This window comes from bacterium (assembly GCA_016708315.1).
Classification (GTDB): Bacteria; Zixibacteria; MSB-5A5; order CAIYYT01; family CAIYYT01; genus JADJGC01.
This window is the reverse complement of sequence record JADJGC010000008.1, coordinates 1-115,343: the sequence shown is the minus strand read 5'-3', so window position 1 is coordinate 115,343 and position 115,343 is coordinate 1. Positions and strand designations below refer to the sequence as shown.

The window sequence follows — 115,343 nt, the reverse complement described above, 5'->3', positions numbered from 1 at the left end:
GAGAGAGTCAACCAACAGGCAGATCGAGATGAAATTGCAGGAGACAGCGCTAAGGATGTTGAAAAGTGTGGCCGGAGTGTTTCATGTGCGTCCTATTATCCCAGAAGGTGTGCTCACTTTGCGCAAAGGCCGTCGGGGCCATGAACTGGTCCAAGATGAAGGCGAAGCCGTGCGCGTCGTCGCTGGTGAGCGACGACAAACCGGGTTTACTTTCGTTCGCCGCCATCAACGGGATACCGGTCAAGAATTACACGGACATGGCTGTGCCCAAACCGGAGACAACGAACAAGGATGCGGCTCAAGTTCCAGAATTGAGCATGTAAGCTGACACGCGGTTCGAAACGGGGAAAAACACGCTTTCGCAAATCGCTCGGCTAGCACCGTAGCGAAATCTCGTCGCACACAATGAGGCTTAAGCCATTGAGATGGCGGGAGCAGGCATAGCCGGACGATCCAAACCCAAATCTCGCGTTTGCCGGCGAATCGCACGCGCGAACGTGTCCACCAAAGAGGATTGCACTAGCACGGCGTGGCTCTGGTTCGTGGCCAACGCCACGCCGTCGAGGAAAGTCGCCACATTTCTGAAAGGATCGGTCTGGTCTGACTCGGCCGGCCACGCTCCACAAAATTTCTGCGCTTGACGAAGATAGCCAACTTCGCTGGTCGGCTTGTGCTGGAAGGATTCACGGTTCGACTGCACCCATTCCTTGACCCGCTCGTGCGGCTGCAGGCCCAGCAGCGCGGCGCGTTGAGCCAGGGCCGAGTAAGCGTTCGCCGGTTTCACTTCCGTAAGCGGGATCAACTTGTTTTCGTCCGGCAAGCGCAGAGGAGATCCAAGGCTGCGGGCGAATTGATTGGTGATGACGCGAACCAATGTGGATTCCAAGCGGGCGGCTGCCTCAGGGCCTTGGACTTGGCAGATGTCATCCATCAATCGCAAGTGTTCTTCCGCAAGCGGCGTTTCCGGCACGACTCGCAGGGCGGGATTGGTCGACCATTTGCCGAATACCGAGGTCATTTGCTCCAGCAATTCCTCGGGCGAGGTCGGCTGAGTCGGCACCGCTGCGGCATAATCCGTCATCAGTTGATAAAGCACGACACCCTGCTTCGACAAACGCTGATCGAGGAGGTTGTAGATGTGCGGATTCTGGGCTGCGCCACCGGGCGGGCTGCTGATTCCGGATTCTCTCATGACTGCATGATGTGCCCGCGCCACGAAAGCAAGAAAGTGAGGGGAGGAGGGCTGGTTGGACACCCGTTTCCCCGCGCCTGGGGGCTGGGGGCCGCACCGGCCCGCCCAAGCGCGCCCCGCCGCGGCAAGCCCGGGCCTCGGGCGCCTGGCGGAGCCCAGCGCCGGGGGCCCACGCACTTCGGGTGCTGGACCGCTGGGTCCGGTCAGGCGCAATCCGGCGGTTCGGAAAGCAATGTTGCGTGAGGCCCGGCGGACATCGGCACCGGCCCCTATCGTTGACCCACCACGGCAGACAAATCTGTCTGGCTCGCGATCCGCAGTGCAGCGAGTGTCGCCTGCGGCGAGAGTGCGCCGGTGCGCGGCAGAATTTCATCCGGGGTGCAAGCTCCCCGGACTTAAAATAGGATATGCCAACGGCGGCAAAGTGGACGTTCATACTGATGCTCAATGCGGTCCTCTCAGGATTCTTCAGCCTGGGGGTGGCCGCAGTGCATTTCTTCTGGCTCGAATACGCCATCGTCCGTTGGCCGAGGGTTCATTACACGGAAGATTACCAGACGGCATTTGCGGTCGTCTGTGCCGTGGTCGTTTTCGTCCTCACCACTCTGCGGCAGATCAGCACCTGTCTGGCCAGCAAGACTCTGCGTCCAGGCGAAATCGGTTTCATTCTCGTCTTCGTCGTGATCGTCATGGTGGGCATGACACCCGTGCCGGGCAGCAACTTCCCCGCTTATATTTACGAACGGAATTCCGCGGGCAAGAAGCAGCCAAACGCGGCGGCCATCAAGCATGAGGAGCCTGCCCCTCTCCACCTCAAACAAAGCTTCCCGTGACGATCCGATCCTCCCCATCGCAGAAAGGATTTGCCTTGGTCGGCGCCATGGTGCTGGCAGTGATGGTTTGCGTGGCCGCCTCGCTCGCCATCCGCAGTTCACAACATCGCATCCTGGAGGCACGCGCCAAGGAGGGAAACATCGAAGCGCGGCTTGCACTGGATTCGGCCGCGTCACGAATCTTGAGCCAGCTGGATCGCGTGTTCGAGATCAAAGGCGCGTATGGGCGGCAGGACCTCCAGCAGTGGCTCGAGATGCAGCAACCCTCTGTGTCAGGTCCGTACTCGGTCACATTGTCTGCCACCAACGATGTTGTCCCAGAGGATAAAATCGTTTCGACACGCACGTTGGCAGCGGCCGGACTCAGCAAGAACACGCTCGATCCGCTCTACCCGGATTTTTGGATGGGCCAAACGAATTTCTCAATCGATATCACCGCACGCGCCCGGCGACAGGGTTACCCGGACTTTCGCGCTCGCTACGGCTTCCGCATCCGGGCCGTTCCCGTGACGGAATGGGCCGTGTTCAATCCGGGTCGGCATCGGGAGATGGTGCAGCTCGCTCGCGACGTTTCCGATACTGGCCACCAGGCGGTGCATGCTTACGTTGGGGTGGTGTATTCTGGTGGCTTCAGTTCTGCGGGAACACCTGCCTCGGTCACCGCCGCCAGCGTGAGCGCTGCGAACCGCCGCCTCTGGCGCACGAGCGGCAGTGCTGGCGGGGTTGCCAAGTACCCCAATGCCGCATCGGAAGGCGCACGCAGTTTCAAGGGGGATTACCCGGATTATGAGCCACAATGGGGCAGCTACGAACTTTGGGGCGGCCTGCGCGACTCAACTGATTCAGTCGTCAACAACGAAGTCGCGGGGCAGTACGACGACTTCCTGAGAACACAGGATTGGTCGCCTGATTGGGTCACGCCTTCCTTTCAACCGCTCCAAATCTCACATAACAACCCGCTGTATGACCCCAACGGCCAACATGCAGGAGACTACGTCGCCGTTCTGAATCTGGCGGACTATCTTTCGGAACGGTCCGCCCGCAGTCTTTACGCCATTCCAACTCCCTACCTTGGCGGGTTGCCCATTCCTACGATCGTAGTGACCAACGCCGAGATCGTGGCGGGCACGGGAGTACCTCTCAATCTGACCTTCCCGCCATCGGTGCGGGTTTTCTTCACGGGCGACGTCAACACGAATCTGGCCAGGCTGAAAGTCGAAGGGAACATCGGTTTCGTTCCGAAGAATACAGATGTCCTGGCCATCAGCAATTTTGCGCAGCGAATCATTGCGCCGGCCATTTTCGCGACGAACGAGCTCCGCCTGGTCAGTCGGGCAGACGTCACGCTGGACGCGACCAATCAATTTTTCGTCGAGCACCAGCGCTACGCCCTGCTGCATCAGCAACTTTACCAATGGGCCAGCAACATTCAGGCGAGGGTGTTGAGCGACCCCACCAGCCCGCTCTACGTGCAAAGCGCCGCAGACGAGAACTACTTCCTGGATTATCTGGCGATTTCCAACTTGAACAGCACGGTCAAGCCGCAGGTCTCCGTCCTCACCGACACGGCGACCAACCGCATCGAGATCCTCTACACGAACGTGATCAGCCGTTACAATTACGCGGGCGTTTACGAGCAAGCGGTCTGCGGGCTGCTCAACCAGGAGCAGATGACGGCCCTGGACACCACTCTCGTGGACGAGCATCTGACCGAAGCACTTGCCGGAATTCCGGGAACGTTCGTCTTGAGTGAGCTGGAGATCATCACCAATCAGACCGACATCGTGCGACCGTTCACCCAGGAACAGATTGCACAGTACCACGGCTTGCTACCGGTGCTCGATGGCCAGTATGCCATCGAAGCCCAGCTTATAGGATGGACGCCCACCAACCTGCCCGTTCCCTTTCCGCCGCTCACCGAAGCCAACATTCAGACCGTGCCGTACGCCAAGGCGTTCTTCACGGTCCACACCAACTACGCGGAGCGATATCGTGAACAGATCGACCTGTTTCAGCCGTTGCCAGAGCGCATTTCCATCGGCACCAACGGACCCATGTTAAGCCGTGTGGAACTGACTGAAATGCATCCTCTGGGCGGCACGTGGAGGGATTATCTGTGGATGAACTGGAGCAACGGAATCAGCGCCGCCCCATATTTGGGCATGCAGATACGAGGTGGGCAGAGCGAGAACAGCGAACGTTACGACATCGTTGGCAACTGGAATCCGGACAATGTGGGTGCGTGGAAATCCACTACCTACGACGTGTTGCGGGAACAAGATGAAATCACTCCTGCTGACAACCGCAGTGACGCCGATATTCAGTTGGTTGACCCAGCGCTTTACGACGCGACCTTTGTGCAGCGCACCATTCAGTTCAACTATCAGACGCTGGGCTGGACGAAAACCAACGCGCCGGCACTGCCCGGCCCGGCACCCGTGTTCAACGGGCGACTCGTGGTGGAGGATGGTATCAAGCGACCGGCTGGGCTCGCGCCCGCAGGACTCGTTATCAACGGGCAACTGACTTACTCGCATCGGATCAAGTGGCTCACGGCCACGGACCCGTTGATCACTCAATTCAGCGTCAACCGCAACCCTGCCACGATGCCTCAAGGACCAGACCGTGTTTACGACATTCGCATATCGCACGTTGAGCTTAATCGGCTGTAGCCTGGCGATCACCGCTGCCGCCGGGCCGACCACGTCCGACGACGTTCGTGTCGAGCGCGGAATCATTCCCAAAGCGCTGGCGCAGGAAAAGGTTGAGGCCGTGGAGATCTTGCGCGCCAGTCAGCAGCCATTGCTGTGTCGGCGCGCGATGGCCGGCATCTCCCGCATTGAGGACAAGCTCGCAAACCCCGCTACGAACGCCGCTTCGCGCGCAGCGGACGTCAAACTTGTTCCTCTCGGAAATAAAAGAGTCCCGCTGCAGGCTGAAGTGAAGAAGAAAGGTTACACCACGCACCGGCCGGCAAACGGCCTGCCAACGTATTTGGACAGGAACGGTCGGCGCTCGCCGGAGGATTATTTGAACCCCGACGTGCTCAAGGGAGGCGCCAACATCCTGACGCCCAAAGGAACGCTGGAGGTGCCGGCCTGTTTGAGTCCGAAAGAGTTGGAGGACTACCTGCATCTGCGGTGCGACCGGAAAATGCGGACCGGAGATTACTGGAGAGAACTGCACGCGGGACGGCTCAACGACCAGGAGTTGGCAAGCTTGAGATACTATGACTATTTGGACGCGAACGTGGCTTTGCGCTCTGTGCCTGTTTATCAGTGCATGGAGATCCAGAGCCGAAACCATTGACCACTTCAACCCGCACTGGCAGGGGTCGGCATGGCAGGCCAATCGCCTGGAACTGCCCGGCCTAGCCTATCAAGGCGCCCTGTTTCCATTGATCACTCAAGGGCCGGGATTCGCGACGCTGCCGTCCGGAGCGTTTGTGCTGCGGCTTCACGTACTGCCGCTGACTATCCAACGCGACGAACCTTTGCTCATCGTGTGGGGCCGTGTCGAGGAGCCGAAAGCTAAACCGCTCGCCACGCTTTACCTGCGACGGGGACGGCTGGTCTGGCTTTGCCCGGTCGATCCAAGAGGCGACTCGCTGTTTGATGCAGCGCAAGACGTCGAGCTGACGACCAGGGAACTGACCTCAGGCCTCTGGACCACCGTGGATGTGCTCATCAACCCGCAACCGTATCAGCAGACCTTCGGTTGGAACCTGGAACTGAATCACCCGCAAGACCCGGCCAAACCTTCGGGGAAGCCGCTTCACCTGGCAAGGCAACTGAGCGTGGCGGCCTGGACGCTGGAGAAAATTGAAATCCCGCGAATCCATTCGGCCTGGCTCGGGCAGATGGAACTGCTTCCCCCAGACACAACGCCGACGCAACTCCGTCCGAACATGTTCCGCAAATGAAATTCTGCGTTGCCTTGTCCATTTTGCTTTCCACTCTGGCGGCTGACGCGTCCAGCCTCCGCGATCTCTATTTGCCGCCCTGGTACGACCAAGCCGCCCGGCAAATATTCCAGCTCGAACTCAAAGATTTGAAGTTGGATCGCATCCAATTGGACCTGCCCTGCACCATCTCTGTGAACCAACAGATCATCGAAGTCACCAATGGCGTGGCCAAGGCCACCCTGTTCATCGACCTCAGGAAAACGCCATCCACTTTTCCGCTGGTGATCATGGCCATGGACGCCAACGGGCAAATGACGGAGTACAAGAAGTTGATTTGTCACCTGTCACTCGTAGCGCTGCCGGTGCAGGTTGACGTCCAGGGCGAAACGTTCGCGATCACCAATCTCACCGAAGAACCGTTTGAAGTGGAGCGAGCCGAGAATCTGATCATCACTTCTCAGGGCGAGCGCCATATCCACGGCACGTTGAAAGGAAACGGGCGACTGAAGTTGAAGGGACGCGCTGTCATACTACTGATCCCGACTGCACGCGCGGAGGCCGGGAAATGAAAAGACCAAAGACAACCGCGTTTTCACTGGTGGAAATCCTGATTGTCGTGGGGATCCTGAGTGTGATCGCCGTAACCGGATATCGCTGCCTCATGTATCTTACCAAGGAGGCGACCCAAACCTCGCGCGCGGCCGTCAATTCGCGCCGGGCTGAGTATGACCGCTTTGTGGGTGTGCTGAATGACCGCCTCGGCCGCAGTTGGAGTTACACGGTGGACGACTCCAGTTCGCAGGGACTGAACGGGAGCGTCCTGCACCTTTACGACCCAGACGGGCAAAACCTCGCTGACTTTGGAATCTACACAGACGGGATCATTTACCTGTACCAAATTGCGGATGCGGGAGGGGGCGCGCCTCTGAACTTGGAGTATGCGTTCACCAACCGGGATGCCACGTTGGATTATGCGCTCCGATTCACGACGAATTCCGTGGCGCCCGATTTGGACGTGACGGCCTCGTGGAAAGTGGCGCCGCCGTTGTATTACCGCGCTGCCACGGGCGCTTTTCAAGGGTTGTTCATCAGTGCTGATGAGAGCGAACTGGAACAGCAGGTGTCCGAGCATCGGACCAACAAGACCGGCCTGCTCCAGCACGACCTGCGCGAATACAACTTCAACCCGCGTCACGACGCTTTCCGTTGACGATGAAAATCACTCCTCATCGCAGATTCAAGCTGAGCGGCGCGACTCTGGTGGAGATGGTCGCCGCCATCGTCATCCTTGGCCTGGTGGTGATCGGCGTGGCGCAATTCCTCCTCGTCAGCAAGATCAACGTGTACACGGACAACGTGAGAACCGGTGTGTTGCAGGCTCTCTCCGACAACATCGTAAAATATCAAACCATGAATGTCGGAGAAACCAATGTCCCCGTGGATGACGATTTGCTGCCCCATGTTCCGAGCGGCACAATGCGTCTGGAGAAAAGCGGGCCGGTCAATGCGGTTTACACCATTCAAGGAAGCGTGACTTGGAGAGCTTTTCCTCACGGCGACAGCGCCTCCCTCTTCCACGAGCAACTCGCTTTGCAGGTGCCGGAGTAGCCTCCTCACTCCACAACCACGCAGGCTACGCGCCGCGAATCTCGATAACGTGTGCGGCGCGTTTCCTCCGAATCGCCCTCCTCGATGGCTTTGTCGAGGACGGTGATGAAATAGGCCCGCCCTCGGTCCACCACGAAACCATCCCTGGCAAAAGCTTCCTGCCAGGATCGCGTGTTCCGATCCAGGATTTTGAGCAGTTCGTCAAGGATCACCCGCTCGCGCAGCAACGCTGCTTTCGGGTCGTCTCCAGACAGGCGGGAGGCCTTGCCTTCTACATAGCTCATCAGCAAGAGCGTGGCGCCTTCCTCTGTTCGCAGTAACGGATTCCACTGCCGGCACAGAGAAAGCAGGGTCTTCTGCGTCACATCCGTCAGCATCGGGTCGAGGATTCCGCGGTACAACCGTTGTCGCACCAGGCCGGATTCGGTCCGAGCGTGGTGCAGAAGCGCCCGTAACGGCGGCAACCCTTCCATTTTCTCGGAGAGCATGGCCACGACTTCTGCGCTTAGAGGAAGAAAGTGGAAGCGCCAAAAGAATTCCTTCTTCATTCCCGAGTCCTCAAGGAACTTTTCGTCGATGACGACTTCCGGAGGATGGTGGAGTTCACGCAAACGACTGGGCAGGTAAATGCAGTAAAACACTTCGGCCAGGAAGTTCAACTCCTCACCGTCCAGGGAGAGGAATGGACAGAGCTTGCGCTGTACTGCGGTCGTCAGTTCCGAATCTCGGATGCAGTCCAGGTACAATTGCATCTGCTCCAAAGTAGGTTTGAGGTAAAACACATGATCGACCCGGCCGAAACGCAACGCGAGATGTTGTCCGCGCACGTGGACATCGCGCGCCGCCGGGCCCAACTGATCGGCCAGCGACCCGCTCAATTTGAAATCGTGAAGCGTGTATGAGCCGGCCCAGGTTTCCTTCGCGCCCGAGAAATACACGAACAACTTCCGGCAGGCTGCCAGAAACGACAGCCGATAAAGTCGCCGTGCTGAATCTGACAGCTTATCTCCATACGACGAAAGATACCGTTGCGCTTCCTGGTCCGCCGCCTCGAAGGGGTTGATGGAAGATTCGCGCAACTCGCCACAAAACTGCTCCCAGCTTTTAAGCAGTTCCTCTTCCTGGTGCAGAAAAGGGATGGAATGCTCGAACCGGCCCACGGTCATCTCATGAAGCCATTCGATTCGCATCCGTTGCATCACCACTGGCCGGCGCAGCGTCTCAATCACGCCCTGCAGACGGGGATGGAGTTCAACATCGTCCAGGAGTCGATTGACAGCCGAGGGCGTGTGCGGATTCTCGACGAGGTCCTGCCAGTGCATGTCCCCGAGACTCTGCAACGTTTGAAGTGGATGGGTGTGCCCCACGAGCGAGTTGCGGATCACGTCCATGGCGATCGGTACCAGTTGCCGCTTGAGGTCCGCCAGCAGACCGTCGCCGCAAAGGAATCTGAGGCCGTCCAAAAACTCGGTGTCTGCCGGAAGAATCAGGCGAAGCGAACTCATTGTTTTGATCCGGCCGTTGCTCTAAACAGATCCACCAAGCGGACTTCGACCGCCAGATGCTGTGACTGGCGGGCCAAGGCCAGCGCGTCTTCCTCCAGCCGGTGATACCACGGCGGTGTGGGCAGTTGAAAGACCTCCCCCACCTGCTCCGCGGGGAGGGTCATGATCCCCACTTTCAACGCATAATCACACGGGACCGTGGCGTGAATCAGGAACGTTTTCGTACGGCAGTTGAACAATTGCAGCGCGCGCCCCGACAGCGTTCCGTAATCGCAAAAGACGGAGTCCATCTCCTGGTGCCCCGCCAGTCTGAATCGCACCAACAGGATGCATCCCCGCGCGGGAACGACGAGCGGCGGACCACCCAGCGTAAACTCGACTCGTTCCATGGAATGATCTTCGTGCGGGCCGCACCTGCGGGCCCTCCTCATTATAGCTTTCCGGCACGAAAGAATTCGTGTGATGCCGACTACGAACTGGTTTGGATTCGAGCAACACGCAAGCACCCGCAAAAAGTCGCTATCGCCAGACATATAATGGGAGAGCACCCGACGGGTGCCAGAGATGCTGGGCGATACAAAAGAAGAAGCTGCTCTTGAGGTCAATGACCCGAAGGCCGTGAAGCCCGCCAAGAAAGTTGGCGCGCTCAAGATGCTGCTGCGGCAGTTCGAGGCGACGGGCAACCCGCCCTTGCAAGGGGCCGAAGTGCTTCCGCCCAAGCTCATCGGTGACGGCAACCATCATTGGTATCCCCTGGCCTGGCTGCGCTGGCTGGCGCAGTGGGAACGTGTAAAGACGTTCATCCTCGTCGTCAATCTGATCGGGCTGGCGGTGGTGTACGGGTCGATCAGGCAGAGAAGCAGTTATGAGGTGAAGCTGCCTGAGCCAGCGACAGAACTGCTCCTCAAGAGCAAAGGCTTTGATACCTTCAATCAAAACCAGGTCGAATCTTTCCTGACTTTCGTTGTGAATGCCGCCAACGAGGCCTCTTCGGAGGGCATGCCAATGTTGAATCTTCTGGAAGGCAGCATCGAACCGGCTATCTACCTGCGTCTCCAGCAGAAGGGGCAAAAGACGGCGAATGTCCCGCTGACCGAATACCCGATTTACACGCTCTACATCACGGAAGTCACGCGCTGGCGCTACAACCCGGCCACTCGGATCATCTCCGCCTGCATCAAGGGATTCAGAATGAGCAATACTCTTTCCGGCAGAGGCGGCATGGAGCCGTATCGGGCCCAGGTTGAGATCTTCTGGGAACCGATGTCGAACCGGAACAAATGGGGTTATTACCTCCAGCGCCTCGATGAGTTTTACGGAGCCGCCGCCGAAGCGTACGACACCGAGCTCAAAAACCGGGATCGCTCCGGGTTTTAACAATGATCCCGTATCCCCATTTTTGGTCCGAAGAGCCTGAGGCCCGGCGCCGGGCGTGGAGGCCCACGGATGAAGTCCGCCGCCGCCTGATTCGCTGGTGGACGATTCAGGGATTGTTGCTGGCAGGAATCATTGTAATCGGAATTCTGGTCGCCAAAGAGAGCAAACGGATGCCGCCAATCTATGCCGGGCTGCCGAACGGCGTGGTTTTCGCGACTTCAGCCGGCCCGCTGCAACTGGATCGGGTGGCGCGGATCGAACTGGTCAATGACGTTCTCCAAATTCTGTACTATCAGGAGGGCAACCTGAATTACCTCGATGCGGTCAGGGAAAACGTCAAGCCGCAGTTGCTGGCGCAGTTCCGAACGGAAATGGAAAGCGCCGCCAAGCAGACCAACTCGACTGTTTATCTGAACGTGGCCGAAACCTTCGAAGTGCTCCGTGTCCCGGCCAAAGGCTTCGAATCAGTCACCAAGGCCAACCTGATCAAGCGCAGCAGCCGCGAGAGCACCGGGGCGCCCGTCTATATTCGCACCCGCTGGCTGCTGGAAGGAAGCCGCTATCGGCTCGCGCGGGTGGAGGAGATCAAACCGGGAGATTACTACGAGCTGTTCCTGGCCGAAAAGGGGAGGCTCAAGAAACTCTCAAAACAGGAACTGGAGCGCGAACTGGCCGTGCGCAAGAACCAGGAGATACCGCTGCCCAAACGCAGCCCGCTCTTTTGACCAAGGACAACCGTGAAACGATTTGCTTGCTTCATCTTCACTTGCTTCACCGCTCTGACCCTGTGGGCTGGCGATCCTTTTGCGGGCAGCGGCGCGAGCCCTTACGGAGCCGCGCTGGCGGACGGAGCGCGTTTGTCCACGCGCCTCGTGGAAAACGTGTATTTGATGCCTGAGCAAATCACAAAACTGATCTTCCCCAAACCAGTAGATGAGGTCAGCGTCAACACCCAGGTCATTAACGTTGTCCGCAACCCGGCTGACAGCAAGGAGTACTATCTTTTGCTCTCTCCAAGAGTCGCCAGCGCGGATGTTAACATGCACCTGGTCATGGATGGCAGGACATACTCCTTCCGGCTCATCGTTGGCAAAGAAAAGGTGAATTATCGCAAGACCTACACGGTCGAGGGAGGCGGCTCGAGTCGCAATCTGTCCAAGGTCCCGCCACTGGCGCCAACCGAAATCAACACGACCCGATTGATCAACCTCATCAACCAAATCAGGCGCGACCCTAATTACGCCACCATCGTGGCAAAGGACATGGGCTTCAGTCCACAAAGGGTCACCTATTTGTGGAACGGGGCCGAGGTGACGCTCCAAGCTGCCTGGCATTATTACCCGCAGGATGTCGTGATCCTGCAAATTGAAGTCCACAACCCGACCAGCGAAGCCGTCTACCTTTCCGCCACGCAGATCGAACCTTTCATCGCCAACACAAGCTTTCCTTACCTGCTGACGCAGCAGGGAACCAAGGTGCTGTTGCCCGGGCAAACCGACATCAAATACGTCTTCCTCCAAGGTCACGCGCTTGACATCGAAAACGCCAGGTTCGAATTGCGCCTGCCTGCCAGCAAGACGCAATTGAAGGAAATCCCGGCCCCTGACGCGGCGCCATGAAGTTCAAGGAATTGTTTTCACTAACCAGGACCAATGCGCAGGGCAAACCCGCCTTGGGCTTCGGAGTGATTCTGTTGGTCATGGCCATCATGATTGGCGGCGGTCTCTACCTGATCAGAGTGGTGCGGTTGCCGCAAAGGAAAGACCCCAGCGTGAAGTTCAGCACGCCGAACAGCCAAAGCACACGGCGCGGACTCGGCTCCCCGGTTGAGCAGCCTTTGCTCCTCAAGGACGAGCTGCCGGACACACGAAAGCGCCCGCTCAAGAACCTCGAAGACCTCTATCGACAGCGCGAGAAGGAGACCCAACTTGCGACGACCAACGCCGACGCCAAGCCGGCGGATGACAGCGCGCTCAGGGGTTGGGTACCGAAGATTGACCCGAGACGAATGCCAGTCGATCGCACGCCGGGCAACGGCAAGCTCACCACCGCGCTGCTCCAATCCGGTGCCAAAGCAAACGAAGTCAGCAATGCCGAGGGCTATCATTATGTCAGCACGTTGCTCCTGTTCACCAACGCACCGGCCCCGGCCAAGGGCAAAACGAATGGTTTCGAGATCAAGAAATTCCTGCCGCGCGGCCACAAGATTCCCCTCATCCTCTTGAGCAGGATCAACACCTCGGTTGGCGCCATGCCGGTTGAACTGGCCGTGGCCAGGATGTCATGTTCAGCGGAAGGCTCCAATTGCCTTTCGGCTGGCACTTGACCGGCACGGCCAGTCAGGGGCCCAACCACAAAGTCAATGTCCGGGTCAATACCATCATCGATCCTCAGGGCAAGGAGTATCCCATTCACGCCATGGTCCTGAGCCTGGAACAAGAACCCGGGTTTGACGGCTACCCTTTGGAATCGCCTCTGATGCTCGAGTTGCTGCCGCTGGCCTCCACCACGGTGCAGACGTTCATGGACGCCTTGAAAGACGTGACGACGCAACAATCCATTGTGCCCACCGGTTCCAGCCCCATCGTCGGGGAACAGCAAACCTATGTTCTCAACGCCAAATCCAAGCTGTTGGATGGGACCGCGCAGGTCTTGAGCGGCATCATGGCCGAAAAGGCCAAGGAACTGAACCAGTTGTATCCTTCCGGCAGCCTGGTGCCGCGGGGCACGCTTGGCTGGGCGCTGCTCACTGCGCCGCTGGACCTGACACTGGGGAAAGAAGGAGGCAGCGCAGAATTCCTCGACAAAGACGACGTCAATCCGACGCCCAATATCATTACCTTGAGTCAACAACAGGGCAGAAACACGGCCGCTTACAACCCGATGACAACAGCGACTGCGTCGTCGTTCTCTTTGCCGTCGGGAGTTCAACTTCCACCCGGCGTGCAATTGCCGTCCGTTCAGCCGAGCACACCGCCGCCAAGCACGACAAAACCATTGGAGTAACACGAATCCTTTACAACCGGAAGAACCCGATGAAGAAGACAACCTTCCTCTTAACCGCAACGGCAATCCTGTTGGTCACCGGCTGCGCCACGCGAAAGCACACGACGCCGAGCTACAGGCCGATTGAGCCGCTGGTACAAGTGATCCCGCCGCAAGGAAAAGAAGAACCGCGCGTGGCGGAAAATCCGGCCAACCCGGAACCGATCTTGTTCAACCATCCATATCGTGAAGAGGTCGAGATGGCCTAAAAAACATCAAATGACGAAAGGGAACCTAAAAAAAAAAAAAAGGTGCGTTTCCCGGCGCAGCTTATCGGTGTCATCATCCGCCAGCCCGGCCACTGGAATCTCGCCGCCGCTCAGAAGAGCCGCCAGTATTTCGTGCCAGCGGACAATCAGCCCCCGCAACTGGCACCGCCTTCGAAGAGCTACTACGATTACATTCAGTCCAAAAAAAACGGGCGCGCGGATACCACACTGGATGTAAGCCGCGTGCGCGTGTTGGGATATTCTCAGCAAGAAGATCGTGTTGAAGCCCAAGGCAAGCTCCTTCCGGGCGAAACCGCTGCGTTTGATCCTTACCTGGGCTGGCTCGCCATCCCCGAGGTTCCGCTTGCGGGGCCGATTCCAGACACGAATCGGATTCCCTCCCAATCCCCTTCCTCAGTTGAGCCGACAGCCAGCGAAGCTCCCGCGACAGATCAGCAATTATCCAGCGAAAGGCTGGAACAGACGAACATGCCGCCGGCAGATGTTGCGGCCGACAGCCCGGAGGCAGTCAAGGAACAGCAAAAGAAATTGCGCGGCATTCTGGAGGACGCGTTCAAGAAGGCTGAACAAGCTCGCGAACCCAAGTGATACCTATGCCTGAAACCGTTTCCATTGCGCTTGAACTGCCCAAGGACTTTGTCAACCGCCTCAAGGCCGTGAAGCCGTCGTGGCTTACCGACCTCACCGACGAGCAATTTATCGGACACGTGATTGCCCACGGCGATTTCGATGATTACTTGGGGCAGATTCAAAAGGCCAACCAACAGGTGCAGGATCTGACCGCCGAACTCCACTTGAAGAAAGGCGCCGGCACGCCACTGAAGGGAAACAAGGGCGGCAAGCGCGCTGAAACCAAGATTACCGCAGCCGCGCCTGGAGCAGGCGCGGCCCCACCCATCTCCGCCACATGAAGATAATGAAATCCATCATCCTGATCCTTGCCGTTGGGCTTTTGACCAGCGGCTGTTACTACTCGCATCCACTTAAAGGCCGACAGACCTCCGCCTTCAACGGCACAACTGTCGCCGCCGGCACGATCGGTGCGGCGGGCGGGGCCTTCGCCGGGAATGCCATCAACAAGGACGTAGGGGCTCCGATCGGCGCCGCAGTCGGAGCGCTCGCTGGCGGTGGAACCGCTTATGTCCTACAGGATCGCAAAGCGCGGGAAATCCAGGAAGCTTATGAAGAGGGACAACGCCTGGGTCGCGCTCAGGTGCTTGACGATTGGTGGAGCGAGAACGCCGTTTTGAATGATCCTGAGGAGCGCAAGAAGGGACCACGGACGCGGCAAATTCCGTTGCCAGCGGGAGTTTACGAGAGCGTCCCCTATCACTCCAGAAGCTACGAGTACATGGTCAGGCCGTAAGCCGCGCCGACAGACAGAGTGTGACACCCCGATAGGCCCTATGCTGAAAGATGGAACATAAACACTCAACCACTATGAAAAAGATCATTCTGACTTTCATCACCGGCATCGGCCTGCTCACACCGGCCATGGCCCAGATCCCCACCATCGATGTCAGCTCACTCCAACAGCTCTACGCGCAGTACCGCACGATGGAGCAGCAGTTGGACACCTCCAAGAACATCCTGGGAAAGGCAACGCAAATCTACGATCAGGAGGTGAAGACTTACCAAACCGCGCTGGGCAACATCGACATGGTCAAGAACAAGGTCCAGTCGTGGATCAACTCATTCAGCCGGCTCAGCAGCACGGATTTCTTTTCTGGTCGCGCTTCGCCGATCCAGAACTTCGACCGCAATGTGACCTACTGGGCCAACCAGATGGCGTATGGACAACGAGACGTCACCGCGATGGAAAAGCGCTGGGAAACAGCGCTAACCCGGGTCAACACCGGCACGGCCACCGATTGGGAAAGGCGAGTGGCCTTGGGCGGCTACAACTCCAAACTCATCGAGAATGCGAACGCGTCGCGTGATTACGGCAGCAATGTATTGGCCGAATCACAGTCCGTCATCAGCGACACCCAGCAAGGGACGTTGATCGAGCAGGCTGGCGCTCAGAATGCCTTGCTCTACCAGCAGACGGCCCTGTTGGACAAGATGAAGAACGACGTGAACGACGCCACGGTCGCGGAGGCGGCGCATCGGGAGCAACAACTCCAAGCGGAACGGAATGCCGCCGTCATTCGGCGCGCCATGTCCAATATCCCGGTGGACTGACATGAAATCGTTCCTCACGCTGGCGCTCGCGGCGCTCTTGCCCGTCGTGTGTCGTGGACAAAATGCGGAGTCCGACGCACTGAGCCGGGCGGAGCAGGAAGCCCAACAGCGGTCCGCAGACTACCTTTCCGGGGTTGACGTCCAGCGCGACATCCTCACCTACCGCGCCCATTACGACGATGACGGTTTCTGGAGGGAACTTTGGCAGCAGCGTGGCGTCAATTCCATGAATTGGTACCAACAGTTGCGCCTCCTGAGAATCCATCTGGAGGAAAGCAAACAGCGACTGATTGATTCCACCAACTGGATTCGCGGCACGGGCGAACTTTTTGGATCCGACCTGAAGCCGGTGACGATCACGCGGCAGCGCGTTTACCTCGGATACGTTTACACCGGCAGGATCGACACCAGCACGGACCAGTCAGGTTCTCTCCAGGGCGTACTCCAAGAACTTCAAAGGGATTGGTTCGACCGCACCCGCACGACGGACCCGACCGGCAATCATCTCCGGCGGGACTTTGACATTTTGAGGCTCTCCACGCCCGACGCGAGTTCCTCTCAACTTGCTCACGGCGGAAATGGTTCCCCCGACAGTTCGCTATTCAACCTGCTGGTGACCGAGGACGAGGCCACGCAGTCCACTGAAGCCCTGAGCACGGATCTCAACACGCAGACTGAGATATCCGAGATTGATTTGCGCAATCCCTCCTACAATTCCGCCACGACCAACATGGCCGCCTACATCATCCGCCCCGACACCAGCAGCCGTCCCGCGAACGTCGTGGCCGAGGTCAGCAGAATATTCAACACTTACCAGACGGACCCTGCCCGTCTCCGCGACCGCGCGTTGACCGCGCTGTTCAATGACCTGGCGGTGGGAAAGTTTCAACGCGGCAACAACGGTCAGGACATCTACGTCTTCAGCCGGCCGGTAAGACATTCGAGCACCTACAATCGGGCGCTGGCGAACTACACCGCCGTCGCGGCGACGTTGATTCATTATTATCAGGTCATGATCGATCAGTTGCAGATCCAGTTGCAGGAGGCTTACCAACGGGATCAGGACATGCTCGGTCTGGTGGCCAGCTACCGGACGGAGCGCGACAGACAGCTTCCCGTGGCCACGGTCGTTTCTACTTCGCAAGCGCGCCAGTTATTCGATGCCCAGGTCGGGGACATGCAGTTGAGCGACATTCCGCTCATCAGCATCGCCGCATACGCCTTGTGGGCTTATGTGGGACCGCCTTGGGCCAATATTCCGTGCTGGCCCACCACGTTCGGTTGCATCCAGAACCCGCTCTACAACACAATTACCGCCCAACTGGTTCGCGGCCTCGAAACCACCAGCGGCGCAGTTTACACCGGCAGCCAGCAGGCGATGAACGCCTTGAAAAGCCAGGCGCAACAGTCAGAGGCTATCAGCTTCATCCAGGATCTCGAAACCAAGAAAGCCGATCTGCAAACCAAGGAGGACGAATACACCGAAGCTTACGGCAACCGTTCTTACCGGGTGAACCTGAACCAGACCAGACCAACCGGAACGGAGATGCCCCTGCTCAACGGGAAAATAGATCCGCTGACCGAAGCCGCGATGTTGAACGCGCAGCAGGCACGCCAGAACTCCTCAAACATCACGGACCAGAATCAATTATTCTACAACGAGCTTACGGGCGAACAGACCCTGCTGGAGCGTTCCGGCCTGCGCTCCGCCCAGGAGGTCAACAAGACGCGCGCAGTCAACGAACTTCGTGAAACGTTGAATGCGCGCCAGACGCTGCGCGCCGCACAGAGGAATGACGAGGCGCAAAAACAGCAGGAGCAGGAACAAATAAAACGTGCGCGAAGCAAAGTGCCCGACGAAGGAAGGTGAAACGCCTCGCAACCATCCTGAGTGTGTGGCTTCTGGCCGGAGCCGCCTTTGCCCAGTCCGCCATCCCGGCGGATGGCCGCGCGATCACGCCGCAGTTGGCCAATGAGGTGGCGCAAATCATTCGCGGCCAGTACGGCGTACCGCCCAACCTCGACGAAACCGTTCTCGACCTGCAGAACACGAATTACTTCTCCTTGGAAAACGTCGTGGGCGGCGACGCCAATACGGACTTTGGCCAGTCACAGCGTTTGATGGTCAAATCGTTGTTCGCCTTCGGCGCTTCGCTGGAGAACGCCAGCTTTTCCACGACCATGAGCATGTTCAGCAGCGCCCTGCCACTGAAAGATCAGGCGATCAACGACACCTCCAACGGCAGCCCGAAGGTGGGCCTCTTCGCCGGTTACATTCTGGTTCCGACTTTGGTGAAGGTTTTCGTTTCAATGGATATTTATCTCAACAACTTTTTCTCCGGAACGATCTACTTCGCGCTGCTCCTGTTCCTGGTGGTTATGATGGGATCGGCCATGGTCCGCCAGATGCACGAGGGCCGCCTGGACCTGGTCTCCTGGATCGGCAAGGCCACATTCGCCATTCTTTGCATGTTCAAAGCCAACCAGCTTTGCAATTACGTTCTGGCGGCGATGATCGGACTGGCTGCCGGCATCAACTCTTCTGTTATCAGTGGCGTCACCAGCCAATACGGCATCGACCAATGGTATCTCAAGGTCTATGGGCCGCAGCTGACGAGGAACTGTTACTCGCTGGTCACGGGCACGCAGAAACCGGCGCTGGCCAAAGCGTTTTCCGAAGGCCGCGACATGTACAACATCCCGCGCTATGTCCTCTATGAAAACGGCAGCGAGACCGCGACCACGCTCTCCAAATATCTCGGAGGCGCCGAGGGCTACAATATGGCTAACGGCGCAAACGCCCAGGTCAACGGAGTTTCACTCAAAGAACTGAGCTCGGTTTATTGCCTCATGGCCGTTTACAACGTCGGCCTGAACAATCTTCAGGCGCACGAGGCCATGGGCTACGCCGACGTGCAGACCGACATTGACAATTTCAAGCTGGCCATCGCGCAGATCTACCACAACAACGACGGACTGACGATCGGCGACACCAGCGCCATTGAAGACGCCTGCTCCGCCTTGACGATTCCTGGCGCGCCCGCGTCCTGGGAATATCTGGCCAACAACACCACAGACCCACAAGCAACAGAACTGAATGGAATTTATCGCCAGCCGCCCATCTTGAACCTGTCCACGGTAACGGGAGTCGTTCGTTCACGGACCCCACTGGGACTTGGGGGCACGCTTTGGTCTTACATCACGAGCGCCGTAAATTATCTGGTGGATCAGGGACAGAAAATCATCGGCATGGTGAGTTGGATACCGGCTTCCATCGTAACTCTCATCACCCAGGGAGCGTTGCAACAAATCCTGCTGGGCGGGCTGCTCATTTGGATTCTATTGTCCATGGCCTTGTGCAAGCTGGGCGTGATTCTGGTCACCCTGACCAGCCCGTTCATCATGCTGCCCAATACCTCGAAAATTTTCTGTGGCGCCGTCAAGACCATGGTTTATCCGTCGCTTTATCCCGCGATGCTGATTGTGATCATCCAGTTGACCAGCGCGCTGGCCTCGTGGATCGGAACCATCGCCGCCCAGACCGGCGGGCTGGGGCTGATTCTGACCTCGTTGCCGCTATTGTTCGGACTGGTCAGCGTCATCGCCCTGCCCAAGCTCGTAAAAGTGATGCTCAGCGGAGGCAATGTGCTCATGGCTCAACTCGATGTTGCCAGACGTGTAGCGATGCTTGCCGCTGTTGCTGCGACTGGCGGCGTGGCTCTGGCCGGACTCGGTGGCGCAGCCGCGGCGGGTGGCGCGGCAGCCAAAGGGGCTGGAGCGGCAGGAAGCGCAGCCGGAGGCGCAAGTAAAGTTGGAGCCGCTGCGGGTGCGCCACCCGTCGGCGCATCAGGCGGAGTCGATGCTCCGTCGGCGCCAATTGGACGCGCTTTGGCGGGCGGGATCAAATCCGTTGGCAAGGCGCTGGGCATCACCGACGGAAAATCAGCAGTGAAAGCGACATTGTCCTCGGCAATCGCAGGAGCTCCGGGTCTGGCGTGGCATGCGGTGCGCAGCAATCGCAGGAGGCAGAATGAAACGTGACGGTTTCACTTTGATCGAATTGGTGATGGTGTTGACCGTGGTGTTCATCCTTGCGGCCGTTGGCGCATGGCGAATCTCCGGAATGCGAGAGGAAGCCCGCACAGTTGCCCAGAGCGACGCATTGGCAACCGTGCAGCGGATGCAAGCGCTGGCTGATATGGAGGGTCTCCCAGTGACGGCGAACGACACGTTGGGACGGGTCCTGGAGCTGCAAGTCAGACTCGCGTCCAAGGGGCACTATTATTACCAGATCAACCCAACGAATCTTGCCGCCCAGGTCGCATACGACCCAACCACCCAACAGTGGATGAGGCTATGAGAGACGTTCTTGTTGCCGTCATGAACTGGCTCGCCCGACCGTTTCCATCCATCAACGCGATCGTGTTGAGCGTTTTCGCAAGCCTGCTCTTTCTGGCCGGCGTGGCCATCGCCTGGCATCCTTACATCACCGAGTTCATCGACATCGCCCAGGCGCCGAAGCTGCGCGCCGCCGTCCGCATCCTGGCGTTCATCGTGTTTTCCTGTTACTGCACGCTCGGATGCTTGTGCCGAATCTTGATCCAATTCTTCCCCGAACGCTTTGGCCAGGATCAGGGGCACATATAGAAAAAGCGAGCGACAGGTAGAGGACCCACTGGGCGAAACCTAGAATGGAGAAACGGGCCTGGCGGCGAAGCCAAACAGGGCCGGAGACAAAATGACAACGATTACCGTTATGAAACATCTGATCGCAAAACTCATGGTGGGCCTGTTCGTTCTCACGCTGCTGGGCAGCCCGCGCCTGGTCCTGGCCCAGAGCACCGGGGCGGGCGACTCTTCGGATATTGGCGGAGGACTCGGCACGGGAGACTTCCAGGACGCCGCCAATGAAAGCACGGGACTCACGGCCACGCTCCGTTCCGTGGCGAAGTACGCTCTGTACGTCTTCTATCTCCTTGGAGTGATTTTTATGGGTATTGCTTCGATCAAATTCAAGAACGGAGACATGGAAGCGATGGGCAAGAACCTCGGCGGCGCTGTCTGTTTGTTCCTCGTACCGAAAATCGTGGAGGTTATCATGGCTTGGGCAGCGCAGTAACGCCGGAAGCGACGGATGCACGGCACAAAGCTTCGCAATATCCGCTGCGGCGGAGATAAATGCGTCGGCTGAATGGTACCCCGTCCGCTTTGTCAGCCGACGGTAACGCTTCGAGCTTTGCCCGTAGTTCATCACTTTCTGCCCGCTCCGCTCGTGGCGGCCGGAACACTCTTTCTATCGGTCGCAGCCCGTGAACCCACTTCCACAGCGTTTCACATCCGCTGTCGCTTCCAAGCTGACTCGCTCGTTGCGGCTGACTCACAGTTTTGGTTACCATGTGTTCATGAAGAACGAAATCACACTCAAGGAGTTCACGGTCGATCAAGCCCGCCCTCTCCCTGTTTTTCTTCTCCTCGACGCCAGCGGGAGCATGGCGGAAAACGGCAAGATTGAAGCGCTGAATCGGGCCGTTGAGGAAATGCTCGCGACCTTTGCCGCCGAGCCGGATGTTCGCGCCATGATCCAAATCGGGGCCATTGCCTTTGGGGGCGATGTCCGCGCTCATTTGCCTTTGTTGAATGCGGCGGAGGCAAAAAAGAAATGGCAGCCGTTGGTTGCTCAGGGCAACACCCCGTTGGGGCAAACCCTGACCCAACTGCACGTCATGTTGGAGGGCAAGAAACTCGTTCCTTCCCGGTCTTATCGTCCCACGCTCGTGCTGGTTTCAGACGGGCAGCCGAGTGACGAATGGCAGTTGCCCCTGAAACAGTTGCTCGAATCAGCGCGGGCTTCCAAGGCGGCTCGTATGGCCATGGCGATCGGTGCGGACGCCGATGGCCAAATGCTTCAGAGTTTCCTCAATGCGCCTGAGTCAAAAGTGTTTCAGGCCCACCAGGCCCGCGATATTCACAAATTTTTCAAGTGGGTGACCATGAGCGTTACCGTGCGCAGTCGGAGTGCCACACCTGATAAAATTGCCCCGGTTGATCCCTTGGAAATAGATGAAATCCGTTACTAAGCATGGTCGTGCTACGCTCGCTGTTGCGCCAATTATTTTTGGGGCATCAGTGCGTGGCCCTATGCACAAAAAGAACGGAAAACCCTGCGAGGATGTTTGGCGGGGACGGTCGTTTGGGCCAGCGGCGGCAATTTCTATCGGGGACGGCATGGGATCAAAACCATTTGCCGCACTCGGAGCGCGCTCCGCATGCGCCTCGGCCATTCGAGCCACTCGGTTGTGGGCCAAGGCAACTGACGTCGGCTCGGAATGGGTTTGTCGCTGGCTTGAAGCGCAATGGCGTTTCTCGGTTGCGCCACATCCGCCGCAGCAATGTGCCACCACCTGTCATCTAATTGCCGCCCATCCGAAAGCGGGATTAATATATGCGGGGCTGGGCGACGGCATGGCCTTTTTCCAACGGGGAAAACAACCGGTCCAATGCCTTTCTACTCGGCCCGCCGGGGATTTTGTCAACGAAACCCTCGGACTGGGTGTGAACCACCGGATGACCGACTGGAATCACGTTAGCCTGCCGCTTTCCAAAGAACCATGGATCGCCGTCCTCGTGACCGACGGAATTGCTGACGATCTGCGCCCGGACAAATTGGACGTGTTCATAAAATGGTTGCGAAACGAAATTGCTGGCAAGCCAAGTATCGAAAGGGGTCCGACGCTCCGCCGGGCTTTGCGAGAATGGCCAACGCCAGGTCATCTCGATGATAAAACGGTTGCCGTCATCTTGAGTCATTGATTGCCATGCCATCACCCCGCATCCAATCAACCGTCTGTGGTCAAGTGGTCACGGACCTCGAAGGCCGTCGCTATACTTTGGCAAAGTTGATTGGCCAGGGTGGTCAAGGGGATGTTTTCGAGGTCAAGGAAGGCCGTCTCGCCGTGAAACTCCTGCGATCCGTCAGCGAAAGTGAGCGGCAGCGTCTGCGTCGTTGCATTCAGGCGGTGAAGCGGTTGGACTTGGCTGGACTGCCCATCGCTTCACCAATTGCTGTATTAGGACCTCCACATGTGGGCTATCTGATGCAATTGGCCGCCGGCATGTCATCACTTCGAGCCATGATGGTTCCACCTGCAGATGGTCGTAGTGTGACCGCGTGGTATGTGGCCACTGGGGGACTGCGGGCAAGGTTGCAAAAGTTGGTGGCCATTTTTGATGTCTTCAGCCGCTTGCATGGACGCGGTTTGGTTTACGGCGATCCCTCACCGCAGAATATTCTGTTTGGCTCCGATGGAAATCACTCCTGGGCTTTTTTGATTGATGCCGATAATTTACATGTTCAGCGCGATGCTACCGCCTCCGGGGTTTTTACCCCTGGATATGGAGCACCCGAATTGATTCGTGGCGACATGGGGCCGGATACTTTGACCGATGCTTTCGCCTTGGCTGTGATTGCCTTTGAATTGCTGACCCTCGTCCACCCGTTCGTGGGCAATCTGGTCCACGATGGCGAACCGGAACTTGAAGAGGCGGCGTTTCGCGGTGATATGCCTTGGATCGAACACACCACCGATTTGAAAAATCGTTCCTCCCGGGGCATTGACCGAGACATCGTAATTTCCCCGGAGGTAAAAAAACTTTTCAAGCGCATGTTCGAGGACGGGCTTAAAGACCGCCTTGCCCGCCCCGGCTTGGGGGAATGGGTCAGTGCTCTCAGTCAGGCGGCCGACGTGACGATCACTTGTCCGCATTGCCAGGCTTCATTTTACGCCCCCCAAAGGCGTGAGTGCCCGTGGTGCGGACAGCCTCGCCCGCAGTTAAGCTTGGCGGTTGTTTATCTTTGGGATCCTGAAATTACTTTTGCCACCGGAGCTTCACCAGGCGGCTTCGTTAAAACCTCGACCAGTCAGAGTCGTTCCTTGGCCACGATCGTTTTGGCACCTAAAGAATCAGTTCAAATCTTGCGCCGACACGTTCACAGTGATGATGCATCAGACCAGACCGAGCAACCGCTCGTCGAAATCACTCGCACCCGGGCTGATTCGATTCGGGTGCGCAACCTGTCTCAGGAATCGTTCCTGTTGGTGAAGCACACCGGTCAGGACAAAACGATTGATAGCCTGGGTGTCGCCGCCGAAAAACCAATCCCGATAGCGTCCCAAAGCCCGCATTGGCATTTGCACTTTGGTCCACTGGACAGGCTCCATCGAGCGGTCGTTTTCAAACCGATGCCATAACACATGGAAATCGCCAACCTCCAACACGGTAAGATTCTGACGCTTGATGTTGTCCCCTTGGTGGATGTCGGAATTGAGCGGATTCCGCCCAACGGGCGGGAGTTGATGCTGACGCGCGTTGGCGACCTGTGTGCGCTTATTCTTCCGGGCCAAGCCGAACCATTGGTTGTTGATGCAAGGGACCACAAAAGTCGGAGGGAACTGCAACGCTCAATTGAACAGGATGCTCCCCGGTTGTGTTGGTTGGTTGGTTTGCGCTCTGACCGCAATCAGTTGGTCGCTTTGACCATCCAGATTCACGAATTCTCGGAACGCTTTTCTATTCCTGAGCTAAAAATCGGCGTGGACGAAAAGCTGGTGGCCGATATGGGACGACAACAGGCACGCCGTTTCTCAACCGAAACCGCCTGTGCTTGGCTCGCCGATAAATTAATCATCCAGCCCAATTCGCCAGCTGGACTGGCCAGGGTAATCATCATTGGTCGGCCAGACTCGCAACATAGCCAAAAACAAGCCTTCCGAATCCTCGGTGACCGATTCGCGCTGGATGTCGAACGGCATAAAGAAGGTGGCTGGTTGGCATTTCGTCTAACCCGCCCCAAGACCGCCATCAAACCGGAAGAATATCGCCCCGTTATTCTTGCCGAAGGGGCCTTTGAATTTGTTGATCAGACCATAGCCGGCAAGATGCGGCAGGGGATGGCAACGGAACTCGATCAGATTGTCCGCACCGCCGGCAGTTATTTGGGAGTCTGGCTGGAATACCAGGCGATGGAACATCGGCGTGTCGTTGAAGAGGCCAAACGCTTTGGCTGGTTGAGCTACGATGGTTGTCATCGAATGCCGGATGGATGCTGGTCTTTTCAGTTGACCGCCGATAGCCAATGGACCCCCTCCCAACTATGGCAGGGCATCACCGCCGACAAGGATTTGGAGGCATCAGCGGAAGTCCCGGATATGCTCACCAGCACGCCAGCCGGCGACGAAGAGACGCCCAGTTTTCAAATAGCGGTTCGCGAATCACGGCCGGCGTTTCGTGGCGCTTTGGCTGGTAACGACACCCAAAGCATTCGACTGCGCCCCGATACCCAAGATGGGGTTGTGCCACCAGATCGGGGTTATATTCATGTCAGCTTGCGCGGCGATTTGAAAAGAATGGCACGCCGAAACGAGGCGCATTCACGCATTGCCAGCGGGAAGACTTCAATTCCACAACTGGCTTTGTTGCTTGAAAACCGGCCAGTGCCGGTTCGCCGCGTGCAGACGCACGAACCGTTGTCCGGCGCGGCGAAAGCCCGGTTTCATTCCGGTGCGCCGACCCCACGGCAGGTGGAAGCCATCAGGGTTGCATTGAACACCCCCGATATAGCCGTTATTCAAGGGCCACCCGGCACCGGCAAGACCCGCACCATATCAGCCATCATCGAGCGCCTTACTGAAATTGCCAAAGATCAAAACGCTGACTTCGAAAAGGTGTTGCTCACAAGCTTCCAACATGATGCGGTCGAGAATGCGGCGGCCATGACCGAGATTTTCGGCCTTCCGGCGATGAAGGTGGGCCGGCGACGAGGAGACAACTCCGAAAGTCTGCCCTTGATAGCTTGGACCAACCGGATCGCGGAAGCCTTGGAGGCGGACTTGGCAGCCAGCCCAAAAAAGCCGTTGAGAAAGTTGCTGGAAACAATTCGGATCAGACATGCCTCCTATGTCAAATCTCCTGGAACTGAAACCGAAGCCGCTCGCATGCTGTTGGATTTACGTTCGTTGGCAGGCGAGCATTTGCCAGCGGATTTGTCTGACCGGATTGTCAGTGTGGCTGACCGCCTCAAACTGGGAGTGGCCGGTCAGGACGACGAGTGTCAGGCAGCCATCCAGGTGGTCCGTGGTCTGCGCATTCAGAAAGAGGCGTTCGCCGATGACGGGCCGAAGATGGCATGGCGGGTTCTCAATCAATTATCATCAGGCTCTTGGCTCACTGCCGAAGACCGCGCCCTTTTGGAAAAGGCCAGAGACTGGGATAGTGAGTCTGCGCCCGACTTCTTGCCGGCAATGGAATTGGTCAAAAATCGGCTGTTGGATGCCCTGCAATTATCTACCCCGCCTTCCCGAACCCCATTGGTCAATTCGGAAGTCATCAACGTTCTTGATGAGATGATTTCCACCTTGGACAAGTGCGTTCGCAATGCGTCGGCTGAGGGGGCCGGATATGGTGCTCGAACAACTGATTCAGGACCTGCGAAATGACCCGGTCGGGTTGCGGAAAACCGTCGAGAATTACACGGTGGTCCTTGCGGCAACTTGTCAGCAGGCGGTCAGTGACCGGATGATGGAAATGCTCTCGGACGATCTTGAGTTTGAGAATGTCATTGTCGATGAGGCGGCCCGGGCCAATCCCCTTGATTTGCTCATTCCCCTGAGCCGAGCCGCCCGGCGAATCATTTTGGTGGGTGATCACCGGCAACTGCCCCATCTTTTGGAGCCAGAAGTGGAGCGCGAACTTGAGCAATCTGTTCGTGATGAGACCCGCGACCAGATCCGTAAGAGCCTGTTTGAACGGCTGTTCATCCACGTCAAGGATTTGGAGAAATTAGACGGTATAAAACGCTGGGTCACGCTGGACACCCAATACCGGATGCATCCGGTGCTGGGCACTTTTGTAAGTGACGCCTTTTACAAGGACCACGGTGAGGCGTTTCTATCGCCCGATGGTGCCGAATTGAACCCGCAATTTGCCCACGGCTTGGGCGGAAGCTACGAGGGAAAACTTGCGGTTTGGAAGAATCTGCCCATCTACAACGGTGCAGAGGAACACGCCGACCACAGCTGGGTTCGGCATTGTGAGGCGGATTGGATTGCCGCCGAAACACGCCGCATCTTGCAAGAATCTCCCGGGTTGAGCGTGGGGATCATTTCTTTTTATGCCGCGCAGGTCAAGGCCATCATGACCGCAATGCAACGGGTGGACCTGACAACCCTGTCGGATGATAACGATTTGGTCATTGCGGATGCCTGGCGCAGCACAGTCAACGCTCAACGCGAAGTGTGCGAACGTCTTCGCGTCGGGACCGTGGATGCCTTTCAAGGCAAGGAATTCGATGTTGTCATCCTCTCGCTGACTCGTTCAAACCGAATTCAACCCGCCGATGATAAAAGTGTTCGCCGCAAATTCGGCCATCTATTGCTTGAAAACCGCCTGTGTGTCGCGATGAGTCGCCAAAAGCGATTATTGATTACGGTCGGAGATTCAGCCATGGCCTCGTCCGAATTTTCCCAATATGTCCCCGGCCTCCATGCATTCCAAAAACTTTGCCGGGGCAGCCATGGGGCAATTTTCTGACACCATGGATCTTGTCTTAAATTACGGTCCCCGAGCCGCCCACCACGATTATGATCGCACGGGGCGTGTCTATCTTGTTTGGCCATGCGCCGCATGGCGGGTGGTGGCACCAGCACCATCAGACCAACGCATCAACCTTCTCCAGAAAGCAGTGCTCGGTTTGTGGTGCAGCAATTCATATTCGGTCGCGGAGATCGCCACCAAACTTCACCTCCATCCTCACCTGGTTGAAAATATCGGCATGGAGTTGGTCCGTTCTGGCTGGGTGGACCAGAAATCATTCCGCCCGACACCCAAGGGGCTTGACGTCCTTGAAAAAGAAGAATTGATCATAGATACATTGATCACCGGTTGGGTATTCCAAGACCCCTGGAGCGGCGAACTCTGGCCGCACTTCAGCCAACAGCTTCAGCTTCAAGAAACCACCATAGGCTATGGACTGGGACGTTTGAACTTGGCACTGGATTCAAAAAGGGGGCTACGCAAGGTTCCTGCTTGGACCTTCGATGCCCCGGCGAGCCCGGTGCAACCATCCAGCGCCATGATTTTGCGGGCGGTAAAGCAGTGTCGCCGTCGTGAAGAACAGAAAAAATCAATGCGCTTGGATGCATCGGAGATAATGGGAATCGCCGGCGATGATTCACCTGAATTGCTCGCGCGTATCGCTTCGATTAGCGACCAGCCCGAGCCAGCCGGGCTGGTTACGTTTGGATACTTGCCCAAAGGGAGCGCATTTCTACCTCAGATTTGTGATCCGTTCGGATTTGGGTGCGACGAGAAAATGTGGCGTCAACTGCAACGAATAGCTAGAGACGATGAGGGCGCGGCTGGTGCCCAGCGGGATTTTTTGCGATTCGCGCAGATTAAGGATGCTCCGGCCTTGGAGGAGTTGTTGGAGCAGCAACAAAAAATTGCCGAATCCGAGGTCGTGGCGCGACTGTCCCTCGATATTAAGGCAACCTCCGCCGTTTTTGAGCACCTGGTGGCAGCGGCCAAAAGTTTATCCCTGGCGAGAGCCACCGAAGGAGAATCTCAGAGTGACCTCGGCTCGGTCATGCAATCATGTCGAAGGACGCTTGAAGCGTTGCTGAAGTCAATCGCTCGAGTTTCATCGTTGAGTAATGCGCCGGCACTTCTTAACGGCGACGTTGCGATTGACCGGGCAACCGTTGACCACATAGCTCAATCAATTGGATTACGCCTGCCATTGCCCGGAGTTTTTCAGATTGATAAGTCGGGCGGAAAGCCAAACAAAGGCCTCATAATTGGAATATGCCGGGATGTGGGTAACGTTTACAAATTGCCAAGTGCAGTGGTTGCAACTTTGTTGGCGTCATCATTGCACCCGGTCCATCCCCTCAGAAAAGCAGCGTCCAAAGATGTAGAGTTCTTGCGCAAGCTTGCCCGCATAATCGACCTAGGCAACGCGGGATCTCATGATGACTCGCACAACCCTTCGCCTAAACGCTTTTCAATTTCGGAAGCAGAAGAGATGTGGGAGCTGATTATTCACGCAACTGGGTGTCTACTGAATCTTGCAACGACAAAGCCTCAAAACTATGAGCAAAAAAGATCGCAATAACAGACGGCAAAATATGCAGCCGGCGGTGGCGAATGCCGGAACCTCGGCATCACCTGTCAATCCCGCTGGCCCATCCACTCCTGCGGAAGTTGTGGCGCAGATCACTGTAATTTCGAATCAGGCGACCAACCTTCTGACCGAGGAGGATCTCAACAATCCGCCCATGCCGCCACTGGCCCCCGTCGCGTCGGAAATTGATCCGCTAAATCTATGGAAAGTGGCTCACGAAGCTCGGCAACTATTTGAGCGTTCCCAAAGCCGCATGGAGGCCGCAGAGGCACAAGCCAAAAATCGGGAAGCCGAAGCCCATGAACATAACGCACAGGTTCAGAAGCGTGAGGAGGAACTACGCCAGCAAAAGGATGAACAGCGCAAGACCCAGCGCGAATTGGATGACCGCAAATCGGGGTTGGACCGTCGGGAAAGAGACATCATCCAGTCAGAGGAAAAACTAAAGGAACGAGAGATCGACGCCGAGTCTGGATTTTTGCAACAACGTCGTCAGGCACTCGCAAAACTTGATGAAGAAGCCAAGGCCTTGGCAAAGCAGATTGCCGAGCATCATCAGAGTTATCTCGATGGCATAAAGAAATATGAAACTGAGCTTCGCCAGATTCGGGAACGCGAGTTGGTCGGCGTGGAGGAAGGCAGACAGCAACTTCAGTTGGAAAAACAGGCAGTGGCTCGATCCAAGCGTGAAGCCGAGTGGGCCAAGCAGGAGGCGGAAGAACTTAAGACCAACTGGGTCTCAAGAATTGAGGAAAAAGTCCGGGAAGCGGTTACCGATCGGGAAAGCCGTTTGCAGAGTGCTTTGGCCCGGTGCAAACAGCTTGCCGAGCAGATTAGCCGCTACGAGGAAACCGAACGCGTTGCCGCCGGAAAAACACGGGAAGAATTGCTGTCTGAACTGACCACGTTGCAGGAGCGGCACGGAAAGTTGGTGGCGGAACTGGCCCGTAAACCTGCAGATGATCAGATTGCCCGACTCATCGGCTTGGAAAGCGAGAATGAGACTCTGCATTCGGATTTGGCACGGTTGCTCCAAGATAACCAATCGTTGCAGTCCCAGATGAGCAAATTATCCATCGGCGTTGCTGAAATGCAAAATTTGAGAGACCAGAAAGCAGCTTGGGATAGCCGCGAACGCGCCCTACGTTCCTGTGTCGAGGATTTGCGCCGCGAGCTTGGGGAACTAGTTGACAAGTCGAAGGCTCAATGCGTTTTCCCTAGCCTTATCGAGATGGATGGCGATGCGACTCTTCAAACACCCCCGGCAAGGGTGCTCGAGAAACTGCCGCCGCTCAAAGACTTGGTGGACGAGATTCGGAATCGGATAGGCGAGAAAAAACTTTATTACCGGGACAAGGACGTGCGCGCATTTCTTGCCGGTCTGGCCACCAGTCGGCTTCATTTGCTCCAAGGCATCAGCGGCACTGGTAAAACTAGCCTCCCCCGCGAATTTGCCCGGGCCATCGGCGCCACCTCGGCTATCGTCGAAGTCCAATCTGGCTGGCGCGACCGGAACGACTTGTTGGGCTATTACAACGCATTCGAGAAACGTTATTATGAGTCGGAGTTTCTCCAGGCTCTGTATCGTGCCCAACAGCCTCACTACCGGAACGTTCCGTTTTTCATTGTCTTGGACGAAATGAATCTATCGCATCCGGAGCACTACTTTGCGGATTTCCTGTCGGCACTCGAACAAATCCCGGAGAAGCAGCGTGTCAGTCTGCTGACGTCCAGGATTGATGGTGCTCCGCAGCTGCTCGAGGAAGCCCGCTGGTTGCGCATTCCGCGCAACGTCTGGTTCATCGGCACGGCCAATCATGACGAAACCACCAAGGATTTCGCCGACAAAACCTATGACCGCTCCCATGTGATGGAGTTTCCGAGACACCCCGAGGCCTTCGTGCCCAGACCGCTTAACTCGCCGGTCCCGATCACACAGGACGCAATCGATGGAGCCTTTAATCGGGCGGTAAACACACATAAGGATGCCGCTATCCGAGCCAAGAACTTTTTGGATAAGTCACTCACTCATCAGCTCGCCAAACTGGGTTTAGGCTGGGGCAATCGGCTCGAAAGCCAGATGAATCGGTTTGTGCCGGTTATTATTGAAGCCGGCGGCACTCTGGGTGAAGCCACAGATCATATCCTTGCGACCAAATTGCTTCGCAAGCTGCGCGGCAGGTTTGATCTCGGGGCGAAACAACTCGAAGAGTTCCAAACCCATTTGATCCAGGAATGGGATAATTTTGATAAGCCTAACCAACCGGTAAAATGTTACGAGTTGCTGGAACGGGAAATCAAACGCTTGAATGGGGGCGCAACCTGATCGATTGATGGAAACACTCTGGCGCAACCGGATTACGGGACAGTCTTGCTCAACCCCTGAGTCATTGCCGTTCTTGGGGCTTTGGCAATCTGTCCGGAACGGACACGTTTGGCCGGGAACGGAGCGGGATTTGGAGCGCCCCGATTCCGGCAGCGAGCCAACTGAAACGCTTTGTCAAAGCTTGCGAAATCTCGCCGCCAGGATCGAGCCGCTTTGGGGTGGGAAACTGCAACCTTGGCCGCGCTTGGTTCCGCTGGACCCAACGATCACCTCAGACTTGGACCTGCGCGACTATGAGCAGGCTTTGATTCAGGCGCTGCCGCATGTGGAAACGCTCAGCCACAATCCACGAGGTCATCTGACGATTGAGGAAATTCGGGAGGAAGTGGGGCGTGCGCGACGGGTCTCCCATCGCGCCGTGGCGACGCTCGCCGCCCACTCGGAGGATTGGCAAACCCGGACCTTCCTTGGGGTTCGCCCCAGGCGCATTCTTGCGGAATCAAGGCGAGACCAATGGGACATTTATGAAAACCGCGCCGTAGCTACTCTCCGCAAACGGATTTTGGGCGTCCTCCATCCACGACTCCAGAAATTACAGCAAATCTTGCAGGCCCTGGATGAAGCAAGTGAACATTCGGAGGCAGCACAAGGCACGCGCTTCCGTCGAGACCGGCTTTTCATTTTATGGGGTGAGGCTTTTTCAAGCCATCCGAGCCGCGACCGTCTCGCCCAACTCATTCATGACCTGGAAACCGCCCGCGCGCGCCTGCTGGCACTGGCCGATACGTTTCTCTTCAAGCAGATGCCGCACTTCGCCGCGGTCGAGAGTCCATTGCATTCAACGAACGTCTTTCAAAGTGATGCCCACTATCGCCAGGCTTTTCATTTGTGGCACATGTGGGAACGCGTGGCCTCGGTTAAGCCGCCTACCCCTGCCGAGCGCGCCGCAAATCGAAGGCGGGCGTGTTCGGATTGGAATCTATTCACGGTGTTGCTGACCATCCGCGCGTGCCGGCAACTCGGACTGATTCCGACCGAAAACACGAATCAACCCATTGCGCTCGGAAAGCGAATAAGCTTGGCCCGCCAGTGGACGCTGCTGGTCCAGAACGATTACTCACTTCTTTTGGAATGCCACGGAAAACCACAATTGCATATCGTTGGGTTATACACCTGCTGGCGAGCGCAATCTGAAAAACAGGTCGATGTTGCCTTCCAGACTTTCCTCGAAATGAAAAAACAAAGCCATCCAGTGTTGATCGTGAGCGTGGATGATTCTGGTGCTACTGCCGCTGACTGGTCGGATCCAGTGGTGGAAAAGTTCAAACGACTTCGGTCCTCGGCCTTGTTTTCGGACAACATGGTTTGGGTGGAAGTATCGCCCCTGAAAATTGACTCCACCGAATTGGTGGCGCGTATCATTCGCTGGGTGATCGCTGAACTGGATTGGCCAAGTCTTCCGGTCCGCGTGCCAATGAACGGCTGGGCAGACGTGTGGCACGAATTGTCACACCGCCACGGCATCCACATGGTGGAACAGGATTTTCTATTTTCCGTGCCGCCCGATGACTCCTTGATCGCAGAAGCGCAAATGCGGGCTACCAGAGCAAAGCGCCAATTGGAACAAACCTATTCCGCACGGGAAAATCTTAAGCGGGAGGAGCACCGTGTTCGGGATAACCGTCGTTTGCTTGCCGCTGTAAACCTTCAAAAAAAGGAGATTAACGCACAGGAGCAAAAAGAAGAAGCAACCCTCAGGGTTGTAAGCGGGATTTTTGAGCGCCTTGTTAATGTGCGCGACCGACTCCAGGTCCTCCAATCTTGTCCATGCTGCCAATCAACTTCCGTGGACCAGCAGGAAGACGCCGCCATGATGACCTGCCGGGACTGTGATTCCGAATGGGGCCGTCGAAAATGCGGTGATTGTCACCGGGATTATGCTTTTATAATTCCACACGATTCGGCCGCGATTGCCACGCCAGAGAAGTTTGACCCCGTGCACATGTTCGGCGCGGACATGTGCGCGCCTTTGTTACCGCCCACCTCAGCTCCGTTTCTGGCCCGGATCCCTGAATGCCCGCACTGCAAAAAAATGCTCGCAGCAGATTGAGGTTTCGATCCACCGCGCCGCCAGATTATCACAGGACCCGGACCAGGCCGCTCCACCCGAAAATTCTCCCCTTCGGATTTTCGTCCTGTCCGGGCAGCCGGCAGACCAGATTGCCGAACCGAAAACGGGCACTGAAACGGGCATCAAAACGGGCACTAAAGGTGTTCGCTCTTGTTGCAAATTGTTGGTGTCCGTCACGCTTTGTTCGCTTGATTCAATCACCGGAAAGTGATAATCTCCTTACCAGTGCAGCATTTAGAGAAGTGACCGCTGCTGAATGGTTTAGGCGGGTTTCGGAACAGCTCCCCTCGCTGGGCGATTCCGACCCTCGCCTCCTGCGGCCAACAACCCCGCATCGGGGAGTTTCCCTCTTACACGTCGCGCGCTATCCATCTATCCGGCCCGGCGTTTCCTCGCGACTGGTAAGACTCGCAGCGCTCTCAGCTCGGATCCCAACATCATATTGGTCGGCGGAGTGCGCGGCTGAAATCCAGAAAATGAGCTGTTTCGCCAGAAAACAGGTAATTTGCCGCAACACCCTTGTTTATGGGCGTCGCCGCCATCAAATTCAAAAACGGAGACATGGAAGCGATGGGTAAGAACCTCGGTGGCGCGGTTTGCCTGTTTCTCGTGCCAAAAATAATCGAGGTCATACTCGCATGGGCGGCTCAGTGAGATCGCGGCAGGATGCAATTGCGAGAGCCCCGGACAGCCGGGGCTTTTTTGTTGTCGAAAGGTTGGAGGAGATTACGATTGCAGCCGCTGGTCTAAGAGTTAATCGCCAAACGAACGCGCATGAATAAACCCGCCTGCCAAGTCGTGACCTATGATTTCAATGGGCTTTTGGCCGTCCTCACGGGCACACGCGCCAAGGCTTGGAAATCTCAGAACGGGCCTGATACGAGATGCGGCGTGGACTACTATTACGCGCACAGCAACGGCAAGGAGGCCTACATCAACATCGACCAGGGACATTTCACGGTCAGTGTGGACGGCGAGACCGTCTTTTCCGGCGATCCCACGGACGACCCGAAGCTCAAGCGATTTGTCTCCGAACAATAAGTCGGCTCTTCGCGAAAGCCGAGACGGACGGCCTTATACTGGGGCATGCTGGATTACGAGCGGATCAACCGTCTTTCCGGGGTTTGTCTCGATGAAGAAATTCCCATCGCCTGGATAGACAACCACGTCATCGTTGCTCAGGACATGTCGTTGGCGGTCGGGTTGCGGGTGCAGTATCCGGACACCCTCTTTGTTTCGAGCGCGCAGGCGGATGAACTGCACAACGCTTTCAGCAGCATGCTCAACCAGTTGGCCGTGATGGGCGACACAGAAACCCGGCTCCAGTTCATCACCATCTGCCACAATCAATACGGCAAATTGCTGGATGACTACTTGTCGACGACGCCCAAAGGCAATCCCCTGCTGGCGCAGTTCAAGCAGGACATCGGCCAGCACTACCAGGAGAAAGTCGCCACCAACCAGTTGCGCCGGTACGCCTGCTACCTCTTCGTCGGCGTCGAGCCGATCGTGGAATTCTCCGAGCGCATCAAGCGGCATCGCAAATTGAGTCCCAAGGAAAACTGGTTGAGTCGCGTGACCCATTTCCTGCGCGACAGCCTTGAACTCTCGATGGCCGAGGCTGCGAACCTGACGGAGGAAGAGTGGAACACCGCCGTCAACCTGCTCTCCAAACAGGCGCAGCAGGCTCAGGCCATCCTGAAGGCCGCTGGCATCGAGTCGAGACTCCTGCCCTCCGAAGACATCGTCGAGACGCTTTACTGGTGGTACAACCCGAAGTCGTACTCACAAGGCGTGCGGCCGCCGCCTTACGCTCCGATTGAACCGAAGCCGGCCACATCCTATTTCGTCCATGGCCAGATGGAAGTGAACCCGCGGCAGGGTTGGATTCAAATGGACGGCCTTTACCGGCGGATTTTGTTTCTTCACGAGCCGCCCACACAGTTGCAGTTTGGCATGTTGCTGCCGCAGATGCTGGCGCCGGGTTTTGTCTCTGGCGCATTCAGCGTGGAGGCGCGCAGCAGCGACATTGGCAGGCGGCTGCGCCGGCTCAAAAATCGGCGCCTTCAGGTGCTGGGCCGCGTGGAGAAACAACCCGAGCTGCGCCGAACGTTGGAAGAGATTGAAGCGGAAATTGACGAACTAGCCACGGGCAAGGACCGCCCTTGGACCGCCGCACACTCAATTCATCTCTGGGCCGCCGACCTGGATGCGCTCAATAATCTGGTGCTGGAACAGCGCCAATTCGGGCAGCAGAACGAGGGCATGACCTGGATCCACGAGACCACGCCGATTGCCCCGTATTTTCTCAAGACCACCCCGGGATACTTGAGCGACAAGGATCGCTACCGCGATCACGCCTATTCTTCGAGCCAGGTTGGCGACCTTGCTGCCCGCACTGTATTTGCCCGACGGAACCGAAGCCCCACCTTCGTGCCTATTCCATACGAGACATGGCACAATGTACAATTTTGCGCCCCATGACTTCACTAATCTGAACAACTTCAATATGATGATCGCGGGGTCATCGGGTTCGGGCAAATCCGTAGCGACCAACCTGATTCTTTTGCAGAAAATGGCTGGTGGCGCGCGCTGCGTCGGCATCGACATTGGCGGCTCTTACTACAAGCTCTGCCACGTCCTGGGCGGCAATTATCTCACGATGGATTTGGACAACGACCGCAACCGGATGAACTTCCTCTATGCGCCGCCCGGCAGCATTCCCGGCGAAGAGGAGATCATTCAAAACGCGCTGCTCGTCGAGCGCATGGTGATCGAAAACGACCAGGACCAACTCCCCAAGGAAGACCGGATGCTGCTCACCGAGTGCATCCGCCAGGCGTATCAGGCCAAGGTGGCGCGCGGCGAGGAAGTCATATTGAGCGATGTACAAAAGATTCTCGCCAACCAGAGTTCACCCAACGCCAAGTCGCTGGGCAACCGGCTGCGCATTTGGTGCAAAGGCGGCAGCTATGGAAATCTCTTTGACGGAACCAGCATGGTGACGGCGAGGAATCCCTTCACCGTGTTCGACTTCACCCGGCGCAAAGACGACCGCGACGTCGGTCCCGTGACGATGATGGTCGCGATCCGCTTCGCCCAGACCATGACGCGCGAGTTTGCCGCCCAGGACAAAATCTTCTTCATCGACGAAGGCTGGAACCTGATGTCCTCACCCATCTGCGCGAAATTCCTTGAAGAGGCCGCGCGCACGTACCGCAAATACGGCATCGCCCTCATGTTCATCTCGCAAGGCATTACGGAATGGGGCAGCTTGAAAAACAGCGAGGCCATTCGCGATTCGATCAGCACGTTTTTCCTGTTCAAGTTATCCACCAACGTGGCTGAGGAAACCGTCCGTTACATTCAAGGGCACGAAGGCGATCTGCTGGCGATGCGCCTCGTGACCGAACCCGGACAGTTCTCCCAATGCTACATGATCCAGCGGCGCACGCAGGGGACGCGGCGCTTGATTCTTGAACTGACAATGCCGCCCCTGCTTTATGCGACCACCACTACGCGGCCGGCTGACAAACTCGAGTTCGAAAAGCTAGTGGGCTCGGGCCTGACGCTCACCGATGCACTCATCGAATTCGCCAAGCGTTACCCCAAAGGAGTCAAAGCTTGAACCGGATCGCGAACCGATAATCACGCTGCCGCCAAATGCACTGCCGGATCATCCCCTACAATCGCAAGATCAATGCGCCAATCCGCTTTCTCTATTACCTGGAGGTGTTCGACCTGTTCGTGATCATGGTCATCGGTTTTCTCGGTCCGCTGGGCATCTCCAGTTTCATGCCTGTCAACATCCCGATTTGGCACATCGCCCTGTGGCTCGTGGCGCTGACGATGACACTCATTCTGATCAAAATCGGCCGCGCCCCCGGCTTCATCCAGCATTGGCTGACGCAAGTATTCCGGCCGCGGTCCTACCACCCCGGTAAACGCCGGCAGTCCCATTTCCTGATCATCGAGGCGGTCTATCGCGGCGAAGTCGAATCGGCCAAAAATCCGGAGCAACCATTCTCGCCCGAAGAGTTGGAGCAAATCCGGGCCAACGTGTGCCGTCTCCGCCAGAACCGGAGGGAAGCCGATCTGCTGTCGTCGAACCTCCAGTTCTGAACCAAACACAATTCGGTGCATGATGGCGCGTCCAACTGCAACGGCAGCAACCCCGCTTTGGCAAGCCGCGCCAAAGCGGATGACCAACTGACTCTCTTCGTCGCGGAACCGGCGCCGTTTCCCGAAAGGCAATATCGTCAACTGACCGACGGCGGTCCGCCCTTTCAAGAGTTCACAGGGTCGCTGGCCGGCAAACGCGCGACCCAGCAAAAGGAATGCTGGTTTCCGTTCCATTGCCCGGCGGACTGGAATCGTGTGCTGGTGGTCGCCCACCATCCTTCCTTCCATGAAATGCGCAAAATGGAGAAGCACCCCGGCGAGTTTGTCGGAGTGATGACCGGCGAAGCCTACACACTGCTGACCGCGCACGTCCTGCAGAAGCTCGGGCTGAACTGGCGTCGTTGCATGCACGCCAATCTGGTGCCGTGGTATGTCCCGCCCAAGACCCGCGTTAATCTCGGGCAGGAGCGGTACGGGTTCCAGTTCATCGAGCGCTTGATTCAGGACCACAAGCCCCAGCTCATCATCAGTTTTGGCGCCAACGTGGTGACGCATCTGGCCGGACATCTCGATGGCGCTACCGTCACGGAGTTGCAGGGCCAGCTTATCCCGCTCGATCAGTATCAGAGCTATCTCATCTGCGCCACGCAGCCAGTCAGTCTGCTGGGCAACCCGGAGTGGATCAAATCCTGGGAACGGACGCTGCGCGGTGCCCTCAAGAACTGGTTCAACCAAACCAACGACACCAAGCCCGATCCACCGAGCCACTGCCTCGACAGCCTGGACGAACTTCAAAAGCATCTGCAGGAAATCCAGGATGATCGCGAGGAAGTGTTCTCGCTGGATACCGAATTCGTCGGGCACGACATCACCGATTATCAGATTCTCGACATCATCCTGGCCACCCGCAGCCGGACGCTCAACATTCGCGTCCGTGAAGGCCGGCACGAGCCGGTGCTGCGCAATCCGTACGATCTGCCGGATGACAAGGGCACGGTTTACATTTTTCCAAGCGAGGAAGCGTTCAAACAATGGACGCCGCCTGGCCACACTTTCCGCGCTTACATCGATGACGTGCGTTGGGTTTTCCAAGGGAGCCAAAAAGAGCTGGCCGAGATTCTGAAACAATACCTGCGCCGGCCGGAGATCAAGATTGTCGGGCACGCTTTGAAGGTGGACGTGCTGCAGATGCTCCTGTTCGGCGTGGACCTGCGCGACCGTATGCACATTTGCACCTACGATCTGGCGAAGGTGCTCGACGAAGGCCAGCCGCAGGGGTTGGACGATCTCATCAAAGTTTACCTCGGCAAAGAAGACCATAAAGCCGAAGTGGCCCGCTACCGGGAAACGCGCGGGATCACAGAAGGCAGTTACGGGCTCGTGCCGCCGGAGATTCGGCTGCCGTACGGTTGCAAAGACGGTCGCCGCACGTTCGAACTCGTCCCGGTGATGCTGGAGGACATGAAACAACAGGACGAAGACCTCAAGCGCCGCGAGCCGGAAACCTACACCAAGGGCTGGACCCTGGAACACGCTTACTTCGAGGTGAAACGCAAACAGATGGGGGCGCTGATCGAGATGGAACTGGTGGGACATCCGTTCAGTCTCAAACGGCTCTCCGAAAACATTGAGTGGTACGACAGCCGGCTCGAAATACTGCTGGCCGATACCGTGGCGTACATCAAGACCCGCGTCACCACGTCGGAAGTGAACCCGGCCTCGGCTGCGCAACTGCGTCAAATCCTGTTCAACCAACCGCCCCAGGGCATCGGCTTGTATCCGATGTTCACCACCGAGAAGCCAGCCCGTGAATGGATGCGGGCCGTCCGTGAAATACTTTTCAGGGCAACGGCCGAGCCGCTGCTCAAGTCGAGCGTCAAATTGGAGCGCGCGGACCAGACGAAAGTGCAATCCCTGCTGGATTGGATCCACCAACAACACGGCAGCGCGGTGTTCGACCTCAACGATGCCGCGACCAGAAAGCGGCTCGGCAGTGGTGAGTGCCCGTTTCCTTTGCAGATTCCCGAGCGCGATTACCCGGTCCTTACCGCCTCCACAAACCAGGAGACGCTGGAGATGCTGGCAACTGCCGATCCTCTGTGCGAAAAACTGAACGACTGCCGTTCGATCGCCACGCTGGCCAACAATTACTGCCGCAAGGACGGTTCCTGGGGCACGAGTCGCGTCAAAGAATTCCTCGAAGCCCTGGAAGCTGAAGGTGACGCCGACCGCGACCAGCTTGAGTTGTTCGGCGCGGGCGAGGTGGATCGGAAGAAGGCGCAGGACGCCAAAGTCGTGGGCAAACGCCAGAAGGCGATTTCCATGGCGGTCAACCGGGAGAAGTCCATTCTGTTCACCACCTATTGGGGATCACTGGAAACGCATCGGCTCAGAACTTCGCCCAACGTGAGCGCCATCCCGAAAGGCGAGGAGGAATATGTCTCAAAAATAATCGGCGAAGCTCCGCCGCATTCGATTCGCGGGCTCGAAATGGCACCGCGCGGCTGGTTCATGGTGGAGTTGGACTACGCTGCGGCGGAGGTGCAGCGCTTGGCGCAGGTTTCCGGCGATCCGAACATGACCGAGATCATGAACGATCCGCAGCGCGACCCGCATGCGTCGCTGGCCCGCGCCAAGGACCCGGAACATCTGGGCCAATTGAGTGATGCCGAAATCAAGAAGCACCACAAGACCGCCCGCGACGAAGCCAAACCGTTCACCTTCGGCATCCCCTATCAACGCGGAAATGAAGCGATGGCGCGCAGCCTGAATCGCGAGGCCGTCCGTGCCAAACAACCCGTCATTCACACGGCGGAAAACGTGTCGCACATCAAGGACGCCTACCGGGAGCTTTACCGTGTTGCCTGGGACTATCTGGAAGCGCAGATGAACCGGGTGATAGCCCAGGAGGTCGGGTCCACCGGCCGCACCTATTTCACCCACAAGGGCGTCTATGGCTACCAGGTGAGTCCCGCTGGATTTCGCCGCCGCTATCTCGACCCCGCACTGGTGCGCGCCATCCTCAGCCAGGAAAACCGCTGGGACAGCGAACTCTTGCGTGGCTTGAAGGACATGCGCCGTGAAGCTTCCAACTGGCAGATTCAACACGGCGTGGCTATTTACATCATGGAGGCCTGCGCCAACTGGGTCGAGTTCCGCCAGCGCAATCCCAACGTGCCGATTCTCTTGATTGACATCCTGCATGATTCCCTGCGCTACCTCGTGCACTGGTCGGTCGTGGGTCTTGCGCAGGAGTTGCTGCCGCGCATCATGCTGGAGATTCCCTCCAACCAACGGCCCAGATTGCGCGTCGAAATGAAGTTTACCTGCGAGTGGAACGGACCGGAGGTGAATGAATTCGTTCCGCATCCCGATCAGCCGGACATCGAAATCCCGGGGCTCAAACACTTGGGGCTGGATGGCTGGAACAAAGTGAAACCGTGATCAGCCCATCGAAAGATCCGGCGACGTTGAGTCGCGCACTGGTAGTGGCGACTCTGCTTGCCAGAGTGGGAAACGCTCGCCATTGCGGAGGATCTCAACCTGGTTCGGAGCGATCTCGACCCAGAACAATTCATTGCGCGCTTCCATGACATCAGGCAGGTCCAGCAATCGGACCGCTTCGGGAGGAACAGGAACCCGCGTCATTCGCCAAGTGTCATGCACCTGGTGAAGCCCCAAGACGTCCCCATCACTCATACGGCCCCAGAGGGCATAAACTCCGGGAGCCGATTGAATGTGTTGCTCGGCAGCCGAACGGACGGCGAGCCGATCAAAAGACATTTTCATCCGCCCCAAACGCGGCGGAAGCAAATCGCCGGCAGCCACGGCCTGCGATGGCAAGCCCGGCACGTGCCCCGGAAACGTGTCGACCTCAAGCATAACTGTTCGCAAAACGCATGATCGTCTAAATCCATTGTAACGCTTTGAAAGGCGTCTCCTGGCCTCCGCTTCACCTATAATGTTATGGGCCGATGACGGATTGATTGATTTCGCGTCTGAACCGCGAAGCGAATGCCAAAATGGATCAGGTCGAGAAACTACTGGAACTCTACAAACAGACTCAAACGCCCTCCGAGCGCGGCGTCCTGCTGGAAACCGTGCGCATCAGCAGCCCAGATGGTTTCTCGCGTCTAGAGAAAAGGATTCTGAGGGAACGAGTCCGCGGGATGACGATGGAGCAGCTTGTGCAAGTGATCGCCTCCCATCGCGATCTCTCACTCGAACAAGCCGAAGAACTGTTGCGCGACACAATTTTCCAGAACCTGCTTGATCGATCCAAACTCAGCCCCGTTGCTCCCTCATTGGTGGACCGGCAAATCACCTTCGCCTCTCGTAGCAACCCAAGCCGCACCGCAGTCGGCAGAACCCAGCAGCAACGGCGGCCGTGGAGTCCAAGTAGTCATTTTGAAAGATCCCAACCAAAGTGAGGAGGTTCCGGCCGCTGTTGGAGAGATTTCGGAGACCAACCAAGACCGCACCTCGTCTGCGCCGCCGAAGTCAGTTACGCCCTTGCCGCAGCTGACGCCGCGTGGAATTGGAGGGTGATGCCAATCTCCCACGGCCGGCACCCCAACAAGGAAACGAATGAAGTTGAAGATGCCAGCCTGCCTTGGGGCGGCTGCGGAACTGGAACGTTTTTTCGGTCCCGACGGTCCAATCGTGACGCGGTTTGGCGGGCGTGCTCGCTGGAGCCAGACGGAAATGGCTTTGACGTTCAACAAAGCCATCCACGAGCAAAAATCCATGCTCATCGAGGCACCGACCGGAACGGGCAAGACACTGGCCTATCTCATCCCGATCGCGCTGTATCTGCGAAGCACGCCCAAGCAGCGTTTTGTGATCGCCGTTGCCTCTAAACACCTGCAAGCCCAGATCGAGCGTGACATGGCGCGCTTCGCCGGGGAGTTCCCCGAGTTGAAGGAAAGCGCCATCCTCAAAGGCGCCAACAATTATCTGTGCCTGAACCGGCTCAAACGAGCCGCTCTCCGATCTCAGCACAGGGGCGAAGCCGACTTGCACCAGTTGTTGGACAACTTCGACCGCCTGGAAAAGCTGGCCCACGGATGGCGCGAGGAATTGCCGATCAAAATCTCGGACTCCGCCTGGGCTCAGATCAATGGGGAAGGAAACTGCTGCAAATCTTCACACGGCTGTTACCGCCGACAGGCTCGCAAGCTGGCCGAGCAAGCCCGGATCGTGGTGGTGAACACGGATTTGCTCGGCTATAACCTGAAGCACACCGGCAAACCGGTGCCCGGCGAGACCGAACAACCCAAGCCCATTCTTGTTCTCGACGAGGCACACATCCTATTGAGCCGGATGACGGAAGTGGAGAGCGCCGACGTTTCAATGCGGGCGCTTGAGGGCGCGGTGAACATGCTGGGACGCGACACTTTTGATCGAACGCACCTGCGAACTCGCCTGGATCTCGTATCCCAACGATTGCAACGCATCCGGCGCTCGCTTGCTGAGGGGCCGGAAGGACAACAAATCGTCAAGCCTGACGATCCGTGCGGCCTTGCCTGCACGGAAGTGGCATCCGCCATCCGGGAAATCAAGGCAATGGCGGCGTTTCTGCGCAAAGAAGCGCCCACCGACGAAGCCGCTCAAGACTACCGGGAAGTTGAAAGCCGTCTGGGTTTTTCCGAAAACGCGCTTCGCTCATACTTGGGACATCAGCTCCCCAACTACGTCATGCTCCTGACCCGGACACCCGGAATCCATGGCCAAACCGCGATCAACCTCGAGCTCAAACCATTCGATCTGCACGACGTCCTGACCGGCCTGTGGAGCCATTTCCAGCAAACCACACTCATTTCGGCGACCCTGATCGGCACTTCCATTCCGGAAACGAAGAAGACTTTCAGCGCTCCCGACTGGCACACGGCAAATTTTCCGTCGCCCTTCGATTACCGCAAGCAGATGCGCGTGTTCCTGCCGCCGCGCGACAGAGGCATCAGCGACCCGCCGGCGATAAGCGCAGAGATCGAACGGATTGCAAACCTCACTGACGGTCGCGTCATGGCGCTTTTCACCAATTACAAGCAACTGCAGGAAACGGAATTGTTGCTGAAAGATTGGTGCCGGCGCGAAGGCTACCAGCTGCTCGCGCAGGAGCGAAACACCAGTCCCGAGGCACTCGTGGAGAAATTCAATCGTGATCCGCGGTCCATCATATTGGGCAATCACGCGATGGGCACCGGAGTGGATATTCGCATCCGCGCGCTGATCATCACCAAGATTCCCTTCGACCAGCAAACGCCCTACCGCGAGGCGCGCCAGGAATATCTGAAAAGCAAAAAGCTCAACCCGTTCCGGGACGACACGCTCCCGGAAACGATCCGCCGCTGGAAACAATGGTGGGGGCGGCTCATCCGGGAAGAGAACCAGAAAGGTATTCTCGTCCTGCTGGACCCGAAACTTCTCACCGCCAGCTACGCCAGCTATTTCATTCGCAGTCTGCCCGGCGGCATCAAGGCGACTCATCTCGACGATCCCGACCATCCGTTGCCGACTCGCGAGCAATATTCGCAGTGGACAAGCGAAATCCAGGTCAGCACGCACAAAACGGAGCTGGCGATTGGAATAAATGTTGCTTAAAAACAGCGGAAAAATGGCCGATAATTTAAGCGTGAATGAGTGACACTGGGATTTGAATATGAGGGCGGTTCTTCAATCTGGTTCGTGCTGGCTGGTGGTGGTGAATGATCAATGCACCGTGCTGCGCGTCGCCCCGAACACCGACGCGTGCTTGTTTCCGGGCGAAGTTGATGAACAACCTCTCGATTGCGTTCAGGAATGGCTCGCTCCCGTGTGGACGCCGACCATGCTCAAGTGTTCTCGATGCTTGAAGCAGGTTGCCGAGAGGCTGCAACCAGATAATTGTTGCAGTGTTCGCGAGACATTTCGAAGCCTCAAGGAGCCACCGCCTCCGCAATCCTTCTGGATCGCCGCGGTCAACGGGCACCCCGATGTTCTGCAGGTCGTTGAGAATGGTGTCCGATTACCAGGTCGCCACGGAACTCATCCGCTGGAGCAAGTGAGGGTGTGGATCATGCCGGTGTGGAGTCCTGAGATGGCCTACTGCGCCAGCTGCGCCCAAGCCAAGCCCAAGCAGGACATGGTTTTCCTCTTCACTGGCTCGCCCAAAGGCGTCTGCAAGGGATGCAGCGAAGATTTCGACTTCGGAACCGCGCGCTGAATCTGTCCGATCCGAACGCTCCCCGGACGCGATGGCATATCGGGATTTCAAACCTGACGTAACGCTCTTCCCGCTCGCGCCAGTCACCGCCCTAGAATGGGGTATGGGGAAGCAAGAATCTCCGCCAAACCCATTTTGCATGAGAGGGCGGAAGGCCGATTGGAGCATGGAAGATTACCTTGGTCGCAAGCAGGGACTCATCGTGGCCGGATGCGACGAGGTTGGCCGCGGCGCCTTCGCCTTTAACCTTGTCGTCGCGGCGTGCGCCTACGATTCCGCAGCAGAACCATCCTGCGACATTCGCGACAGCAAGGCCCTGACAGCGGCGGAACGCGAGCAGTTGGTGGACTTGCTAACCCGGGAGTTTGTCGCCAAAGGCTTGCTGCACGTCGCGTACGCGGAAGCATCGGCATCCGAGGTGGAGACAAGCAACTTGAACGCATTGAACCTGCGACTGTTCAAGGAAGCGCTCCAAAAGCTTCCCCACTTTGACCGGGTCATCATTGACGGAACGATCGCCGACGACACCTTTCCCGGACTATGCGCACCACGCGCCGATGAGACCAGCATCACGGTCGCCACCGCTTCGATTTTCGCCAAGGTGCGGCGCGACCGGCAAATGCGGGAGCTGCACACACAGTATCCGCAGTATGGATTCGATCAGCACGTCGGCTACGGCACCAAGTTACATGTCGAGGCCATCCGCAAATTCGGACCCATCGCCGGCGTGCATCGCAAAAACTTCCTGCGCAATCTTAACTGACTTCATCATGGCTGGCTCACCACCTCCATATTCCTCGCTCCTGAACCATCACGTTCGAGCCACGAGTAACGCGAAGCTCACCACCTTCGGACACGAAATAGGTCGTGTCACCGTTCTTGAATGTGTAGCCCATGAAACGAGATGGCGTGACGCCATCCGCGCTAGTGGTGTGAGCGGTCTTGCCGGTCAGGGTGATTGACTTCCCACTCTTTTTGGAAACTCCGACGTACTTAACGTCGTCGCATGTAACGTGTCCCTCTGGGCAACGAGGCTCAACAGTGACCCGGCACTGGCGGACGGGAAAAGTCCTTCCTCAACGTGCCGGCTTGCGAAATCGTTGTTGCCACAATCAGCGCAACGGCAGATAAAGCGGCTCTCATAGCGCCTGGTCGTGTTGAGGCAAGATTTTCCGGAGGGGACGGGTGTCGGCCCCCGGGGGGGGGCCCAAAGGGCGCTATTTTTCTTCGCAGCATTGATTTTCGCCCAACGGGCCTTGGCGGCCGCGGAGATTCTGGCGCGACCGGCTGCGCTCATGCGGCGCCTTTTCTTCCGAGGGGCTTGAGGTTTTTCAGCCGTTGCGGCAGCGCCGAAGATTCGCTGGAGCTCCTTCTCCAGCGACTCGATCTGATCTTTGATCGCCGCAGCACGCCTGAGTTGTTGAGCGGATAGGTTGGCGAGCGAGGTATTCATCGCGGACAGTTAGGGTGGGAGGCGGAAGGAAGTCAAGGTTCCGCCGGTCGCTCAAGGAATCCACTCGCCTGAGGAACGATCAAACTGTTGTGAGGAAGAGAGATTTCGAGCGCTGGCCGCATTCGTCTCCGCACTGATCGCGTACACAACCATTCCGGCCAGATTCGTGTTCGGCTGCAAAGAGGCAGGGTGGCACCTTGCGACCAGATAGGACCGGGAGGGCGTCAAAGCGCGCGGCCTCATCGTCCGGGAATGCTGCCTGTGGGTGATCGGCGCGCCAGGTTGCTTTCGCGGAGTCAATCCGAGCCAGATCCAGGACCACTTTCTCGCGCAACTGCCGTCCACGAGAACCGCCCAGTCCCCACAATCCAAGCCCCATGATCAGCAGCAGCAGCGCCATCACCGCCACTACCTCAATCAGCGAAAAACCCCGCATGCGTGACGTCGGTTTCATGTTACGGTGCGTGTGAAGGCGGTACTCCAATGCCGTTGATCGAATAGCTGACCCCCGGCGGTTGATAATCCGCCAGGGAGGAAAAGCTGCGGTTCACTTCCAGATATTTGCGGATCGCGTTGAACCGCCCGGATTCATCAGTCGGAAATGCCGCGCCGTTGTGATCCAGAACCCAAAAACCTTTGGCGGCGTTGATGGCTTCCAGGTCAACCGAAATGCGCGTCTGCAAAGCCCGGTCCCGAGAATTGCCGGTCGTTACCAGAACCATCCCCACAAGAATGCTGATGATGGCCAGCGCTCCCACCAACTCAACCAGGGTAAAACCTGCGCGGGATTTCATGATTTCGAGAATTTCAGATACACTCCGCGAATTGAGTTACCCGAGTCCCGGACCACAACCAGATCCGCGTTGAAGGCGCTCAGCATTTCCTGACTGACGTTTCCCTTGACCACACCGAACCCGCGAGCGGAAAGCATCGTGTTCAATTGGCTCACGGCGCCAACGACACGCGACAGGTTCACGTCCGCAGGAGCGGAGAGCCGGTAGCTGGCGGTTTGCAGGGACATGAATTCAGGGTCCGACGCACTCTGCGACACCAACACACCGCTGGCTGCCACCGTCTGGAATGGCTCCAAACCAGTCCCACCGGAGGTTAACTGCTCAACCCCGTTGGCGAACTCTTTCTCCAAAGCGCGGGCTGACGCAGCCAGGGCTGAGGAGCGGAGGTCGCCCAAACGAATCGTTATCACGCCGGCGAGGATGAAGATCACCGCCACGACGGAAACAACTTCGATCAGGGTGAAACCCTTACTTGGCCTCACTCGCCTACACAAAAAGCCCATACAACCCATTTTAATTCGCAGAGGCTCCAACGCGCGCCGAATACCCGGAGAAAAACATCTTCGCATCATCAATGTCACCGGATGGTGATGGAAGCCGGTGAACTAGAATGGTACATGAGAGCACTTTGCCTTTGGGCAACGGCGATCCTCGCTGCCCTTCCGTGCGGTGGGGCCGCCTCGGTTCGTATCCGCGTCGATAACCAGACGTACGACACGGTTTACTTGAGCCGCATTGGCGATCCCAGCACGTCGGTCCTGGTTCCCAAACGCATGATCGGCCAGTTCGAAGTGCCTCTGGTCGGACAGGGCAGCCCCGCATTGGAGACACTGCTGGTTGGCTTTCCCGGAAACGTCACCGTACCGGAAGCCGAGTTTCGAGGGTTCAACGGACAATACGCTCACGCGGCCAGTCTGGTGATCGCCTCGCCCCAGAACATTTCAATTGCGTACGAACAAAGCGGCGCTGGTAATATGGGCGTTGCGAACCCGTCGGCCAGAACCAATCCCTGGCCAGCGGGCTATCATGGCGGCGCATTTCCTGGCGGCTACGATGTCGGTCACGCAAACCACATTCGTTCCTTCTCGAATCGTCCGCCGGAGAACACGTTCGCAACTTCCGCCAGGAGCATCGAGCCGCCGCAAAAGCGGATGATCCTTTCTGAGAAAGGTGGAGCCAAAGTCAAAGTCGTTCCGGCGGACTCGCGTTACAAGCTGATCGAAGCGCCTGTTCCCATCCGAAGCCAGGCAAGGGATATTCCGAAGGCTGCGGCACCTGCCAGCGTCATTCAACCGCCCGCGCAGGACAAAAAGCCAGGACGGCGCTCCTTGATAACCTGGATCGTTGTGTGCATCGCTCTCGTCGGTTCTGTCGCCTGGAAGCGCCTGAGTTCCAGGTAAGCCGCAGCGTCAAACGCATGATCACGAGCGACACAATCCTGCGGCTGGCGTGCCTCATCCCGGAGCACAATTTGAAGGAGATCCAGAGCTTGCCCGATTTCAACACCTGGGGCGTGGACTCACAGCCCGGCCGGCTTCCGTCAATTCTATATGTCGGCGAGGGCAGCCGGGATTTCGGCCCGCCCTGCTGGCCGTTCATGGCGGCCCACGAAGGGTTGCATTCGATTGCCACTCACTTTCTCGAAGCCGACGATTATCGGTTCATCCTCTACAACATTTGTGAGGACTGGCGCATCAATCTCTGTCTGCGCGGCATCTTTCACGACAAAATCGAGAAGAGCTTCAAGGAAGCCCGGCAGGTGATCTTGCGGAGGTGGGAAAAGAACCCTTTGAGGTTGACCTCGCCCGTCAGCCAGGCGCTGCAACATCTCTGCTATTTGAACCATCTGTCGGAGCGGAAACCAAACGCGTCGGTCCCGCCCGGCTATCTGCAGGAGCTGCTTTGGATTCGCGACCAGTTTGGCAGCGCGGAGAATTGGCCTTTGGTCCCGGCCAATCCGGACCGGCTCGCGCGCGACCAGGAGAATGCGCGGATCAGCGGGAGGCTGATGAAATTGATCCTTCAACATCAGATGTCACCTCATATCAACCCCGCGGAAATCCGCGAACTGATGATTCGCATGGGCTATGACCTGAGCTTTCGTCTCGATCTGGCTGCTCCGCAAGTCCTGGACGAACAACCAACAATCCAATGCGCTACAAATCACCTGGAAGAATAAAAAAATGGGCGTGGCGAATCCTGATGGCGATAAGCGCCGTCCTCGCTGCATTGATCCTGTTCATTTGGCTGTGGCCCGCCCCGACAACGCTAACCAGCCAACAGCTCAAGTCGGCATACAGCAAGGCCGCGCAAAGGCTCTATCGCCACGAAATCCTGAGTCTTTACCACCCGCCTGAAGAGGCGTTTACCCCGCATGGACTGCAACTGCTACATGAGATTCAAAGTCTCTATTCACCTGTCTTCGTGCCGTACCTCGTCATGGGATCCTTGCCGGTTCAGCCAGACGTGCTCTATAATCCCTGGTTCGACCTGTTCATCCTGGTTGAGGATTCCGAGGGCCAAATCAACAGCGTCGTGCTGGCGTCGTCCCGGGGCTCCGACCAGGGTGCTCAACTCACGGTGAGGGAGAATTTCTGGCAGGAAGTCTACCGGCGCTATCAGGTTGCGCAGATGGCTTCCTTTTCCAGCCCCAAGCCCTTTGAAGAAACAGACCGGATCATCCTTGAGTTGCGAAATTTGACCAACCGCTTTGGATGGCCTCCACGGATGCAATTGTCCGATGCCCGCGTCCCGTTTGATCTCTACCTCCAACGACCCACCCAGGCGATTTACTGCACTCCCACCGAACCGGGTACTTACGTCGTGTTCAACTATCATGACCATCGGCTGCACACCAACGTGGTGGCCCTCCCGCCTTATGGCGTCAGGGACGTGGAGAAGCTGGTTGAGGAATCTTTGCAAGGGAGTACGCGCCGAACCGCACGCGCACTAAACTGAAATTATGAGTGCTGATATCGAACAGCGCCTCCGAACGGAACTGCAAAGACTGCTCGACGAAAATCCTGACCTCGAGCCGACCCAATTTATTTTTGGCAATCAGATCGTCACCGTGGCGGTGTCCGACGGGATTCCTCAGCTCGCCAAAAGCAATCTCTGTGGCGTAGCCCTATATGGATGTCCACGTGTCACCGATCTGCATGGAGCGCCCGCTTACCACATTTACAACCTCATGCAAACTTTGCAGTGCCTCGACGAAGAGCGTCTTCAGCAAGGAGCAGCCCACATACTAACCCTAATACCAGTCGAGGAATCGCACGGAGCGCGATTAGAGAGTCCGCAATTACCGTCGTCACCGGAGATCCTGAACTCGACGTTGGATGACGTGGCCGGCTTGCGCACCGAGCCGGGGAGTTACGGAATGTTCCGCCATCTCGAAACGCTTCAGCAAAAATATCAGCAACTGTTGGCACAATATCCCGAGCTGGACACGCTCGACCTGCAAACGGCGAAGGGAGCGGTAGAAATCCGGGTCACCGACCAGCGACTTTTCATCAGCCCGTCACAGTCTCAAGGCCAGCCCTACATGCAGGTGCATACGACGCCACAGGTTCGAATGTATCTCCTGCACCGAACCGTCCAGGGATTGGAAACCGCCCTTTACGGACAAGCCCGGCCCATCGAGGTCGCCCGGTCCATCCACCGTAACAAAGCCGAGGCGAACCTTATTCGCCATCTCCAACAGGTCCAATGCGGCGAGGTGGTCGTGCCGATCCGCCGTTCGCGAAAAAATCTCTACATCTCCGGCAAGACCCGCGAGATCACGTATCTGCCGTTGCGCATCCGAATCACTGAACAGGGATTATGCACTGACGAGCAGGTTCAGAACGAGCCGAGTGGTTACGCGCGCATGCAGTACGGAGCTTTGCCTGCCGATCTCAAGCAACTCCTGAATGCCTTCTTCGCTTATCTCAGTTCCCGGATGTCCAATGGAAGCTGCAAACATTGAAATCAATTATGAAGGAACGCCGATGCAGGTGTTCCACCAGATTCGCGTCGGCCGCTTCCGCCTCTACAATGTCGCCGCGCGCGACGCCGTCGGGCTGGTGACAGAAGCGTGGAAACGGGGTCGCTGGGCAAGACCTTCCTCGTCCGGCCGCTGACAAACCAACTCATCGGCGAAGAGGTGATTGACGGCAGCGGGCGCGTGATTGCCGTCTTCGGTTTGGCCGTCACCAACGCGTTTCGCCCCGACCCAAAGGTGCAGGAGGATTATCGGGAGAAGTTGCGAGCGGTGCTGAACGAATTATGAAAACTCTGATCTGCCTCGCTGTGCTTTTGGCTGCGCCCATCGTGCGGGCCGAGCCCGTCAAACTGTGGGACGGGAAGAAACGCAGCATGGATCTGGTCGCGATCGGCCACAAGCGAGTAACGGTGTACCTGGCGGACGGACGCACCACGGTTGTAGGCATCCCGATCCTGGTGGAGAAACCCAAGACAGCGACACCCGTTGGCAAGCCCGCACCTGCAAACCACAACCATGATCACCATGCTCCCCAGAAACCTTGAGGTGGATCAGGCCGCAGACCAGGCCCGCGGCATCCTCAATCTGGTCATCACGTCGGACGTCAACGACTACTACATCGCCCTGGGCCGCAAACCGTTTATCCGCCGCCAGGGCTTTTTCACCGAAGTGACTGGAGCGCCCGTGATCGACCAGGACAAAATGGACGTGGTCCTCCAGTTCCTGCTCAATTCACGCTTTGAAGAAGCCAGGAACTGTATTGCCAACAAGGAGTCATATCATTTCTCCGGCACCCTCTCCTCGGCGCTCGACCAGATCCAAAGAGAATGCCGCTACCGCGCCATCCTGGTCAGCACCTTGAGCGGGCCGTAGTTGACCGTCCGGGTGCTTGATCGAAACCTGCTTGACCTGGACAAGCTTGGTCTCCAGCAAAAACACTACGACAAACTCGTCCAGACGCTGCAACAAACCAAGGGACTGATCCTGATCACCGGCCCCACCGGCGCCGGCAAGTCCACCACTTTGGCTGCCGTCATCCAGCATCTGATCGACGCGAACCCCTACCACGTGGTGACGCTTGAGGATCCGGTCGAGTTTCTGTTTGCTCCCCGTTTGCACAAGCAGCAGTCCGCCTACTCGATGGTGACTCAGCGCAGCGTTGGGGTCGACTGCGCCAGTTATTCCAAAGGGCTGATGGATGCGCTGCGCATGAAACCGGAGGTCATTGCCATTGGCGAAATCCGCGATGCGGAAACCATGCGCACGGTCATCACCGCCGCCGAAACCGGCCATTTGATCATCGGCACCATGCACGCGTCCTCCGCGTACCAGGCCATTGATCGCATTCTGGCCCAGGCCGGAACCGATTCTCGTTTGGTGGCGCAGATGCTTGCCAACAACCTTCTGTGTATCGTCGCGCAAAACCTGATCCCAGCCAGGAACGCAACGGAGCAGGACCCACGGCGGGTCCTGGGTTACGAAGTGCTATTCCGAACCAAGGACCTCGCGCAACTGCTCTATCATCTCAACAACCAAAGTGTGCCGCCCGTGAGAATTCGGGAGCTGATCAGCGCCGGAGGAGGCATCGATTGGAACAGCTGCCTGGATGAGCTCGCACGGAAAGGAGAAATCCATGAGGAAGTCGCTGCTGCCTTGAAGGCCCTGGAATGAAAGGAGGCGACCACAACGCTGTCGGACCAAGCGAGGCCAACTCCGAAAATGGCTGTTGGAGCGTTACGTTTAAGGATTACGCAAGATGAACACACCATCGCGCAAACAATTCATGGAATTGATTGCCTGCTTCAATCTGGCGACCGAGGCCACCAAAGAAACATTGGCGTCCGAGTACGACCACAGGACACAACAGGACGCGGCGGCGCAACGCCCCATCACACCGATGCTGTTGTTCTGCATGGAACTGGCCGGAACGCCGGCACGCGCCGAAGCCATCTTCTATCACGTTCTCAAAACCAGCCGAATCTCCTATTGGCCCCTGCCGGAACTCGCGCCGCACCTGCGCGCCAACCAGGAAATCAAGGCGATCTGCTTCAAGCATTTCCTCGTGCCGATCAAAGCCAGCGAAACCTTGCTCGTGCTTTGCGGTTGCAACCAGTATGACGGAGAAGGCCCAACCGCCATCTGGCAGAAGCTCGCCAGTCGTAAGCCTCCCTTTCCAATCGTCGTCCTGAGTGAGCCGGAACGCATCCGAAAAGCCCTCCTGCAATTCGCCTAGCGATGAACGCCGCCGACATTCCAAATCAGACTCTGGCCGACGTGTATCAAGCCATCGCCGAGCGGCGCGGCGCGAGCCCTGCCACCCTGGATAAACAGAGTGTCAACGAGGCCGAGTTTATGGCCGCGCTGGCCTATGTGCTGGGCGTTCCAATCATCGAAACCGAAGACCTGACCGATGCCTTGCTTTCCGACTGCCGCCCTCTTGCGGCAGAACTCGAAACCGATGCCCTTCGGGATTATCAAATTGTTCCCCTGGCCCGGCGCGGGGAAACGCTCGTCGTCATCAGCAGTTGTCCTTGGGACCCCATTACCGCCGAGGTTTTGCTCGGTTACTTCCAGCCATGTTCCCAGGTCAAGTTCGTGCTGGCCAGCCCGGCGTGTCTGAGGGAGTTGCTGAACAGGGTGAAGCCGGCTGAGCAGAAAGACACTGTGTCGGCCGGCTACGTGCTAAAACCATCGCCTGCCAAGGCCGCCATTCCTCTATCATCGACTTCGATCCCAACATTGCGCGGGCACGCTGACGCAACGCCAATCGTGATGCCGCCTGGAACCAAAAGCGCTGATCTCCCGAAGGCGACCGCGCCCCTCGCCCCAGGTAACGCCCCGCAGAAGGCAAACGAGCCGCTACTCACACCGGAAGACGTGACCCGTCTGATGAATGTTCTGGCCGGGGAAATCCATCGCCTGCTGCAACAGAAGTCGCAGAGGTCACTATAATGGAACGATGGCAGATCAGATTCAGAGTCCCGAGCAATTGGCCGGTGTGCTCAACCAACTAGTCGAGCGCAAGGTCAGCGACATTTATGTCTGCGCCGGGAAAACCATCCATGTTCGCGCGAACGGCGAAGTCTGTCCCACCTCCATCATCGCGCCGGACGAAAACGCGCTCGTCGCCTTTTTGAACCAAGCCGGCGAGACGGTGATCAAGGGCTCCATCACCCGGATGGAAATCTACCCGGAAGGATCGGTGGACGGCGCCCTCACTTGCCACAAGAAACGTTACCGGTTCAATTTTTATCGTGTTCTCGATCCCGAGGCCTTGCGGCAGACGGCACGAATCGCGTTGCGGCCGTTGAACGATCACATTCCCACCCCGGATGAAATTCAACTGGATGCGCGCACCGTGCAGACCGTTGAAGCGTTCAAACAGGGTTTGGTGTTGGTCTGTGGCAAGACAGGTCAGGGAAAGTCAACCACACTGGCCGCGCTCCTCCAGCATCGCGCCGACACTTTTCGCGAACACATCATCACCCTCGAGCAGCCGGTCGAGTACATCCTGAAGCACGGACGCTCCGACATCTCTCAACGCGAAGTCGGCATTTCGGTAAACACATTTGCCTTCGGGTTGCGGGCGGCTCTGCGCCAGAACCCCGACACGATTCTCGTCGGCGAGATTCGCGATCACGAAACGGCCGACATCGCCTTGCGGGCCTCCGAATCCGGACATGTTGTCTTCGGCACCCTGCACACGTCCAACGCGGCACAGTCGATTGAACGGTTCGTCAACCTGTTTCCGTCCGCCGAACAGCCCAGCGTCTGGAACGTGCTCTCGACCAGCCTCAAGGCCATCCTGTGCCAAATCCTGGTCAAAGGCCGGGAGGGAGGACGGGTGGCCGCACGCGAGATTCTGCTGACAAATGACAGCGTGGCCTCCTACATCAAACAGAGAGACCTGCAAGGGGTGCGCCGCGCCATCGAATCAGGCCACAACGACTTCGGCATGCAAAACTGGCAGAAGGCCGCGGAGATTCTCCATCGCCAGGGCCAAATCGACGGCGAAGTCAAAAAGGAGATCATCGCCCTCGGAACGTAACCACCATGATCAACAGCATCTGCAGCATTCTTTCTTTTAAGGCGTTCATCGCTCGCAGCGACGATCCCTTGACTCACTTCAGCCGAAAGGTTGGCGGCCACGAATTTACCGTCGTGATCCTGGGCCATCAGCACATCAAATACGCAAAGGCGCGTCTGAAAAACAAAAAGCTGCATCTTGGCCAGCCACACGCCGCTTTCTGCGAAAACTTTCAAACCGCCGAAATGGATACAACGTGGGTCGGCGAGATGCTCAACGAAACCGCCGGGGCAAAATACCTGCTTCTGGGCATCAACACGCCGTTCTCCAACATCAAAATCTACCCTGCCGATCACAAACTTCGCGAAGTTGAGCGCGCGTTTGCCACCAATCTGGAGGCGGAGGTTGGCCGGACCTTCGAGAAGCAGATGAAGTATTTTCTGTCCCAAGCGGGAGGGCGAGTCTGCCTGAATGCGGTCGAGAAGGAACGAATCGCCCAGCCCATCGAGAAGTTTCGCCACTGGGGTTACGAGGTGGTGAGCGTCTTCCATTATCCAACGGCCGTGCTGGCTTACGTCTCCACCCTGCCGCTGGATTGGGACAATCCCGGCGTCCTCGTTTATTACACCCAGAAGCTCATCGTTTTCATGGGCTGGCACAAGGGCGAAATCGTCACCGTCCGCAGCCGTCTGATTGCCGAAACGCAGCGCGGCGGTACTGGGACCAGACCCACTCTCAACGCCTTGAGCAAGGAAATTGACACCACCCTGCAGATCGTCTCCGGCAAGGCGGCTTCCGAGGTCGCCAACATTTACGTCTATCACGACCGCCAGGATCCGGCCTTCGGTGGTTTGGAGAGCATTCAAAGAAACACCAAGCCCTTGGCGTGGGCGAGCGACCACATCGAAAGCCAGGTGCAGCCTTATCCCGAACCTGACTTGGGAATCATTCGCGAGTCTCACTCGCAAATCCAAGCATGAATCCGCGTAATCTGAAACTGCCCGTCATCATCGACCTCCAGCCCGAGCCGGACGCGCCCCTTCTCCGGCTTCCGGGCTGGATGAAGTACCTCTTCATCCTTCTCTATGTCTGCACCCTGTTCGGGATGGGGCTGCTATTAAAAGAGGGTTACGCCTTTTTCAAACTCTACCAGTTGAAGGTGCAGGCCTTGCGCATCTCGGAAACAACCACGCGCGAGATCGCCACGTTGAACGAGCAGCTCATGGAGAACCGGCGCACCCAGAACAATTACGAACAATTCAAATACCGGCAACGAACCGTCCCGCGGCCAGGTCCACTGCTGGGCTGGCTGCCCGCTCTGGTAGGCCGCGCGCAACGCGCGCATTACATCACGTTGCAGCAGGCGAACGACCGGGTGAACGTGCGTCTGGCACTCGAAAAAGCCATCGCGGACGGCGTCGTGCAGAACCCCGCGCCGCCGTCGGATTATCAAATCATTCAGGCTGGCGAGGAAACACCCAAATACCAGGAATTGCCGGCCAACCAGAGGCCCAATCCCAAGAACGAGTACACCGCGTTCGCGATACAACTCAAGAAGCAATGAAATCCAACGGCATTCGAGCTCAACTGGCTGCCATGGCAGCGATCTTGTTTCTGGCGCTCGTCGCCATTGCGCCTTGGGTTGCTGGATCGCACATCCTGAAGCCGCTCTCCGGCAAATGGGGACGCATTATCAGGCACAAGGACGAGTTGCTCGCCGAAAAGGCGGGCTTGCAGTCGAAGCTCGGAGAGTTCCAGAACATGCCGGAGAAACAGAAAGCCAACGAGATATTTCAAAGGAACATCGACCAAACCGGTTTGGACTCGATCCAGGGCCTCATCAACAATGGCAAGTACTCCATCTACAGCTTCCGGACGGTCCAGCTCGATTCCAAGGAGACCAGCTTCAGCTTTGTCGCGCAATACAACACGCTCGGCCAGTTGCTGACCGACCTGTGGAACACATTCCAATTCGTCGAACTCAGTTCGTTGGTCATGAAGCCCAGCCCCAACAAACCGGATGAGGATGTTGTCGCCACCCTGACCGTGCGTTTGCCTCAAATGCAAAGCAGATGAAAAACTCCATTCCAACTGCGCTCGCACTGCTGCTGGCGCCCGCACTCGTCGCTGCGCAAGATATAATGCTGGCTTCAACTCCCAACGAGGCGAGCGCGAGTCGCAACGCACAAACAGCGAAGGCCACCACAACCGACGAAACTCCCATTCTGAAAGGCGCGGAGTTGAAGACCGAATGGGCCAGCGCGAGAAATCCATTCCGTTTCGAGGCGAATGACACCCCCGCCTACGCTCCTGAGCGCGTGGAACAGATGCAAGTGCTCGGGTTCAGCAAAATGTCGGACGAGCATGGATTTTTGCAGACCTACGCCTTCATCACCAAGACCACAGAAGGAGCGCACGTTCAAGGCAGTAAGTTGGAGACAAAAATCACGAAAGACGTGTATGTCCTCCGCGCGCTGCCCGAGAAACTTGACGAGCAGACGGTCACCACCGAGGAGCAGATAGAAGAGAGTTCGATTGCGCTCGGCAGCGAGCAGCTTTGGTTCATGGGCACTATCCAGACCAACAGCCAGACACTGGCAATCTTCATCCCTGACAACGCGACCTACCCGATCAAAGAGGAGGAATTGCGGCCATTTGAAATCCAGGATTCTCTCAAGGACCTGCATGTGCGCATCACCAAAGCCGGGGAAAGAATCAGCACGGAAGCCAATGCGCCAAGGACCTTCTCGCGGCCAAGAGGCAGGAGCACCCCCGCCAAACCGGACACGACGACTCCGGCGCCACTTGACAAGTCGCCCGCAACGCCGGCCCAGCCAGACCAGAAGCCAGCCATTCCGGCGGTGAATGGGGCATCCAAAAGGATCGAGTTGAACGCGCCAGCAAAATCGCCAGGCAACAAGTCGTAGCGCAAGGCGGAACTCCTCCCTCTGGTTTCGCGTTCCCGCTTAATACGGTGTTTCAATTCTTAACGCCCGCAATCTGCTTCCTCTCCGGTCGACGGTTATGGCTCGAACAGCGCCAAACTCATCATCGTGGATCGGTACTACATCGTGACGGGCGACCTCCACTTGGAGCGCGCGCAATACGGTTTGCCGATTCGCCACCAGGACAATCAACAGTGCATCGAAGCGATTCTACGGGAAGGTTGCACGAATCCAAAGTGCCTGGCAGTCATCCTTACCGGCGACACGTTTCACAGGAAGAGCCTGCTGCCGAAATATCAGATCCAACTCCAGAACATCGCTCAACGACTCCGCAACGCTGGAAAGGCATTCCTGGCGATTGACGGCAACCACGACGGCAGCGACGCCTCGTGGCTGGACACCGTCGGCCCTGAAATCAACGCCAACGGCCGGATTGTAAACCTCGGCGAAATCGCCGCGGCATTTCTTTCGTTTCAACCGCGGGAAACGCTCTACGAGAAAATCAAGCAGTTGCCGGAGAACACTCGCTGCCTTTTCCTGCATGGCCGGCTCTTGGAGCTGATGGCTTGGGCGATTCACGTGCCCGAGCCAGAGTACGATTTCAGCGCCGAGGAATTGAGGGGGCTGGGGTTGAAGAACTGCACGGTGTTTATGGGGAATCTGCACACGTACACCGATTTTCACGATCCAGTCGGGAATAACTGGTTCGTGTACGGCGGCTCGACTGAGATGACAGAAATCTCCGAAGGCAACATCGTCAGTGATCGCTTCGGCGGACGTTACGACCCGGTCAAAAAGTATCTCCGATTTTATCCTGGCCGGGAGCATGGAAAGAATTGGGAAACCGTCGACCTGCCGAACCGGCCTTACTTGAAACGGGTGATCAGCCCGGAAGAGGACGCCGAACTGGCTGTTCAATCCGTGGATCAGTGGGTTGAGAAACATCCGGGAGGAATACTCGCGTTGCACTATCCCGAAAGGCTTCGCGCGAATCTCAAACCACATTTGCCTCGCTGGCGCGAGAAACTTCTCGTGTTTTCCGAAGTGCCCCTGTCGCGAGGCATGGCCAAGCCGCTGCAAGACATGAAGGAAGCCGACATTTTGGAGATTGCACAGAAGGAACTCACCGAACGCCAACTCCAACTCCTCGCCGTGGTTCTCACGCAAGACCCTTTTGACCAAACTTTGTCCGGGTTGCTGGCGCTCCCCGAAAAGCCCGCATGAAACTCCTCCGACTTGAATTGCAGCATTGGTGTCAGCATTCGCGGTTGGACCTGACGTTCCCGGACGAACCGATCATCCTGTTGAGCGGGCCAAACAATTCCGGCAAGAGCAACCTCGTCCGGGCAATCGGCCGGGTGCTCGCCTTGGGACGGAGCGAATTCGGCGATGCATCGGCGATCCAGTACGGAGCGAAGCAGGCATCTCTGCGACTCACGGCTCTGACCCACGAGCGGACGCAGTTCACCATTTCGCGAGAGATCAAGCCGCGCCAAACCCGAGCCAAGCTGGAATTCGCGGACAAAACGCTGACCAACGCGGACGAAATCCAAAGGCAGCTTCAGGAATGGTTCGGTCGCCAGGAAACCCTCCTGGAATTGTTCATCGCGCCCCAGGGACAAATCGCCAGTCTCCTCAAAGAGCGCGGCAAGGAGCGGCTGACCAAGTTCATTGAGATTTGCGGGTTCAAAGGATTCCTGCAAAAGCAGGCAACCCTCAATAAATTCGTTCGCGCTTACCCGACCGTCCTCGACCCAAGTCCACTGATGCACGATGTCGAAGGCAAACTGCAGCAGCTTGAAAGGCGGACCGAAGAGAAGAAGGTCACCGCTGCGGCCTTGCCGCCAGCGGAGGAGTTGCAACGCGAACTCAACAGCCTCCAGGAGATCAAAACGCTCCGTGAGAGCGCCGAAAAAGAACTCACCGCCAAGCAGGGAAAACTCGCCCAGACACAGGCAGGGATCTCGCAACCGCTGCCGGATTTGGATGAGCTGCAAAAACGGATTCAAACCATTCGTGCGGCACTGGCGCGAAGTCAGATTGCTCTGCAGCATCAAAAAGTCGAGAAAGCGCGGCGAGAACTGAGCCGCACGCAAGAGGAGTTGGCGGGAACACCAGAGGACAGCACCAATTACACTGAACAGATTCAGGAGAGCAGCGACACGCTCCAGAAAAAGATCAATCGCAGGAATGAAATCGCCCGCGCTCGCCAGGCGCTGGAACAACTCCGCAGCGAACTCGGGAAGCTGGAGAAAATCATCGTCGAAAGTCAGAAGACCGTCTCGGAACTCAAACACAGCCCGAATTGGTACCGGCTGACGCTCGACCATATATCCCAGCTTCACACCGCAAGTCATCAACTCCTGGCACAGGAACATGCCTTGAGCCAGCAGAAGGAACGACTGGCGCAGTATGAGCAGGTTCGGCCTCCGTCGCCAGCAGTGCTAAAGGCATGCAAGGCCAGTGAGGCAAAGCTGCAGGAACTCGTCAGCCTTCATCGCCACGCCACCGTTGCCACGGAACAATGTCCGCTCTGCCAGCGTGCCTGGGAAAAGCCTGCCCTGGTTCAGCGCCGCGACGAACTCAACGCGTTGGCGAAAGAGCTGCAAGCCGACCTGAAGAAATCCCCGCAAGCCGCGGCGGAGTACCAACGATGGACTCAGGCTCAAACGGAAATTCCGAAACTGCGCCAGCAGATTCAACAAGACGAAACGGCCTGCGCCGGGAAGCGCCGGGAGTTGAACGCCCAGATGGCGGCTTTCCAACTTCCGGAAAGTGAGGATGGCCAGATTCAGATTGTGCTCGCGGGCTACCAGAAGGTCACAGCGGCCCTGACTCCGCCGACTAAGGAGGCAAATGCTCTGCGCGAGAAAATCGTATCCGAGTCACCGGCAGAGCAAGGGCGTGCGGCCGAAGACGCTCGACTGGCCCATGAAATCGAACAGGGAAGCGTGCGAATACGCGAACTGCTGGGGAAGCAGACGACAGCGCACGAAAATGCCAGGAAACGCGCCCGGCTCAAACAGCAAGCCGAGATGATCCAAGGGCAGCTCGGCGAGTTGGAACACGGCCTCAAAGCCAAACCGGAGGATTACCGAAACGACACCGATTACACTGAGCTTTGCCGGGGTCAGGAAGAAGAGTTGAATCAGGCACAGGACGCGTTTCAAAAGGCGAGCGGCGACTGGACCAACCGCTTTGAGAAACTCCGCAACGTGGAAGCTCTGAAGAGCGGGATCGCTTCCGCCAGCCAGAAACTCACGAGTCTCGTCTGGGGATCATTCTAGAAAGAAAGGATTGCCGAACTTCAAAGGCGATCGGCCAAATTCAGCAGTTACGCGCGGAGACGGAACTGCTCCAACAACAAGGCGGCCAGTTGCGCCAGCAATTGAACGAATTGCGCGCACACAAGGAAAGTTTCGACCAGCAGACGCGAAATGTGACCGATCTGGAGGCCGTCAGCAAATTTCTCTCTTACGACAACGGGCCGCTGAAGTTTCTCACCAGCTTTTTTCATGAGGCGCTCAACCAAACCAATCTTCTGCTCACTGAGATGGAATTGCCGGTCAAGCTGCACTTGGGCGCGGACTTGGAGATCCTGGTGGAGGATCGGAATACCCAGGCCAGTTCGGCGCTGGCACTCGGGGGCGGTTATTCCAGTCTGGTGGGCATCGCGTTCCGCATTGCGCTGCAACGAATGATTCTCCCGCGCGTTCATGTGTTGATCCTGGACGAACCCAGCACGCACATCGACGAGGCCAACCTAGATTTGCTGATGCCGTTCTTCGACAAGCTCAAGGAGAACATCAGTCATTACGGCATCGAACAATGTCTGATCATCGATCACCAGCCGGGTTGGCGGAACACGACCTCGGCGGTCATCGAATTGGATAACAAAGGATCGAGTGGTGGGTTGGCCGAGGCTGCCATTGTGTCCACGGAAAACTACGCTCCGGGCGATTCTGAGAAAACCACCGCTTCCTGAACTCGGCCGACGACTGTTTATGGCTGACGACCTCAAAGAAAAAGTCCCGATCAGTTGCGAGACGTGTCTTTATCTGGCCACGCATGAAAAGTGCGACGGCTGTCTGACTGACAAATCCGGTCCATGGCCGAGTGGCAAACCGTACCTCTACCGCAACCACCAGCGCGCCACATTCGGCGAGGCAATGGAGCGCGAGCACCAATTGCAGGTCGAAGGCAAGCGCAACATCGTGATTTCCGGCCAGGGAGAAGCTGAGGTCAACGCTCGGTGGACGGTCACGCAAGCCTACGAACACTTGGTAAAGGTGAGCGAAGCGTGCGGTTACGTCACCAAAGCGACGCGATTCGACGGCGACCGGGCCTGCATCCGCATCCTCTGTCACGGTGAATGGTTTCTCATCTGGAAAAGCGGCGTCTTCGAATGCATCGAGGATCGCCGCGGTGCCTGTCAGTGGGATCGCCATCCGGATTTCGTGAAACTCAAGTACTCGCACGAGGCTTACACCCGTTACGGCTTCTGAAGATGAAAACGCTTGCCGATTTCAAGCGCCGGCTGGTCGCCGGCGTGAAACTCCGAGTCACATTTCACATGCCGCGATTGGTCATTCGCGGCAACGTCGGCAACACGGTGATACCGACTCCGCCACCGGAGGAACGAATTGTCGCCAGGGTGCAGACCAACTCGGTAGCGTTCGACCGCCAACACATGACGGACAAACCGGCCGGTCCACAACGCTGGTCGTGGCTGGATTATCCGAAGGCAAAGGATTTTGCCGTCGAGGATGGCAAAGCCGTCATCTACCGGGACGGTAAGAAAATACTCACCTACGAATTCATTGAATGAAATTGATCCCCTACGAAATGGGCGGCGCAGTCTGCGGCTGGCACAGCGACGATGCCGCCCGGCTCTACTGGTACAAGAGCGAGCACACGGGAAGCGACCGAACGCCCGCCGCGCCCGAACGACTCAAAGCCTGGGTCATCGGACACACCGGCATTGTGATGGGCGAGTACGTGATCGTCGAGGTGGCTGCGCTCGACTTTCTCGGCGCAGGATTGTTCGGCGAAGGACGTCCGTGCTCCTTCAACAGCGCGACGAAATGGACCGGCGACAGTTACCGCTATGGAATTTACGCCGTGAACGGTCATGCAGGGCGACACGTGATCATTCGAAAGGACGGAGGCGGCATCTACGTTTACCTCGATGCCGGCCACACGGAGTGGCGCGCATTGTGTTCATCGCTGCCGCCCGAGCGCCTTTGGGATTTGTGCCAGGTCATCGGGCACACTTACCACCAGGGACGCGACCACGAACGACAAAGGCTCTATCGCCTGTTTGCCAAAGGTGGAATCAAGCGCGCCAAAATTCGGGGGCAGAACGCGTACCGCGTCATCGAAACCGCGAACGAGCAACCGCTCCAATTGGCGTGATCGTATGACCACACCACAGCTCTTCAATCTCGTCGCGCCCATCGCCATCTACCACGGCGCAGATGTGTGCTACGGACGCAAGGCCAGACGCGCGATCTGCCGGATGAGAAATCTGGCTGACACCGACCCTGAAATCCGGCGGCGGTTTGGCGCGCGAGCGCGCCGGCAAGACTGGGCTGACTACCACGAACACGCTGAGCCGGAAAATCTGCCGAACATCCTCGACCTCTACAAAGATCTGTTCCGCGAGATTGTCCAGGGTGAGCGCCCGGAATGGTGCGAGTTTGTGGATCGCTGGGGCGCGTACGGCTATAAAGACAAGCACGGCCAGATCGTGTTCAGCGGCGATGCGTGCTTCTGTTTTCCCTGGTATGAAACGGCCGAACTGCTCGCTGAACGCATCGAGATGCACTCGGAACCGAAGGCCGCATGAGCGGCATCTTGTTGGAGATTTATTTGGACGGGCCGTTCCCGGCTTGTCTTGACGTTTCCAGCGGCAGGCGATTGTTCGCTGCGTCTTCGAAGCAGAACCGGGCGGCAATCGATCCCCGGTCGCGAAATACGGGCGGGATAAATGAGTCCAGTTCACGATCCAGTTTTGTTTGAAAAGGGTTCTGAGCCATCCAGTCCGCCCACCGCGATGCCTGATCTTCCAAAGATAAGGCGCAAAATTCATGACGGAAGCTGTCTCCTCCCTCTTCGCCGGTCGCCAAGTGTCCGATTTCGGAAACCACCCGGTCGATAACACGTGGAGGCAACTCGGTGAATGGTTTGTCTCTGAGCTTCTCTTGAACCTCATAAAACACCTCCGCCCGTTCGCCGAGTGATTTCAGACGGCAGGACACATCGGGGGCGGGATGGCTGACCTCGTAATCGCCGTCCAGATAGACTGAGCGGCTTAACAGATCGAGCATTGGCCCGAAGGCGAGCACGTTTCCGCGAACGCAATGTTTCGCAAAGAAATGGTCGATGCCCTCCTGCCGAGCTTCAGATGGAACGACTGCGACGAAAACCGATGCCCCTGCCTCCCGCAAGGTTTTGCACAAACGGAGAAGTGCATCCACCGACTCAGCATCAAGCCAGCTATTCTGGCGGAAAACAATCCCCACCCGCCGGCGAGCGCCCTCCGCTGTCATAAAGCGATAGGCCTCGAGTTCAGTCGCGAGCTTCCAAATGTCCATCTCCCGGTGGCTGCCTCTTGACCAGTTTCCAGGAATGCCAATTACATCCATCTTCAGACCCAGCAGCAGCGGCAGCAGCGACAAGCACATTGCGCTCTTTTCATCGTCCGTGATCCAAAGATTGTAATCCACGTTGGTCAAGACCGACTGATAGAAGGCGTCCGACCAACGATTGGCGATCTTCCCGGCCAAGAACAGTTCGTTGCTGGCGCACCCTACCGGTGCGGCGTATTTCAACTTAACTTCGGGAGGAACGTAACCTGGCTTGATCCGCAAATAGCCTCGTTCCGCAAAAGGTTGATAGCGGAACATGAGCGCAGGTCGGTTGACCATGCTCCGGTGCAGGCGAGAAGGCCGCGTTTGGCCATCCCCGGAAAGGATTTCAAGCATACGCTCCGACGACCATTCTGTATGGACACCGGAACGCGCCACGGCCAGCACCAGCGGAGACCCGGAACAAGCTTCTTCGTGGTTCCGAACGGAGTTCACAATCCCGTAAACCCCGGTTTCGAGAAGCGTGTTTGTGGAGCAGCCCTTCAGGAGTCGATCGGCCGCCGCCATGCCTTGCTGCAGGTTTCGCCCGGGTGCCAGGATGATGTGCGCTATGCCGTGCGCCGTTTCGTACAGAAATTCCCGGTAGAGGACCTATTGGTCGTGTTTGTGGTCGAACACGCGGTATTCGCGGCAGGGATGCACTCCGCGGGGGAGTCTCTCGACCTCTTTAGGGCTGAGATCGATTCTCGGATTCATCCCAATGAATTATAGAGCCGGGAAGGCGCCACCGCGACGATTCCGCCTCTTGTCTTCCACGAGCCTATAATTAAAAGATGACAGGCTCCGAGACCGTCTCCGAAGCATCCGCGCTGATTGTCACGCCAGGGCTGCAACAACTCCTTGATCGGTTTGCCCAGGAGCATCTCCTGCGTTTTGAGGAGCCAGTTCCAAATCTCTTCGAGTTTCTCACCTCGAATACCATCCGGTCCAGCGACGAAAATTTTCTCGGCGAGGAGGACCTGACCGGATTCATTGCCTAGGTTCTGGAACTGTCGTTTCTAACCAACGTCCACGTCACGGCTTCCCCGACACTGTTCGCCCGTTGCCAGGCATTGGGGTTTCAACGGGAGCAAAACGGACACGTGCCGGTGATGACGCAAGGACCAGGAATTCTGCTGGCACATTACGATCCACACGTGCCGCTGCCGGCGTGTTTCCACAAGGAGAACCTTCAGATGGTCCTCTGCACCTGGAGTGCATTTCAGAAACTGGCGGAAGCGTGGGACCAACGCTACGCCGGCCCATCGGCAAAAGCCTACTCAGCGGACTCCAAGCCGCCCCCATCAGTGCCGAGGGAATGGGCCGAGTGGCAGATGACACACAACGCACTGACGGAGGAAGATCGCAATGCTCTCGAGAAGATCAAAGCAACCGACAGCTTTGACGACGTTTCGCCGGAATGGGAATACTGGTTCTCCCGCAAAATCAAAGGCGAGTCCTGCATTGGATTGGACATCGTCGACGTGCCGCAGGAGTCCAAGCGCGTAAGTGCCGCAACGTTGAAGGCAGTGGAAGCGGTCATCCTGTTTGAGAACCATCGATTGATGCAGTTGGGATACGTGCTCAACTGGGACCGTTTCAACAGCGTCGAGACCGTGTCCGAGCAAATCCGCCGCCAGGGGTTGGCCGTGCAACTGATCCCGGTCCTGCCACGGGACTACAATCGCTTCCTTGAGGAACAGGTTAACAAGACGATCCAGTTGTCCAAGTTCATCAAGCAGGACGACGTTATTCCCGACAGCCTCGCTGACAGCATTGACCCCGCCCAATTCACCGACGAGCAACTCGATCCGAAGAACGTCAAGGTCAAGCTGATTGCCGAGGCGGCGATCTTCGCCGCCTACAAGCGTGGCGCCTCCGACATTCTGGTCGAGCCGCAAATCAACGATTACCGGATACGCTTCACCATTGACGGCATCAACACGACATTCTTCGACGGGATGCCCAAACAGTACGGAACCAATATCGTGCTGCATCTCAAGGTGCGCGCCGGCATGAACATCACCGAGAAGCGCCTGCCCCAGGACGGCAAGATCACCCTCAGCATCCGGGGCACGCCCGTGGAAATCCGGGCCGCGACCATGCCGGTGCTGGACAGTCAGGAAGAGAAAATCACGCTACGGCTGCTGAGTGCCACCATTCGCTTTCCCAACCTCGACAAGCTGGGCATGCACCCGGGGCATCTTCAGCTCATGCGCAAGGCCCTCAGCATGGTGAATGGCATTATGATCGTCACCGGCCCGACCGGGTCCGGCAAGACAACGACGTTGTACTCTGCCATCCAGGAGATGGACCGCGAACGGCTGAACGTGTGCAGCCTCGAAGATCCGATCGAGACTTACATCCCCGGCATCAGCCAGACGCAGGTGAACGAGGTCATCGGGTTGACATTCGCCCGCGGCCTGCGCGCGCTCCTGCGCCAGGCGCCCCACGTCATTCTCCTGGGCGAAATCCGCGACCGGGAAGTGGCGCAGATCGCCGTTCAGGCCGCCAATACGGGTCATTTGGTTCTAACGACACTGCACACGAACTCGGCGAGCGGGACGTTCGACCGGTTGCAGGCTTTGGATGTGGAAGCGCACCAGATCGCCGATGCGGTGCGCCTGATTCTGGCCCAGCGCCTGATCCCGCGCCTGTGTCCGGTCTGCCGCAAGAGCCGCCGGCCCACCGAACTGGAGATGGTGCGCATCGAGAAGCAAAGCGGCGTGCGATTGAATCCGGCGATTTACCATGCCAACACCATCGGCTGCCGCAACTGCCACAAAGGTTACACCGGCCGCAGAATCATCACCGAAATCATTCCCGTGGACGCCGGCATGCGGGAACTCCTGCTCAAGGGACAGACTCACGCGGAGATTGTGCGGCACGCCGAGCAACATTCTGCCTTCAGACCGATCATGGCGCAGGCCATGGAACTGGTCAACGAAGGCCAGGTGGACCTCAAAGACGCCCAGAAACTGTTTCTCGATTTTCAGGCAGAGGACTTCAAATAAAAGTGGAACGACCAGGCGCATCCTGAGCGCCTTAGAATGGAGATGTGATGAGATTCCGAATGCAAGCCGGTCTGCGAGCAATGACCCTTTGCTGGTGCCTGATGGGCACGGCGCTCACGGCGCAAACAAATACCGAAACCCGGCCGGACCCGGACAAGACAGCCGCCGTCGACATGACAGCCGCTGCAACAAATCGCGCGGACAAGCCGGGCCTGCCCTTCACAACCGACACCCAGGTTCGGCTCATGGGCTTGTTTGAACCGGCGGGAACCAATAGCCCGATCCTCTCCGTCGCCCCCGAAACGAATGACGCCCCCTATCTGGCCATCGAAGGTGTTCCGTTGCGATCTGTCTTCAAGTTGCTGGCCCGTTCGTCCGGCCTGAACTATCTGGAACCGGAAGCCGACCAGATTCCAGACGAGGAGATCACCCTGCAAATGGCCCAGCCCAAGCCGAGGGATTTGATGGAGTTCCTCCTGAAACATCGCGGCCTGGAACTCTACGACGCCGACACTGGACTTTACACCGTCCGCAAATACACGAACCAGGTCGCCTTCTACAAATTCAAGTTGAAAGACAACTTCATCGATCGGTTCAAAGGCGGGGCTCAGAGCGCGCCGACGGGTGGCGGCGCCGGCTATTCTGGTGCGGGCAACGCCGTTTCGGCCAGCGCCGGATCGCTCACTGTGGAGAACGGGGGCAAATATGGGGAAATCGAATCGCTGCTGGAGAAGGTGGCCAACGTGGGTGACGAGAAAAGCAGCAAGGTCTGGTACTACGAAGAAAAACAACAAGTGCTGCTTTATGGCACCCGTCAGGCGGCGGACCGCGTCGCGAAGTATCTGGAAATCGCCAATATGCGGAACCCCAATATCCGCATCGACGTCCGCATTTTCGCCACCACTTCGAATCCGATGAGCCGGATGGGGGTGGATTGGGCCAGCATGCTTTCGCCCGGACTCACTTTTGGTTTGGTGCCGCCGGGAACGTCCGCAGGCAGCGCACCAATTCGTTCGGCGCCATGAGCAGCTTCCGTCAGCTCGCATCCTCCTTCGGGAATCCGATGAGTTCCATCGTTCTGCGCAACGACATCTCCGCCACCGTCAATTTCTTCGTGAACGATCAGAAAGGCGAGACGGTTGCCCAACCCTCGACCATTACCGCCAACGGCCGGGAGGTCGCCTTTGCGGCGACGCAACAGATTCCCTACATCTCGGGCAGTTCCGTTGCGGCCGGCTACTCCGCTGGCGGGTCCGGCGTCGGATACGACAACACCTCGTTCGTAAACGTCGGCACCACGATCAACATCCTGCCGCGCATCCAGGACGGCGTTCGTCTCAAACTGGGCACCGCGATCAGCGTCAGTCAACTCGACCAGTTCGTCACCGTTTCCTCCGGCACCCAAGGCACTCCACCGCGGCAGGTGCCGCAGACCTCGGGCCGCGCGTTCAACGGCGAGTTCACCCTGGACAGCGGAGACACCGTGGTCATCGCCGGCTTGCGAACTTCCACGTCCAGCAAGAGCCGGAACAAGGTGCCCTATTTGGGCGATATTCCCGGCCTCGGGAAACTGTTCCGCAACGAGCAGGACAAAAAGGACGTCAATTATCTGACCATCTTCATCACGGCGACGATCCTCGACGACCACAACGAACCCAGGATTCCGGAAGGCAAATTGAAGATCGAAGACAGCCAGCCCGACCAGGAATCCACACTCTCAGCGGAAGCCAATTCAAGCTTCCTGGTCCGAAAGAGTTCGTGGACTGACAAGGCCTTGGTGCATGCCAGAAAGCAGGCCCTCGATCTTCGCACCGAGCAGGCCAACCAGATCATTGCCCGGCGAATCGAAACCGAGAATCGGGTCCACGACCTATCGCAAAAGGCGGCGACGAATTCATTGGAAATCCGGCAACTGGAACAGAAGCGCCGTACGATGCTGGAACGCGAGGGAGCGATCGAAGACATCGCACCATCTGAAGCAGAGACCAAGCTGGCGAAGGCAAAGGCCGAGCAAACCCGGCTGCTCAAAGACTTGCAGGAATCCGGCGATAATCTCACGAAGTTCAAGATCGACGAGGAAGCAGCCAAAACGGCGGTCGAGCGCGCAGAGGAGGAATATACGACCGCGCTGAAGGCAGGAATTGAACCGGAAACGAAGAACACACATCCCGTATCCGAGACTTCGAAAGAGACCAAACCGGAGCCAGGAAGGGAGCCATCGAGACCACTCGTTGTGGATGAACTCAAACAAAACGCCCGGCTCCTGGAGCAATTGAAGTGAAGCTATGAATGGACCCCGTATTGGAGGAATCGAGCCTCCGGAACCAATGCCGCCCACTCCGCCGCCGTCGAGCGCCGAAACCTCGGCAGCGATACGAGCCGAGTCCCCGCAAGAAGACCGCAAAACCTTTCAAAGAGCGAGCGGGTTGTTGCTATTGGTTGCCGGCCTGGCCATGGTCGTCGCCAGCGGTGCCGGAATTTACGGGCATCGTCTGCATGTCCGTGTCGCCCTCCTTCAAACGCAGTTGACGCAAACGCGGGCCACTGCTCAAGCCGCATTGGAGGAAGTGGGCTCCCTCAAAATCCCGAAGGATCTTTCCACCGAAGTCGCGAGTCTCGAAGTGACGGCCAACAAACTGAGGGCCGCCGAGGAAGCGCTGCGGAGGAGTTTCAATGATGAAATGCAGAAGATTCCCGCGCTGGAAACCCGCCTTTCCGAGGCGCACCGGGCCTTGGTGGCCAAACAGACTGAGGCCGAACAGGAATTGAAGGCGTTTCAGGAGAAGAACGAAGCGCGGCTGACCAACATCATCGCCGTATTGAAGAACCAGGACAAAGTGCTGCGCCGGCTGGCCGAAGCGTCAGCGGCGCCGCAGAATGTGGAATAGTTGTGCGCGTTGAATTCGACATCCTCGACACCGAGCAAATCCTCCGCGAGGCCGACGATTTTGAACAATGCCCTCCGTCGGGCGGGAGTGCCTTGGATGCCTACTTTGCTTCACTCCAGAACTGTCCCAGGATTGCGCCCAAGCAGCAGATTGAACTGGCCCGGGACTATCATCGCGAAGTGATCGCTTGCCGCGACATCCTGGATCGAATTCCCGGCAAGGTCTTCTTTCTGACCCAGGTTCTGGAGGAACTTCTGAATGGCGAGAGATTGACGAATTTCTTTCTGGCACATAACGAGAAAGGAACCCAACAAGCGAGCCGGCCGACCGACCGCTTTCTCTTCTTCAAGAACCTGCAAGAGAAGGCTTCGTTGAAGAACCCGAGACTGGCGGACTGGTGCATTCAACCCAAACTTATCCTCGCCTGGAGCCGCGACCTCATTCGCCGGTTCGCGGATCTCCCGCAGCGCCCCTGGATCAGCCGCGTCATCTCAACCCAGCGTCAGTCCGCGGCGGAACTCGAACGCTGGGCCGGCGCGGCCAAGCAACTCGAAACGATCAGCGGCTTGCGAATCAATGAGCTTGCTCACCATATCCGGCAACTCCGACCGCACGCCGAAAACGCCGACTCCCTGTTCGCCACACTGGCTGAGTGCAATCTGAAGCTGGTGATTCATATCGCCAAGAAATTCCAGAACCGGAGCCTGACACTTGAGGACCTGGTTCAGGAGGGCAACCTCGGCTTGATGAAAGGCATCGAGCGCTTCGACCCGGAGAAGGGGTTCAATCTCTCGACCTACGCCGTTTGTTGGATCAAAGAAAGCATCATGCGCGCTCTGATGACCCAGGGCCACGTGATACGATTCCCGCCCGCCCTGCATGAGATGTTGCGCGAGATCCAGAAGCTCCGCGATGCAGCCTCGGCAGAGGGAAAACCCGAACCGACCTCGGAGGACTTGGCCAAACAACTGAAGACTGCCCGGAACAACGTTGAGGCCGCATTGTCTCTCCGCCAGATTTGCAGTCTTCAACAGCCGGTCCACGGGAGGGAGGAGGAGACGTTCGAGCAGGAGCTGGTCGGCGACGAAGGGATCACGCTCGACGAAAGCGAGACCTTACGGCAGGCCATCGGCCAACTGCTCGGCGGTCTGGCGCCAAACGAAAAACAGGTGCTCCGGCTTCGGTACGGACTGGCCAGGGGTCTTACCAAAACCATCGAAGAGGTCGCCGCCAGCCTGAAACTCACGCGCGAGCGGGTCCGACAGATCGAGGCCAGGGCCATCGCCAAGATGCGGTCCGATCCCGCCATCCAGAGCGAGAAGGTCCGGTTCCTGGCAACCTGATCCTGAATCGGGCAAAAGGCTTCGCCAAAATCAACCACTCGGCGTCATGTGGAAGTGGTTTTCCCGACGGCATTCCGCCGAGCCGACTGAGAACCCCGAAAAGATTCGGCAGCGATTGGAGGCTGCTCAACGTTTAGTCCGGGAACAAAAGGACAGGAGGAGACGATCCGATCCGCCGACCGATGAACATCGCAATCGAAATCGAGAAATCCTTCCTCCGGATGAACCGGACGCGACCATCCCTTGCCGGCTGCTGCCATCCCTTGCCGGCGGCTCAACACTTGCGGCCGCACTCGAGTCCATCCTTCAAGGCAAAAGAGTGAGCGCTGAGTTGTTCACCCAACTCTACCGCGGTGGGTTCGTTTTCAAGGACCCGCGTGGCCAATGGAAGATTACGGGAATGGGCAAGGAACTGGTCGAAAAGCACAAGCTTCTCACGCCCGAAGGTTGCCTGGTGGCGGGAGTCAGGTGCGTTGCCGGATGGAACAGATGAACGTCGATCAATCGTCGTAGGTTCCGTAGAAGAAAAGGTAACCGTTGGTGCTGATCATCGTGATTTGACGCGAGGTCAGTTTCTCCGACGGACAGAGCGTCTGCCGGTCGATCAACTGATTCACGACCGATTCAACCGAGGAAACGTTGGTCACATTTCCTCCTTCCAATTGGAACCGCTCGATCGCATTGGCGATCTGGCGCGCGTTGAAATTGTTTCGCTCTTGCGTTGATTGCTGACGCAGAATCACCACCCGCGGAATGATGATGGCCGCCAGAATGACGATCACGGTTACGACAGCCAGAATCTCAATTACCGTGAACGCACGTTGAGCGGACCTTTTCATACTCCATTTTAGGTTCAGGATTCCACGCTGCATGCTGCAACAGAAAGACCCCGGCAGTTCGGCTGCCGGGGCTTGGTGGGGCACGCCAGACACGTTACTGACCGACGCTCAGGTTGGGGAACGCCCCGCTGATCGTAGGCGCCGGACTCGGCATTTCGGACAGATACGGAGCGCCGGACATGCCATTGGTGGCCGTGGTCAGCACACTGTAGATGGCTGCCTGATCCGTCGCGTTGGCGGCCGTGAGGGCGCCCTCCACGGCGGCCCGTTCGATCGCGCCCTGAACGATCTTCACGTTCGATTGCGCGCGGGCGTCAGCCGCTTTGCCGCGCAAATCGCCGATGCGGGGCACGACGATCGCCACGAGGATGAGGATTACGCTGACGACAGCGATCAGTTCCACCAGGGTGAAACCCTTGGCCTTTCTGTTGCGGAATTTCTGCAGTTTCATTTTGTTGTGCGTCGCCGACCAAAGGCTTCCGACATCCGCACCGGGCAACGTTTACACCAGCGCATCTCCTCCCGACAGGGGAGCTTATGTCCGTCGCTTGCAGGACGGCCGACAGTTCCATTTTAGGGCGGCGCACCCTGTGGCGTTTGATCCCAGGCCCATTTTCGATGGATGAGTGCGAGAGCTGAACGGGGGTGGCGATGGAAAGCAGGTCGGCATCGTATGCGTGTTGGCCGCCAAACGAAAAGCCACGCACGCAACCCCGAGTTGCCCATCAAACAACAAAGCATGAACACAACCACCCCCTTGACCTCGCGCTCGCTGAATGACGCGAATGTCGCCGCCACGCAGCGCGCTGTCAGCCAGACTCTTGGCGGTTTGCTTTCGCCTCTGGATTCACGCCTGGCCAAGGCGTTTCAAGCGCACCGCGATCACCCGCTGCTCCGTCCCTTCTGCAATATCTTTGAACGCCACCTGAAGATCGAACTGGACCAGCAGAGTTTCATCTGGTCGGACACATTGCGCCTCAACACGCGCGTGGTGCAGGCCATTGATGCCGCGCCAATCAGCGAGGACGAAAAGAACAGGGCGGCGTTCTGGTTGGTTCTCTTTCACACCAGCTATTTCGCGCTCGGTTACCAGACGCGTTACCTCAAGGCGGCGCCGGATCAGCAGACCATGCTCAACCTGGCTTTCACTCAAGCCGTGGCGCATCACATGCGGTCGCTGGGGGTCAAGCAGCCGGCCAACTCGCCCCACTGGGAACAGCACGGTTATGTCTTCAAACCGCTGGCCGCCTTGCCAGCCGGTCCCAAGATCGCAGAGGAAGCATTGACGTTGTTGGAACAGGGCGCACTTCAATCCGCCGAGCTGACGGGCACGCCGCTCTTGGAACTCACGGATTTGAATGGACGCGTGGCGAACCTGCAGGATTTTTCGCCGCAGGTTCATGAAACCTTCGCCCAGGAGATGATCAACGATTGGGTGGCCGAATTCATGAAGACCAACGATTTCGGCAGCGAAGGAATGAACGGCATACGGCTGCTCTATTTCAAGGCCAATCCTCCGCGCGACGCGAGCGAGGCCATCATGGACTGTCTGCGCTCGAAGTATCCCGTCGCCGACGACCTGGCGCTTTACCACAACAAGAAACTGGCCAACGACTATTTTGCTCCCAAGAAGGCCGATCCGATCGAAGAGAAGACCGGGCACATCGAATTGTTCATCGATTGCTCGGGCAGCATCTCGGCCGGGGACATCGGCGACTGCATGAAGGTCTTCCGTGACTTCTTCGCCAAGCGGAAGAAGAAGATGACCTACGGCATCAGTTGTTTTGACACTTCCATCCTGAGCCGCATTGAAGTGACCGAAGAGGGGGATCCGGTCCAGAACCTCAATGAGCTCGCGATCGTCGGCGGAGGCGGCACGGATTTTCGCTGCATCGCCGCGAACATCCAGGAAATGCTGTCCAACGGTGGCCCGCCTCCGGGCGGAAACAGCAAGTATCGATGCGACCTGACCGTCGTTTTCACCGATCTGGCAGGATCATTCCCCGACTCCGTCCCGGCCGACTTCGTGTGGGTTACCACTACCAAGCAGTGCAACATGGGCGCGGTCGCCGGCCTCTCCATTCCTGGCACCGTCATTTATCTCTGATCCATGATCCGCGCTCTTCCGCAGCAGAGGAACCGGGTCATCGTGAGCAACGCGGCCCGCAACCAGCAATTCCTGGGTGTCAACTGGCACGGCACGCTGACTCGACCCAGCTTCGCCCTCGTCCGGATCCAGACCGGCGAAAAGCCGATGCCCGTTCAGGGTTACGACCTGCTTGGACACGAGGGCCGCCACGCCGCTTATGGAGACAGGAAACTGCTCCGGCACGCGATGGACAGCGGGATCGACCAAGCAAACGAACTGCTCTTCCCCAGCCTGGTGCCGACGATGGGCGCCGGCTTGCTGGCGCTCTGGCTGGTGCGCAAAAGCGGTGAACAACTCACTTACGCGGACACGCTCAAGATCAAGGAACTGATCCTGGAGCAGCCGGACTTGCTGAAAGACTGGTGCGAGGTGGAATCCGACCAGTTCAACCCGGAAAACAAAAGCTACCGCGTCATCGCCGAGCCTGCCCCCGAGGTCCTCAAGCGCCTCTTGAAGGCGGCCACACAAAATTGACGCATGGAAGAGTTACTTGAGCCGCCGCTTCTGCCCGCTCTCACACCCGCTTGCCAGCCGGACAAAACCAGGAAACCGGAGAAGCGGACCATCGTCTCCGATCAGGAATGGGTTTCGCTCATCGTCCGGCTTTACCGCAAAATCCGTCCCAACCTCTCGCTGGCGATCTGCCTCGGGAAGTACACCAACGTTGATACGCTGCACAAGGCTTACACCGGCGCTGTCACCTCAATCCCCTTTACCTGAGCCGAGAGCAGGCTGTCGCTGCCGATACGCACAGCCGTTACTGGATCTCGAATATTCAGGCGGTCGGCGACAACTGCGCCAGTTACCGGGAACTCCTCGAAAACTGTCTGGTGACTTTGAGCCTGCCCGCTCACGTTCTCGTGCTGACGGATCAGCCCCAGGAGGCGCTTGCCATGTTCGATCAGCGTTTCCGGCCGTTGATCGTCAGCCCCAAGCCAGTCCCGGGACACTTGGGCAGCTTCACGCTGCGCCACAAGAACCGTGATTACGTCTATTTCTTGAACGTCGGCGGCCGATGCTCGCTGGAACACGAGACCGATTACTACAGCAGCCCGCATCATGTCTTCAGCAGCGACGACGTGATCGACAAGATTCACGTCAACTTCCAACAGTCTGACTTGCACGAGAGCTTAAAGAGCGAACTGGCCGTTGCTCCCAGCCAGTGCGAGATCATCCCGCTCCAGTATCTCGACACGCAGTTCAACCTTGAGGAGCAGAAACAAGTCTCAGTTCCATCGAGCGGCGTTCCGCAGATCAGTGAGATGGCCGGTTTCTTTCTGAAGCTCATGCCGGAGCTGATGGTTTACAACCCGGTGGAAATGCGGGAGACATCTCTTTACACCGCCGTCCGCAACCCGCTGCTCGCCTCTGCCATCGGCTACGAAGAAACCGTCGCGCTGCATCGTTTGCTTGGATTGGAATTTCCCGACAGTGACGAGAGCCGGCGTCGGATGGAAAAGCAGGCCGACTTCTACCGGCAGCAGACTGTGCCGATGATCAAGCCGACGGGCGACCAGTTGCTGGCCTATTACAAGCCCGGTTACTACTGCGCCCAAGAGGATGTGTTCTTCACCATCCGAAACAAAAAGGTCCGGGCTTTCATCCGGGGCAAAAAATACTACGTGTATCCGATCCAGCATAGCGAGGTGATCGAGTTGCCGGAGGCGCAACTCCTGGAAGCCGAGGAGGGACAGGAAGACCAAGCCAGGCTTACCCGCCGGAACATGAGCCTGCACTGCACCTACACCGCGCTGGCGATGACGAGCGAGCTTAAGCCGGCGGATATCCATGCTTACAGTCAGCAGACCGGCAACACTTACAAGGTCATCACGGCCGATGAATATGATCTGACCCGCCAAATCCAGCAGGCCGCCGCGATGGGCAATCCGGGCAAAGTGGACGAGCTCAAACAACGGTTGAAGGCACTGTACGGACGCCGCATCCACATCACGAGCAAAGACCCGAACCTCGCCCAGGTGTTGCGCGTGTTTCCGCCTCCAGAAATCAAGACTCTCTCGGAAGCCTACCCGGAGCAGTTGAAGGCGCGCATTCAGTGCTTGAGCCAACTCAAGGCTCAACTCACCGACGTCCAGATGTTGCACGCTGGCCTGGCGTCTTTGAAACGCGGCGTGGTGCTGACTCACCACGTGGGTTCAGGCAAAACCCGTCTCGCCGCTTACGCCGCCATCGCCGCCGGGGCGCGGCGCGTGGCCTTCATCGCCAAGAGCAAGATTCTGGGCGAGATCATCAAGGAACTGCGCGATGAACTCGGCCTGGACGTCACGCACATCCACAGCGCTGCCTGCATTCGTAAACTGCAGGCGGAGGTCAACCGTGGCGTGGAGCCGGAACGAACCAGGTTCTATGTACTCTCCCAGGAATTCCTCACCATCGGCGGGCTGGCCAATCAGACCTTCGATCCGTATCCCGTGGACGTTAAAGAGCAGGACAACGCCAACGAACGCGTTCACACCCTGATTTGCACGCGCGAAAACGCCGAGCGGCAAGTCAAGGAGCAGATCCTCAAACTGAGAGAACAGAACGTCATCACGGGCGAGGTCAAACGAGTTCCCTTCCATTTCCACCAGCACGTGCAGGAGTGCCCGCGCTGCCTGGAACTGGCCGCTCAAAAATTCTTCAACGTCAGCAAGACGCGGAAATGGATTCAATTGAGCTGTGCGACCCGCAAAGCCATTCGCGAACAGGTCGTCGAGTACGTCAAACGCGGCAAGGCCGCCGTCGGTCTGCGCGAATTCGGCACGTTCTCCCGGCACGGTCATTGTCGCGTGTGTGGTTACCTGGCCAGAAGTTACCGGCGGGTCGAGGACGAATCGCCCGGAGAAGTCGCACCAGAGGTGGCCGACCTGCTGGCGGCACTGGGCGACGAGGAGAAGCCGCGCCGAGGCGACCAGGGATTCCGCAGCGCGTTGCAGTTCCCGGCGTATCGGCTCATCAAGAATCTGTTCGACACGAAAATTTGCGACGAAGCCCACTCATTGACTGGCGAGTCCAAGGTTTATGAGGCCGTCAGATCCATCCACACGCGGAGGACTTTTCTCTTGTCAGGCACGCTGCTGCGCCGAACCCCGGCGGAGATGTGGCAGATCTTCACGCTGTCGTGGGGCTATAACTCACCCGAATTCCCCTACGCCTACGACCAGCAGAACGAGTTCATCGAACAGCACGTCACTTTCCGCGTGACGCGCGATGCCATCCACGACCCGAAGGGCAACAGAATCGCCACGCGCCGCAACAAGCAGGAAATGCCTGAACCCGCCAACGCGCCGAAGCTGTGGAAGTATCTCCATCAAGCCCAACTCCACGCCACCAGCCGGAGCATGGGGTTGAAGATTCCGGATGTGCGCCGGCATTTCCTGGCGATCCCTTTGGAGGGCGACATTCTCGACGAGTACGAGGATGTCCTGAGTGCGATGAAGCAGACCTTTGTCGCCGACAAACCGGTGTTCAGTCTCACTCAACGTCGCGATTGGTTCACCCAGATGGCCGAGCTTCAGGCCGTCGCGCTCAAGGCCAAGGTTAAACAACTCATCACTTTGTTGCAGGAAATGGTGGTCACCGGACGCAACGTCATCGTGGCCTGCAAACAACAGAAGACTTACGAGCTCCTGGTGCAGATGTTCACCGCGGCGGATTTCGATTTCGTCAAGCTGGATGAGAAGCGTCCCGCCCAGCCGCACAAACGCCGCGAGTGGATCGACCAGCATTATGTGCGCTCACGCAAGCCCATCTTTCTAACCCGGACGCCGCTCATCAACGAGAGCTTGAACAATCTGGTCAAAGCGTCCGCCCTCATCGTGGTCGAGGCCGAGTACGTCTTCTATCCGCTGCAACAACTGGAAGGGCGCATTGCCCGGCCCAAGCAGAGAGCCGCAACGGTGGATGTGACCTATATGGTCACGCAACACCCAAGCCGCGCCAGCATCGACGAAGCCATGCTCCAAATGGCTCTGCGCCGCAACAACGCCAACGTGGAGCTGGTCAGCGGCAACGTCACCCAGCGCACGAACGAAGAATTGGTGGAACTGGCTGAAACCCAGAAGATGCGCGAACTGGAATTGATGCAGACGCTGCTGGCCGAGGCGCGGCCCGCTGAGGCTAACAACGTCGATTACCAGGCCGAGTTCGCCGCGCGCGGCTGTCCCGGCCCAGTTCACGAATTCTACATCGGCTTGCGTGCGGCCTCGAGCCAACGGTGAGAATCTCGAGCTGGATTTTGGCCTCTCCTTTGGCAACGGCGAGGTCCTCAAGCCCGACAAGCGGTCGAGATCTGCCTCGGCCAGATGCCCGGCTCCCTTTCAGAACAGCCGGGAAAATCTCACGTTCGCGTTCGAATGAGCACAACTGCGCCAAACACCTAAAACGACATGAAGTTCAACACGGTCGCCAAAGAATTCCAGAAAGCGCTGGAGGTTGTCGAAGGCATCATCCCGGCCCGCACCCCTTTGCCTGCGGCGACACACGTGCTCATCGAACTCAAGAGTGGGGTGCTCACGCTCACCGGCACTGACGCCAGCAATCAGGTGCAATGTTCCTTTCCTGCCGAAGGCGAGGAGGGAGTGGCGCTCGTGCCAGCGCGCAAGCTGCTCGCATTTGCCAAGACGCTTCAGGGCCGGGAACTTCACGCCCAATCCACTTCGGGCAAGCATTTCAACTTCACGACGGAAAACATCGAGCTGGCTCTGCCCGAGCTGCCACCAAACGATTTTCCAAATGTGCCCGCGCCCACCGGGAACTCGTTCAAGGTGGATCAAGCCACTCTGTGCATGGCGTTGCGCCGAACCGTCTTCGCCGCCGCCGTGGACGACGAACGACATGTCTTGTGCGGCTGTTACCTGCACTTTCCGGACGGACAGGGACGCGTCGTGGCCACCGACAGCCGACGCCTGGCGCTGGTGGAATTCACGCCGACCACACCACCCTCCGACCCGAACTTGCAATGCATCATCCCCAGCGCCATCGCCAAGTTGCTCGCCTCGCATTTGACCTGGAAGAGCGAAGTCACTTGCACGGTAGGAGAGCGCCAGGTCAGCTTTGACTTTGAAACGGTCACCAACGGGCGCTACCGGCTCATCTTTTCGCAGGTCGAAGGGAGCTACCCCAACTACCACAAATTCATCCGGCCGCTGCAGCGGGAAAACAGCATCTCGCGGGAGGCGTTGTTGCAGGCATTGAAGCGCGCCAGCGCCGCAGTGGAGGAAAAGGAGGGCACGGTCGATCTGCATTTTGAGGGGCGCCGGCTGGTGATCCAGGCCCAGACCACCTGCAAGTTTCACGAGTCGCTGGAGATGGACTATCAGGGGGAAACCTGCACGACCGTATTCGCACCGCGCTACATCGCCGAAGCGCTCGAGGCGAGCACCGACGCCCAGGTAAGATTCGATCTCCAAGGGCCGCAATCACCGTTGGTGTTTCAAGGCCACAACTGCATGTATCTGGCCATGCCACGCCGCCTGCACTGAACCGAATTCCTTCCGACCTGAAAACGATGCAAAAGAACCTGGCAGAACCTTTGTTCCCGGAGCGGGCGATCGGCTACGCAATTGGCCGGCGCATTCTGCTTCAGAATATGCACAAGGACATCGATCTGCCGACCTGCTTCATCGGACCGCCGGGAGTCGGCAAAACGGCCCTGGTCGAGGACGTCTGTCGGGAATTGAAAGCCAACCTGTGCGTGATTCCGCTGTCGTGCTACGATGCGAGTGAACTCAAAGGGATCCCGCGCGTCATTGCTCTGGAGGAATTGAGAAAGGTTCACCCGGATCGGATCAAGGACAACACCAGCGGGCTCGTCACCTACTACGCGCACAACTTTGAATTTCCCGCTACCGACGATCCCGAGCTGTGGGTGTTTTTCTTCGACGAGTTCAACACGGTGCCGCCCAGCACCCAGGTGCCGATCTTTCAGGCGACTCAAAAACGATGCATCACCGGCAGCTACAATTTTCCGAAACAAAATCGCATCGTGCTCGCTGGAAACCGGCCGAAGGATTCCGAGGCCGTTCACCCCATTCCCAGCCCCATCATCTCCCGGGTTAACCTGCATGAACTCACCTTCAATCATCTCGAGTGGCTGAATTGGGGCAGCCACATCAATCCCGGTATCCGGGGTTTCATCGCCAGCAACCCGGATCGGTTGTGTTATTTCACCAAAGAAATGGTTGAAGCCGTTCAGCCTTACGCGACGCCGCGCACGTGGGATTATGCCAATGACATCTTGAAGGGATACACCGAGACACAACTCGCGCGCATGGAACCCAAGAGCGAGTTGTGGAGCCAACTGCTCCATCACTTGTCGGGCACCATTGGCTACGAGAATGCCACCTTTCGCGACGGCACCCAGCGCACCTTGTTGCATTACCTGCAAGAAGCGGCGCAAGAAGAGTTGCAGGAAGCTGGGCCTGTCATCGGAAAGGTCCGCAGCTGGGTGCAGGTCTTCGAAGCTCGTCCAGAAAAGCCGAGGCTATTGATGATTCTCAAGCATCTGCCGGAATTGGAGCCGGCGCAGGCAGCCGTCTTCCTGAAGCGCCTGACTGCAAAAGCCTCCGATCTGGTGGCGCAAGCGCTCAAAGAACAACCCGCGCTGGCCAGGAACATCACCGGTGTTCCCGGTCTGAAGGAAACGCTCGTCCAACTCAAATAGCAGGACAACTCAAGAGCCCTAGAATGGAGAGAAATTTATGCAACTGAAAATCGTCACCCACGGCGGGACGTTCCGCTACAACCAATCCGGCCAGCCACTCGCGGAAATCACAGAGCCGTTCGTGCTGGTCGAAGTTTACACCAGGGAAGACGTGGTGGCCCTGTATGACCAGGGACGGGAGCATCTGGCCAACGCGTTCACCTATCAGGATGACCAAATCACGGGCATCAGCGCGGATGTCGGCGACCACATCCAGAATTTCTTTCTCGCCGAAGGAGCGTGGTATCTTCAGGAACTCAATCCGGCGGACAAGGACATAAAGAACCCGACCGTGAACAACACTCAGAGCGCATGTTTGGCTCAAGATCCCGGCGGCGTGACACCGGCGTCCAACAACCCGGGTATCTTTGCGCCCACAGCCGAACAGCGGCAGGTTTTGCGAGACATCCAAGTGACGGCCGAAGCTCTCCGGCACATCCAACCCGACCCGACGGCAGGTTGGGATCGTCAGGTTCAGAAGCTTTTGCTATCGCAGCAAGTCTTCGGAATCGGTGACCCGGAAAAGGCGTGCGTGGAGGGCAAGGCGAAGCTGGAGCAACTCGTCGCCCAAGCCAAAGCATCCGGCGTTCCGGCCAACGTCGTGGAGAGCAACCTTGCGCAGGGCGATGTGCCGGAAATGGAAGAGGAAGAGCCCTGAGTCACGCCCGCATCATCACGCCGGCAAGTGACCAAAGTGAGCCGCGCAAGAAGGCGAAAGCACGCATTCAACTTCATTCTTGGCGGGAACATTCTGCGGCGCGATCCTGCCCGCGCACCGGCGCGATTGCTTCCCATAATTCCTACAAAGGCTCTTCATTGGCAAACGAAGGAAAGCGACACAGACGTAACATCCACCGACAGGGCGCGCCAACCCAGCGACCGTGGCCCGGCGATCTTAGAATGGGGAGATGAAGATTGCGCATGGGCTTCCGCTGCTGCCGCCCGGCAGCACTTGTTATATTGACCTGACCGGTTTCCTTCACCGGCTGGCATACATGCCGGGCCCTCGCGGTCTGGATCCACGCCAGGTTACTTCCAGAGTAACGGGAGAACCCACATGGGGTCTCGTGGGGACGTTCAACCAACTGAGCACGCTGGCAAAGCAGCGGCCCGCCCGCGTCATCGCCTTCGCGGATTCGTCACGGGATGGATTTCGCGCCGAACTCCTGCCCACCTACAAGCGGAAGACTGGGTCACCTTATCTGCGCCAACAGTTTCATCGGCTGGCGCAATGCCTGCCGCACCTCGGAATTGCCGTGATCGGCGCTCGCGACGAATTCCCCGGCATGGAGGCGGAAGACCTCATTGCCAAAGCAGTTCAATCGAGCCGCAACCCAGCGGTAATTGTCTCCTACGACAAAGACCTGCTCCAACTCGTGAAGACTAACGTCAGTCATTACAACCCGCAAAAGAGGCAGCTGGTAACCGCCGCGAATATTGATGCACATCTGAAACAGGGATTCCTTCCAACAAATGCAAGATTGACGGGCCCGGACATGGCGGTCTTCCTCGCCTGCACGGGCGATGATTCCGATGGGATCAAGCCAATCGGCGGCATCGGGCCGGTGACGTTGGGGCAGTATTACGAGAAGCTTCGCGAAGGACTGACGAATCCTGACAAACTCGACGCCCTGGCGGCACTCGACTTGGAAGTCAAAAAGGACGCGGGGCAAAAGCCGCCGATTGGAGCCAGGCTCACGTCAATCTTCAAGCCACGGACCTGGATACCGGTCGTCAGGGTGACATTGTCCTGGGTACCATCCCTGAGCCTCGTCCCAACAAGGAAGCCTTCCGGCAGGTGCTTATGGATCTGACCATGCAATCCTTCCTGAAGCAGTACGACCAATGGTTCGCACCATTTGAAACACAGAGGCAGCCGTCGCTTTCTATCAGCTGAACTGTGATTTAAGCCAAGAGGACTTTCCTCGTTTTGACTTGAAATAATCGAACTTCATTTCCGTGGGCGAACCATTGCGTAGCGCGAACCCGGCCAAACACAAAAGGCGTGAATCCTTTTGTCAAAGCGTCGCAGCTCAAGACCAAGCTGCCGGGCTACGCGGTGGCGCGCATGCACGCGCTCAACCACCAGACGTTGCAGCATCTGGCCGCGCATCATCGTGAGAAGTTTCTCAAGGCATTCAAATACGTTCAGACCAGCGCCATCGGCAACAACCTCGCCGGGAGCCGTGGTATCGTGAGCTGCAAGGTGGACGGCATCGCCGCCTACTTCTATTGGGAGAAAGGACAAACTCCGCTCGTCTTTCATCTGCCATCGTGCGGAGTGGAAGTGGGATTGCCCGCCGCTGAGGATCTGGGGGCTGCCCTGGAAGCGGCCGGACACAGCAGCGCGTTGCTGGCGTGCGAACTGGCCGTTAGTGGCGGTCGTTCCCACAGCTACGAAGTAATTCGCATCGTCAACTCTCCGGCTTCGCGCGCCGAACTGGAGAAGCTGCATCTGACGACCTTGGATGTCATCATACTCGACAAACAGGAGAAGCAGGCGTTGGGATACGATGAGCGGGTAAAGATACTGCAAAACCTGCCTCAGACGGAGAAAGCGCACGGCGCGGACTTTCAGGAAGTGAATGGCTCGGAACAACTCAATGCCTATTACCAGCGGCAGATTGAGAAGCGCGAGGAAGGTATTGTGCTACACGACCTCGCGACCCACGTGGCGTACAAGGTCAAGCCGAAGTTCAATCTGGATCTGGCCATCGTGGGCTACGTGGAGGGCACGGAGGAATTGACGGGCAACGTGGCTTCCATCATGGGCGCATTGGTCTGCGACAACTCCTATCAATTGGTCGCCCGCGTGGGCGTGGCCGATCCTGCGCTCCGCGAGAGGCTGTTTCAGGAGCTGTCCCTGAAACGAGTCGCCGCCAATTACACCGAGACGGATTCCGACGGCCGCCCCATCCATTGGGTGCGTCCCGTAAAGGTGATGGAAATAAATGGAGAAGACGCGCAGTGGAACGACACCGACGGCAAGCCCTGGACCAACACGGTTCTGCAATTGGTCGGAGAACAATATCATTACCGGGGACAGGGATTCATCCTGAAACCGTTTCATCCCACGCTGGAGCGGATTCGTGAGGACAAAGCGGTTCAGGAATGCACCTTCAAACAAATCAATCAGGTGACGCTGCAACTGAAGCAGTCCGCGACCGCGAAACCTCCGAAAATCTTTTTGCGGGAAGTTTTCAGCAAGACGGTCAAAGGCAACACGGCCGTTCGCAAGATCGTCGCATGGGAACAGGAACGGGAAGACTACCCGCGCTTCGTCCTCCACACCGTTGATTACAGCCCGGGCCGCGCCAAGCCACTGGAGGAAGCGACGAAAGCAACCGACAGGGAAGACGAGGCCAGGCAGTTCATTGACGATTGGAAAGCGACTGAAATCGTCAAAGGCTGGGCAAAAGCATAAAATCCTATGGCAGCATGCACTTTCAATCTCGGTACGGAGAAATGCAGCAGTGAACTGCGGAAAGTCACGCGCGACGACCTCTATGGCAGTCGCCGGGTTCAAGCGCTCGGTGCTGACAACAAACCGTTGCAGCGGGCCGGAGTGATTGAGGAAGGCAACCTGTATCTCGTGAGCGGAGATGTCGGCCGGACGCTGCGCGCGGGCGAACATTTCACGCTTGCTCCCGTCGAGACTGTGGACAGCGCCACCGGGCAGAAAAAACAACTGGTTCCCAGTTCTTTCAAGCAAGCCCCTGAATTTCGCCGAGCCTCTGCCGAAGAGGTCAGCCTGTTGGAAGTCGCATCGGTTTATCGGCTGCCGGAGGCGAAACTCGCGCCGGGAACATTCTACCTCGGCACGTTCAATTATCGGGACGGGGTCGAGCGCAACGACGCGGCCATCCTCACCAACAATCACGGCACGTTCCTGCTGGTTGGCAAACTCAAGAAACCGCTTTTTGTCGGGATGGAAATTGACTCGCAGATCATTGCTGAAGCTGCCGGCGAAGAAGAAGAGGCCGAGGCTAGTTTTGAGTCCTTGTTCTAAAACCAGACGATGGAGGCCATGTGTACATCAAACTGACCAATTTTCAGAAACGGACAGCGGAACTTTTTCTGTTGTCGCTCAACTGCGCCAAAACCGCCAAGCGCGTCATCGCGGCCGAAAATGGACCGGTAGAACCAGAGTCGCAGGCCATCATTGGTCGCGTGCCGGGCGGGTGGGTAAACGGAAAAACCCCTCAGCAGATCACCGAAGCGCTCATCAAAGCCGATCCCGAAATCGACATGCAACTCATCGGCAAACCAGTCCGCATCCGCTCCGTGGCTTACCTTGACGTGCAACGAAAGCCGGCAGCCCATTTCCGGCTCGTGGAGGAGAAAGTGACCGCCGAAGGGGTTGTGAAGGAAGTGAAACCCTACAAGGCCAGCGAACCGAACATCGAACTGCCGGTTCAAATCGCTCCCAAAGGCAGCCAGACCAGCGACGATCTGGTGCAAAAATTTGTCACGCACAAAATTTATCAGGTGATTCACCTGGACAGCCTGTCCTTCGATTTTCTTTTCAAGCTCTGCCAGGAGATTCAGATTCAGCAAATGGGTTTCGTCCGCGTGAACGGCGGCATCAAAGGCAACGAGCCACTGACACTGCGTCGCGAAGGTCTTCCGGCCTTCGCTTATCTGCGTGGTCGCTTTGAAGGGGACAAGTATTGCTGCACGCTGCATCTGACTCATACCGAGCTCAAAGCCCCGGCGGAATGAGACTCTGAGGGAGCGCAACCTGCGGAAACCCGTTCCGTTCGGGTGCTCCAAAGGCTTCGCCGAACAACGGCAGGCGTCGACGCCCATCAGAAACCTATACTGGAGGGGAATGAGAGTCGCCATGCCGACCGAGAACACCAAGCCATACCACCGCTACAAGGGATTTTACCGACTGGAAGAGGAGGCCCGGCGACAGCTTTCCGAGCTGGTGGCGGGATGCAAACCGGAGTTCCTCGTCCTCCCGGCCGAAGCGCAGGCTGGCGTCGTCGAGCGGCTGCGGCCTGAAGCGCAGCGCGCCATCCTGAATGCCCTCGAGGGCCGGACTCAGATCGAAGAGGAGCATTTCGGCTACGATTGGAGCGACGTTTTGCCGCGACTTCAACCCAGCCCGCTGCGCCAGGCCGCGGGCCAGTACCTGTTGGAACATCTTCCTGCTCCCATTCGACATGCCCTCGATGAGCCGGATGTTTCCCGCCGGGATAAGATCGAGTGGCTGTACCGGGAAACGGTCGACCGCCTCCGGAAGTTCACGCCGTATCTGCCCTCCGAGGAACGCGAGTTGGCAGATTGGAAGCGCCAATGCCCCGAGGCCTACAGTCGCGCGGAGCAGACTGCACACAAAACGGCGCGGCTCCATCAGGATCGGAGCCGCAAGACAGGCGGAACAGTACTCTCCGATGAAGCCCGCGAACTGGCCTTTACCGGGCACCTGATCGCCGCGCGCAAACTCTATCAGCACGTCCTCGATCTTTCCGAATGCTACGATGGCAACACGACCGCCGTGGGTTTGAAAGTGCCGCCGGACATGCAGGCGCGCTACGGCACTCGGGCTTACGTGCGACTGGGCATCGCCAGCAAGCCCGTCATTTATCGTGATCCTTCTTCTGAGGAAATGGAGCAGTTCCAGGCTCTGTTGGATGGGCCGATGCTCCGCAATCTCCAGGAAAAGGTCTGCCCCTGGACCACGGAGACCGCAGCCGCCCAGAAGATTGATGTGAATCTTCTGGCTCGAGCCTATTGCCAGATCGTCCGGCCCTTGGATGGGCAGGACCGGAGCGCAACGGTGCATGAAGGCACGCTCCGGCATCTGGGACAAGACCTGAACTATTATCGGCTGCTCGGCTTCCGCGAGGACATTGCGCCCGAGCACGCCCGGATGTTCGAGGACCTGCTCGACTCTAATCCCGGATTGCAGGAGTTTCTGGATCAGCCCAGCGTCCAAGGGGCCTTCAAGGCGCATCGACTGGGCCAAGGTGTCGTGGAGTTGTCACTGCGCGCGGCGGTCGCGCACGAACTGGTGCATGCCGCGCGAAACTGGAGACCCGACTGCGTGGCGTCGCAGCCCAACGTGGTGGCGCAAGCGCAGGGCACGATCCCGCACATCATCCAGGATCTGGCAGCTTACCATGACGCGCTAATGCAGAGCGACTATCTGGCGGTGCGGCAGCGCAATTTCTTCAAGGAGCGGCTCATGGTTGAGCATCTGAACTGTGCCACTCCAAAAGAACGCGCCCGGATCGAAAGCTATTACCGGCCAATCGCCGTCGTCCTTGCGGCGCGAGACGACCAAAGCAACGAACCGGTGCCGAGCGATTGGAAAAGTCTCCGTTCCTACTTCGATCCGGTCACCAAAAGAGAATACACGGATTATCAAGTCGAGCTTCCGGAGGGACGGGCAATTCTTTGCCTGCGGAAAGGCGCCTCGCCTCAAATCGGTCTGGACGCTGCCAAACGGCTGCTGGACTTGGGCCAGCCGGCTCAAGTCAACGACAGCGCGGCGCGGATCAAGGGCGTGCGCATCTCCGAGTTGAGCTATAACGAATTGAACTCCTCGTGTCTGCGGCCCATCAGCATGGCCCGGATGCAATTCTACACTTCATTTTCGCCCGCGAAGACGCTCGACATCCTGCGCGGCACGTCTGACGAACCGACGACCGAGAACCTTATCGAGGCGTTGCGGCCGTGCTTTGTGTTGCGTTACAGCGACACCTATTGCCGGATCAAACCGGCCGAGATGATCCGGGTGAAATATCGCACGCCGACCGGAGAGAAAAAGAACCCGTGCTGGGATGCGAGCCAGGCTCTGTGCGGTCTGCGAAGTCCGGCCAACGATCCGAACATGCGAGACCGGCTGCAAAACCCGAAATGGGGTCTCATCATCATCGAAGGGGAAAAAAAGGCGGCTCTGCTGGCGCAGATGTGCGTGGAGCGCAGCCTGCCCTATCACGTGATGTCGCTGCCCGGGGTCTGGATGGGGCTGGCCCGCGGAAAACTGGTCGAGGAGTTGAATCAGTTCGGGATGCAGGACGCAAGCGGCCGGAGGCGCAACTGCCACATTTTTTTCGACAACGACAAGGCGTTCAAGGCGGGGGTCACCCATGCATTGATCGAAACCGCTGCCGCGCTTCAACGCGCCGGTGCCCGCGTCTTTGTGCCCAACCTGCCGTTCGGCAAAAAAGTAAAAGGGACGGACGATTATGCCATGGCCCATTGCCGGCGCGGAGACATGATCGATTATCAGCCGCTGATCGACATCCTCGAGAACGCGGTGCATGTGCCCGAGCGCCCCCGCAAGGTCAAGTATCCGGCCTCGGAACAGGAGCGCGAGATCAACCGCAAGCTCAACGAGGCGGAGCAGATTCATGAGCTGCAGAGCGCGCTCAGGGAGAACCGGCTGGACGGACCGGAATCGCGCCAGCTTTTTCTGCTGCAAGCTCCCTATCTTTTCAAGAGCAGCACCGAGCGCCAGAATTCGACGTTCTGGGACAGTCTCAATGAACGTGGTCGCGAGAGCCTGCTCGAACCGTTGCTCAAGGACAACCCCGCCATGAAATTGCTCAGGCAGGCGTGCGGGGGAATTCCGAGATTCGACGAGGGTCCCACAGCCAAGGATTTCACCAACGGCAACCCACCATTGGTTGCCCAACCCGCCATTCTCGCTCCCGAATTGTTCGCCCTCTCCTGAAAGCGGCCCCGACCGCACGGCCCTATGCTGGAAGGAGGCGCTGTGGCCTCGATAGATACCTAGCGAACAAATGGGAAAAGCCTTTCAACCCGCGCCGGCCGGTGTGTCACACGGGACTTGCGCGCCGTCCACAAATCCTAAACGACCGCCAGTCCGGCGAATCCTGACGATGCTGATTCTGGGACTCGGCCTGGCCGGATCGCAACTGGCTGCGCAGACACGTCCCGCCAACGACGACGTGGCCAACGCGAGTCCGATCACGATCGTCTCCAACTACGTATCGGATGCCGCGGGAAACGTCATCTTCCAACGACCGGCCCATCAGGCCAGTTTCATCGCACCGGTAGCTGGGTCCACCCTGGAACCGGGCGAAGCCAACCACGCTGGCGCCAACCCCGTGGGCAGCGTTTGGTACGCCTGGACCGCACCAGAACGCGGCACCCTGCGCATCACCTCGAACCCCAACATCCCCAGCGTGCTGGGACTGTACACGCTCGGACTCTCGCCAGTCGCCGCCACCACCAGCGGGACGCTCTCTGCGACGGTCAGTTCCAACACCGCCTATCTCGTGGTCGTTGCCAATCCGGCGGGGACGTGGGCCGACGTTCCGGTCGAATTCAATTTCTTCCCGCCGCCACCCAATGATCTTGCCGCCAACGCCACGGTGCTGCCCGACAGCCTCACGGTAACCAACGTAAACGTCGGGGGCAGCGTCGAGCAGATTGAGCAGATACTCCACGAGTTCACCGGCTTCAATTACGACGCGACGCAGGACGTGGGGGATGCGTCGGTGCGTAGCGTTTGGTATCGATGGACTGCTCCGAAGAATGGGTTCTTCTACGTCTGGTTTAATTCCAGCACGTCGATGCGGCTGGACATCGGGACCAACGCGCCGCCCGGCTTCACTCCAGTCGCCTCCTCTGGATATGTGAACGGTTCGTCCGCCGTTTCCATTCGCTGCGCTGCCGGGCAGACTTATTACCTTCGCACCTACGTGGACAGCGTTTCCTACACCGGCGGGTACAGCTTCCGGATGACCTATTATGTCGAGCCTTCCAACAACAACTTCGCTCGGGAACGGCTCATGCCCCTGATCCAGACAACGCTGTCCGGCGATCTAGGCGACGGCGTCGTCATATCTCAGCCCCTTTACACTGGAACCTGGACCGAACACACGCAGGGAGCCGACACCGAGGCGGGGGAGGTTGATTCCTACTGGTCGGTTTGGGACCGCATCCCCGATATCGGAGGCAATCTCACAGTCACGCTCAACAGCACCGCCTCTCCCTTCTTTCGACTCTATTCGGGCGGCACTCTGTCCACGCTATCCCAGGTCTCGTGGATGAATGGCATCACCTCCTACACCCAGACCTGGTCGCTTGCGAGTGGAACGCCCTATCATATCCGTCTCTCGCCCAACGGAACGTTCTGGGAGTGCGCGTTCGAGCTCCATGCAACCATTTATCCCACGCCGGCCAACGACAACTTCGCCAACCGCCAGCCCCTCAGCGCGGTGAATGTGCGAACCAATTACCTGAACTGGGACGGGCAGGCCATCGTTCATTATGTGGAGGACTACGCTCTGGTTGGCGGCCTGCAACTGGGCGCCTCCGTGGAATCCGGGGAAGGCAATTATCCCTGGTCGTCCTGGCGCTCCATTTGGTACTCGTGGATTGCCAATCGGGCCGATCCGGTCATCGTCTCCACGCACGGCAGCATGCTTCCCGGCGGCACCAATGCTTTGAACACCTGGCTCTCACTTTGCACCGGAGACGCGGTCAACGCGTTGACCACGGTCGCTTACAACGACAACGCCGACGGCCTGTCAACCAGCCGAATCAACTTCACGCCGGTTCCGGACACGGAATACAAGATCAAGATTGATGCGTTCACCGCGCCGGGCTTCACCAAGCTGCTGGTGGCGCAACCGCGGCGGCACTCCAACGACCATTTCACCAATGCCATCGTGCTGAGTTCGACAATTCTTCCAGCCCCGGCAGGCACAAACTCTCAGTTCACTCTGTATGGCGCCCATTACAACGCCACAGCCGAGACTGGGGAGCCGAACGGAACCGCTACCCTCTGGTATCGCTGGACAGCGCCCGCGTCCGGACCGGTCATGCTGAAGTTGATCACGCCCGGCATCGGGACCCACGCGGTCTCAGTCTACACCGGCGACGCCGTCAACGCACTGGTCAACCGGGCCAACAGTTCCGTGTACGCTGACGGCAATTCCTACGCGAGTTTCACCGCTGATGCCGGCGTCACTTACCACATCCAGGTGCGCGGAAACTCGGGTGCTTTCCGCCTGGACCTCAATCAAAAAGACAGCAGTGTGCCAGCGGCCACCGGCAACGACAATCGCGCCGAATCCTATGCCCTGTTCGCAGACTCGGCCAACACAGCGGTGCGCAGCAGTGCCAGCGGCAACGCCCGCGATGCCACACTCGAAGCAGGAGAACCGGACGCGATCACCGCCCTGCAGAACGCCGGAGCGGAGTTCAATGACAACTACGCGATTTCGGGAACCAACTCTCTCTGGTGGTCCTACACCACGACGGACAACACCAACCTCAGCCTGGTCATCTACAACAACCAGTTGACCGCCTGGTATCCGCTGCACACAAAATGGGGCAGCCCGCTCCAGGAATTGCTCTCCGCCGGGAGCATCACGATCAACGGAAGCGCCACCTCGTCGGGCATCACCTACGGCACTGGCGGAGTGTACATGGCACCCGACGCCAGCCAGTGGTTCACAGTTCCCAAACACCACGGTCCAAAGTTTCGCATGGAGTTTTACTACACCTACGGCGTGAGCAGTGGATCCACCTATAACACCGTAATGGGGTCGCCTTCTTCCAGCTATCGGTTCGTCGAGGTGCGCAATTCCGATCGGATGCTGGGTTATTACAGCGGCGGCTTTTATTCCTCCGGGATCAGTCTCACTCCGGGTCGCGAATATTACATCGCCGTTGAGTGCGACGTGAACAAGCTGACGCTGTGGGTGGACGGCAACAAGGTGATCGACCGGGCCTCCATCTGGAGCGTCGACAGCTATTATCTCTCCTACATCGGAACCGGCAACGGCCAGAGCAAGTGCGGCGGCACGCTTCGCGATCTGCGCATCTATGACGGCTTGCCCGTCGCGCACACCACCTTCGCGGCGTGGCAGGGAGAAACGTTCAAGGGCACCGACGACGATGCGCTCATTTTCTTTAGCAACCCGGCGACCACTTACGACCTCAGCGTCATCCCGTTGACGACCAACTCGCTGTTCAACTTCTCCGTTTATGAGCGGGTGTTGCGTGCCGGCAACGACGATCCTTGGGCGGCTCAAGACATCCTGCTTGGAACCAATGTCACTTCTTATGCGCTACCCAACGGCACGGTTTGGGTTACCAACGTTGTAGGGAACGCGACCGGCAACTCCTGGGGTGCGTCACGCTATAACGGCGAGCGTGACCGGATCAGCACCGGATGGGACACGCTATGGTACAAGTTTACGGCGACCAAGTCCGGGACCACGATCATCACTTTGTCTTCAACGAACCGGAACGCTCTGGCGCTGTATCCTGCTGCGGACCACTTCAACACGATTACTTACAGTTCAGCAGCCTCAGCCAACAGCATGCAATTCACGTCCGCGGCTGGGACGACCTATTACCTCCAGGCCAGTTTCGAGTACCGGCAACCGTTTCAGATGACGGTGACTCAACCCGAAATGCCGGCGAACGACGATTACGCGGACTGGCAGTCAATTGACTTCTCGCAAGTGGTGTTGACCACGAATGTGCCCAACGGAACGGTGACCGCAACCAATCTTGCGGCGCGGATTGCGGCCTGGAATGACAACGCCACGTTGCAGGCTTCGGAGCGCAACATCGGTTATGACAACGGCAACAGTTATTCGTCGGGCCGGACTGTCTGGTGGCGCTTTACCGCGCCGGTCAACGGCTGGTACACTTTCGACGCGACCAAATCCACCTTCAAGGCACAGGTCGGCCTCCACGCCAGTGGCGACGGAGTGACGAGCGCTTGGGATTACGCCAATGGCACCGGCAAACTGACTGTGTTCCTGACGGCGGGCTCTGTGTGGGAACTGGGCATCGATGGCATCAGCGGAGCCGACGCCGGTTACGGTGGCGTCAATCTGGACGTGGACTGTGGAACGTCTCCGCCGAACGACGATTACGCGAACTGGTTTCCGATCGGCTTCAATCCTGTCCCGATGAACGTCACCGCACCGAACGGCACGGTTTACTACACAAACTACTCAGCCCGGATCGCGGCCTGGAATGACAACGCCACGCTGCAATCTTCGGAGCGCAATCTCGGCTATGACAACGGCAACAGTTATTCGTCGGGCCGGACGGTCTGGTGGCGCTTCACCGCGCCGGTCAACGGCTGGTACTCCTTTGATGCGACCCAATCCACCTTCAAGGCGCAGGTTGGCCTCCACGCCAGCGGCGACGGAGTGATGAGCGCATGGGATTACTCTAATGGCACCGGCAAATTGACTGTCTTCCTGACGGCGGGTTCGGTCTGGCAGTTGGGCATCGATGGCATCAGCGGCGCCGATGCCGGCTACGGCACCATCAATCTCGATGTGGACTGTGTCACCGCTCCCGGCAACGATTCCTTTTACAGCCCGACGAGCGTGGCTTGGGCCACCAATGTTTCCTACATCGAGTTGCCGAACGGCAACGCGATGGTGCGCAACTACACGATGGCGGTGGCCGGCCAGAGCCTCGGGGCCACTTTCGAAAGCGGCGAATACAGCTTGGCCAACATCACGGGGGTCAGCATCTCTGGACGCTCCGTGTGGTGGAATTTCACCGCACCCGTCAGCGGTCGCCTGACTGTGGACACGACCAAATCCGCCTACAAAACCCAGGTCGGCATCAAGTCATCGTCAACTGGCATCGGGAGCAGTAGTTGGAGTGGCTACTCGGGCAACGGCAAAGTCACCCTTTGGGTGACCGAAGGCAGCCAATACCGGATCGTAGTGGACGGGACCACCACCGACGTCGGCTGTGGCAGCGTGAATCTCGACCTCTTGCTCCAGGAGCCGGATTCCCACAACAATTACCCCGGTCCATTCGTCGCGTTTACGACCAACATCACGACTGAAACGATCGCCGAGTTCACCCTCACAAATTATACCTACACCCTCCGTGAAGCAGCCCACAACATCGCGGCGAGCATGGAAGCCGAAAGCAATCCTGCCAACTGGCTCGGAGGCTCCTACACGGGCGGAACGCTGTGGTGGAATTTTCTCCCGCCCGCCTACGGTGGACTGACGGAGGTTTCGCTGGCAGGGACTCCGCTCAACACCATTCTGCGCGTGGGCAATCTCTCCAGTGTGGGATCCAGCGCCGTCGTCGCGGTCAACGATGATTACTACGACCAGAACGCCGCGGTCAGCTTCTACGCCACACAGAACCAGACCTATACGTACAAGGCGCAGGTGGACACGAGAGCCGTCGTCGGACAGGACATCGGCGGGATCAATTTCAATATCGACGTTCAAGGCGCCCCCGCCAACGACCTGTACGCGAATCGGGCGGGCATCACCCTGACGGGCACGAACCAGTTGGGAAACAAGAGTTGCAGTTTCACCCGGCTGGCGGGCAGCACGACCATGGCTTGGAACGAGGGTGAGAATTTTGGAAGCTGGCTGTCGGGAGCCGCCGCCAACCGCAATCTCTGGTACAAATTCTCGCAGCCCCAGGACGGCGTGATGGAGGTTACGGTTGAAAGCCCAGCCACGCACGCGGTGGCTCTTTACACTGGTTTCAACTCCACGCCCTCAGCCTATGCAGCCGGCACGAATGTCACGGTGGCACGGTGGATTAACGCGAACACCGAATACACGATCTGTGTCGATGGGCAGCAACCTGGACCGTTCGTCATGAACGTGAGGTTTTTCCCCGGTTATCCGGCCAATGACGCGTTTGTCAATCGCATTGCTCTCACCAACGAAATAACCAGCGCCGGGACTTTGGAAGCGGCCACCCGGGAGAGCAACGAACCGGGCTTCCACGGCAACAGCGTTTGGTACACGTTCACGCCCGAATGCACGGGAATCCTCACGATCGACACCGAAGGCAGTCCGGCTGACACCCTGCTCGCCGTTTACACAGGTTCCGTCCTCAACGGGCTTTCGCTCGTGGCCCTGAACGACAACGCCGATGGCCAGACCCACAGCCGCGTGCAGTTTCCGGCAACCGCAGGAATTCCGTGCCAGATCGCTGTCAGCGCCGCGTCCGGCTATGCGAGTTTGTTCCAGATCACAGCGCGCATGAGTTGCGCCGACGGAGTCGCAGCCCGGCCGGGATCCGGCACATTCATCGAGCCGTTCGGGGTCCGCTTGAGCAACCCGGCGAACCTCCCGATCTACTACAATCTCAACGGAGGACCGCTTGAGACCTACTCCGCCCGGCAGATCACCTACACGAACCTGACCAACGCCAGTTTCGATACGGATGGACTCCCGCAGAAGACCAGTGCCAACAACTGGGATGGCGGATTTGTTTCCGCCGAAGCAAGCGCCGGAGACGGTTATGCAGAGGCCGTGATTGCCGACGCAACAACCCACAAAATGCTGGGCCTGGACGCTGTCGACTCGGGCAGCAGCTACACGGATATTCAATACGCGCTCTACTTCCGCAATGACGGTCTGGTGGATATCTACGAGAACGGCACGGCGATCCGCACGAGCATCAGCCGTTATACCGCGGGGGACGTCGCCCGCGTCGAGCGGAAGGGCGACCTGATCTATTACAAGCTCAACGGAACGATCGTGGGAACCTCATCCTCCCGATCCACTGGACCCCTTCACCTGGACGTGGCGCTCTGGAACATGGGCGGCAAAATCGGTCCGTGCTATTTGGTTGGCAGGACCACGGAGGGCGTGGACCTCCCCAACCCAGGCATTCAGATTACCCAAGGCGACGCCGGAGGGAACGTTGCGCTGGCTGCCTTCGTCTCGGGCGGCCCCACGAATACTTGGCACTATAAGCTCCAGTCCCCCAATCCTGTCGTTCTCCGGGGCAAGCCCATCACCTGGACGTCTGTCTACGGGCTGACCAACAAGGGTATCGGCGTTCAAAAATCAATCTCGACCAGTGCCTGGGACAGCGGCGCCATCTCCGCGGAATCTTCGAGCGGCGACTGCGCGGTGGAATGTGTGATCAACCGCAGCCCGTACCTCTCCGCCGGGGGAGCGTACATGGGCATGCACTTCATGATGGGGCTGGATGAGGTGGACTCGGGCTACGGATACGGCGACATCCAGTACGCCATCCACACGTCTTCGCCCGGTTATGGAACGACCTACGCCTACGTCTATCAGAACGGCAGCCAGCGAGCGAACATCGGTCCGGTGGTCGAAGGAGACCGGCTGCGGGTGGAGCGCCGCAGCGGGACCATATACTATTACGTCAACGACCAGCAGAAGTACTCCACAGCTGGCGCGGGGAACACGCCGCTCCATGTGGATGTTGGCATCCACTACCCGGGGTTCTCGCTTGAGAACGTCACGTTCTACCGCGAGGAGGATCCGGCGCTTTATGTGCTGGCGCAAGCCGCCAACGAAGTCCGCTACACACGGGCCGCCTGGCCGAGCACTTCAGCATCGGTTACCGGCGGCAGCCCGGTGGCGATAAATCCAATTGTCCCGCCGGAGACCAGCAATTATCGGTTCAAGAATTTTCGAACGGGGTTCGCGCCGAGCGACGAACTGGAGATCAATTACGTCTCCGTCGGGACCAAAGTGCAGGCGCCGGAGTTCGTGGTGCCCGGCCCGGTGATCACCGCACCCATCGACATCGGGCTGCGCTCACCCTCCGGCGTGGGCGGCATCTACAAGATCACTTTCCCGGACGGTTCGCTCACCAACATTTTGAGCACGGCGACCAACGTCAGTTTCGCCGCCAAAGGCAGTGGGATCTACAAAGCCCAACTGGCTTTGCTCTCCGGCAACACCACGACAATCACCAGCACCAATCTCCTTTTCGTTGTCTCCGATCTCGTCGTCACGCCAGAGTCCAGTTCCTTCGCCACGGCGCCGCTGACCGTCACGGCCAGCCACACGTGCCCGATGAGCATCTTTTATACGTTCGCCACGAACGGGGGGGACATTCCCTACACCGCGCCCCTCCAAATCGGGGCGAGCAACGCGACAGTCCGGTTCATGGCCACCCGCTCCGGATTCAGTCCCCAATTCCTTTCCCGCACCTACACATACGCGCCGGACATCGTAGTCACGCCATCGGGACAGTTCGCCAACGCCACCATGTTCGCCATAAATGGCGGAGGCGACCTGAAATACTCCGTCGCTGATGGATCTTGGCAGACGTACGAGGGACCGTTCACGCTGGACGGCATAGCTGATGGCAGCGGAACCATCCGGGCCTATTCCACAGCAGGCACAGAAACCAACGTCACCGCCGTTTCCTTTAAGGCTGCAGCCCCAATTGTTACGCCGGTGAGCGGCCAGGTCAGCGGGCCGTACACAGTTTCGGCAACATCGGCCACGACCAACGCCAGCATCTATTACGCAATCGGAGACCAGATGGGAAGCATGCCCGCTCTGGCAGACGCCACAAACCTCTTTACGGCCGATCTAAACTTGGAGGGATCCCGCACGCTCATTTTCGTGGCTCGCAAGGCCGATTACCTGGACAGCCAGCCGGTGACAAACAGCTATGCGGCGAAAATCGCAATGCCCCGGTTCGTGACCGAGGCAGACACTTTCCCCGGGCCGGCCACGATCACGGTAGAGTCCGGGGACAATTACGGCGGTCAGTTCATCCTGACCGCACCGGGCGGATCCATCTTGATGTCCAGCACGACCGGAACGAACAACACGGTCACATTCACGATCAACGAAACCGGAGAATATGCTCTCATCATGCGCCGGATCGGTTCCATCGATTCGGATCCGGCCACGAACACCTACAGCTTTGAGATCACGGACGTCGTGCTGAATCCGCCGGCCGGCCCGTTCTACAATCCCTTGACGCTTTATTACACGTGGGACTCGATCAATCCGAAGCCGGTGACCATTTATTACACGCTCGACCAGTCGGTGCCGGTGCCCGGACAAGCAGGCGACCTGCCCAATTTGCTGACCAACCCGGGCAACGATCTGGCGCTGGTTGGAGGCAACATCCCGGGCTGGACGGAAGTCGTGGGGGCCAACTGGACCCAGCGCAGCGGAGCGCCGGTGCCTCACTCGGGGAATTATTATTTCTTCGCCGGCGTGGCCACCAGCGCCGAGTTGAGGCAGGACGTGGACGTCAGTTCTTACGCGACCGATATTGACGCTGGCCTCGTCACCTTCGACTTCTCCGGCTACGTCCGCAGCTACGGCGACGGTGACCGGTCCCGGATTGTGGTCGAGTACCGCGACACCGCCAACACCGCGGTGCTGGGGCAATACGATTCCGGCGACTACAGCCAGAGTACGACGTGGCTGCAGTTGACCGATTCCCGCGCCGCGCCGGTTGGAACACGCTACGTCCGGGTCCGTCTGATCGCCACGCGCGCAGCCGGCAGCAATTGCGACGGCTATTTTGACACGCTCTCGCTCACCGCGCGCCTGGCACAGCCCAGCTCAACATTCCGATACACCGGACCGTTTCCTCTCACCAACACGACCACCGTCACGACTCTGGCCCTCCGGGACGGGTACCAGTCCAGTCTCTTCACCAATCTCTACACGTTCATGCCGGCGATCACGGTGGACCCCGCGCCCGGCGTTTATCACAATCCGATTACCGTGACCTTGTCCGGGCCGGCGGGATCAGAGTACAAGATCAACAATGGCAGTTGGCAGAGTTACACCGGCCACTTTCCCCTGACCGGCATTGGCAGCGGAACCGTCAATGTGTGGACCAAATATCCGGCTGGGCCGACCAATCAGGCAATTTACGTGTTCCGCGTGGCGGACCCCGACGTGCAGCCGCCCAGCACGTCCTTCCCGGACGAGCCGCCAGCGACGCTGACGATAAACGCATCGGATTCCACGGAGGGCGCCGTCATTTACTACGCGATGGGAGATGTTTCCGGAGGCAACGCCTCAGCCAGCGCGATCACAAACCTCTACACAGGCCCCATCACGGTGGCTTCGACACGGCAGTTCATTTTTGAAGCGCGCAAGAATGGATACCAGACCAGCAGCCAAATCATGCGCACGTACTCCGGGCGACTGCCCGCGCCGTACTTCATCACGGCGGAGGGAACGTACTACGGCCCATTGAGCGTCTCCGTCGGCTCGACGCTCTCGAACACGCCACAGTCGTTTGTCCTGACTTATCCCAGCGGCACGGCCGTAACGAACAGCGCCAGCAGCCACATCACCAGCTTCACGATCAACGAGTCTGGGGTCTATCAGCTCCAGGTATTCAAATCGAACTGGCTGCCTTCGCCGGTCGCGAACGCGACGTTTACCTTTCAATGCGCCGATCTTGCAGTGACGCCGCCCAGTCAGACTTTCAGCGACCCGTTGCAAGTGGTCGCCTCACGCGGTGGCAATCCCAAGCCGATGACGATTTATTATACCGTGGATGGCACGGTCCCCAGCGCGGCCGGGCAAATCGTCAATCCCGGTTGCGAAGAGGCTCTGGCCGGCGGCGATATCCCGGGCTGGGTGAAAGCCTCGGGCAACTGGACGCGCTCAAGCGGAAGCGCTTACGAGGGGACCTATTATTTCAACCCCAACACGAGCGGCGGCAGCGCGGAGCTTTACCAGGACGTCGATGTTTCGGCCGACGCTGACGCCGTCGATGCTGGCAATGCGGTGTTTGTCTTTTCCGGTTATGTGAAGTCTGGAGGCGACCAGGCCCGCACCATCGTCGAGTATCGCGACGACGGCGGCGTGGTCCTGAGCCAGTACGACTCCGGCAACTATGCCGGAACAACCTGGCAGCAGAACACCGACACACGCACGGCGTCGACTGGCACGCGCACCGTTCGCGTGCGCCTGATCGGGACCCTCACTAGCGGCGGTTGGATCGATGCCTGGTTTGATGCCATCTCCCTGACGGCACAGTTGCCCGCAATGGGGAGCACCTTCATTTACACCGGTCCGATTACGGTGACCAACACAACCCACTTCCGGTTCATGGGCACGCGCCAGGGATACCTTTCTCAATATCTGGATCGGCAATACACTTACGCCCCCGGCCTGGTAATCAGTCCTTTGTCGGGTACCAACCATCAGGCCATCACGGTGACCATGACACCTTACAACACCAACTCGGCCATCTACTACCGCATCAACGATGGGCAATGGATGCCATACGCCGCGTCCTTTGGGCTGGATGGCGTCTCCAACGGTGTTGCTGTGGTCCAGGCTTACACGATTACAGGACCGGTGATCAGCCCTACCAACACAGTGACCTACACCTTCAAGGTCGCTGACCTCGCCGTTGAGCCAGCCAGTCAAAGCCCGCCTGTGTCCGTCACGGCCACTACAACAACGCCGGGGGCGAGTGTTTATTTCGCTATCGGCAATGACGGCGGGGAAACACCCGGCATTTCGGCAATTACCAACCTGTACCGGGGACCGATTGGTGTCAGCAATACCCGAGCGCTCATATTCGAAGGGCGCAAGGACGGGTATCTCTTCTCCGATCGAGTCACGCGCATCTTCTCGGGCGTCCTGCCTTCACCGCAGTTCGTGACGCCTTCGGGCACGTTCACCAACCAAAAAGCCATCACAGTGAATTCGGGACTCGAAGGTTACGGCGCCACGTTCCAGTTGTTGACGCCAAGTGGAGCACTGGTCACTTACGCAAGCAGTTCCGATACGGCGCTCATCAACATCAACGAATCGGGCGAGTGCCGGCTGACCGCCACCAAGGCGAACTGGCTGCCGTCGGGCAGCGCTACGCGCAGTTACAATTTTGCGGTCGGCGATCTCAAGGTGACGCCGCCAAGCGGGGCGTTCAGTTCCTCGAATCTGATCGTCACCGCGCAAAGCAGCATTTCCAATCCCAGACCGCTTAGGATTTACTACGGCACGGACGGGAGCATTCCGACCACCAACTCGACCCCTTACACCGGGAGCATCACGATCACCAACGACACAACGATCCGCTGGCTGGCCACACGCGATTATTACGCGCCCCAATATGCCACCAACACTTATTCCTGGGTGCCGGGCATCACCCTGGACCCGCCGCAAGGCGTCTTCTCGAACGCCACCACATTCGCGTTGAGCACGCTGGCGGCCGGCGCGCGAATTTTCTTTTCCACGAACACGACCGATTGGCACGAGTATTCCGGACCGATTGCGATGGATGGGTTCAACGCCGGGACAGGCACACTGCGCGCGACCTACACCAACGCCAGCGGGTTCGGTCCAACCAACTCTTTTACGATCAGCTTCGCGGCCGCCACGCCCGAAGTCTCACCGACCAACCAGACGGTTTATTCCAACCTGACCGTCACGGCGTCCACGGTCACCACTGGCGCGCACGTGTATTACTCGCTTGGCGCTTCAGGCTACGACACCGTCAATCTCACCAACCTCTATACGGGACCGGTCACCGTCACCAACCGGAGCTTCATGACTTTCCAGGCCCGAAAGATCGGCTATCAGAACAGCGCCAGCGTGCAGCGGAAGTACATCCAGAAACTTCCGAGACCCACGCAACTGACCACCGGCGATTATACCAATTGGGTCACCGCGTTCGTCGAACTGCCGCAGCCGATCCCGGGCGTTTCCATCGTGGTGACGCATCCGGCGGGAACGAACGAAACCAGGGGCGTGCCCCTCTCCAGCAGTACTGGCAAGCCGCTGGGCAATTACACTGCTAATGCGACGGGCGAATACATCGTCAGGGCCACGGCAACGGACTGGGAATCATCCGATGCGATCACCAATACGCTGCGGTTTTACGTCCGGGACCTGAGCACGCCCGCTGATCAGTTGTTCAACACACCCGTGTTTCAAGTCCCAGCGGTTTCCTCACTCTTCCCGATCAATCCAAAACCGTTGATCGTTTACTACACCACCGACGGGAGCACACCCGACACGAATAGCACGCTCTATACGAGTCCGGTGCCGATCAATGCGACCACCACTTTCAAATGGCTGGCGATGCGTGAAGGTTATTATCCGCAGACCCACACCAACACGTACACCTCTGTGCCGCCGCTGGCCGTCACGCCTCAACCGGGGACTTATTCCAATGCGATCACCGTCACACTGACCTCGCCAAACAATGAACCGGTTTTCTTTTCGGCAAGCGGCGGGCCTTGGCAAGCCTACACCGACCCGATCACCTTCGATGGGTCCTTGCCGGGCGGGCCGCCAGGGATCCTTTCATTGCAGGCCATCTATACCGGTGGCACGACCAACTTTTTCAATTATCTGTTTCAAACCGACCCTCCGGTGTTGACGCCTCAAGACCAGGTCCTTTCCACCGGTCCAATCACTCTGACGGCGGCCAACGGAAACACCATCGGAGCCCAAGTCGTGTATTTCGAGGGAGACGCCGGCGGCGGGGCAGCCAGCACAAACCGGCCGATGATCGCGTATTCCGAGCCCATCACGGTTTCCGCCAGCCGGTCCTTCCTGTTTCAGGCGCGAAAGAACAATTATCAGCCCAGCGCGCCGGTCCATCGCACATTCACCAGCCAGTTGCCTGCCCCAACGGTGCTGACCCAGCCCGGCACGTTCACTGCGCCCGTGCAAGTGCAGGTTCAGTCCGGACTGCCCGGTTACGGCGGAATCTACCTAATGACCCATTCTGGTGGCCCGTCCGGCGAGGACTGGATCACCAACAAAGTCACCACGGAGTCGCCGTCGGTATCCTTCCAAATCAACGCCAGCGGGACATACCAATTCCAGATGCAACGCGCCGGCTGGCTGGACAGCGATCCGGTGACATGGAACGCCACCTTCAATGTGGCGGATCTCGCGGTAACGCCGGCCGGCGGTCTCATCAGCATTCCCAACACGCCGGTCACGGCCAAGGGAGGCAGCAATCCCAAGCCGCTGAAGATCTTTTACACGCTCGATGGAACCGTTCCCACGACCAACTCGGCCATCTACGCCCAGCCGATTCTGGTGAATGAAGACACGACGATTACGTGGCTCGCGATGCGCGATGGCTACAATCCGATGATTCAGACCAATTCGTATGTGTTCGTGGCCGGTGTGGCCATCAGTCCCGTCGCAAATTCCTACAGCAACGCCACTGCTTTCACACTCACGCCACTGGGACCCAGTGACCGTATTTATTACCGGACCAACCTGAGCGACTGGCTGCAGTACACCGGTCCGTTTACGCTGGATGGCACCGCAGAAATCCACTGCTATTCACAGCTCAGTACCAGGAACAGCATTACCAACCAATACACCGCGACATTCAAAGTGGGTCCGGTGACGGTGTCGCCCGGGAACCGGGTGTTCGCAAACTCCTTCGACATTGTTGCGAACAACGGCACCACCAACGCTGCGATCGTTTACAGCCGCGGCAATGAAGACGCCGGTCCGCCGCCACGCAGTCTCGCGTGGATCACGAACATTTACACCGGCCCGATCCCTCAGACACCCGACAACAGTTCGTATTACATCTTTTCGGCGACCAAACCGGGCTACACCGCCGCCGACTGGGTGGACCGCATTTACAATGCGAAGATGCCACTGCCCAACTCAGCCCTCGGGACAAACCTCCAGATCTCGGCGCCCACCCTCAACACGCTGACCCTGTTCCGTCCGAGCTACGTCTGGAACTGGACCACCAATTACGCAAACCGAAAGCGCATCAATGGTTCGGTTCAACCCTTTGTCAATGTGACCTACATCCATCCAGGCACCTATTGGTACTATGCGCAACGGAACGGCTGGGCCGATTCGGATTACCTGCCCGTGACCGTCACGCTCAAGCAGCCCGACAATTTCGCCGAGCGCATCGATCTGACACTGCTCTTCCAAGGCGCCACCTACAACAACGGACAAGCGCCGCAAACTTACGGCGCGCTGGGCGACATCAGCGGCGCCACGCGCGAAGACAACGAGTGGGATGGCACCTTTGAGGATGAGGGGATCATCACCACCGATGCGGCCCGCGTCACCTCGCTCTGGTATCGTTGGGTGGCGCCAACCAATGGCCTGGCGCAGATCAATGTCTTCAACAATTACAGTGGCGCAACCAACCACTTCATCTACGGGGTTTACACGGGCGACAATCTGGCTGGTCTCAGCCCTGTCTTGCTGGCTCGCCAGCCCACAGAGTTCATGGCCGTGGCCGGGACCGAATACAGCATTTCAGTCAACAACGGTCTGTCGCCTGGAGATGGAGGAGAATTCCAGGTTCAGATCGAGTTTTACCCGACGCCATTGAACGACCTCTTGACCAACGCGATTCCGATCTTCGCCGGGCAAGTCTATTCGGCCTACACCCATGCCGCCACCAATGAAACGGGCGAGATCAGCGGGAACAGCACGTGGTGGCACTTCAGCACGTTGCAAGGTGGCACATTGGAAGTGCCGCTCACGGCGGGTGTGGAAGCGACGCTCTGGCAGGGCGAGAGCACCGCCTCTCTGACTCAGATACCGCTGCAATATCACACGGCGACCGACTATCACTTCCCGGGAATCACGACCAACAACTATTTCTTCGTCCTGCCCACCAGCGGCAGCTACAAACTTCGGGTAGCGGGCACAAAGGCGATCTACAGCTTCGCACCGAAGTTTCACCTGGCGCCGCCGCATGACGATTTCCCCGCCACGGTACGACTGCCAGCCGGCGTCCAGGAGCAGCAGGACAATTATCTGCTCTCGGCCGTCTCATACGACTCGACGACCCTGGGCGCCACTTTGCAGACGAGCGAACCTTCCAACGCGTGGCCGACGACAGTCTGGTATCAATGGACGGCGCCCGAAAGCGGTGACCTGGACATCAGCGTCGGGCAGCTCTTCCTGTTTTCGACTCCGGGCTTTGGGACCACGCTGGTCAGCTGGCAATCCCAGCCGGTCGAGTTTCTCACGATTCAAGCGTTCACAGGGAACAACTTCAGCGATCTGGTCGAACTGCCGCACGCGGACAACAAGGATTCATTTTCATCGTTCACACTGATGCCGAATTTTGATACCGAAGACCCCGCCACGAACGCCACGGTTGCCGGTGCGCCCATCGCCGACACCTACACGGCCCTGTTTGCGGGCAACGTTGCCTACACCACGTATCGCGAGGGCTGGTGGCGCTGGCGCGCTCAATTCAACGGCGACGCCTACCTCACCAAACTGTTGTCGCCGCGAGGAACCTCCTTCTTGATCGACGTCTTCACCGGAGACCGCTATGAGGACCTCCTGCCGCAATATCTTTATGCCCACTACGCGGGAGATTCCAGCATGGCCCCGCAGAGTTATTTCCACGCTACGATGGACCAGGTTTACACGTTTCACGTGCAGTTCGGGAATCGTCCGGCAACCAACGATAACTATTCGTTTAAGATCGAACCCGAAACTCTCTCGCGCGCCTACGTGACCAAAGGTCAACTGGTGTACTTCCGCGTCGCCGGCCTGGGATCGCCGCACCGCATCAAGCTCAACCTGACCACCCGCGCCAGCAACGACGATTTCAACGACGCGATGGTGATCCCGTTGCAAACGGCCACGTACGAGAACGGCAGAAAAGCCGTCGGCAGCACCAAGGGCCGTCTGGTTGGCGCGACCGCCGAAAGTTTCGAGTCCAACCAAGTCCACTCCGTCTGGTACAAGATCACTTCCCCAATATCCGGTCACGGCCGCGCGCGGTTGACGGGAAATTATTCCACCTTCGTCAACGTCTATTCCGGGAACGATCCAACCGACCTGGTCTCGCTCAACCCGGAGGACTTCCCACTCACGCCCGGCACGCAGTATTTCATCCGGGTGTACGACCTGAGCATCCAGAACTACACGCTCGACATCATGCTTTCCGAGCAGCCCGCCAATGATCTTTTGACTGACGCGCTGCCGCTGGAACGGTCCACCTTCAAGGCGTTCACCGACCACGCCACGATTGAGTCGGGCGAACCCATCAAGCCGCAGAGCATCGGCGAGTCCGTGTGGTGGCGTTACGCGCCCAGCCTCGACGGCACCATGGTTGTGGACTCCGCTGAAAAGACGGCCTGCCTCTGGCAAGGAACCAACCTGCTGCAATTGGTCGAGATCACCAACAACGTGAACGGCCGAATCGTCGAGTCTCTGGCCAGAAACCAGGACTACCGAGTTTCGTTCGACACCAGGCCAGGCAAGCTGGAAGGGGATTTCAACGCCACGGCGGCCTATTACGTGCTGCCGGCCAACGACGATTTTGTCAACGCGCTCGAAATCACCAGCCGGCAGAACACCGTCTTCACGAACGGCATCCTCTATACTTATTCGCAGCGGGGCTACAATTACGGCGCCACCCGACAGCTCAACGAGCCTGCGCCCAACCAGCGTTCCGTCTGGTACACCTGGGTCGCGCCGACCAACCTGATCGTTTACGTCGCCTGCGAACTGCCGGTTTACGTTTACACTGGTGACAACGTCAGCGCGCTCAATCCGATTGGCGAAAAAGTCTTCTCGGCCGTCGCAGGTCAGACCTATCGCGTGGCGGTCTGCAGCGGGCCGTCTGAGTTCACATTGACGCTCAACGGCGCGCTGTCGGCCTACAACGACAATTACAATTCGGCCATTGCCCTGTCCGGCGCCAACTCCGTCAGTTTCTACACCTACGCTTCCAGCGTGGAGAGCTACGATCAACCCACCACCAACAGTTATTCGGTGTGGTGGACCTGGACTTCGGGCAATTCGACCAACCTGTTTGTTTATCCGGACAGCAAACGCGGACCCGACGATCCGGTGCAGGACTACTACCCACGGTTCTTCGCTTCGGAGATCAGGGTCATCGACATGGCCGGACAAATCGTCGGGCAAGGAAATGTTTCATTCGACCATCCTTATGTCGACGACTGGTCGGGACAGAAGTTCGTCCTACCGGTCGGCATCCAGCCAGCCACGGACTATCGCATTGTCATTCTTTCCCCGTATCCGACGCGGGGAATTCTGCGCGTCTCAGAAAAGCCATTGCCCATCGGTTGTCCGTTGGGATCCGAATGCAACCCGGACACGCCGTTGTGGACCAAGGAAGACAGTTACGTGAACGGGATCATTTATCGCAGTTTCCTCCTGGCGTACGGCGGCAGCGCCCCGGATCCCTATTGGTTCTTCACCCGGTTCCCCTGGTTCGAGATCGGCCGGGACAGCTACGGCAACATCGTCAATGACCCGCAAGGGTGGCTCACGTCGTCTCGCACCAACATCACGTTCCGTTTCGACGGGATGGACCGCCCCTTCACGGAGTACATGCCGGTTGTGGCTGGCAACGACGCAGACACTGTTCGCATCGTCACCGGCGCCGAGAATACGGGCGTCACGCTTCGAGATGTTCACGTCCCCTTCAACGACACTCGCGAACGGGCCGTAATCCCGCCGCTCAAAGTTGACACAACCCCTTCCTACAGCTTCTCGACTTACGACAGCGCTCGACATCGTTCGATGTGGATCTCCTACAACGAAATGGCTGGCACCGAAGAGGACGGTTATGCCGGCAGCGTGTGGTACCTCATGAGCATCCCCACTGCGGGCCGCTTGTTGATCGGCAACCAGACCGCCAGCATGCTGCAACTGATCCCGCTGAATGCGTCCCTCGAGGAGATGGTTGATACCAACATCGGCATTTACGACTACCACGCCGAAATGCTGCCAAACGGGACTGTCTCCTATCCGACGATGACCGAGCCGGTCATCAGCTTCCGAGGCAAAACTCCCGTCAACGGGTCCAACTTTCCTTACACCGAAGAACTCCGCTGGGTTTCCCCATTCTCAGGAAAGGCAATCGTCACGGTCAACCAGAGCAACGTTACGGTCAACGCCATCACTGCGCTCACGCAGTCATCCTCGACAGCGCAGACCATCGAATTCCAAGCCGAGCGCGGACGGCAATACCAGTTCATGATCGCCGGCAACTACAAGGTCGGCGGCAGCTCTTTCCAGTTGAGGCCGGAGATCCCCACCGTCGTTCCTGATGCACCGCTCGGCCAGCCGATCACCTTCGGGCCTTACGGCTCCTCCACCAGTACCCGCGAGGTGGCCGTCAATCCCGGTTACTACTACATCGTACAGTTCGGGGACTGGTCCACGGGCGGCATCGACGCGGATTTCTACGCCAATGTGTCCAACGACAACTTCGCCCAAGCCGCTCCGCTGACCGAGTGGAAGCTTACCCCGTACGGCAATGGCCGCATTTACAATCTGAGCTACCGCTACAAGCTGGGAAGCGCCACGCTGGAGCCCGGGGAACCGCCGCCGCCGGTTGGGGATCGCACGCTCTGGTTCACGTTCATCGCGCCAATGTCCGGCCAGCTTCAGTTTCAGGGCTGGGCCAACCTCTACTCGGGCACGAGCCTGAGCAATTTGACTCTGCTTTCTCGCAACGACATCTACAGCCGGCAGCCTTTCTTCGTGACGGCCGGGAATCAGTATTACATCCAGGCCAGCGGCTCCTTCGGCGGCAACAACGACGATACCGACAATTCCATCAACATCACCGAAGCGCCTTGGAATGATTACTTCAACGCGGCGGTGGCCATTGTGACCAACCGCAACACGATCACGAACATCAATGGGACCAACTATTATCTGTACGAGTTCACCGCGCCCGCCGGGTTCTGGCCCGCCGTTCAGGAGTCCTCGCCGGACGGGCCACCAAGGACTTTCTACATCCGCAACTGGTACCGTATCGAAGCGGAGGACCTCGCCGACATCTGGGTGTACGGCTGGAACAACACCTTCGACGGGGCATTCACAACCCCGGGCAACCACGCCTTCGCCGACATCAACATGGATATGCCGGTGAGTTTGCCAAATAACGATCCCTATGCGCAGACGGTGATCGTCACACCGGAATCGCGCGCTGAAGTGTTTCCGTCCGTTTGGGGCAGAAACGCGCTCGACATCAACGTGCCCTGGACGTGGAACTATGTCGCCCACCAGCAACTGGCCGAGGTCGTCACTAATGGGAGTTCCCTCTACGATGTTTCTTACAAAGGTATCAAGGACCCGCGTTACAAAGGATTGTTTGACCTCTCGGTATTCTCCATCGGCAACAACTTAAGCTACCTCTACGCCGTTCCGGGCAACCTCGTCGTGAAAGCCGGGGGGCAAGACCTCCGCATGAGATACGTGTTCGTCCTGAGAAAGCCGACCAGTGTGAAACTGACTCCGCTCTTTCCCGTCGGCCGCCAGAGCGCCGCCGAGACCGTCGAAGTCAAAGCTCAGCGCTTCCAACTGAACACGAACGTTTACACGTACCTTTCGACCCTGGAAGGCGGCGAGCCCAACAAACCCGGCACCGGCGGCGGGTCGGTGTGGTGGACACTTGATGCGCCGTACACCGGCTTTCTGCGTGTCAACGCCAACAGTGTTTATAACGGTTACAGTTGGAGCCCCACGCCGCTCATTTACATTTGGGAAGGGAACACGTTGTCCACGCTTAATGTCCTGGCGAGCAACTATACGACGGCCCCTTCGCTGGGCCGCGAGGTAATCGCCGCAGTCGTTGCGGGCCAAAAACTCTGGGTCAGCGCCGACCGGCAAGGTGATGGCGGGGTGTTTAACTTCACGGCCACTTTGGAGCCCCGTCCGCTGAACCAGGACCCCGATCACGCAACCGAACTGGTGGCCAAACGGACGGATTTCGAGAACGGGACCAACTGGGCCTACAACGCCGCCTTCACGATCTATCCGGTCAGCGGTGACTACACCAATAACGACCTGTGGTTCAAACTGCACGCGCCCGCCGACGCGCGGCTTGGGTCCGACGCGAACGCAAGTCTGCTGACGCTCTACGCCGCTCTCAAGCACGACCTTCGCATCACTCCGCCCAGCCGCGACTATTTGGGCGCCCTCACGCTCCGCATCGATACCGATGATCCCGCAGTCATCTATTACACGCTGGATGGATCCACGCCATCTCCCGGCGCCACGCCCTACACGGGACCGTTCACCATCACCAACTCGGTTGCAGTCAAGGCGGTGGCTTACCGGACGAACCGCACGGAAATCTACGCCACGGAAAGTTACGTCTATCACACGCCGCTCAGCTACGCCGTCCCGACCGGCACCAACAGCGGTCCCTACCTGCTCGACTTGGTCAACCCGGACAACGACGGGGCGACCATTATCTACCGGCAGGAAGGCGGAGACTGGCAGACTTACACGGGCTCCACCAACCTCGATGGCCTCGGAGATTTCGGCGACGGTTACGTTTATTTCACACGCGTCCTCAACGGGCAAACCAACCCCATCCAGTATGTGCATCTCCACTTCCAGATGCCGCCGCCACAGTTGGACATCACCAATGCGCTCATCGCTTATACCGAGAACGGACTGACGGTGAGCATCACCAACGTGCCGCCGGGCGCGACGGCTTCCTGGATCGACAATGGAACGGAAAGACCGTTGGTTTCCAACCCGGAGGACCCGAGCATTTGGCGGTTGTTCATTCCCATTTCACAGGCCGGCACTTATCAGTTCCGGCTCTCCAAGCCCGGCTACCAGCCCTCACCCGTGGCAGTCGGGGTTTACAGCGCTCAACCGATACCGTCACCGGACCCGCCGCAGTTGCAGCCAATCGCCGGAGGCACACAGGCGTCCTCCTCGTTTTCCGTCACCGGTTTGACTTCGGACTCTGTGCTCCAAATCCGATACAGCCAGTACCTCCGGAGTGCCGCGCCCGTTTCGGGCGGCACCCTGCTGCCAGCCACTCAAGATTACGTTCCGGGCTTGGGCGAGGAATACCGGCTGTCCAATCCGGGCTGGTATGTCACCGGTGCAGGCGACTTCAATGGCGACCTGTTCAACCACACGTGGGAGGCAGGCAAAGTTGACACCTACACACCGACCAACGGCCAGGTGGAACTCACCATGCCCTGGGGCAGTCAGGCGCAGCTGGTCGTCATTCGCACGATCTGGGGCCGCAGTACGGAGTCCGAACCCGTGACCGTGCCCATTACCTGGAAGATGCCGCAGCCGCAGTTCGTCGCCGTGACAAACGCGGCTGCCTCCTGGAATGGCACCAACTACACAAAGTCCTTTTACGAGCTCAGGCCGGCGCTGCGTCTGGGTGCCGTCCGTGTGTCTTACAACTCGTCGGTCGGGCCGGCGCAGTACGAGGAGAGCTTCGTTCCCACGCTGTATGCGCGAATCTATCCCGTGTATCTATTTAACGGGAGCACGAAGTTCTTTTACATGACCGACCCGTTTCACACTCGAGACCCGCAAATCGCCACGCCGTCGGAAACCCAGACCCCGATTACCACGTTTCTCGCGGCCTTTCTCACCAAAAAAGCTGACCCCGACTACGGTTTGTGGGCGTTTTGGATGGATCTGTACGGCGTCGAGGTCAATGCGCCCAATGACCGGCCGCCCGGTGTGTCGCCGCCTTGGGACCAGATGTTGACGTATGCCAACGTCATGTCGCTGTTCGACGGTTGGGTCAGCCAGGGATTCACCCGCATCCAGTCCGATTACCTGTATTGTTGTCCGACACTGGCGAGGACAAAACCTCTCATCCACGTCAAAGCGCCCGGCGGGACAGCGACCGTCGTTCAACTGCCGGTCTTTTACAATCTCCCGGGGATTTACGCACCGGCCAATATCGAACCTTCGGACCCGATGGTCATTCAAGCCCCGTAACCAGAAGACGACCCGAGTCGCTTCGAGTCGCCTTGAACGCACACCACTCCCGCCCGGCTGATTGCAATTCGCCCCTTCGACAGCCCCTGGGACTTACAATGAAGGAGGACTCTTGATGCACATCTGCTGGAGCTCGAAGAAGATCATGGACAAACGGCTTGGCATTCCCTGCGTGCTCGGCGCCGCAATTCTGGCGTTGGCGCAGGCGAATCTCCCCGGCCAGACGCCCCCGGCCGGACCGCACACCCCACCGCTCCCCGTGCCGGACTGGAGCTTTGTTTACATCCCCACCACTGCCGATCCCCTGACGGAAAAGCCGCTGCTCCCCTACGCGGATTTGATCAAGGGGTACGAGTACCTCATCAAAGCCCACGGCAATCCGGGGACTTACGATCTCAAACTCGATTTGAGAACGCTTCCCAACCACGACGCCTTCGAGAACGCCTTGCCGGTGATTTTTCCCCAGACGGGCAGCGCGCTGCCGCCGGTGAACTTCAAGCAGTACAACATCCACGCGACCCAGCAGGCAGCCGAGCCCACCGTTGTCTATCGCGGATCAACCCTCTGGTACATGTTGAACGCTCCGAACGGCCGGATGACGGTTACCCTCTCGACCGCAGGGTTCGCCAAGCCCCTCCAGAAACCCTACGTCACCATCTGGAAGTCCTCGCCGGACGGGCCACCAAACCTCGCCGACCTGTCCTTCTACGCCGAGAATCGCCTTCCCCTGACCAACAGCGTGGACCCGTACGCGTTCCTCTCCGAATTCAATATCGCCGTCCGCAAAGACACCACGTATTTCATGCGCCTGGATGCCGCGGAGAAGGAGGGGGAATTCTCTGTTCGGTGCTCGTTCCGCTACGACGCGCCCAACGACAATCTTTCGCAGGCGTTGGCCATCGCGCTCGCCGCGGTTCAGTACGACAACGGCATCCGTTACACGAATACGGTTCACGGCAACAACCACGGCGCCTCCACGCAAACCGGCGAGCCATTGGACCTCCAGCGCACGGTTTGGTACCGGTTTGCGGCTCCCGCAGCTGGTTACGCCAACATCTCGCTGGGCAGCAACACCAATCACAACGCCGCGCTATTCACCGGCCCTGCAACTGCCTTTTCGTTCGGACAGCTTGCGCGCGTCAACGCTCCCGTTCCGGTGTCCAAGGATCAAAACCTCTATGTCGCCATCGGCGGAGAAGAGGAAGGCGAATTCGATCTGCAGGTCAGCATCACCCAGCCGCCGGCCAATGATTATTTCACGAATTCCATACCGATGACCCAGTCACGACAGACCCTGATCTACAACTATTACTCCAAGCTGGATGAGACGCTCGATTATGCAATCTCCGGCGTGAACAACTCGCTGTGGTGGAACGTCACGCCGGTGGAGACGGGCACGCTCTCGTTGCGAAGTGTCGATGGAAATTTTTCGCAAGACTACTGGCGGCTGATGGCGCTGGACCAAGGCGCCGATCGCACCATCAATCCGGTCACGCAAAGCCCCGGCCTCAAGACCTTCAACGTCAATGCGGGCGAACCTTGCTTCCTGTGGTTCGCCGTTCCAAACGGCGAGATCGGCGAGGGCCAGCTCTCCTTTGAACTGTGGGCGAACCCCGCCAACGACGATCTTGGCCAACCCATCGACATCACCGATTTCACAACCGCGACCTACAGCAACGGTGAAGTGCGCAAGTATTCGCTGACGGGTCGTAACAACGGCAGCACCGATCCAGGCGAACCACTTCCTCATACCGTGTGGTATCGATGGACCGCCCCCGGCTCCGGCCACCTCGATACGACGATCTCATCTTCGGTGGTTTCCCTCCTCACCGGTTCCTCGACGGACGGGCCAACAGGAACCAACGCCGCGACTTTTCAAGCGATCACCACACCGACACTCGTAGCGCCCGGCCAGGTCATCACTTTCGCAGTCGGCGGCAACTACGACCAATACACTCTGGCCTGCGACTTCCGGCCCACACCCGACAACGACGAACCCACCGCGCCGATTGCGATCGTGCTGGGAGAAAAATACACGCTCTACACGCGCTACGCCAACCTGTCACCCGCCGACGTTGCGGGTGCCAGCGATATCTGGTTTACCTACGATCCCACCCAGTTCGCCGGCCCGATCGAATTTCGCCTCAATCCGGACGCCAACGGGAAACCGGTCACGCTGCAGTTGGCTCAAGCCGGACAACCCCTGGCCAGTCACACGTTCAACGATCGCGGTGAGGAGCCTTTTACCGTGGACATACCTCCCAACGGGCTGGTCACGGTCCGTGCGATCTGCGCCTTTGCGGACACCGACTTTGATTTGATCGCCACCTACCAGGCCATCAACGATGACTTCGCCAGCCGGATGGTGCTGACTCTGGAACCGCGTTCGTGGGGTGTCTCGACTCCGATGGGACCGGTGACCATGAAGGACTACTACCGCCGCGTCGTGGTCAACAACCGCAACGCCGGAATTGAATCTTCCGAGGCCGGCCCCAACCGGCAGGAAGCGGCCAGGCTCTCCGGCAAATCACTCTGGTGGGAGTTCACGACGCCAAACGAGTTCGGCACTCTAAGCATCAAGAGCCGGCCGGGTTGCCCGCCGCTGCTCTACCTGCTCACCACCGACTCCGTCATGCCCACCAGTCCGCTGGATTACTGCGCCTGGAATCGCATCGCCATCGGCAATCCGTGGTACTCCGGCGACCGTTATCCGGCCACCAGCCAGAGCGTCATCCTCAACGCCGAACCGCGCACCACCTACCGGCTGCGCGTGGACACGCAACTGGGTTACGAGGACCAGCTGATGGATTTCGACATCATGGTTGTGCCCTATCCACCCAATGATTTCATGCAACGTCCCACGCCTATCCCGATCCAGGAAACGACTTCGACCGGCACTTACAAGAACCGCTATCAGGTCAAGGCCAGTTCATATCAAGGCAGCGTCACGGGGAGCATTTACGGCGGCACCCGCCAGGCCATCGCCACGACGCTCGACGGTGACATCATCGAAACCTCCGCCATCTACGCCCGCTACGCTTCCAGTGTGCAGGACTTCCCCTACGGTCAGAGCACCTGGTTCAAGGTGCAAACTCCGGACGCGCGCAGTTACACCTTCACCACGTTCGGAAGTTCATTCCGACCGTTCGTCGCCATCAGCGATGGGTTTCCCGGTTACACCGGCATGAAATACCTGCCGGATGGCGGCCAATACATTTTGCAACCCAACAAGGATTACTACGTTCTCATCGATGCGTTGGTTCCCCCGACGCAATACATCAACTCCTTCGGGCGGCTGCCCACGCTGG

94 protein-coding genes are annotated in these 115,343 nt (G+C 58.2%); 84 read left to right on the top strand and 10 right to left on the bottom strand.

Annotated features, from left to right (window positions below):
• The first annotated feature begins 140 nt into the window (after window positions 1-140).
• Window positions 141-323 carry a hypothetical protein gene (locus tag IPH59_09025; protein MBK7091850.1) on the top strand — a complete coding sequence of 61 codons (183 nt, stop codon included), beginning with the start codon at window positions 141-143 and terminating at the stop codon, window positions 321-323.
• 89 nt (window positions 324-412) lie between these two features.
• Here IPH59_09025 and IPH59_09020 read toward each other — a convergent pair whose 3' ends face one another.
• Window positions 413-1,192 carry a hypothetical protein gene (locus IPH59_09020; GenBank protein MBK7091849.1) on the bottom strand — a complete coding sequence of 260 codons (780 nt, stop codon included), beginning with the start codon at window positions 1,190-1,192 and terminating at the stop codon, window positions 413-415.
• Window positions 1,193-1,632: 440 nt separating this feature from the next.
• On the opposite strand from IPH59_09020, the gene IPH59_09015 reads away from it, so the two are divergent.
• From IPH59_09015 to IPH59_08985, 7 genes are read left to right on the top strand one after another with little or no spacing between them, the layout of a single operon-like run.
• Window positions 1,633-2,025 (top strand): hypothetical protein, encoded by a 393-nt coding sequence (locus tag IPH59_09015; GenBank protein MBK7091848.1) that lies wholly within the window; start codon window positions 1,633-1,635, stop codon window positions 2,023-2,025.
• A gap of 35 nt (window positions 2,026-2,060) precedes the next feature.
• Complete coding sequence (locus IPH59_09010; GenBank protein ID MBK7091847.1) at window positions 2,061-4,697, top strand: hypothetical protein; 2,637 nt, start codon at window positions 2,061-2,063, stop codon at window positions 4,695-4,697.
• Window positions 4,678-5,334 carry a hypothetical protein gene (locus tag IPH59_09005; GenBank protein ID MBK7091846.1) on the top strand — a complete coding sequence of 219 codons (657 nt, stop codon included), beginning with the start codon at window positions 4,678-4,680 and terminating at the stop codon, window positions 5,332-5,334. Before IPH59_09010 ends, IPH59_09005 begins: the two co-directional genes overlap by 20 nt.
• Window positions 5,255-5,947: a hypothetical protein gene (locus IPH59_09000; GenBank protein ID MBK7091845.1), complete on the top strand. Its 693-nt coding sequence runs from the start codon at window positions 5,255-5,257 to the stop codon at window positions 5,945-5,947. Before IPH59_09005 ends, IPH59_09000 begins: the two co-directional genes overlap by 80 nt.
• On the top strand, window positions 5,944-6,498 hold the full coding sequence (locus tag IPH59_08995) for a hypothetical protein (protein MBK7091844.1): 555 nt from the start codon (window positions 5,944-5,946) through the stop codon (window positions 6,496-6,498). The genes IPH59_09000 and IPH59_08995 overlap by 4 nt, the downstream gene beginning before the upstream one ends.
• The gene (locus IPH59_08990; protein ID MBK7091843.1) at window positions 6,495-7,139 is read left to right on the top strand and encodes a type II secretion system protein; all 645 of its coding nucleotides are present in this window, start codon (window positions 6,495-6,497) and stop codon (window positions 7,137-7,139) included. The genes IPH59_08995 and IPH59_08990 overlap by 4 nt, the downstream gene beginning before the upstream one ends.
• On the top strand, window positions 7,136-7,537 hold the full coding sequence (locus IPH59_08985) for a hypothetical protein (protein ID MBK7091842.1): 402 nt from the start codon (window positions 7,136-7,138) through the stop codon (window positions 7,535-7,537). Before IPH59_08990 ends, IPH59_08985 begins: the two co-directional genes overlap by 4 nt.
• A gap of 5 nt (window positions 7,538-7,542) precedes the next feature.
• Here the strand turns inward: IPH59_08985 and IPH59_08980 are convergent, their stop codons facing one another.
• Together IPH59_08980 and IPH59_08975 are read right to left on the bottom strand one after the other, a co-directional pair.
• On the bottom strand, window positions 7,543-9,042 hold the full coding sequence (locus tag IPH59_08980; protein ID MBK7091841.1) for a hypothetical protein: 1,500 nt from the start codon (window positions 9,040-9,042) through the stop codon (window positions 7,543-7,545).
• Window positions 9,039-9,431, bottom strand: coding sequence for a hypothetical protein (locus tag IPH59_08975; GenBank protein ID MBK7091840.1), 393 nt, complete (start codon window positions 9,429-9,431; stop codon window positions 9,039-9,041). The genes IPH59_08980 and IPH59_08975 overlap by 4 nt, the downstream gene beginning before the upstream one ends.
• A 166-nt stretch (window positions 9,432-9,597) precedes the next feature.
• On the opposite strand from IPH59_08975, the gene IPH59_08970 reads away from it, so the two are divergent.
• The 28 genes from IPH59_08970 (at window position 9,598) to IPH59_08835 (ending at window position 41,078) form a co-directional block, all read left to right on the top strand.
• Entirely contained in the window at window positions 9,598-10,419 is an 822-nt protein-coding gene (locus tag IPH59_08970; protein ID MBK7091839.1) for a hypothetical protein, read from the top strand.
• A gap of 2 nt (window positions 10,420-10,421) precedes the next feature.
• Window positions 10,422-11,144 (top strand): hypothetical protein, encoded by a 723-nt coding sequence (locus IPH59_08965; GenBank protein ID MBK7091838.1) that lies wholly within the window; start codon window positions 10,422-10,424, stop codon window positions 11,142-11,144.
• Window positions 11,145-11,156: 12 nt separating this feature from the next.
• Window positions 11,157-12,038: a hypothetical protein gene (locus IPH59_08960; GenBank protein MBK7091837.1), complete on the top strand. Its 882-nt coding sequence runs from the start codon at window positions 11,157-11,159 to the stop codon at window positions 12,036-12,038.
• Window positions 12,035-12,745 carry a hypothetical protein gene (locus tag IPH59_08955; protein ID MBK7091836.1) on the top strand — a complete coding sequence of 237 codons (711 nt, stop codon included), beginning with the start codon at window positions 12,035-12,037 and terminating at the stop codon, window positions 12,743-12,745. Before IPH59_08960 ends, IPH59_08955 begins: the two co-directional genes overlap by 4 nt.
• Window positions 12,703-13,425 (top strand): hypothetical protein, encoded by a 723-nt coding sequence (locus IPH59_08950; protein MBK7091835.1) that lies wholly within the window; start codon window positions 12,703-12,705, stop codon window positions 13,423-13,425. The genes IPH59_08955 and IPH59_08950 overlap by 43 nt, the downstream gene beginning before the upstream one ends.
• 29 nt (window positions 13,426-13,454) lie before the next feature.
• Window positions 13,455-13,673, top strand: coding sequence for a hypothetical protein (locus IPH59_08945; GenBank protein MBK7091834.1), 219 nt, complete (start codon window positions 13,455-13,457; stop codon window positions 13,671-13,673).
• Between the two features lie 42 nt (window positions 13,674-13,715).
• Window positions 13,716-14,282: a hypothetical protein gene (locus tag IPH59_08940; protein ID MBK7091833.1), complete on the top strand. Its 567-nt coding sequence runs from the start codon at window positions 13,716-13,718 to the stop codon at window positions 14,280-14,282.
• 5 nt (window positions 14,283-14,287) lie between these two features.
• Window positions 14,288-14,605, top strand: a complete 318-nt coding sequence (locus IPH59_08935; GenBank protein ID MBK7091832.1) for a hypothetical protein — start codon at window positions 14,288-14,290, stop codon at window positions 14,603-14,605.
• A 5-nt stretch (window positions 14,606-14,610) separates the two neighbouring features.
• Window positions 14,611-15,060 carry a hypothetical protein gene (locus IPH59_08930; protein MBK7091831.1) on the top strand — a complete coding sequence of 150 codons (450 nt, stop codon included), beginning with the start codon at window positions 14,611-14,613 and terminating at the stop codon, window positions 15,058-15,060.
• Window positions 15,061-15,134: 74 nt separating this feature from the next.
• Complete coding sequence (locus IPH59_08925) at window positions 15,135-15,878, top strand: hypothetical protein (protein ID MBK7091830.1); 744 nt, start codon at window positions 15,135-15,137, stop codon at window positions 15,876-15,878.
• Between the two features lies 1 nt (window position 15,879).
• Entirely contained in the window at window positions 15,880-17,748 is a 1,869-nt protein-coding gene (locus IPH59_08920) for a hypothetical protein (GenBank protein ID MBK7091829.1), read from the top strand.
• Window positions 17,745-19,919, top strand: coding sequence for a hypothetical protein (locus IPH59_08915; protein MBK7091828.1), 2,175 nt, complete (start codon window positions 17,745-17,747; stop codon window positions 19,917-19,919). Before IPH59_08920 ends, IPH59_08915 begins: the two co-directional genes overlap by 4 nt.
• A complete protein-coding gene (locus tag IPH59_08910) occupies window positions 19,909-20,238 on the top strand; it encodes a type II secretion system protein (GenBank protein ID MBK7091827.1) in 330 nt (109 codons plus the stop codon). The genes IPH59_08915 and IPH59_08910 overlap by 11 nt, the downstream gene beginning before the upstream one ends.
• Window positions 20,235-20,525 carry a hypothetical protein gene (locus IPH59_08905; protein ID MBK7091826.1) on the top strand — a complete coding sequence of 97 codons (291 nt, stop codon included), beginning with the start codon at window positions 20,235-20,237 and terminating at the stop codon, window positions 20,523-20,525. Before IPH59_08910 ends, IPH59_08905 begins: the two co-directional genes overlap by 4 nt.
• 91 nt (window positions 20,526-20,616) lie before the next feature.
• Window positions 20,617-20,997, top strand: coding sequence for a hypothetical protein (locus IPH59_08900; protein MBK7091825.1), 381 nt, complete (start codon window positions 20,617-20,619; stop codon window positions 20,995-20,997).
• Window positions 20,998-21,280: 283 nt separating this feature from the next.
• Complete coding sequence (locus tag IPH59_08895) at window positions 21,281-21,955, top strand: VWA domain-containing protein (GenBank protein MBK7091824.1); 675 nt, start codon at window positions 21,281-21,283, stop codon at window positions 21,953-21,955.
• Window positions 21,939-22,688, top strand: coding sequence for a protein phosphatase 2C domain-containing protein (locus IPH59_08890; GenBank protein ID MBK7091823.1), 750 nt, complete (start codon window positions 21,939-21,941; stop codon window positions 22,686-22,688). The genes IPH59_08895 and IPH59_08890 overlap by 17 nt, the downstream gene beginning before the upstream one ends.
• Entirely contained in the window at window positions 22,685-24,127 is a 1,443-nt protein-coding gene (locus IPH59_08885; protein ID MBK7091822.1) for a hypothetical protein, read from the top strand. Before IPH59_08890 ends, IPH59_08885 begins: the two co-directional genes overlap by 4 nt.
• 3 nt (window positions 24,128-24,130) lie before the next feature.
• Complete coding sequence (locus IPH59_08880) at window positions 24,131-26,371, top strand: AAA family ATPase (GenBank protein MBK7091821.1); 2,241 nt, start codon at window positions 24,131-24,133, stop codon at window positions 26,369-26,371.
• The gene (locus tag IPH59_08875) at window positions 26,334-27,464 is read left to right on the top strand and encodes a hypothetical protein (GenBank protein MBK7091820.1); all 1,131 of its coding nucleotides are present in this window, start codon (window positions 26,334-26,336) and stop codon (window positions 27,462-27,464) included. Before IPH59_08880 ends, IPH59_08875 begins: the two co-directional genes overlap by 38 nt.
• Complete coding sequence (locus IPH59_08870; protein ID MBK7091819.1) at window positions 27,418-29,046, top strand: hypothetical protein; 1,629 nt, start codon at window positions 27,418-27,420, stop codon at window positions 29,044-29,046. Before IPH59_08875 ends, IPH59_08870 begins: the two co-directional genes overlap by 47 nt.
• Window positions 29,024-31,381 (top strand): AAA family ATPase, encoded by a 2,358-nt coding sequence (locus tag IPH59_08865; GenBank protein ID MBK7091818.1) that lies wholly within the window; start codon window positions 29,024-29,026, stop codon window positions 31,379-31,381. The genes IPH59_08870 and IPH59_08865 overlap by 23 nt, the downstream gene beginning before the upstream one ends.
• 130 nt (window positions 31,382-31,511) lie before the next feature.
• A complete protein-coding gene (locus IPH59_08860; protein MBK7091817.1) occupies window positions 31,512-33,491 on the top strand; it encodes a hypothetical protein in 1,980 nt (659 codons plus the stop codon).
• 912 nt (window positions 33,492-34,403) lie between these two features.
• Complete coding sequence (locus IPH59_08855) at window positions 34,404-34,553, top strand: hypothetical protein (protein ID MBK7091816.1); 150 nt, start codon at window positions 34,404-34,406, stop codon at window positions 34,551-34,553.
• Between the two features lie 45 nt (window positions 34,554-34,598).
• A complete protein-coding gene (locus IPH59_08850) occupies window positions 34,599-35,996 on the top strand; it encodes a hypothetical protein (GenBank protein ID MBK7091815.1) in 1,398 nt (465 codons plus the stop codon).
• Window positions 35,974-37,140 (top strand): ATP-binding protein, encoded by a 1,167-nt coding sequence (locus IPH59_08845; GenBank protein ID MBK7091814.1) that lies wholly within the window; start codon window positions 35,974-35,976, stop codon window positions 37,138-37,140. Before IPH59_08850 ends, IPH59_08845 begins: the two co-directional genes overlap by 23 nt.
• Window positions 37,141-37,175: 35 nt before the next feature.
• Entirely contained in the window at window positions 37,176-37,634 is a 459-nt protein-coding gene (locus IPH59_08840; GenBank protein MBK7091813.1) for a hypothetical protein, read from the top strand.
• A gap of 57 nt (window positions 37,635-37,691) precedes the next feature.
• Window positions 37,692-41,078, top strand: coding sequence for a hypothetical protein (locus tag IPH59_08835; protein ID MBK7091812.1), 3,387 nt, complete (start codon window positions 37,692-37,694; stop codon window positions 41,076-41,078).
• Here IPH59_08835 and IPH59_08830 read toward each other — a convergent pair whose 3' ends face one another.
• The gene (locus tag IPH59_08830; protein ID MBK7091811.1) at window positions 41,079-41,528 is read right to left on the bottom strand and encodes a hypothetical protein; all 450 of its coding nucleotides are present in this window, start codon (window positions 41,526-41,528) and stop codon (window positions 41,079-41,081) included. It abuts the gene before it with no gap.
• Window positions 41,529-41,620: 92 nt separating this feature from the next.
• Between IPH59_08830 and IPH59_08825 the strand changes: the two genes are divergently transcribed.
• The 4 genes from IPH59_08825 to IPH59_08810 all read left to right on the top strand — a co-directional run bounded on the left by IPH59_08825 (window position 41,621) and on the right by IPH59_08810 (window position 45,601).
• Entirely contained in the window at window positions 41,621-42,064 is a 444-nt protein-coding gene (locus tag IPH59_08825) for a hypothetical protein (GenBank protein ID MBK7091810.1), read from the top strand.
• Between the two features lie 157 nt (window positions 42,065-42,221).
• Window positions 42,222-44,237 (top strand): ATP-dependent DNA helicase, encoded by a 2,016-nt coding sequence (locus tag IPH59_08820; protein MBK7091809.1) that lies wholly within the window; start codon window positions 42,222-42,224, stop codon window positions 44,235-44,237.
• A 58-nt stretch (window positions 44,238-44,295) separates the two neighbouring features.
• Window positions 44,296-44,838, top strand: coding sequence for a hypothetical protein (locus IPH59_08815; protein ID MBK7091808.1), 543 nt, complete (start codon window positions 44,296-44,298; stop codon window positions 44,836-44,838).
• Between the two features lie 139 nt (window positions 44,839-44,977).
• On the top strand, window positions 44,978-45,601 hold the full coding sequence (locus tag IPH59_08810; GenBank protein ID MBK7091807.1) for a ribonuclease HII: 624 nt from the start codon (window positions 44,978-44,980) through the stop codon (window positions 45,599-45,601).
• A 769-nt stretch (window positions 45,602-46,370) separates the two neighbouring features.
• Here the strand turns inward: IPH59_08810 and IPH59_08805 are convergent.
• From IPH59_08805 to IPH59_08795, 3 genes are read right to left on the bottom strand one after another with little or no spacing between them, the layout of a single operon-like run.
• Window positions 46,371-46,745 carry a prepilin-type N-terminal cleavage/methylation domain-containing protein gene (locus tag IPH59_08805; GenBank protein ID MBK7091806.1) on the bottom strand — a complete coding sequence of 125 codons (375 nt, stop codon included), beginning with the start codon at window positions 46,743-46,745 and terminating at the stop codon, window positions 46,371-46,373.
• 1 nt (window position 46,746) lies between these two features.
• The gene (locus IPH59_08800; protein MBK7091805.1) at window positions 46,747-47,085 is read right to left on the bottom strand and encodes a prepilin-type N-terminal cleavage/methylation domain-containing protein; all 339 of its coding nucleotides are present in this window, start codon (window positions 47,083-47,085) and stop codon (window positions 46,747-46,749) included.
• Window positions 47,082-47,567 carry a prepilin-type N-terminal cleavage/methylation domain-containing protein gene (locus IPH59_08795; protein ID MBK7091804.1) on the bottom strand — a complete coding sequence of 162 codons (486 nt, stop codon included), beginning with the start codon at window positions 47,565-47,567 and terminating at the stop codon, window positions 47,082-47,084. The genes IPH59_08800 and IPH59_08795 overlap by 4 nt, the downstream gene beginning before the upstream one ends.
• Before the next feature lie 135 nt (window positions 47,568-47,702).
• Between IPH59_08795 and IPH59_08790 the strand changes: the two genes are divergently transcribed.
• The 23 genes from IPH59_08790 (at window position 47,703) to IPH59_08680 (ending at window position 63,887) form a co-directional block, all read left to right on the top strand.
• Window positions 47,703-48,485, top strand: a complete 783-nt coding sequence (locus tag IPH59_08790) for a hypothetical protein (GenBank protein ID MBK7091803.1) — start codon at window positions 47,703-47,705, stop codon at window positions 48,483-48,485.
• Window positions 48,486-48,502: 17 nt separating this feature from the next.
• Entirely contained in the window at window positions 48,503-49,264 is a 762-nt protein-coding gene (locus tag IPH59_08785; GenBank protein ID MBK7091802.1) for a hypothetical protein, read from the top strand.
• A 23-nt stretch (window positions 49,265-49,287) separates the two neighbouring features.
• A complete protein-coding gene (locus IPH59_08780) occupies window positions 49,288-50,043 on the top strand; it encodes a hypothetical protein (GenBank protein ID MBK7091801.1) in 756 nt (251 codons plus the stop codon).
• A 4-nt stretch (window positions 50,044-50,047) separates the two neighbouring features.
• Window positions 50,048-51,052 (top strand): hypothetical protein, encoded by a 1,005-nt coding sequence (locus IPH59_08775; protein ID MBK7091800.1) that lies wholly within the window; start codon window positions 50,048-50,050, stop codon window positions 51,050-51,052.
• Window positions 51,033-51,206 carry a hypothetical protein gene (locus tag IPH59_08770; GenBank protein ID MBK7091799.1) on the top strand — a complete coding sequence of 58 codons (174 nt, stop codon included), beginning with the start codon at window positions 51,033-51,035 and terminating at the stop codon, window positions 51,204-51,206. Before IPH59_08775 ends, IPH59_08770 begins: the two co-directional genes overlap by 20 nt.
• Window positions 51,161-51,355 (top strand): hypothetical protein, encoded by a 195-nt coding sequence (locus IPH59_08765; protein MBK7091798.1) that lies wholly within the window; start codon window positions 51,161-51,163, stop codon window positions 51,353-51,355. The genes IPH59_08770 and IPH59_08765 overlap by 46 nt, the downstream gene beginning before the upstream one ends.
• Window positions 51,352-51,612 carry a hypothetical protein gene (locus IPH59_08760; GenBank protein MBK7091797.1) on the top strand — a complete coding sequence of 87 codons (261 nt, stop codon included), beginning with the start codon at window positions 51,352-51,354 and terminating at the stop codon, window positions 51,610-51,612. Before IPH59_08765 ends, IPH59_08760 begins: the two co-directional genes overlap by 4 nt.
• On the top strand, window positions 51,584-51,940 hold the full coding sequence (locus IPH59_08755; protein MBK7091796.1) for a hypothetical protein: 357 nt from the start codon (window positions 51,584-51,586) through the stop codon (window positions 51,938-51,940). The genes IPH59_08760 and IPH59_08755 overlap by 29 nt, the downstream gene beginning before the upstream one ends.
• Window positions 51,941-52,738 (top strand): Flp pilus assembly complex ATPase component TadA, encoded by a 798-nt coding sequence (gene tadA / locus IPH59_08750; protein ID MBK7091795.1) that lies wholly within the window; start codon window positions 51,941-51,943, stop codon window positions 52,736-52,738.
• Between the two features lie 85 nt (window positions 52,739-52,823).
• Complete coding sequence (locus tag IPH59_08745; GenBank protein MBK7091794.1) at window positions 52,824-53,300, top strand: hypothetical protein; 477 nt, start codon at window positions 52,824-52,826, stop codon at window positions 53,298-53,300.
• Window positions 53,301-53,302: 2 nt separating this feature from the next.
• Window positions 53,303-54,019: a hypothetical protein gene (locus tag IPH59_08740; GenBank protein ID MBK7091793.1), complete on the top strand. Its 717-nt coding sequence runs from the start codon at window positions 53,303-53,305 to the stop codon at window positions 54,017-54,019.
• Window positions 54,020-54,026: 7 nt separating this feature from the next.
• Window positions 54,027-55,115 carry a Flp pilus assembly complex ATPase component TadA gene (tadA, locus tag IPH59_08735; protein MBK7091792.1) on the top strand — a complete coding sequence of 363 codons (1,089 nt, stop codon included), beginning with the start codon at window positions 54,027-54,029 and terminating at the stop codon, window positions 55,113-55,115.
• A gap of 5 nt (window positions 55,116-55,120) precedes the next feature.
• Window positions 55,121-56,074 carry a hypothetical protein gene (locus IPH59_08730; GenBank protein MBK7091791.1) on the top strand — a complete coding sequence of 318 codons (954 nt, stop codon included), beginning with the start codon at window positions 55,121-55,123 and terminating at the stop codon, window positions 56,072-56,074.
• Window positions 56,071-56,658 carry a hypothetical protein gene (locus IPH59_08725; protein ID MBK7091790.1) on the top strand — a complete coding sequence of 196 codons (588 nt, stop codon included), beginning with the start codon at window positions 56,071-56,073 and terminating at the stop codon, window positions 56,656-56,658. Before IPH59_08730 ends, IPH59_08725 begins: the two co-directional genes overlap by 4 nt.
• On the top strand, window positions 56,655-57,170 hold the full coding sequence (locus IPH59_08720; protein ID MBK7091789.1) for a hypothetical protein: 516 nt from the start codon (window positions 56,655-56,657) through the stop codon (window positions 57,168-57,170). Before IPH59_08725 ends, IPH59_08720 begins: the two co-directional genes overlap by 4 nt.
• Window positions 57,167-58,021, top strand: a complete 855-nt coding sequence (locus IPH59_08715; protein ID MBK7091788.1) for a hypothetical protein — start codon at window positions 57,167-57,169, stop codon at window positions 58,019-58,021. Before IPH59_08720 ends, IPH59_08715 begins: the two co-directional genes overlap by 4 nt.
• Before the next feature lie 126 nt (window positions 58,022-58,147).
• A complete protein-coding gene (locus IPH59_08710; protein ID MBK7091787.1) occupies window positions 58,148-59,263 on the top strand; it encodes a metallophosphoesterase in 1,116 nt (371 codons plus the stop codon).
• Entirely contained in the window at window positions 59,260-61,326 is a 2,067-nt protein-coding gene (locus tag IPH59_08705; GenBank protein MBK7091786.1) for an AAA family ATPase, read from the top strand. The genes IPH59_08710 and IPH59_08705 overlap by 4 nt, the downstream gene beginning before the upstream one ends.
• A gap of 89 nt (window positions 61,327-61,415) precedes the next feature.
• A complete protein-coding gene (locus IPH59_08700) occupies window positions 61,416-62,024 on the top strand; it encodes a hypothetical protein (protein ID MBK7091785.1) in 609 nt (202 codons plus the stop codon).
• Window positions 62,025-62,043: 19 nt separating this feature from the next.
• Window positions 62,044-62,544: a hypothetical protein gene (locus tag IPH59_08695; GenBank protein MBK7091784.1), complete on the top strand. Its 501-nt coding sequence runs from the start codon at window positions 62,044-62,046 to the stop codon at window positions 62,542-62,544.
• A 2-nt stretch (window positions 62,545-62,546) separates the two neighbouring features.
• Complete coding sequence (locus IPH59_08690; protein MBK7091783.1) at window positions 62,547-62,867, top strand: hypothetical protein; 321 nt, start codon at window positions 62,547-62,549, stop codon at window positions 62,865-62,867.
• On the top strand, window positions 62,864-63,454 hold the full coding sequence (locus IPH59_08685; GenBank protein MBK7091782.1) for a hypothetical protein: 591 nt from the start codon (window positions 62,864-62,866) through the stop codon (window positions 63,452-63,454). The genes IPH59_08690 and IPH59_08685 overlap by 4 nt, the downstream gene beginning before the upstream one ends.
• Window positions 63,455-63,458: 4 nt before the next feature.
• Window positions 63,459-63,887, top strand: a complete 429-nt coding sequence (locus tag IPH59_08680) for a hypothetical protein (protein MBK7091781.1) — start codon at window positions 63,459-63,461, stop codon at window positions 63,885-63,887.
• A gap of 19 nt (window positions 63,888-63,906) precedes the next feature.
• Here IPH59_08680 and IPH59_08675 read toward each other — a convergent pair whose 3' ends face one another.
• Window positions 63,907-65,196, bottom strand: a complete 1,290-nt coding sequence (locus tag IPH59_08675; protein ID MBK7091780.1) for a hypothetical protein — start codon at window positions 65,194-65,196, stop codon at window positions 63,907-63,909.
• A gap of 266 nt (window positions 65,197-65,462) precedes the next feature.
• Between IPH59_08675 and IPH59_08670 the strand changes: the two genes are divergently transcribed.
• From IPH59_08670 to IPH59_08640, 7 genes are all read left to right on the top strand, one after another.
• Entirely contained in the window at window positions 65,463-65,669 is a 207-nt protein-coding gene (locus tag IPH59_08670) for a hypothetical protein (GenBank protein MBK7091779.1), read from the top strand.
• Window positions 65,670-65,771: 102 nt separating this feature from the next.
• Entirely contained in the window at window positions 65,772-67,682 is a 1,911-nt protein-coding gene (locus IPH59_08665) for a type II/IV secretion system protein (GenBank protein ID MBK7091778.1), read from the top strand.
• A 59-nt stretch (window positions 67,683-67,741) separates the two neighbouring features.
• Window positions 67,742-68,707, top strand: a complete 966-nt coding sequence (locus IPH59_08660) for a hypothetical protein (protein MBK7091777.1) — start codon at window positions 67,742-67,744, stop codon at window positions 68,705-68,707.
• Complete coding sequence (locus tag IPH59_08655) at window positions 68,617-69,963, top strand: hypothetical protein (protein MBK7091776.1); 1,347 nt, start codon at window positions 68,617-68,619, stop codon at window positions 69,961-69,963. Before IPH59_08660 ends, IPH59_08655 begins: the two co-directional genes overlap by 91 nt.
• A gap of 148 nt (window positions 69,964-70,111) precedes the next feature.
• Entirely contained in the window at window positions 70,112-70,570 is a 459-nt protein-coding gene (locus IPH59_08650; protein ID MBK7091775.1) for a hypothetical protein, read from the top strand.
• 2 nt (window positions 70,571-70,572) lie between these two features.
• Entirely contained in the window at window positions 70,573-71,913 is a 1,341-nt protein-coding gene (locus IPH59_08645) for a sigma-70 family RNA polymerase sigma factor (GenBank protein ID MBK7091774.1), read from the top strand.
• A 319-nt stretch (window positions 71,914-72,232) separates the two neighbouring features.
• Window positions 72,233-72,406, top strand: a complete 174-nt coding sequence (locus IPH59_08640) for a hypothetical protein (GenBank protein MBK7091773.1) — start codon at window positions 72,233-72,235, stop codon at window positions 72,404-72,406.
• A gap of 7 nt (window positions 72,407-72,413) precedes the next feature.
• Here IPH59_08640 and IPH59_08635 read toward each other — a convergent pair whose 3' ends face one another.
• Together IPH59_08635 and IPH59_08630 are read right to left on the bottom strand one after the other, a co-directional pair.
• The gene (locus IPH59_08635) at window positions 72,414-72,752 is read right to left on the bottom strand and encodes a prepilin-type N-terminal cleavage/methylation domain-containing protein (protein MBK7091772.1); all 339 of its coding nucleotides are present in this window, start codon (window positions 72,750-72,752) and stop codon (window positions 72,414-72,416) included.
• Between the two features lie 94 nt (window positions 72,753-72,846).
• A complete protein-coding gene (locus tag IPH59_08630; GenBank protein ID MBK7091771.1) occupies window positions 72,847-73,203 on the bottom strand; it encodes a type II secretion system protein in 357 nt (118 codons plus the stop codon).
• A gap of 222 nt (window positions 73,204-73,425) precedes the next feature.
• Here IPH59_08630 and IPH59_08625 point away from each other — a divergent pair, with 222 nt between their 5' ends.
• The 14 genes from IPH59_08625 to IPH59_08560 all read left to right on the top strand — a co-directional run.
• Window positions 73,426-74,859, top strand: a complete 1,434-nt coding sequence (locus tag IPH59_08625) for a hypothetical protein (protein MBK7091770.1) — start codon at window positions 73,426-73,428, stop codon at window positions 74,857-74,859.
• Window positions 74,860-74,901: 42 nt separating this feature from the next.
• Window positions 74,902-75,375: a hypothetical protein gene (locus tag IPH59_08620; GenBank protein MBK7091769.1), complete on the top strand. Its 474-nt coding sequence runs from the start codon at window positions 74,902-74,904 to the stop codon at window positions 75,373-75,375.
• A gap of 3 nt (window positions 75,376-75,378) precedes the next feature.
• Window positions 75,379-75,621 carry a hypothetical protein gene (locus tag IPH59_08615; GenBank protein MBK7091768.1) on the top strand — a complete coding sequence of 81 codons (243 nt, stop codon included), beginning with the start codon at window positions 75,379-75,381 and terminating at the stop codon, window positions 75,619-75,621.
• Window positions 75,622-75,794: 173 nt separating this feature from the next.
• A complete protein-coding gene (locus IPH59_08610) occupies window positions 75,795-79,118 on the top strand; it encodes a DEAD/DEAH box helicase (protein MBK7091767.1) in 3,324 nt (1,107 codons plus the stop codon).
• Window positions 79,119-79,286: 168 nt separating this feature from the next.
• Window positions 79,287-80,381 carry a DNA polymerase III subunit beta gene (gene dnaN / locus IPH59_08605; protein MBK7091766.1) on the top strand — a complete coding sequence of 365 codons (1,095 nt, stop codon included), beginning with the start codon at window positions 79,287-79,289 and terminating at the stop codon, window positions 80,379-80,381.
• 26 nt (window positions 80,382-80,407) lie between these two features.
• A complete protein-coding gene (locus IPH59_08600) occupies window positions 80,408-81,562 on the top strand; it encodes an AAA family ATPase (protein ID MBK7091765.1) in 1,155 nt (384 codons plus the stop codon).
• 37 nt (window positions 81,563-81,599) lie between these two features.
• Window positions 81,600-82,259, top strand: coding sequence for a hypothetical protein (locus IPH59_08595; protein ID MBK7091764.1), 660 nt, complete (start codon window positions 81,600-81,602; stop codon window positions 82,257-82,259).
• A gap of 250 nt (window positions 82,260-82,509) precedes the next feature.
• On the top strand, window positions 82,510-83,415 hold the full coding sequence (locus IPH59_08590) for a hypothetical protein (protein MBK7091763.1): 906 nt from the start codon (window positions 82,510-82,512) through the stop codon (window positions 83,413-83,415).
• Between the two features lie 191 nt (window positions 83,416-83,606).
• The gene (locus tag IPH59_08585; protein ID MBK7091762.1) at window positions 83,607-85,025 is read left to right on the top strand and encodes a hypothetical protein; all 1,419 of its coding nucleotides are present in this window, start codon (window positions 83,607-83,609) and stop codon (window positions 85,023-85,025) included.
• Between the two features lie 6 nt (window positions 85,026-85,031).
• Entirely contained in the window at window positions 85,032-85,610 is a 579-nt protein-coding gene (locus IPH59_08580) for a hypothetical protein (GenBank protein ID MBK7091761.1), read from the top strand.
• A 20-nt stretch (window positions 85,611-85,630) separates the two neighbouring features.
• The gene (locus tag IPH59_08575; protein MBK7091760.1) at window positions 85,631-86,323 is read left to right on the top strand and encodes a hypothetical protein; all 693 of its coding nucleotides are present in this window, start codon (window positions 85,631-85,633) and stop codon (window positions 86,321-86,323) included.
• Between the two features lie 109 nt (window positions 86,324-86,432).
• A complete protein-coding gene (locus IPH59_08570) occupies window positions 86,433-89,288 on the top strand; it encodes a DUF3854 domain-containing protein (protein MBK7091759.1) in 2,856 nt (951 codons plus the stop codon).
• A 169-nt stretch (window positions 89,289-89,457) separates the two neighbouring features.
• Window positions 89,458-112,035 (top strand): chitobiase/beta-hexosaminidase C-terminal domain-containing protein, encoded by a 22,578-nt coding sequence (locus tag IPH59_08565; protein MBK7091758.1) that lies wholly within the window; start codon window positions 89,458-89,460, stop codon window positions 112,033-112,035.
• A gap of 112 nt (window positions 112,036-112,147) precedes the next feature.
• Window positions 112,148-115,343: hypothetical protein (locus tag IPH59_08560; GenBank protein MBK7091757.1), on the top strand; the 3,196-nt coding region annotated here is incomplete at its 3' end.

Excerpts from the sequence above, each read along its gene's own strand:
- IPH59_09025 (MBK7091850.1), top strand. The coding sequence starts at position 141 with ATGAACTGGTCCAAGATGAAGGCGAAGCCGTGCGCGTCGTCGCTGGTG.
- IPH59_09020 (MBK7091849.1), bottom strand. The coding sequence starts at position 1,192 with ATGAGAGAATCCGGAATCAGCAGCCCGCCCGGTGGCGCAGCCCAGAAT.
- IPH59_09015 (MBK7091848.1), top strand. The coding sequence starts at position 1,633 with ATGCTCAATGCGGTCCTCTCAGGATTCTTCAGCCTGGGGGTGGCCGCA.
- IPH59_09000 (MBK7091845.1), top strand. The coding sequence starts at position 5,255 with ATGACTATTTGGACGCGAACGTGGCTTTGCGCTCTGTGCCTGTTTATC.
- IPH59_08995 (MBK7091844.1), top strand. The coding sequence starts at position 5,944 with ATGAAATTCTGCGTTGCCTTGTCCATTTTGCTTTCCACTCTGGCGGCT.
- IPH59_08990 (MBK7091843.1), top strand. The coding sequence starts at position 6,495 with ATGAAAAGACCAAAGACAACCGCGTTTTCACTGGTGGAAATCCTGATT.
- IPH59_08980 (MBK7091841.1), bottom strand. The coding sequence starts at position 9,042 with ATGAGTTCGCTTCGCCTGATTCTTCCGGCAGACACCGAGTTTTTGGAC.
- IPH59_08975 (MBK7091840.1), bottom strand. The coding sequence starts at position 9,431 with ATGGAACGAGTCGAGTTTACGCTGGGTGGTCCGCCGCTCGTCGTTCCC.
- IPH59_08965 (MBK7091838.1), top strand. The coding sequence starts at position 10,422 with ATGATCCCGTATCCCCATTTTTGGTCCGAAGAGCCTGAGGCCCGGCGC.
- IPH59_08955 (MBK7091836.1), top strand. The coding sequence starts at position 12,035 with ATGAAGTTCAAGGAATTGTTTTCACTAACCAGGACCAATGCGCAGGGC.
- IPH59_08950 (MBK7091835.1), top strand. The coding sequence starts at position 12,703 with ATGTTCAGCGGAAGGCTCCAATTGCCTTTCGGCTGGCACTTGACCGGC.
- IPH59_08945 (MBK7091834.1), top strand. The coding sequence starts at position 13,455 with ATGAAGAAGACAACCTTCCTCTTAACCGCAACGGCAATCCTGTTGGTC.
- IPH59_08935 (MBK7091832.1), top strand. The coding sequence starts at position 14,288 with ATGCCTGAAACCGTTTCCATTGCGCTTGAACTGCCCAAGGACTTTGTC.
- IPH59_08930 (MBK7091831.1), top strand. The coding sequence starts at position 14,611 with ATGAAATCCATCATCCTGATCCTTGCCGTTGGGCTTTTGACCAGCGGC.
- IPH59_08925 (MBK7091830.1), top strand. The coding sequence starts at position 15,135 with ATGAAAAAGATCATTCTGACTTTCATCACCGGCATCGGCCTGCTCACA.
- IPH59_08920 (MBK7091829.1), top strand. The coding sequence starts at position 15,880 with ATGAAATCGTTCCTCACGCTGGCGCTCGCGGCGCTCTTGCCCGTCGTG.
- IPH59_08910 (MBK7091827.1), top strand. The coding sequence starts at position 19,909 with ATGAAACGTGACGGTTTCACTTTGATCGAATTGGTGATGGTGTTGACC.
- IPH59_08905 (MBK7091826.1), top strand. The coding sequence starts at position 20,235 with ATGAGAGACGTTCTTGTTGCCGTCATGAACTGGCTCGCCCGACCGTTT.
- IPH59_08900 (MBK7091825.1), top strand. The coding sequence starts at position 20,617 with ATGACAACGATTACCGTTATGAAACATCTGATCGCAAAACTCATGGTG.
- IPH59_08895 (MBK7091824.1), top strand. The coding sequence starts at position 21,281 with ATGAAGAACGAAATCACACTCAAGGAGTTCACGGTCGATCAAGCCCGC.
- IPH59_08890 (MBK7091823.1), top strand. The coding sequence starts at position 21,939 with ATGAAATCCGTTACTAAGCATGGTCGTGCTACGCTCGCTGTTGCGCCA.
- IPH59_08880 (MBK7091821.1), top strand. The coding sequence starts at position 24,131 with ATGGAAATCGCCAACCTCCAACACGGTAAGATTCTGACGCTTGATGTT.
- IPH59_08875 (MBK7091820.1), top strand. The coding sequence starts at position 26,334 with ATGGTGCTCGAACAACTGATTCAGGACCTGCGAAATGACCCGGTCGGG.
- IPH59_08870 (MBK7091819.1), top strand. The coding sequence starts at position 27,418 with ATGCATTCCAAAAACTTTGCCGGGGCAGCCATGGGGCAATTTTCTGAC.
- IPH59_08865 (MBK7091818.1), top strand. The coding sequence starts at position 29,024 with ATGAGCAAAAAAGATCGCAATAACAGACGGCAAAATATGCAGCCGGCG.
- IPH59_08850 (MBK7091815.1), top strand. The coding sequence starts at position 34,599 with ATGCTGGATTACGAGCGGATCAACCGTCTTTCCGGGGTTTGTCTCGAT.
- IPH59_08845 (MBK7091814.1), top strand. The coding sequence starts at position 35,974 with ATGTACAATTTTGCGCCCCATGACTTCACTAATCTGAACAACTTCAAT.
- IPH59_08840 (MBK7091813.1), top strand. The coding sequence starts at position 37,176 with ATGCACTGCCGGATCATCCCCTACAATCGCAAGATCAATGCGCCAATC.
- IPH59_08820 (MBK7091809.1), top strand. The coding sequence starts at position 42,222 with ATGAAGTTGAAGATGCCAGCCTGCCTTGGGGCGGCTGCGGAACTGGAA.
- IPH59_08815 (MBK7091808.1), top strand. The coding sequence starts at position 44,296 with ATGAGGGCGGTTCTTCAATCTGGTTCGTGCTGGCTGGTGGTGGTGAAT.
- IPH59_08810 (MBK7091807.1), top strand. The coding sequence starts at position 44,978 with ATGAGAGGGCGGAAGGCCGATTGGAGCATGGAAGATTACCTTGGTCGC.
- IPH59_08805 (MBK7091806.1), bottom strand. The coding sequence starts at position 46,745 with ATGAAACCGACGTCACGCATGCGGGGTTTTTCGCTGATTGAGGTAGTG.
- IPH59_08800 (MBK7091805.1), bottom strand. The coding sequence starts at position 47,085 with ATGAAATCCCGCGCAGGTTTTACCCTGGTTGAGTTGGTGGGAGCGCTG.
- IPH59_08790 (MBK7091803.1), top strand. The coding sequence starts at position 47,703 with ATGAGAGCACTTTGCCTTTGGGCAACGGCGATCCTCGCTGCCCTTCCG.
- IPH59_08785 (MBK7091802.1), top strand. The coding sequence starts at position 48,503 with ATGATCACGAGCGACACAATCCTGCGGCTGGCGTGCCTCATCCCGGAG.
- IPH59_08780 (MBK7091801.1), top strand. The coding sequence starts at position 49,288 with ATGGCGATAAGCGCCGTCCTCGCTGCATTGATCCTGTTCATTTGGCTG.
- IPH59_08775 (MBK7091800.1), top strand. The coding sequence starts at position 50,048 with ATGAGTGCTGATATCGAACAGCGCCTCCGAACGGAACTGCAAAGACTG.
- IPH59_08770 (MBK7091799.1), top strand. The coding sequence starts at position 51,033 with ATGGAAGCTGCAAACATTGAAATCAATTATGAAGGAACGCCGATGCAG.
- IPH59_08760 (MBK7091797.1), top strand. The coding sequence starts at position 51,352 with ATGAAAACTCTGATCTGCCTCGCTGTGCTTTTGGCTGCGCCCATCGTG.
- IPH59_08755 (MBK7091796.1), top strand. The coding sequence starts at position 51,584 with ATGATCACCATGCTCCCCAGAAACCTTGAGGTGGATCAGGCCGCAGAC.
- IPH59_08745 (MBK7091794.1), top strand. The coding sequence starts at position 52,824 with ATGAACACACCATCGCGCAAACAATTCATGGAATTGATTGCCTGCTTC.
- IPH59_08740 (MBK7091793.1), top strand. The coding sequence starts at position 53,303 with ATGAACGCCGCCGACATTCCAAATCAGACTCTGGCCGACGTGTATCAA.
- tadA (MBK7091792.1), top strand. The coding sequence starts at position 54,027 with ATGGCAGATCAGATTCAGAGTCCCGAGCAATTGGCCGGTGTGCTCAAC.
- IPH59_08730 (MBK7091791.1), top strand. The coding sequence starts at position 55,121 with ATGATCAACAGCATCTGCAGCATTCTTTCTTTTAAGGCGTTCATCGCT.
- IPH59_08725 (MBK7091790.1), top strand. The coding sequence starts at position 56,071 with ATGAATCCGCGTAATCTGAAACTGCCCGTCATCATCGACCTCCAGCCC.
- IPH59_08720 (MBK7091789.1), top strand. The coding sequence starts at position 56,655 with ATGAAATCCAACGGCATTCGAGCTCAACTGGCTGCCATGGCAGCGATC.
- IPH59_08715 (MBK7091788.1), top strand. The coding sequence starts at position 57,167 with ATGAAAAACTCCATTCCAACTGCGCTCGCACTGCTGCTGGCGCCCGCA.
- IPH59_08705 (MBK7091786.1), top strand. The coding sequence starts at position 59,260 with ATGAAACTCCTCCGACTTGAATTGCAGCATTGGTGTCAGCATTCGCGG.
- IPH59_08695 (MBK7091784.1), top strand. The coding sequence starts at position 62,044 with ATGGCTGACGACCTCAAAGAAAAAGTCCCGATCAGTTGCGAGACGTGT.
- IPH59_08690 (MBK7091783.1), top strand. The coding sequence starts at position 62,547 with ATGAAAACGCTTGCCGATTTCAAGCGCCGGCTGGTCGCCGGCGTGAAA.
- IPH59_08685 (MBK7091782.1), top strand. The coding sequence starts at position 62,864 with ATGAAATTGATCCCCTACGAAATGGGCGGCGCAGTCTGCGGCTGGCAC.
- IPH59_08680 (MBK7091781.1), top strand. The coding sequence starts at position 63,459 with ATGACCACACCACAGCTCTTCAATCTCGTCGCGCCCATCGCCATCTAC.
- IPH59_08675 (MBK7091780.1), bottom strand. The coding sequence starts at position 65,196 with ATGGCGGCGGCCGATCGACTCCTGAAGGGCTGCTCCACAAACACGCTT.
- IPH59_08670 (MBK7091779.1), top strand. The coding sequence starts at position 65,463 with ATGACAGGCTCCGAGACCGTCTCCGAAGCATCCGCGCTGATTGTCACG.
- IPH59_08660 (MBK7091777.1), top strand. The coding sequence starts at position 67,742 with ATGCAAGCCGGTCTGCGAGCAATGACCCTTTGCTGGTGCCTGATGGGC.
- IPH59_08635 (MBK7091772.1), bottom strand. The coding sequence starts at position 72,752 with ATGAAAAGGTCCGCTCAACGTGCGTTCACGGTAATTGAGATTCTGGCT.
- IPH59_08630 (MBK7091771.1), bottom strand. The coding sequence starts at position 73,203 with ATGAAACTGCAGAAATTCCGCAACAGAAAGGCCAAGGGTTTCACCCTG.
- IPH59_08625 (MBK7091770.1), top strand. The coding sequence starts at position 73,426 with ATGCGTGTTGGCCGCCAAACGAAAAGCCACGCACGCAACCCCGAGTTG.
- IPH59_08615 (MBK7091768.1), top strand. The coding sequence starts at position 75,379 with ATGGAAGAGTTACTTGAGCCGCCGCTTCTGCCCGCTCTCACACCCGCT.
- IPH59_08610 (MBK7091767.1), top strand. The coding sequence starts at position 75,795 with ATGTTCGATCAGCGTTTCCGGCCGTTGATCGTCAGCCCCAAGCCAGTC.
- dnaN (MBK7091766.1), top strand. The coding sequence starts at position 79,287 with ATGAAGTTCAACACGGTCGCCAAAGAATTCCAGAAAGCGCTGGAGGTT.
- IPH59_08600 (MBK7091765.1), top strand. The coding sequence starts at position 80,408 with ATGCAAAAGAACCTGGCAGAACCTTTGTTCCCGGAGCGGGCGATCGGC.
- IPH59_08595 (MBK7091764.1), top strand. The coding sequence starts at position 81,600 with ATGCAACTGAAAATCGTCACCCACGGCGGGACGTTCCGCTACAACCAA.
- IPH59_08590 (MBK7091763.1), top strand. The coding sequence starts at position 82,510 with ATGAAGATTGCGCATGGGCTTCCGCTGCTGCCGCCCGGCAGCACTTGT.
- IPH59_08580 (MBK7091761.1), top strand. The coding sequence starts at position 85,032 with ATGGCAGCATGCACTTTCAATCTCGGTACGGAGAAATGCAGCAGTGAA.
- IPH59_08570 (MBK7091759.1), top strand. The coding sequence starts at position 86,433 with ATGAGAGTCGCCATGCCGACCGAGAACACCAAGCCATACCACCGCTAC.
- IPH59_08565 (MBK7091758.1), top strand. The coding sequence starts at position 89,458 with ATGCTGATTCTGGGACTCGGCCTGGCCGGATCGCAACTGGCTGCGCAG.